This is a genomic window from Streptomyces sp. 4N509B (genome assembly GCF_052245655.1).
Classification (GTDB): domain Bacteria; phylum Actinomycetota; class Actinomycetes; order Streptomycetales; family Streptomycetaceae; genus Streptomyces.
The window spans coordinates 226,332-307,176 of record NZ_JBQQBZ010000004.1; the positions used below are offsets into that span (position 1 = coordinate 226,332).

Annotated in this window: 76 protein-coding genes and 1 pseudogene (1 of these 77 running past the window's edge); 27 read left to right on the forward strand and 50 right to left on the reverse strand. The window is 73.8% G+C overall.

From position 1 onward, the window contains the following. From ACTWP5_RS07015 to ACTWP5_RS07025, 3 genes are all read right to left on the reverse strand, one after another. On the reverse strand, positions 1-519 hold the 5' portion of the coding sequence (locus tag ACTWP5_RS07015; RefSeq protein WP_443219869.1) for an exopolysaccharide biosynthesis polyprenyl glycosylphosphotransferase. Its footprint begins 996 nt before the window's first position; 519 of the gene's 1,515 nt are visible here — the first part of the coding sequence; it begins with the start codon at positions 517-519; the stop codon falls past the left edge of the window. Positions 520-793: 274 nt separating this feature from the next. Beyond that, on the reverse strand, positions 794-916 hold the full coding sequence (locus ACTWP5_RS07020) for a hypothetical protein (protein WP_443219870.1): 123 nt from the start codon (positions 914-916) through the stop codon (positions 794-796). Further along, positions 906-1,961 (reverse strand): FecCD family ABC transporter permease, encoded by a 1,056-nt coding sequence (locus tag ACTWP5_RS07025; protein WP_443219871.1) that lies wholly within the window; start codon positions 1,959-1,961, stop codon positions 906-908. The genes ACTWP5_RS07020 and ACTWP5_RS07025 overlap by 11 nt, the downstream gene beginning before the upstream one ends. Between ACTWP5_RS07025 and ACTWP5_RS07030 the strand changes: the two genes are divergently transcribed. After that, positions 1,941-2,243: a hypothetical protein gene (locus ACTWP5_RS07030; protein WP_443219872.1), complete on the forward strand. Its 303-nt coding sequence runs from the start codon at positions 1,941-1,943 to the stop codon at positions 2,241-2,243. The two genes, ACTWP5_RS07025 and ACTWP5_RS07030, sit on opposite strands and share 21 nt — an antisense overlap. A 5-nt stretch (positions 2,244-2,248) precedes the next feature. Here ACTWP5_RS07030 and ACTWP5_RS07035 read toward each other — a convergent pair whose 3' ends face one another. Further along, positions 2,249-3,226, reverse strand: a complete 978-nt coding sequence (locus tag ACTWP5_RS07035; RefSeq protein ID WP_443219873.1) for a LysR family transcriptional regulator — start codon at positions 3,224-3,226, stop codon at positions 2,249-2,251. A gap of 85 nt (positions 3,227-3,311) precedes the next feature. On the opposite strand from ACTWP5_RS07035, the gene ACTWP5_RS07040 reads away from it, so the two are divergent. After that, entirely contained in the window at positions 3,312-4,367 is a 1,056-nt protein-coding gene (locus tag ACTWP5_RS07040; RefSeq protein ID WP_443219874.1) for a threonine ammonia-lyase, read from the forward strand. On the opposite strand, the gene ACTWP5_RS07045 is transcribed toward ACTWP5_RS07040, so the two are convergent. Then, positions 4,354-5,385 (reverse strand): hypothetical protein, encoded by a 1,032-nt coding sequence (locus ACTWP5_RS07045; RefSeq protein WP_443219875.1) that lies wholly within the window; start codon positions 5,383-5,385, stop codon positions 4,354-4,356. The genes ACTWP5_RS07040 and ACTWP5_RS07045 overlap by 14 nt on opposite strands. Positions 5,386-5,756: 371 nt before the next feature. Between ACTWP5_RS07045 and ACTWP5_RS07050 the strand changes: the two genes are divergently transcribed. Beyond that, the gene (locus ACTWP5_RS07050; RefSeq protein ID WP_443219876.1) at positions 5,757-6,137 is read left to right on the forward strand and encodes a DUF2255 family protein; all 381 of its coding nucleotides are present in this window, start codon (positions 5,757-5,759) and stop codon (positions 6,135-6,137) included. A 102-nt stretch (positions 6,138-6,239) separates the two neighbouring features. Then, on the forward strand, positions 6,240-6,632 hold the full coding sequence (locus ACTWP5_RS07055; protein ID WP_443219877.1) for a VOC family protein: 393 nt from the start codon (positions 6,240-6,242) through the stop codon (positions 6,630-6,632). 15 nt (positions 6,633-6,647) lie between these two features. On the opposite strand, the gene ACTWP5_RS07060 is transcribed toward ACTWP5_RS07055, so the two are convergent. The 16 genes from ACTWP5_RS07060 to map form a co-directional block, all read right to left on the reverse strand. Continuing rightward, entirely contained in the window at positions 6,648-7,637 is a 990-nt protein-coding gene (locus tag ACTWP5_RS07060) for a hypothetical protein (RefSeq protein ID WP_443219878.1), read from the reverse strand. Between the two features lie 50 nt (positions 7,638-7,687). Further along, a complete protein-coding gene (locus tag ACTWP5_RS07065) occupies positions 7,688-8,653 on the reverse strand; it encodes a hypothetical protein (RefSeq protein WP_443219879.1) in 966 nt (321 codons plus the stop codon). A gap of 28 nt (positions 8,654-8,681) precedes the next feature. Continuing rightward, positions 8,682-9,242, reverse strand: a complete 561-nt coding sequence (locus ACTWP5_RS07070; protein WP_443219880.1) for a hypothetical protein — start codon at positions 9,240-9,242, stop codon at positions 8,682-8,684. A gap of 53 nt (positions 9,243-9,295) precedes the next feature. Beyond that, a complete protein-coding gene (locus ACTWP5_RS07075; protein WP_443219881.1) occupies positions 9,296-10,717 on the reverse strand; it encodes a putative T7SS-secreted protein in 1,422 nt (473 codons plus the stop codon). Beyond that, positions 10,717-11,004 carry a hypothetical protein gene (locus ACTWP5_RS07080; protein WP_443219882.1) on the reverse strand — a complete coding sequence of 96 codons (288 nt, stop codon included), beginning with the start codon at positions 11,002-11,004 and terminating at the stop codon, positions 10,717-10,719. The genes ACTWP5_RS07075 and ACTWP5_RS07080 overlap by 1 nt, the downstream gene beginning before the upstream one ends. A gap of 52 nt (positions 11,005-11,056) precedes the next feature. Further along, positions 11,057-11,716 carry a hypothetical protein gene (locus ACTWP5_RS07085; protein WP_443219883.1) on the reverse strand — a complete coding sequence of 220 codons (660 nt, stop codon included), beginning with the start codon at positions 11,714-11,716 and terminating at the stop codon, positions 11,057-11,059. A 190-nt stretch (positions 11,717-11,906) separates the two neighbouring features. Further along, positions 11,907-12,923 carry an aldo/keto reductase gene (locus ACTWP5_RS07090; RefSeq protein ID WP_443219884.1) on the reverse strand — a complete coding sequence of 339 codons (1,017 nt, stop codon included), beginning with the start codon at positions 12,921-12,923 and terminating at the stop codon, positions 11,907-11,909. A gap of 78 nt (positions 12,924-13,001) precedes the next feature. Further along, positions 13,002-14,618, reverse strand: coding sequence for an alpha-amylase family glycosyl hydrolase (locus tag ACTWP5_RS07095; protein WP_443219885.1), 1,617 nt, complete (start codon positions 14,616-14,618; stop codon positions 13,002-13,004). An 81-nt stretch (positions 14,619-14,699) separates the two neighbouring features. Next, positions 14,700-15,365 (reverse strand): biliverdin-producing heme oxygenase, encoded by a 666-nt coding sequence (locus ACTWP5_RS07100; RefSeq protein WP_443219886.1) that lies wholly within the window; start codon positions 15,363-15,365, stop codon positions 14,700-14,702. 154 nt (positions 15,366-15,519) lie between these two features. Continuing rightward, complete coding sequence (locus tag ACTWP5_RS07105; RefSeq protein WP_443219887.1) at positions 15,520-16,182, reverse strand: alpha/beta fold hydrolase; 663 nt, start codon at positions 16,180-16,182, stop codon at positions 15,520-15,522. A 1-nt stretch (position 16,183) separates the two neighbouring features. After that, positions 16,184-17,290: a ring-opening amidohydrolase gene (locus tag ACTWP5_RS07110; protein ID WP_443219888.1), complete on the reverse strand. Its 1,107-nt coding sequence runs from the start codon at positions 17,288-17,290 to the stop codon at positions 16,184-16,186. Then, on the reverse strand, positions 17,287-18,783 hold the full coding sequence (locus ACTWP5_RS07115) for a nucleobase:cation symporter-2 family protein (protein ID WP_443219889.1): 1,497 nt from the start codon (positions 18,781-18,783) through the stop codon (positions 17,287-17,289). Before ACTWP5_RS07115 ends, ACTWP5_RS07110 begins: the two co-directional genes overlap by 4 nt. Before the next feature lie 44 nt (positions 18,784-18,827). After that, on the reverse strand, positions 18,828-20,654 hold the full coding sequence (atzF, locus tag ACTWP5_RS07120) for an allophanate hydrolase (protein WP_443219890.1): 1,827 nt from the start codon (positions 20,652-20,654) through the stop codon (positions 18,828-18,830). After that, positions 20,651-21,379 carry a biuret amidohydrolase gene (gene biuH, locus ACTWP5_RS07125; protein ID WP_443219891.1) on the reverse strand — a complete coding sequence of 243 codons (729 nt, stop codon included), beginning with the start codon at positions 21,377-21,379 and terminating at the stop codon, positions 20,651-20,653. The genes atzF and biuH overlap by 4 nt, the downstream gene beginning before the upstream one ends. Positions 21,380-21,476: 97 nt before the next feature. Further along, positions 21,477-22,220, reverse strand: a complete 744-nt coding sequence (locus ACTWP5_RS07130; RefSeq protein WP_443219892.1) for a GntR family transcriptional regulator — start codon at positions 22,218-22,220, stop codon at positions 21,477-21,479. Positions 22,221-22,486: 266 nt separating this feature from the next. Next, a complete protein-coding gene (map, locus tag ACTWP5_RS07135; protein WP_443219893.1) occupies positions 22,487-23,362 on the reverse strand; it encodes a type I methionyl aminopeptidase in 876 nt (291 codons plus the stop codon). A 33-nt stretch (positions 23,363-23,395) separates the two neighbouring features. Between map and ACTWP5_RS07140 the strand changes: the two genes are divergently transcribed. From ACTWP5_RS07140 to ACTWP5_RS07150, 3 genes are all read left to right on the forward strand, one after another. After that, positions 23,396-23,686 carry a hypothetical protein gene (locus ACTWP5_RS07140; RefSeq protein WP_443219894.1) on the forward strand — a complete coding sequence of 97 codons (291 nt, stop codon included), beginning with the start codon at positions 23,396-23,398 and terminating at the stop codon, positions 23,684-23,686. 73 nt (positions 23,687-23,759) lie between these two features. Beyond that, positions 23,760-24,497 carry an NADPH-dependent F420 reductase gene (npdG, locus tag ACTWP5_RS07145; RefSeq protein ID WP_443219895.1) on the forward strand — a complete coding sequence of 246 codons (738 nt, stop codon included), beginning with the start codon at positions 23,760-23,762 and terminating at the stop codon, positions 24,495-24,497. 106 nt (positions 24,498-24,603) lie between these two features. After that, complete coding sequence (locus ACTWP5_RS07150) at positions 24,604-24,870, forward strand: hypothetical protein (protein WP_443219954.1); 267 nt, start codon at positions 24,604-24,606, stop codon at positions 24,868-24,870. Positions 24,871-25,012: 142 nt separating this feature from the next. Here the strand turns inward: ACTWP5_RS07150 and panB are convergent, their stop codons facing one another. Then, positions 25,013-25,876: a 3-methyl-2-oxobutanoate hydroxymethyltransferase gene (gene panB / locus ACTWP5_RS07155; protein ID WP_443219896.1), complete on the reverse strand. Its 864-nt coding sequence runs from the start codon at positions 25,874-25,876 to the stop codon at positions 25,013-25,015. Positions 25,877-26,137: 261 nt separating this feature from the next. On the opposite strand from panB, the gene ACTWP5_RS07160 reads away from it, so the two are divergent. The 3 genes from ACTWP5_RS07160 (at position 26,138) to pspAB (ending at position 28,923) form a co-directional block, all read left to right on the forward strand. Continuing rightward, positions 26,138-27,226, forward strand: a complete 1,089-nt coding sequence (locus tag ACTWP5_RS07160; RefSeq protein WP_443219897.1) for an endonuclease/exonuclease/phosphatase family protein — start codon at positions 26,138-26,140, stop codon at positions 27,224-27,226. 142 nt (positions 27,227-27,368) lie between these two features. Then, complete coding sequence (htpX, locus tag ACTWP5_RS07165; RefSeq protein ID WP_443219898.1) at positions 27,369-28,268, forward strand: zinc metalloprotease HtpX; 900 nt, start codon at positions 27,369-27,371, stop codon at positions 28,266-28,268. Positions 28,269-28,290: 22 nt separating this feature from the next. After that, the gene (gene pspAB / locus ACTWP5_RS07170; RefSeq protein ID WP_443219899.1) at positions 28,291-28,923 is read left to right on the forward strand and encodes a PspA-associated protein PspAB; all 633 of its coding nucleotides are present in this window, start codon (positions 28,291-28,293) and stop codon (positions 28,921-28,923) included. Positions 28,924-28,944: 21 nt separating this feature from the next. Here the strand turns inward: pspAB and ACTWP5_RS07175 are convergent, their stop codons facing one another. Further along, positions 28,945-30,720, reverse strand: coding sequence for an NAD+ synthase (locus ACTWP5_RS07175; RefSeq protein WP_443219900.1), 1,776 nt, complete (start codon positions 30,718-30,720; stop codon positions 28,945-28,947). A gap of 323 nt (positions 30,721-31,043) precedes the next feature. Between ACTWP5_RS07175 and ACTWP5_RS07180 the strand changes: the two genes are divergently transcribed. Next, positions 31,044-32,063, forward strand: coding sequence for a terpene synthase family protein (locus ACTWP5_RS07180; protein ID WP_443219901.1), 1,020 nt, complete (start codon positions 31,044-31,046; stop codon positions 32,061-32,063). Here the strand turns inward: ACTWP5_RS07180 and ACTWP5_RS07185 are convergent. From ACTWP5_RS07185 to ACTWP5_RS07205, 5 genes are read right to left on the reverse strand one after another with little or no spacing between them, the layout of a single operon-like run. After that, a complete protein-coding gene (locus ACTWP5_RS07185; protein ID WP_443219902.1) occupies positions 32,038-33,624 on the reverse strand; it encodes a cytochrome P450 in 1,587 nt (528 codons plus the stop codon). The two genes, ACTWP5_RS07180 and ACTWP5_RS07185, sit on opposite strands and share 26 nt — an antisense overlap. After that, a complete protein-coding gene (locus ACTWP5_RS07190) occupies positions 33,621-34,262 on the reverse strand; it encodes a GTP-binding protein (RefSeq protein WP_443219903.1) in 642 nt (213 codons plus the stop codon). The genes ACTWP5_RS07185 and ACTWP5_RS07190 overlap by 4 nt, the downstream gene beginning before the upstream one ends. Continuing rightward, positions 34,243-34,626 (reverse strand): DUF742 domain-containing protein, encoded by a 384-nt coding sequence (locus ACTWP5_RS07195; RefSeq protein WP_443219904.1) that lies wholly within the window; start codon positions 34,624-34,626, stop codon positions 34,243-34,245. Before ACTWP5_RS07195 ends, ACTWP5_RS07190 begins: the two co-directional genes overlap by 20 nt. Beyond that, entirely contained in the window at positions 34,623-35,081 is a 459-nt protein-coding gene (locus ACTWP5_RS07200; RefSeq protein ID WP_443219905.1) for a roadblock/LC7 domain-containing protein, read from the reverse strand. The genes ACTWP5_RS07195 and ACTWP5_RS07200 overlap by 4 nt, the downstream gene beginning before the upstream one ends. A gap of 7 nt (positions 35,082-35,088) precedes the next feature. After that, positions 35,089-36,813, reverse strand: coding sequence for an ATP-binding protein (locus ACTWP5_RS07205; RefSeq protein ID WP_443219906.1), 1,725 nt, complete (start codon positions 36,811-36,813; stop codon positions 35,089-35,091). A 446-nt stretch (positions 36,814-37,259) separates the two neighbouring features. Between ACTWP5_RS07205 and ACTWP5_RS07210 the strand changes: the two genes are divergently transcribed. Further along, a complete protein-coding gene (locus ACTWP5_RS07210) occupies positions 37,260-38,621 on the forward strand; it encodes a glutamine synthetase family protein (RefSeq protein ID WP_443219907.1) in 1,362 nt (453 codons plus the stop codon). A 115-nt stretch (positions 38,622-38,736) separates the two neighbouring features. After that, complete coding sequence (locus ACTWP5_RS07215; RefSeq protein WP_443219908.1) at positions 38,737-41,883, forward strand: bifunctional [glutamine synthetase] adenylyltransferase/[glutamine synthetase]-adenylyl-L-tyrosine phosphorylase; 3,147 nt, start codon at positions 38,737-38,739, stop codon at positions 41,881-41,883. A gap of 357 nt (positions 41,884-42,240) precedes the next feature. Here ACTWP5_RS07215 and ACTWP5_RS07220 read toward each other — a convergent pair whose 3' ends face one another. The 3 genes from ACTWP5_RS07220 to ACTWP5_RS07230 form a co-directional block, all read right to left on the reverse strand. Beyond that, the gene (locus ACTWP5_RS07220; RefSeq protein ID WP_443219909.1) at positions 42,241-42,903 is read right to left on the reverse strand and encodes a lytic polysaccharide monooxygenase auxiliary activity family 9 protein; all 663 of its coding nucleotides are present in this window, start codon (positions 42,901-42,903) and stop codon (positions 42,241-42,243) included. 150 nt (positions 42,904-43,053) lie between these two features. Continuing rightward, positions 43,054-44,070 (reverse strand): phosphatase PAP2 family protein, encoded by a 1,017-nt coding sequence (locus ACTWP5_RS07225; protein ID WP_443219910.1) that lies wholly within the window; start codon positions 44,068-44,070, stop codon positions 43,054-43,056. A gap of 128 nt (positions 44,071-44,198) precedes the next feature. Continuing rightward, the gene (locus ACTWP5_RS07230; protein WP_443219911.1) at positions 44,199-45,245 is read right to left on the reverse strand and encodes a LacI family DNA-binding transcriptional regulator; all 1,047 of its coding nucleotides are present in this window, start codon (positions 45,243-45,245) and stop codon (positions 44,199-44,201) included. Positions 45,246-45,455: 210 nt separating this feature from the next. Here ACTWP5_RS07230 and ACTWP5_RS07235 point away from each other — a divergent pair, with 210 nt between their 5' ends. The 8 genes and pseudogenes from ACTWP5_RS07235 to ACTWP5_RS07270 all read left to right on the forward strand — a co-directional run bounded on the left by ACTWP5_RS07235 (position 45,456) and on the right by ACTWP5_RS07270 (position 54,804). Continuing rightward, positions 45,456-46,718, forward strand: coding sequence for an extracellular solute-binding protein (locus tag ACTWP5_RS07235; protein WP_443219912.1), 1,263 nt, complete (start codon positions 45,456-45,458; stop codon positions 46,716-46,718). A 374-nt stretch (positions 46,719-47,092) separates the two neighbouring features. Then, positions 47,093-47,971: a carbohydrate ABC transporter permease gene (locus ACTWP5_RS07240; protein ID WP_443219955.1), complete on the forward strand. Its 879-nt coding sequence runs from the start codon at positions 47,093-47,095 to the stop codon at positions 47,969-47,971. A gap of 2 nt (positions 47,972-47,973) precedes the next feature. Beyond that, a complete protein-coding gene (locus ACTWP5_RS07245) occupies positions 47,974-48,930 on the forward strand; it encodes a sugar ABC transporter permease (protein ID WP_443219913.1) in 957 nt (318 codons plus the stop codon). 45 nt (positions 48,931-48,975) lie between these two features. After that, positions 48,976-50,742: a glycoside hydrolase family 13 protein gene (locus ACTWP5_RS07250; RefSeq protein WP_443219914.1), complete on the forward strand. Its 1,767-nt coding sequence runs from the start codon at positions 48,976-48,978 to the stop codon at positions 50,740-50,742. Further along, a pseudogene (locus ACTWP5_RS07255) lies at positions 50,727-51,787 on the forward strand (LacI family DNA-binding transcriptional regulator). The gene ACTWP5_RS07250 and the pseudogene ACTWP5_RS07255 overlap by 16 nt, the downstream one beginning before the upstream one ends. Positions 51,788-51,898: 111 nt before the next feature. After that, a complete protein-coding gene (locus ACTWP5_RS07260) occupies positions 51,899-52,546 on the forward strand; it encodes a class I SAM-dependent methyltransferase (RefSeq protein WP_443219915.1) in 648 nt (215 codons plus the stop codon). A gap of 67 nt (positions 52,547-52,613) precedes the next feature. Next, on the forward strand, positions 52,614-53,012 hold the full coding sequence (locus tag ACTWP5_RS07265; RefSeq protein WP_443219916.1) for a hypothetical protein: 399 nt from the start codon (positions 52,614-52,616) through the stop codon (positions 53,010-53,012). A gap of 379 nt (positions 53,013-53,391) precedes the next feature. Continuing rightward, positions 53,392-54,804, forward strand: a complete 1,413-nt coding sequence (locus ACTWP5_RS07270) for an alpha-amylase (RefSeq protein ID WP_443219917.1) — start codon at positions 53,392-53,394, stop codon at positions 54,802-54,804. A 33-nt stretch (positions 54,805-54,837) separates the two neighbouring features. Here the strand turns inward: ACTWP5_RS07270 and ACTWP5_RS07275 are convergent, their stop codons facing one another. The 4 genes from ACTWP5_RS07275 to glnII form a co-directional block, all read right to left on the reverse strand. Next, positions 54,838-55,590: an N-acetylmuramoyl-L-alanine amidase gene (locus tag ACTWP5_RS07275; protein ID WP_443219918.1), complete on the reverse strand. Its 753-nt coding sequence runs from the start codon at positions 55,588-55,590 to the stop codon at positions 54,838-54,840. Positions 55,591-55,725: 135 nt separating this feature from the next. Further along, positions 55,726-56,379: a LuxR C-terminal-related transcriptional regulator gene (locus ACTWP5_RS07280; RefSeq protein ID WP_443219919.1), complete on the reverse strand. Its 654-nt coding sequence runs from the start codon at positions 56,377-56,379 to the stop codon at positions 55,726-55,728. A gap of 17 nt (positions 56,380-56,396) precedes the next feature. Further along, positions 56,397-57,713, reverse strand: a complete 1,317-nt coding sequence (locus ACTWP5_RS07285) for a sensor histidine kinase (protein ID WP_443219920.1) — start codon at positions 57,711-57,713, stop codon at positions 56,397-56,399. Positions 57,714-57,921: 208 nt separating this feature from the next. Further along, on the reverse strand, positions 57,922-58,944 hold the full coding sequence (glnII, locus tag ACTWP5_RS07290) for a glutamine synthetase (protein ID WP_443219921.1): 1,023 nt from the start codon (positions 58,942-58,944) through the stop codon (positions 57,922-57,924). 238 nt (positions 58,945-59,182) lie between these two features. Here glnII and ACTWP5_RS07295 point away from each other — a divergent pair, with 238 nt between their 5' ends. Then, complete coding sequence (locus ACTWP5_RS07295) at positions 59,183-60,136, forward strand: Gfo/Idh/MocA family protein (RefSeq protein WP_443219922.1); 954 nt, start codon at positions 59,183-59,185, stop codon at positions 60,134-60,136. Between the two features lie 46 nt (positions 60,137-60,182). Here the strand turns inward: ACTWP5_RS07295 and ACTWP5_RS07300 are convergent, their stop codons facing one another. The 3 genes from ACTWP5_RS07300 to ACTWP5_RS07310 form a co-directional block, all read right to left on the reverse strand. Next, positions 60,183-61,190: a GNAT family N-acetyltransferase gene (locus ACTWP5_RS07300; RefSeq protein ID WP_443219923.1), complete on the reverse strand. Its 1,008-nt coding sequence runs from the start codon at positions 61,188-61,190 to the stop codon at positions 60,183-60,185. Between the two features lie 55 nt (positions 61,191-61,245). Next, a complete protein-coding gene (locus ACTWP5_RS07305) occupies positions 61,246-62,313 on the reverse strand; it encodes a S66 family peptidase (protein ID WP_443219924.1) in 1,068 nt (355 codons plus the stop codon). Positions 62,314-62,400: 87 nt separating this feature from the next. Beyond that, complete coding sequence (locus ACTWP5_RS07310; protein ID WP_443219925.1) at positions 62,401-62,799, reverse strand: DUF2795 domain-containing protein; 399 nt, start codon at positions 62,797-62,799, stop codon at positions 62,401-62,403. 418 nt (positions 62,800-63,217) lie between these two features. Here ACTWP5_RS07310 and ACTWP5_RS07315 point away from each other — a divergent pair, with 418 nt between their 5' ends. Further along, positions 63,218-63,682: an SPW repeat protein gene (locus ACTWP5_RS07315; protein ID WP_443219926.1), complete on the forward strand. Its 465-nt coding sequence runs from the start codon at positions 63,218-63,220 to the stop codon at positions 63,680-63,682. Between the two features lie 111 nt (positions 63,683-63,793). On the opposite strand, the gene rsgA is transcribed toward ACTWP5_RS07315, so the two are convergent. Beyond that, positions 63,794-64,930, reverse strand: a complete 1,137-nt coding sequence (gene rsgA, locus ACTWP5_RS07320) for a ribosome small subunit-dependent GTPase A (RefSeq protein ID WP_443219927.1) — start codon at positions 64,928-64,930, stop codon at positions 63,794-63,796. 307 nt (positions 64,931-65,237) lie between these two features. Next, positions 65,238-66,212, reverse strand: coding sequence for a helix-turn-helix transcriptional regulator (locus tag ACTWP5_RS07325; RefSeq protein WP_443219928.1), 975 nt, complete (start codon positions 66,210-66,212; stop codon positions 65,238-65,240). Between the two features lie 113 nt (positions 66,213-66,325). Between ACTWP5_RS07325 and ACTWP5_RS07330 the strand changes: the two genes are divergently transcribed. Then, the gene (locus ACTWP5_RS07330) at positions 66,326-66,856 is read left to right on the forward strand and encodes a DinB family protein (RefSeq protein WP_443219929.1); all 531 of its coding nucleotides are present in this window, start codon (positions 66,326-66,328) and stop codon (positions 66,854-66,856) included. 166 nt (positions 66,857-67,022) lie between these two features. Here ACTWP5_RS07330 and glnA read toward each other — a convergent pair whose 3' ends face one another. Next, positions 67,023-68,438 carry a type I glutamate--ammonia ligase gene (glnA, locus tag ACTWP5_RS07335; RefSeq protein ID WP_443219930.1) on the reverse strand — a complete coding sequence of 472 codons (1,416 nt, stop codon included), beginning with the start codon at positions 68,436-68,438 and terminating at the stop codon, positions 67,023-67,025. A gap of 208 nt (positions 68,439-68,646) precedes the next feature. Here glnA and ACTWP5_RS07340 point away from each other — a divergent pair, with 208 nt between their 5' ends. Then, positions 68,647-69,114, forward strand: a complete 468-nt coding sequence (locus ACTWP5_RS07340) for an RDD family protein (protein ID WP_443219931.1) — start codon at positions 68,647-68,649, stop codon at positions 69,112-69,114. A gap of 350 nt (positions 69,115-69,464) precedes the next feature. Here ACTWP5_RS07340 and ACTWP5_RS07345 read toward each other — a convergent pair whose 3' ends face one another. From ACTWP5_RS07345 to lipB, 4 genes are all read right to left on the reverse strand, one after another. Then, a complete protein-coding gene (locus ACTWP5_RS07345; protein WP_443219932.1) occupies positions 69,465-70,169 on the reverse strand; it encodes a DUF4191 domain-containing protein in 705 nt (234 codons plus the stop codon). 96 nt (positions 70,170-70,265) lie between these two features. Beyond that, positions 70,266-70,421, reverse strand: a complete 156-nt coding sequence (locus ACTWP5_RS07350) for a hypothetical protein (protein WP_443219933.1) — start codon at positions 70,419-70,421, stop codon at positions 70,266-70,268. 150 nt (positions 70,422-70,571) lie between these two features. Next, positions 70,572-71,519, reverse strand: a complete 948-nt coding sequence (gene lipA, locus ACTWP5_RS07355; protein ID WP_443219934.1) for a lipoyl synthase — start codon at positions 71,517-71,519, stop codon at positions 70,572-70,574. A gap of 142 nt (positions 71,520-71,661) precedes the next feature. Then, a complete protein-coding gene (lipB, locus tag ACTWP5_RS07360; protein ID WP_443219935.1) occupies positions 71,662-72,456 on the reverse strand; it encodes a lipoyl(octanoyl) transferase LipB in 795 nt (264 codons plus the stop codon). Between the two features lie 198 nt (positions 72,457-72,654). Between lipB and ACTWP5_RS07365 the strand changes: the two genes are divergently transcribed. Continuing rightward, positions 72,655-74,337: a regulator gene (locus tag ACTWP5_RS07365; RefSeq protein ID WP_443219936.1), complete on the forward strand. Its 1,683-nt coding sequence runs from the start codon at positions 72,655-72,657 to the stop codon at positions 74,335-74,337. A gap of 67 nt (positions 74,338-74,404) precedes the next feature. Here ACTWP5_RS07365 and ACTWP5_RS07370 read toward each other — a convergent pair whose 3' ends face one another. The 3 genes from ACTWP5_RS07370 to ACTWP5_RS07380 all read right to left on the reverse strand — a co-directional run bounded on the left by ACTWP5_RS07370 (position 74,405) and on the right by ACTWP5_RS07380 (position 77,625). After that, positions 74,405-75,757 (reverse strand): FAD-dependent oxidoreductase, encoded by a 1,353-nt coding sequence (locus tag ACTWP5_RS07370; protein ID WP_443219937.1) that lies wholly within the window; start codon positions 75,755-75,757, stop codon positions 74,405-74,407. Positions 75,758-76,039: 282 nt separating this feature from the next. Further along, positions 76,040-77,056 carry a TIGR01777 family oxidoreductase gene (locus ACTWP5_RS07375; protein WP_443219938.1) on the reverse strand — a complete coding sequence of 339 codons (1,017 nt, stop codon included), beginning with the start codon at positions 77,054-77,056 and terminating at the stop codon, positions 76,040-76,042. Positions 77,057-77,106: 50 nt separating this feature from the next. Further along, a complete protein-coding gene (locus ACTWP5_RS07380; protein WP_443219939.1) occupies positions 77,107-77,625 on the reverse strand; it encodes a DUF4240 domain-containing protein in 519 nt (172 codons plus the stop codon). Positions 77,626-77,818: 193 nt separating this feature from the next. On the opposite strand from ACTWP5_RS07380, the gene ACTWP5_RS07385 reads away from it, so the two are divergent. Then, positions 77,819-78,778, forward strand: coding sequence for an SDR family oxidoreductase (locus ACTWP5_RS07385; RefSeq protein WP_443219956.1), 960 nt, complete (start codon positions 77,819-77,821; stop codon positions 78,776-78,778). 52 nt (positions 78,779-78,830) lie between these two features. On the opposite strand, the gene ACTWP5_RS07390 is transcribed toward ACTWP5_RS07385, so the two are convergent. Further along, positions 78,831-79,805, reverse strand: coding sequence for a helix-turn-helix transcriptional regulator (locus ACTWP5_RS07390; protein ID WP_443219940.1), 975 nt, complete (start codon positions 79,803-79,805; stop codon positions 78,831-78,833). A 264-nt stretch (positions 79,806-80,069) separates the two neighbouring features. Then, on the reverse strand, positions 80,070-80,693 hold the full coding sequence (locus ACTWP5_RS07395) for a GntR family transcriptional regulator (protein ID WP_443219941.1): 624 nt from the start codon (positions 80,691-80,693) through the stop codon (positions 80,070-80,072). Positions 80,694-80,845: the final 152 nt, after the last annotated feature.

An 80,845-nucleotide genomic window follows, 5' to 3' on the forward strand; every position in this document is an offset into this window, starting at 1 on the left:
GGCCTCGACCGGCGCCGCCTCCCCGACCACCATCACCCGGCGCAGCGCCAGCGCCCGGCGCCGTTGCCTGGTCAGGTGGCGGTGGATCGCCCAGCCCGTCAGCCCGGTCACGAGCAGCGCGGGCAGCAGCGCGAACGCCGCGCTCGGCAGCCGGGAGCTCTCCCCGGTCGCCACGCGCAGCACGGCGAGCAGCCCCACGAGGACGAGCCAGTCGTGGACGGTCGCCAGCAGGCCGCGGAACTCGCCGACGCCTCGCGACCGGCCGCCGTAGCGCCGGTGGCCGGCGCGCACCGCGGTCCAACAGGCCGTGGCGACCAGGGCGGTGGTCAGCGGGCGGGGCTCGCCGGCCAGGGAGTAGACCGCGACCACCGGGAGGGCGACGCCGAGCACGTCGGCGGCGAGGGCGAGCGGTGTGTACCAGGCGGATCCGTCGCCGTGGTGTGGTCCGTCGACCGCGCCGAAGGCGACGCGCTGTCGCCGAATGCTGGCGGAGGGTGACAGATGGTGCTGCTGGCGCATGGAATCCCCCGGTGGCGGGTGTGCGGGGACGGTGGCGGCGCTGCTGCTGCGGTGCGTGAAACCTGATACGAACACTGAACGGAACCCTGGACGGAGCCAAGGAAAGGCGCGGGCTCATCTCCCCGTGAGCACGCGCCGGAACATCGCTCTCTGTGAACGAACGGAGAACAGGTTAGGGCATCCGACGGTGGTTTGGCCGTCGTTTGGTGAAACTTTATGAAACGGTGGCGAGCACGGCTGAATTCCGCTCAGAGAGGCGTGAAACCCGGCGGATTCAGGGGCGCGCGGGCACGCCCGGCGCACGCCGGGGCGCCACCAACGGCACCCCCGTCTCCGGGTGCGGCAACACCTCCACCGGCAGGTCGTAGACCCGGCTCAGCAGCTCCTCACGGAACACCTCCGCCGGCGGCCCGACCGCGACCAGCCGCCCCGCGTCCAGCACGGCGACCCGGTCGGCGTGGGCGGCGGCGAGCCCCAGGTCGTGCAGGACCACGACGACCCCGCGCCCCTCGGCCGCCAGGTGACGGCCCCTGCCGAGAACCGGCTCCTGGTGGCGCAGGTCGAGCGCGGCCGTCGGCTCGTCGAGCAGCAACAGCGGCGCGCGCCACGAGGTCGCCCGCGACCAGCACCAACGCCCCGCCCAGCGCGCTGCCCGGCACCAGGATGCGGTGCCCAGGGCCGGCCACCATCCGCAGCAGGTGCGGCACGACGAGCCCCACGAAGGTGATGATCCCCGCGACCGCGACCGCGACCGCGACCGCGACCGCGACCGCGACGGCGGCGGCGGCCGTCAGCAGCGCCACCTGCACGGCCAGGACCTCGCGCAGCCGTTCCACGTCCACGCCCAGGTGGCGGGCGGGCCGTTCGCCGAGCGCCAGCAGGTCCAGGCGCCGGGCGTACAGCGGCGCCACCAGGAGCCCGAGGGCGGTGCACGGCAGGACCGCCATCACCGTCGGCCAGGTCGCCTGGGAGAGGGAGCCGAGCTGCCAGACGGTGATCTGCGTGATCTGCGCGTTGTCGGCGAGGAAGACGAACAGCCCGATCAGCGCGCCCGCGAAGGCCTTGACCGCGATGCCGGTGAGGATCAGCGTCACCACCTCCGTCCGCCCCCCGGAGCGGGAGAGGACGTAGACCACCAGGCCCGTGGCCAGGCCCGCCACGAACGCGAAGGCGGTCACCGCCCAGGTGCCGAGGAAGCTCACGCCGAAGGCGATGGCGCCGACGGCGCCCACCGCGGCGCCCGAGGAGATGCCGATGACTCCGGGCTCGGCCAGCGGGTTGCCGAAGACGCCCTGCGCCAACGCGCCCGCGCAGCCCAGCGAGGCGCCGACCAGCACCGCCAGCGTCACGCGCGGCAGCCGCACGTCCCACAGCACGCTCTCGCCGACCCGGTCCAGCGGCTGGCCGCCGAGGCCCAGGCGGTGGCGGACGGAGGCCAGCACGTCGCCGAGCGGGATCTCGTAGGCCCCGACGGACGCGGCGACGAACGCGAGGACGAGCAGCTCCCCGACCCGTCCGGTACCCCCGACACCGACGACCCGGACGGCGACGACCCCGGCGTCACCCCGCAGGGCGGCGCCGAGGGCGGAGCCCTGGCCGAGACCGGCAGCGACGCCCCGACCGGCGCCCTCGCCCTCGGCGCGGGTGCCCTGGCGGCGGCCGGCGCGGCGGCGCTGTTCGCCACCCGTCGCCTCCGCCAGCGGACGGTCGGCGACGACGCCTAGTCAGGTCAGTCCCCTAACTGGCCCCTGGCCCCGGCCGTGCCCTCCCCCCGCTCGCCGTCCGCATCCCCTCCGTCCGCATCCCCGCCCGCCTCGCCCGTCTCGCCCGCCTCGACGGCCGCCCGCAGCGCGTCCGCGAAGGCCCGCACCGGATCGGGCGCGGGCGGACGCCCGTAGAACGCGAACGACACCCGACGGCGCTCGCCCGGCAGCCGCAGCGCCACCACCGCCGGATTGCGGTGGGCGGCCAAGGCCAGGTGCGGCAGCACGCTCACCCCGAGCCCGTCGGCCACCAGCGCCTGCACCGCCACGTAGTCGTCCGTCTCGAACGTGATCCGCGGCGCGAACCCGGCCCGCACACACACCTCCACCAGCCGCGCCCGGCACCGCTCGCAGCCGGCGATCCAGCTCCGTTCCGCGTACGCCGCCAGGTCCGTCCCCCGGGCCTCGGCCCGCGCCGTCACGACGTACAGCGGCTCCTGAAGGACGGGCGTCAGCGTCGTGTTCCGACGGTCGCCGGGCCGCTCGTCCGGGTCGTGTTCGAAGACCAGCGCCGCGTCCACCTCGCCGTTGCGCAGCGCCGTCAACGCCTCCGGCGGCTCCGCCTCCGTCAGCGCCAGCGCGACGCCGGGATGCCGCGCCGCCAGCCGCGCCGCCGCCGGCGGCACGAGCGTGGCCAGCGCCGACGGGAACGCCGCGAGCCGCACCCGCCCGGTGCGCAGCCCGGCGTGGGCGGCCAACTCCGCCTGCGCCGCCTCCACCCTGCCGAGGATCTCCTCGGCCCGCTCCACCAGCAGCCGCCCGGCCTCCGTCAGCACCACGCCGCGCCCCGCCCGCCGCACCAGCACCACGCCGGCCTCGGCCTCCAGCCGCGCCAGGTGGTGGCTGACGGACGGCTGGGCGTAGTGCAACGCCTCGGCGGCGGCCGTGATCGAACCCTCCCGGGCGACCGCCACCAGCACCCTCAGTCGCGTGAGATCCAGCACGTCATCCACGTTATATAGATCAGATCGATCCTTCCATCGATAACCACCATTGGATCTATTTGTCCGGTTGTGGAATCGTGAGGTCATGTCCGTGCGACCGCCCACGATGACCGACGTGCTGCGCGCCCGTCGCCTGCTGGCCGACCTGCTGCCCCCGACCCCGATGTGGTCCTATCCGGCCCTCGACGAGGCCTGCGGCGCGACCGTCCACCTCAAGCACGAGAACGCCCAGCCCACGGGTGCCTTCAAGGTCCGTGGCGGGCTGACGCTGCTGGCCGCCATGACCCCGGCCGAGCACGCCCGCGGCATCGTCGGGTACTCCACCGGCAACCACGCCCAGTCCCTCGCGTACGCCGCCGCGCACTTCGGCGCGCCGTGCGTCATCGTCATGCCGAGGAACCCGAACCCCGCCAAGGCGGCGGCCGTCCGTGCCCGTGGCGCGGAGCTGATCGAGCACGGCGCCGACCTCGGCGCGGCGGCGGCCCACGCCGCCGAGCTCGCCAGAAGGCGCTCGATGCGGCTGGTCAGCGCCGCCGACGAGCCGGAGCTCATCGCGGGGGTCGCCACCGCGTACCTGGAGGTCTTCGAGCAGGCGCCCGACCTCGACGCCGTCCTCGTGCCGGTCGGCGGAGGCAGCGGCGCGGCGGCGGCCTGCCTGGTCGCCTCCGCCGTCTCGCCGGGGTGCCGCGTCGTCGCCGCCCAGTCCGCCGCCTCCCCGGCCGCGCACGACTCCTGGCGCGCCGGCGAGCTCGTCACCCGGCCCAACCGCACCCGCGTCGAGGGCCTGGCGGTCGGCTGCGGCTTCGCCCTCACCCAGCGGCTGATGCGCGAGCACGGCCTGGCCGACTTCGTCCTCCTCGACGACGCGGCGATCGCCGCCGCCCAGTGGCGGCTGATGCGCGACGCCCACACCCTCGTCGAGGGTGCCGGCGCCGTCGCCCTGGCCGCGCTCCTCGCCGACCGCGAGCGCTTCGCGGGACAACGCGTCGCCGTGATGTGCTCCGGCGCCAACGCCAGCGAACACGAGGTCAGGAGCTGCTGGCCCGGCGACGGTGCCGCCGCCGAGGCCACCGCGGCCGCGGTGGCCTCCGGCGTGGGCAGCGCGAGCCCCGCCGGCCCGCGCGGCGTCACCGCGCGCTGAGCACCCCCGGCTCCGCCCGGTCCGCCGCGCCCACCGGCTCGACGGCACGCAGCCGGTGGAGCGTGCGCAGCAACGTCAGGGTGGACGCGGTGCGCGCGTCGCCCCCGCCCCCCGTCCGGCACAGCTCACGCACGCCGGTCTCGCGCCCCAGGGTCAACGCGGACAGCACCCGCCGGTCGGCGCCGCGCGGCAGCGCGTGGCCGTTGACCGCCCACGCGCCCCGCACCTCGACGAGGTGGCTGGTGACGCGGATCCGGTCCGTTAAGCGGAGCGTGGAGACGGCGCCGGGCGGCGGCGCCGGAAGCAGCCCGGCCGCGGAGCGCCCCACGGCCCGCTCCGTCGCGTTCGCCGGCAGGGCGCCGCCCTCGGGCAACGCCAGCCGCAGCGCCACGGCGGCGCCGGTCGGATACGTCTCGGCGACGTGGTACCCGGCGGGCCAGTAGAGCAGGTCGCCGACGGAGCCGGACAGCCGGAGCGCCGGGGGCCGCTCCCCGCGCAGCAGTACGGTCACGCCGCCGCGCAGCACCCACAACAGTCCGGCGGGTGTCCTCGGATGAGCCGGGTCGTGGTCCCGGCTGTGGCCCCGGCCGATGGCCAACTCGGAACCCACCGGCTCGTGCGGCCAGCCCACGCGCCACCACAGGTTCGTGAGCGCGTCACGGACCTGCGCCCACAGCGCGAAGCTGGCCGGCAGCGGGTCCATGACGCTCAGCAGCCAGTCCCCCTCGTCGCCCATCCGCGCCAGGTACCCGTCGAGGTCGCCGTCGGCCTCGCGCGGCGCCCACCCCGAGCCGTCGGGAACGGCACGGCCGCCGGAGCGGAACGTCACGTCGTCGCGGGAGGCGTCGACCGTGGCGACGGCCGCCTGGTAGGCACGCCCGGTGTCGAGGCCCGCGTGGCTCACCCCACCCGTCAGGCGGACCGGCTCCCGCCCCCAGTGCTCGGCGGCGAAACGCTCCCAGTCGAGCTGCCGCACGACCATCCACGTCACGACGGGCACGTGCCGTCCAGCGCTCACGCCGGCCCTCCCTCCCCTTCCCGGCTCCCCCCGGGGGGCTGCTCACAGGATGTTCATTATCCTCCAGAAATTCGAGGGAGATCCGTCCCTTCTGATGCTGAACGTCACGGCATATTCCTACGGCCCGTGACATGCCTCCGGCGTCAACGCCGCTGCCGGAACGCGTCCGGCAACTCCCGCGCGCCACCGAGTGACGGCGAGGCCGACCACCTGCTCTGGCCGGACCCGTGTGCCGGGTCATCCCGATGGAGCACCCGCACGCCTCCCTCCCGTGTGGCACGCCGCGTTCCCACCCGCGCGGTGAGAGCTTGGTCCCGGGCCCGGAGCGCTGGGCAGCACCGCCGGGCAGGACCGACGAGAGGACGAGGCCGATGACCGCCTGGAACAGCGACGAACTCACGGCGATCGCCGGCTCCGACGAACTGGAGATCGCCCCCGAGCGCACCGACGGCACCCGGCGTCGCCCGAACCCGGTCTGGGTCGTGCGCGACGGCGACGAACTGTACGTCCGCTCCGCCCGGGGCGTCGACGGGATCTGGTGGCGCACCGCCAGAGCCAGCCACAGCGGCCACATCAGCGCCGGCGGCGTCGACCGGGACGTCACCTTCGTCGAGGTGGCCGGGGACCGGGAGCTCAACGACCGGATCGACGCCGCCTACCGCAGCAAGTACGGCGGCTACAGCGCCACCTACGTCGACCCGATGGTGGCCGACAGCGCCCGTGTCACCACGTTGCGGCTCCAACCGGCCTGAACATCACCCGGCGGGCGCGTCGTGGTCCGCGAGTTGTGAAGACTGGGGCGGGGCACGCGAACCGGCGTGACAGCGCGAGTACCGGCCGTGCATGATGATCAGATGGCACGACTCCACGACATCGTCGTCGACTCGGCGCACCCGGCCTCCATCGCGCGCTTCTGGGCCGACGCGCTGGAGGGCTACGCCGTGGCGCCCTACGACGCCGCCGAGCTCGCGCGGCTGCGTGCCTTCGGCATCGAGGACCCCGAGGACGACCCGACGGTCCTCGTCGAGCCGCAGGGGCCGCGCAACGGCGGGCCCCGGCTGTGGTTCCAGCGGGTCCCCGAGCCCAAGACCGGAAAGAACCGGCTCCACCTCGACCTGCTCACGCACAACGTGGAGGTGGAGATAGCCCGCCTCACGGAGCTGGGGGCGAAGGTCCTCTCCCGCCACGAGCAGATCACGATCCTCGCCGACCCCGAGGGCAACGAGTTCTGTCTCTCGCAGGGCTGACCCGCCGTCGCCGGTTCAGGAGACGGTGCCGCCTCCGTTCTCGACGCAGCGGACGAGGGTGTTGGCCGCGTCCTTGACGGGGTTGCCGAGGCCGGGGAGGGAGAGCGAGCCCCGGTGGGCGCCCCAGCCGGGGGAGACGTTGTACTTCTCGCCGTTGGCGAGGGTCAGGGCGACGACGGCGCCTCCGGTGATACCGCGCTTCGATGCCTGCACCTGGGGGAGGGGTGCGCTGTCGATGGGTTGGCGGTCGCTGTCGAGGAGGGTGAGGACGCCCTGTTCGATGACGACGAAGCCGTGTTGGGCGAGGGGGCGCATGCCGCGCCCGATCTGGGTCTCGGCGAACACGACGCGCCCGTCCGGCGCCGCCAGCACGGGACGCGGCCCGTTGCCCGACCCGGGCGAGACGACCCGCAGCGAGGCGGCGATCTGGTCGACCAGTTCCACCACGCCCGAGCCGACGTTGTCGCAACTCCAGTTGGCGGACAGCAGGACGGTCTCGTCCGGACACGCCTCTGACCGGAAGTAGTGGTCCACGTGCTCAGTCTCTGCCCGGATGCGGGGGTAACCGGTGTCTGCGGATTCTGCCCAGTGCGTTCGATACGCGGTGCCCCCCGGCAGATCCACGGTCGTGGCCTCCATCGGCCTCGTTGTGGCGAGGTTGTCCTGCGGTTGGGGTGCGCGGTGCACCATCTCCTCGATGGTCTCCTCATATCCGGCCGGATAGCGCACGGAGAAGACGCGGACAGGTGCGGGATGGCAGGTGACAGGCCACGTGTGCGGCACGTAGATCACACCGACCTGGATCGGGATCTCGTGCGCCTCCGCCTGCCAGACGAGCTTCAGATGTTCGCTCAGAGTGCGTGCGTGCCGCTTGTTCTGCCGTCCGCCTCTGGCGATGACCTGTCGTGTGATCTGTTGGATTCCGTCATCAGAGAGGGGAAGCGGGCTTAGCGGGAACCACTCTTCTGAGGCCGGGTAGTCGAATACCGGTACGGCGTCCGTCATCAGATGTCCTTCGGTGGCTGGTGGCGGTCTTCTCGTCGATTCGACGCCGCTTATGTGGTTGTGCCGCCTCCGTCCTCGACACAGCGGCGGAGGGAGTCGGCGGCGTCCTTGACGGGGTTGCCGAGGCCGGGGAGGGAGAGCGAGCCCCGGTGGGCGCCCCAGCCGGGGGAGACGTTGTACTTCTCGCCGTTGGCGAGGGTCAGGGCGACGACGGCGCCTCCGGTGATGCCGCGCTTCGATGCCTGCACCTGGGGGAGGGGTGCGCTGTCGATGGGTTGGCGGTCGCTGTCGAGGAGGGTGAGGACGCCCTGTTCGATGACGACGAAGCCGTGTTGGGCGAGGGGGCGCATGCCGCGCCCGATCTGGCTCTCGGCGAACACGACGCGCGCGTCCGGCGCCGCCAGCACGGGACGGGGCCCGTCACCCGACCCAGGCGAGACGACCCGCAGGGACGCGGCCATCTGGTCGACCAGTTCCACCACGCCCGAGCCCATCACGTCCCTGTTCCAGTGGGCGTTGAGCAGCAGGATCTCCTCTGGGTAGAGCTCTGCCAGTACATGGTGTTGCACGTTCTCGACCATCACCTCGCCGGACCGCCCCGCGTTGAGGGAGAACGCCTCACGTACACGGCAGGCGGGCCCGACCGACAGGTCCTTCACGGTGACCTCTCGTTCCGTCGAGGCGCCCGTCTCCCCCATTTTGGCAACGAGCGCGTCCATAGAGCGCTCGTGATCGGGTGCCACACGCCGCACGGAGATGGTGGCGGGAACAACCGGCTGCGTGGTGCGCGGCACCAGCGGCACATACACCACCTGAGGCCCCGTCGCATCCGTTCGTGTTCCCTGCCAAACGAACTCCAGGTGCTGGCGAATCGCCTTGGCGTATTTCCTGTTCTGCCGTCCACCGCGAGCGGACACCCGATCCTCGGCGTAGTCGGCCGCGACCTTCAGGTTTGCGTCGAGTGCCAGCCACTCTTCGGACATCGGGTAGTCGAACATCGGGATCAGGTCGGTCATCGGTTCTCTCCATTACCGTTGTTGGCGGTCATCCGTTTCCCTCCGTTGCTTCATCAACCCGCACGGAAAGGGAGGCAGCCATCTCGTCGGCCGTCACCATCGCCCGCGCTGTGATCGCAGGACTTGACCATGTCACGGAGAACTTGAATATCCCCTCGGGACAGTGGGGTGGTAGTACGTAGTAGTCAATGTGCTCCGACAGGGAGCGCCGACCGCGGTCTTCCTCGTCGTGCACGACGACCTCCTGGAGTCGGCAGGCGGGGCCCGCTGGCAGCTCCACCAGCGCGATGTCGGGCGGCCGGAACGAATCGGGCCGGCTCTCACTGGCCATGGCGACGACCGCCTCCATGGTTCGCTCGTGTGGGGCCGTCCGGCGCCCCTGGACGTAGGCGATGATCGGCACCCGCAGGCGGGAGTCGAGCGGAACGGGGGGGACGTAGACGGCGACTGGAGCGGCTCGTCGGTCCTGCATCTCCTCCCAGATCGCGCGTAGCTCCGGATACACCTCGTCCGCGTACTCCTCCATGCGTTCGCCGTCCCAGTCCGCGATGGCTCGTGCCGCGCGTTCGACGCCGTCCGGGTCGTTCATGACCAGGGGAAGCCAGCCCGTTTCCGGGGTGTCGAACTGGGAGATCCACCGCCTCACCGGACCCGGGCCCCGCTCTCCCCGTGGGGGAAATCCCCCACCTCGAGGGGTTCATCAGTGAGGGACATCCCGGGCGTGTCGGAGAAGGGGAGGTTCCAGTTGGCGGACCAGCCGTCCGAGGGATGGAGTTGCACAGGCGTGTTCATCTGTATGCCGCTGTCGGCGTCGTGTGTCCACAACGTCGTGGCCGTGCCGGCGCCCCAGCTGGCGACTTCGCCGGCGCCCGCCCAGCTGGCGGCCGAGCCCATGCCTGCCATGTCAGTTCTCGCGAGAGAGGAGTCGGTCAGCCCCATGGCTTCCTGCCAGCTGTCGGCTCGCTGCCATTGACTGGGGCGGAATCCGTCCCGCAGGCTACTGCGCAGGTCCGGAAGAGTATTTCGGAGGCTGGCCATCGGACTGTCCACCAGATCGGTGCTTTCCTGTAGTTGGCGCCTCGCCGCGTTCGCGGTGCTCGGGTTCCCACCGGCTTCAGCCCGATACATCGCGAGCCTTTCCCTGACGGGCAGGTTTCTGGGAATTGACGAAAGGGCCGAGTCGCTCACTTCGTCGATGGTCCGCGCCGCCCGCGTGCGCACCGTCCGGGCCGCCGCTCCCGCCAGGCGGCCCGCGCCGAAGGTGAGGAGGCCGATGGAGTCGAGGAGTACGCCGTGCCAGTCGCCGTTGATCAGGTTTCCGGCCAGGGAGATGACGGTGGCGATCGTCGCGACGGCGGCGAGGGCCTGGCCGAGGACGGGGACCCAGCACAGGGCCAGGGAGGCTATGCCGGCGTACATCGCGATCTGCCCGGCGATCTCGCCGAGGACGGCCATCGCGTCCTGGAACGCCGAGAACATGCTGTCGAAGAAGCCGTCCTTCAGGCCGTCGCTGCCGATGAACTCCCCGATGGCGTCGGCCGCCCGCTGGGCGGCGTTGTCCTTGTCCTCGACGACCTGTTCCAGGCGGTCGCGGAAGCGTTGCAGCTCGGCCCGTGCCAGGCCCAGGTCGCCCTCCAGCCGGCCGAGGTCCTCGTGGGTGTCGGAGTCCTCGTCCGCCGCCGCCGTCACCTGCCGGGTCAGGGCGTCGATCTCGTCCTGGGCCGCGTCGGCCGACCGCCACAGGTCGAGGCTCTCCTCCTGCGCGTCGCGCAGCTCGGGCCAGTACTCGGCCAGCGCGGTGGCCACGGCGTCGTACCGCCCGTACGCCTGGAAGACGTCGTCCGACAGCTCGGTGGCCTTCTCGCGGAACGCGTCTCCCGCCTCCGACCGCCAGCCGTCCCTGCTGTCGGTGACGTCCCGTAACAGCGTCCGGGCGGTCTCGATCGCCTCGGCCGTTCTGCGGTATCGGGCGGCGGCCTCCTCGACCAGCTCCCAGTCGCCCGGGACCGGGTCCGAGGCGTCCTCGACCAGGGGATACCAGTCGCTGGGCCGGATGTCCGCCATCAGCCGTCGCCCTCCAGCGCGTCGACCAGCGCCCGCTCCAGCCCCTCGAACCCCTCGGCCGCGCCGACGGCGGCGTTGGCCAGCTCCTGAAGGCCCTCCATCAGCTCGCCGCGCTTGTTCTCCCAGTTCTCGGCGAACTGCTCCAGCTCGTGCGCCAGGTCGCCGTGGGAGACGGCCTCGCCGTACTCCTCGGCGATGTCGTTGGCGCCCTCGAACTCGGTGGCGATGAACCGCAGCTTCTCGCCCAGCTCCCGCACGTCGTCGGTCGACAGTCTCAGATCGGACATGGTCCGGCCCCTCCCCTTCTCCTCTTTTCCTCTCTTCGGTCCTGCGACGGCCCTACGACCACCGCAGCGACGCGGCGATGACGTCGAACAGTTCGACCTGCGCCTCGGCCAGTTCCGGCACCGGGGCGTTGAACGTCAGCAGCAGCCAGGCCGAGGAGCCCGGCACGGGCAGGTAGGTGTCCAGCACGGTGGTCGGACGGTCCGGTGGCACGCCGAGCGTCGTCGCCTCGTCGTCGAGCTCGCGCCGCAGGCAGCGGACCGCCGGGCCGCTGGGCAGCTCCACCGGGTCCACCTGGGCCCGGTCGCGGTACTTCTCCCGCAGCGCGAGGGCCAGCGTTTCCGTGGCCCCGGTGGGTAACGAGCGGGGGAGCGCCGGGTTCTCCGGCTCGACGCTGACGAGCAGGCTGGCGGGGATCGGCACCCCCAGGACGGAGTGGGTGGCCAGGTACAGCTCGACCCCGTCGTTGAGCGCCGCCCGCTCCACGACGGCGATCAGCAGCTCGCGCAACTCCCGCCGCCGCGCGGCGTGCTGGTCCCGGGCGGGACAGGTCCGGTCGACCAGGGCGGCGACGGACCGCTCCCGCCGGGGATCCGAACGCAGCGGGATGCGGAACCAGTCGTCCGGGGTGATCAGGTGGTACCGAGACGGCGGAGAGGGCCGAGGCAGCCGGGGCGGCCGGGATGACCCGGGTAACCCGGATAAGCCGGGCACAGGCACGGTCACAGCGAGCGTCGCTCCCCTCCCCACCGGACTCCCCAGGCCGGTGCCAGACCGCGGCGAGGCCCCCGCCCCGCTGCGCTAGGTGATGAATAGAACGCTGAACGTGGTCTCAGGCGACGCTAGATCGCGTGCGAAGACACGGGCAAGCGCCGTGACCTCATCGTTACCAGGCGTTCACGTGTCACATGCCATCGGCCGGGTCGCGGGCGAGGAGGGTGCGGATCTCGCTGACCTGGTCCCCGGTGAGCGGTCCGAACGCGAGGGCGCCCGCGTTCTCCTCGGCCTGGGCGACCGTGCGGATGCCCGGTATGGGGACCGCGTGCGGGCTGCGCGCCCACAGCCAGGCCAGGGCGCCCTGGGCGGGTGTGCGGCCGCCGGAGGTGAGGATGTCGCGGACCGCGTCGAAGCGCGCCGCCCACTCCGGCGCGAGACGGCCGTCGCGGAAGAACCGCAGCCAGGCCGGGGGCGTCGCGCGGATGTCGCCGCTGGAGAGGGAGCCGGCGGTGGTCGAGAACCTGCCGGTCAGCGCGCCCATCGCCAGCGGGCCCCGGATCACGGCGCCGAGCGTGACCTCCTCGGCGAGGGTGAACATCGCGGGGGCGTCCTCGAAGACGTTGGCGTTGACCTGCACCGTGGCGCAGTGCGGGCCCTCGGCGAAGAGGCGGGCGCGTGACGGGTCGTCCGTCGACCAGCCGTAGGCGCGGATCAGGCCCTCGCGGACCAGGTCCTCGCAGGCGGCGCGGAGCGCCGTGGCCTCGTGGGTCGGCGCGTCGCCGAGGTGGAGCTGGTAGAGGTCGAGGTGGTCGGTGCCGAGGCGGCGGAGCGTGGCGGTGAGCGCGCGGCGGACGTATCCGGGGGTGAGGTCGGGGACCAGGTCGCAGACGCGGCTGCCCTCCTCGAAGGTGTTGCCCCACTTCGAGGCGATGACCACCTGGTCCCGGCGTCCCTTCACGGCCCGGCCCAGGACGGTCTCGCTGTGGCCGGTGCCGTAGCAGTCGGCCGTGTCGAAGAAGGTGACGCCGAGGTCCATGCCGCGGCGCAGGGCGCGTACGGACTCCTCGTCGTCGACCGCGCCCCAGCCCCACGGCTGGCCCTCGGTGCTGAACCACTCGCCGCCGATCGCCCAGCAGCCGAAGCCGAGGGCGCTGACGGTGATGTCGCTTCGTCCCAGTGTGCGGTGCATCGTGGTGGTGTCCATGGCCAGGAGTCTGCCGGGTGGAGCGGACTCCAACGCAAGCGCCGTCGGTCGGAGCGGGAAGATCGGCCAGGCGGTCGGTCAGAGCGTGAAGATGCCGAACGAGAAGCCCGCGGCCGTGATCTCCCGTTCGCCGATCGTGACGCCCTCGGCCTCCACCGGGCGGGCCCCCGCCATCTCGGTGCGCGGGAGCGCGAGGGTGGCGGGGGCGCGGCGCGGGTTGACGACGACGAGGTAGCGTCCGCCACGCACGTAGGCCAGGGGATAGCCGGTGTGCAGGACCTCCAGCGAGCCGCCGCTGCCGAGCTCGGGGGTGGAGGTGCGCAGCGCGACGAGCCGGCGCACCAGGTGCAGCAGCGAGCCGGGGGTGGCGCGCCCGGCGGCGACGGTGGGGCGGTCGGGGTCGGGGTCGAGGGGGAGGTAGAGCCGGTCGGGCGGGGCGGTGGAGAAGCCGGCGTTCGGGGTGCGGTCCCACTGCATCGGCGTCCGGGAGCCGGCGCGGTTGTACCGCGGGCCCAGCACGCTGCCCTCCTTGTCCGGCAGCCCCGGGACGTACCGCATGCCGATCTCGTCGCCGTAGTAGATCGCCGGCAGCGACGGCCAGGTGAGCTGGAAGGCGAAGGCTGGCGGCAGCTGCTCGGCGGTGCGCGGGCCGCAGGCCAGGCGGGAGAAGTCGTGGTTGGCGGTGGGCAGGACGATGAAGCCCGCGTCGGCGATGACCCGGGCCGTGGCCTCGAAGGCGGTGACGAACTCCCGCGCCGAGCCGCGCCCCTCGGCGTCGAAGTAGCAGACCTCCCGCTGCTGCTCCCAGTGTTCGTGGACGGTGCCGTGTCCGTTGTTCCACAGGGAGCGCATCGGCAGGCCGTCGTCGGGGCCGCCGAACTGGAGGAGGAAGTCGGCGTGGAAGCCGGCCGGGACCGACGTCGAGGGGTCGCCCCACTCGGCCAGCAGGGCGGCCTGCCGGTGGGTGGCGTCCAGCCAGGCGCGCAGCTCGCCCCAGAGCTTGGAGGTCTCCGTCATGCCCGGGTCGTCCTTGACGAGCGAGTGGGCCATGTCGACGCGGAAGCCGGCCAGGCCCAGGCGCAGCCAGTGGTCCATGATCTCGCGCAGCGCGGCGCGGTTGGCGCGCGGGCCGTCGGCGTCGATGGGCTGGCGCCAGGGCTCGGCCGGGTCGGGGCGGGCGTAGCCGAAGTTCAGGGCGGGCTGGCTGTCGAAGAAGTTCGGCAGGTAGCCGCCGGGGCGGCTGCCGGGGGAGGGGACGAAGCCGGGCGGCAGCTCGGTCTCCGTCCCGTCCGTCCAGATGTAGCGCTCGTCGGTGGGGTCGTTGGCGGCGGTGGTGAACCAGGGGTGCTGGTGGGAGGTGTGGCCTGCCACCAGGTCCAGCATCACCCTGATGCCGCGCCGGGCGGCGGCGTCGACGAGCTCGGCCAGGTCGTCCTCGGTGCCGTAGCGGGGGGCGACCGCCAGGTAGTTGGAGACGTCGTAGCCGGCGTCGCGGAAGGGGGAGGCGAAGCAGGGGTTGAGCCAGACGGTGTTGACGCCGAGCCACTCCAGGTACTCCAGGCGCTCGGTGACGCCGTCGAAGTCGCCGATGCCGTCGCCGTTGGAGTCGGAGAAGCTCTGCGGATAGATCTGGTAGAGGACGGCGTTGGCCAGCCAGGACGGCACGTGGTGAGGGAAGACGGACGGAGGTGGCATACCGGTACGAACCTTTTGCGTGGACAAGCGGAGAACGAAACGAAAACGGACGATCGTTAGCTTCCCACGGTTACGTCGTGGTTACCGTGTGGCGTCGCCGAGCTCCCGGAAGACGGCCGTGTTCAGGGCGAAGGCGCGCCGGCACTCGTCGACGACGCGCAGCTTCTCGTCGTCGGTGACGGGGATCGCGTCCAGCCGGGCGCGGTACCTCCGCTTGAACGCGGCCGGGTTCCCGACCTGGTCGAAGACGTAGAACCGCACGCCGTCGCCCCTGGGGGTGAAGCCCCAGGTCTTCTCGGCGGTGCCGCGGATGACCTGGCCGCCCGAGAGGTCGCCGAGGTACCGGGTGTAGTGGTGGGCGACGTACCCGCCCGGCCACCCCTCGGCCACCTCCCGCACGCGGGCGGCGTACCTCTCGGTGGCGGGCAGGGGCGCGAGCGTCGTGCGCCACGCGGTGCCGGCGTGCAGGTGGTCGAGGTCCTGCGCGAGGGCCGCGGTGCGGAACAGTGCGGGGCTGACGAACGGACCCGCGACCGGGTCGTCGGCCAGCCGTTCGGCGGCCTCCTCCAGGGCGCGGTAGACGAACCACAGCTGCTCCGTGTACCGGGTGAACGCGGCCACGCCCAGCCGGCCACCGAGCATCTCGCTCATGAAGGGGGAGCTCTCGGCCTCGACGTGCTGCTGGTGGGAGGCCTCGCGGATGAGGGTGGAGAACGGGGTGGCGGCGGTGTTCAGTGCGGTGGTCACCAGGCCATGGTGAGTACTTAGGTTCACCTAAGTCAAGGGTTTACCGACACGCTGTCGGGAAACGCGGGCGCGAGAAACGGGCAGGAACGCGGCTCCGGAGTGTGGCTGGGAGTGTGGCTGGGAGTGGGGCCGGGAGTGGCTGGAAGCGCCCGCCTCACGCGGTGGACCCGGCCGGCCCGGCCACCCGGCGCAGGTGGGCGCGGACGACGGCCGCGAACGCCTCGGGGACGTCCAGGTGCACCGCATGCCCGCCGCCCGGCACCACCTCCCGGCCCAGGCCGCCGCAGTGGCGGGCCAGCGCCGCCACCGAGGCGTGCCGCGCAGCCGGCGAGCGTTCACCGACGGTGAGCAGCACGGGCCCACAGCCGGGCGCGGGAGCCGCGGGCTCGAAGCCCCGGAACATCGCGAACTCCCGCTCCACGACAGCACGCCCCGGCGCCGCTCCGGCGTCGAACGACGGCCCGTACAGCGCCCGCCCGAAGCCCGCCACGCCACCCGTGCGCAGCCCCTCGGCGACGTGCGCCAGCAGCCCGGGGGCCAGCGACCCCGCGGCCGGCTCGTGGAGCACGGCCGCCGTCAACGGCACCCCGCGCGCGGCCAGTTCCAGGCCCAGCGTGGCGCCGCCGCTGACCCCGGCCACGGCGGCGTCCGCGCACAGCGGGGCGAGCGCGGCGACCTCGGTCTCCAGCGAGCCGGTGCAGGGCCGCTCGGGGCAGACGACGTCGAGGCCGTCGAGGCCGTCGAGGTGGGGCAGCATCCGCCGCCACACCTCCGCCGTCGTGGCGGCGCCGTGCAGCAGCACCAGGCGGGGCCGCACGTCACGGCACCCGGTAGACGACCGTCACGGTGCCGCCGCCCGGCGGGCCCTGGTGCTCCGCCCCGCCCGAGACGTACAGCGCCGTGTGCCCGGCCAGCGCCGAGAGCAGTCCGCCGACGGCGGCCCGCGCGTGTCGCGTGGCGTGCAGGTCGGAGTCGGTCAGCATGGTGTGGCGGACCCCGCGTACCGTGCCCGCAGGGTCCGCCTCCGCCTTCGCGAACACCTGCACCACCTCCCCGCCGGCCCGGCGCACGTGGTCGAACAGGCCCGTCAGCGTCGTCAGGTCGATGGCGTCGGCCATGGTGCCGTGCACGGCCCGCAGCCGGCTGCGGGCGGCGGTGCTCGTGCCCAGCACCAGCACGTGACAGTCGGTCAGCTCGGCGCCCGCGCTGGCCGAGGCACGGGAGGACCACACCCGCGCGCCGGCCCCGGAGGCGGGCCCGGAGGCGAGCGCCGCGTCGGCCTGCTCCGGCGTGCACTCGCCGAGCGCCAGGGCGATGCCGAGCGAGGCCGCCGCGCGGGACCGCGCCATGGACTCGTAGGTGTCCTCCGTCACCGGCTCGCCGCCCTCGGCGCGGCAGGCCGCGACCCGCTCGGAGGTCAGCAGCGGGCACTTGACGAGCACCAGGTGCGTCTCGTCCGGCGCCAGACCGAGCCGGGCCAGCAGGCCCTCGACGGTGTGGCGCACCGCCGTCACCTGCGCGGCCCTGCCCACCTCCTCGGGCGCGAGGATCCGGGTGCGCGCCGCGGCGGCGACCAGGCCCCGGTCGTACCGGTCGTGCTGTTCGTGCTGCTCGCCGCCGGGGTCGCCGCCGGGGTCGGCGGTGTCCGGGTCGGCGGTGTCCGTGCCCACCAGCAGGTTCACGTGCGGGCTGAGGACGCCCTCCGTGCCGCCGGAGAACACCGTGACGGTCTCCGGCGGCAGCAGCGTCTCCCAGCGGGCGGCGGCCAGCGTGCGGGAGAAGTCGTTGACGCAGCCGTTGCCCTCCGTCTTGCCGACGACGGCGAGCACGTCCGCGAGGCGGTACCCGGCGGCGGCCAGCGCGTCCACGGCGCGGACGTCGCCGGGGTCGGAGGTCTCCACACGCACGAGGTCGACGGTGGTCACGGGCGCTCCTTCTCGGTGGTGCCGGGGGCGGCGTTCTCGGTGGCGTCGGGGGTCGCGCCGGCGGCGGGGGTGGCACCGGCGGCCGGGCGGCCGACGGCGAGGTGGTGGAAGAAGAGGTTCAGGCAGAAGGCGACGATGACCGCGCTGGAGATGGAGCCGCCGGCCACGATCCGGAACCAGGAGGGGAAGTCCGCGTAGATCTGCGGCGCCACGACCGGCACCATGCCCACCGCGAGCGCCAGGCCCACGATCGTGCCGTTGTGCGTGCCGTCGTAGGACACCTGACTCAGGGTGCGGATGCCGGTCAGGGCGACCATCGCGAACATCACCAGGCTGACCGAGCCGATGACGGGACCGGGCAGCGAGGCCACCGTCTCGCCCATCTTGGGCACCAGGCCGAGCAGCACCAGCAGCACGCCGGCCGCCGTGACCGCGTACCTGCTGCGCACCCCGGTCATCCGGACCAGGCTGACGTTCTGCGCGAACACCGTGTCGGGGAAGGAGGTCATGGCGCCGGCCACGGTGCCCGACAGGCCGTCAGCGGCCAGGCCCCTGGCCAGTTCCGCCCGGCCCACCGGACGGCCCGTCATCTCACCGACCGACATCAGGTACGCGGTGGACTCGGCGAAGATCACCAGCATCACCACGCACATCGAGGCCACGGCCGCGAGGGGGAACTCCGGCGCGCCGAAGTGGAACGGCTCGGGGAAGCCGAACCAGTCGGCGTCGGAGACCGTGGAGAAGTCCGTCATGCCCATCACGGCCGCCGCCCCCGTGCCCACCAGCAGGCCCACGAGCACGACGGTCTGCGCCAGGAAGCCGCGCGCGAAGCGCGTCAGCGCGACGATCAGGACGATCACGCCGGCCGCCAGCGCCAGCCGGTCCATCGCCGCGTAGTCGGGGGAGTCCGGGTCGTCGCCCGCGATGAGCGCGACCGCCTTCCCGACCAGCGACAGGCCGATCACGGTCACCGCGGTGCCGCGCACCACGGGCGGGAAGAACCGCACCAGACGCGCGAACGGATAGGCGATCAGCATGCCGAAGACGCCGGCGGCGAGCATCGCGCCGTAGACCGCGGGCAGACCGTACTCGCCCTGGATGCTGATCATCGGGGTGACGGCGGTGAACGAGGCGCCCGCCACCACCGGCATCCGCGCGCCGAACAGCCGGGTCAGGCCGAGGCTCTGCACGATGGTGATCAGGCCGGCGACCAGCAGGTCGGCGGCGACGAGCATGCCGATCGTGGCCGTGTCCAGGCCGGCGGCGGCGCCGAAGACCAGCGGCACGGCCACACAGCCGGTGTACATGACGGCGACGTGCTGGGCGCCGAACGCCACCAGCCGGCCGAAGGGCAGCCGTTCGTCGACGGGATCGGGGGAGGAAGCGGCGGCGGTGGAGGGAGCGGCGGCGGAGGGAACGGGGTCGGGTGCGGGTGCGGGTGCGGGAGCGCGGCCGGCGGCGGGCTCGGCCCGCTCGGCGGGGGTGTGGGTCATCGGTCGACTTCCCTTCCTGGGGGACGAGGGGCCCGGCGTGCCAGTTAGGCACGCCAGTCCCGGTGAGCGGAGATGTCCTCGGCTCCCCGCGCGGCGTGCGCCTCGCACAGGAAGCCGGTGACCGAGGTGCCGTCGTCCAGCAGCACCCGGCCGAGCGCCATGGGCTCGGGGAGCGTGGCGAGGAGGTGACCCAGCTGCGCGGGCGGCAGCGCCCACACCTCGCCGACGAGGGCGTGCCCGGCGCCGCCGCCCTCACCGTCGGGCACCCGCAGCAGCCCGGGGCGCGGCGGCTCGCCGGGCAGCGCCACCATGCGGTAGCGCGGAGCGGTGGTGACCGGGCCGAGGAGGCGGGCGCCGCGCCCGGTCAGCTGGTGGTTCAGCGGCTGGCCGGCCAGGTGCGCCCCGAAGACGGCGAGCCGCAGGCCGGGCGGGCCCCAGGCCGGCAGCCCGCCCTCGCCGGATCGGGCCGGCGGTGCCGCCCGCTGTGGGGAGAGCGTCGCGGCGAGGTCGGCGGCCACCCGGTCGGCGAAGGCGCGGGCGACGACGGTGACCCCGAACGGGCCGCCGTCCACGCTGCCCGCGGGGACCGCCACGGCCGCGAGGTCCAGCAGGTTGACGAAGTTGGTGTACGTCCCGAGGCGGCTGTTGACCCCGACCGGATCGGCCGCGACCGCCTCCAGCGTCGGGTGCTCGGGGACGGTGGGCAGCAGCAGCGCCGCGCAGTCCGCGATCCGTGCCGTCGCGGCCCGCCGCAGCTCGGCGAGCCGCGCCAGGTCGGCCGCGTAGCGGTGGGCGGGCAGCCGCCCGGCGGCGGTGATGATCGCGCGGACGGTGGGATCGACGTCGTCACCGCCGGCCTCCACGAAGGCGCCGACCGCCGCGTGACGTTCCGCCGCGAAGCCGCCCTCGTAGAGCAGGCGTGCCGCGCTCAGGAACGGCTCGATGTCGACGGGCACCACCGTGGCGCCGGCCGCGCGCAGCCGGTCCGCGGCCCGGTCGAACGCGGCCCGCCAGGTGGGGCTCAACGGCGCGAGCTGCGCGGCCAGCGGGACCGCGACGCGCGGCGCGGGCGGTGCCGCCAGCGGCGCGTCGGCCGGCCAGGCCCGCGCCTCCACGCCGCCTTCGGCGTCCGCGTTGCCGGCCGCGTTGCCTCCGTCCGTGCCGTGTCCGCCGCCCGCGCCGCGTGTCGCGGTGCCGGCCAGGACCGCGGCGGCGGCCTCGGCCAGCGGCAGCGTCGCCGCGAACACGGTGACGCAGTCGAAGGAGCGGGCGGCGGGCACCACGCCCTCGGTCGGCACCAGACCGCGCGTCGGCTTGATCCCGACCACCCCCTGGAACGCCGCCGGCACCCGCCCCGAGCCCGCGGTGTCGGTGCCCAGCGCGAGGTCGACCTGCCCCAGGGCCACCGCCGCCGCCGAGCCCGAGGAGGAGCCGCCGCCGACGCGCCGCGGGTCGTGCACGGCGCGCACCGCCCCGTACGGGCTGCGGGTGCCCACCAGGCCCGTGGCGAACTGGTCGAGGTTCGTCTTGCCCACGACCACCGCGCCGGCCGCCGTCAGCCGTGCCACGGCGGGCGCCGAGACCTCCGGGTCGTAGGCGAACGAGGGGCAGCCCGCCGTGGTGGGCAGCCCCGCCGCGTCGATGTTGTCCTTCACCGCGCACACGAGCCCGGCCAGCGGCAGCTCCTCGCCCGCGGCTACCCGGGCGTCCACCGCCGCCGCCTCGGCGAGCAGCTCCCCGGCCGGCCGCACGGAGATCCACACCTCCGGGTACGGACTCTCCGCCAGCAGCGCGAGCGTGCGCCGCACCCGCGCGAGGGCGGTGCCGGCCACCGCGCCCGTGTCGGCCGTCGCCTCCCGCGTGGCCCTCACGCCGCCTCCCCGCGCGTGGCCGGCGCGGCGCCCGGCGACGCGGCCGGCTCGCCGAGCGCCGTCAGCAACGCCTCGCTGGTGGCGACGGCGCCGAAGACCCCGCCCTGCATCTGGACCATCCGCAGCGCCGCGTCGTGGTTGTCCCGGTCGGTGGCGCCCGTGCAGTCCGACAGCAGCAGACACTCGTAGCCGCGGTCGTTGGCCTCCCGCATGGTGGTGTGGACACACACGTCCGTGGTGATGCCGGTCAGCACCAGGTGGGTGACGCCGCGCGAGCGCAGGAGCAGGTCGAGGTCGGTGGCGTAGAACGCGCCCTTGCCCGGCTTGTCCACCACCGGCTCGCCGGGGGCCGGGGCCACCTCCGGCACGATCTCCCAACCGGGCTCGCCACGCACCAGGATGCGCCCGCAGGGGCCGGCCGACCCGATCTCGGCGCCGATCCTGCGCGAGCGCCAGCGCTTGTTGGCCGGCAGGTCCGCGAGGTCGGGGCGGTGGCCCTCGCGCGTGTGCACCACGGGCATCCCGGCGCGACGCGCCGCGGCCAGCACCCGCGCGGTGGGTTCGAGGCCGGCCCGGGTGAGGGAGATGTCGTAGCCCATGGCGTCCACGTAGCCGCCGGGGCCGCAGAAGTCCGTCTGCCAGTCGATGCACAGCAGCGCCGTCCGGGCGGGGACGAACGTTCCGTCGTAGGGCCAGGTGTAGGGGGTGGCGTCGATCGTCGCCATGCGGCTCACGTCCTTGCGGGTCGTTCGGGGTGAGGGTGGGAGCGGCGGGGAGGAGGCGGCACGGTGCGGCGGGGTGAGGGGGCCTCGGCCGGGGGCCTCAGCCGCCGCCGCGCAGCGCCATCTGCGCGATGGCGTGGGCGGCGCGCTGCTCGACGACGTCGAGGGACTCGCCCACGTGCAGCCGCAGCGCGGTGAGCGCCTCGGGCAGCCGGCCGGCGAGCACGTGCTCGACGATCTCCAGGTGCTCCGTGACGGTGCGCTCGACGCGGTCCTCGGTGAGGTAGTCGTACATGCGCACCGGGCGGATGCGGACGTTGACCGACTCCAGGGTCTCCGTCAGACGCGGGTTGCCCGAGGAACGCAGCAGCGTGAGGTGGAAGTCCTCGTCCTGGAGCACGAAGCCGGGGTCGGGCTCCGGCGGCTCGGCGCGCAGCGCGCGCCAGTGGTCCCGCAGCGGCTCCAGCAGCGCCGCGTCGTGGCGGACGGCGTCGGACTCCAACGCCCTCGCGAGGCCCCGGAGTTCGACGGTGACGCGCAGTTCGTAGAGGTCGCGCAGCCCGGCGAGGTCGGGGCGGGCCGGGCGGTAGCCGTCGGGGCCGCGCTCGACCAGGCCGTCGGCGACCAGGCGCACGAGGGCCTCGCGCACCGGGGTGCGGGAGACGCCCAGACGCTCCGCCAGCTGCACCTCCACCAGGCGGGCGCGGGCGCCGAACGCCCCGGCCAGCAGCAGGCGACGCAGCTCGGTGTAGGTCTCCTCGCGGCGGTTGCGTCCGCCCCGCCGAGGTGTGGGACCGGCGGACGACGACGCTGTCGACAGCGGTGTATACATCGGTGCATCCATGGCCGGGAACGCTAGGGAGCGGGCGTTTCCGCGGCGGGGTGCACGTGTGGCACGCGTGTTACGCCTGGGGCGGGTGTGTTACGGGATGACTCCCCGCGGCCGCGTTCGAACGCGCTGGAACGGCCACCGCGTCCGGAACGGCCAAAACGGCCAGAACGGCCAGAACGGCCGGTGTGGCCGGGCGGAGGGCGAGCGGCGCGGCAGGCGGCAGGTGCGGCCGGGGCGGACGGCGGCGCGGCCGGTCCACCCTCCGGCGAGGAGGACGCTCAGGGAAGGGTGAGGATCTCCGCGCCCGTCTCCGTCACCAACAGCGTGTGCTCGAACTGGGCCGAACGCGCCCGGTCCCTCGTGACCACCGTCCACTCGTCGTCCCACATCTCCCACTCGTGGGTGCCGAGGTTCAGCATCGGCTCGATGGTGAACGTCATCCCCGGCCGCATCACGGTGGTCGCGTTCGGGTCGTCGTAGTGCGGCACGATCAGGCCGGAGTGGAACGCCGTGTGGATGCCGTGGCCCGTGAAGTCCCGCACCACGCCGTACCCGAAGCGGCGGGCGAAGGACTCGATGACGCGGCCGATCACGTTGATCTGCCGGCCGGGCTTCACCGCGCGGATCGCGCGGTCCAACGCCTCCCTGGTCCGCTCCACCAGCAGCCGCGACTCCTCGTCCACGGCGCTCTCCCCGCCCACCAGGAAGGTGGCGTTGGTGTCGCCGTGCACGCCGTCGACGAACGCCGTGATGTCGAGGTTCACGATGTCGCCCTCGCGCAGCACCGTGGAGTCGGGGATGCCGTGGCAGATGACCTCGTTCACCGAGGTGCACAGGGACTTCGGGAAGCCGCGGTACCCGAGGGTGGAGGGGTACGCGCCGTGGTCGCAGAGGAAGGCGTGCGCCACCTCGTCGAGTTGGTCGGTGGTCACGCCCGGCGCGATGTGCGCGGCCGTCTCCGCCAGCGCCCGCGCCGCGACCGACCCGGCCACCCGCATCCGCGCCACGACGTCCTCGCTCTGCACGGCCGGGCCCCGGTACGGCAGCGGTCCCTTCCTGCCACGGCCCACGTACTCCGGGCGGGGGATGGCGGTGGGGACGGATCGCGTGGGGGAGACCCTGCCGGGAACGACGAGCAGCGACTGGCCAGACATGCGATCGAGTGTACGGCTGGGCAGGATGACGGTATGGCCCCTCCATCCTCGCGTCCTCCGCGCTTTCCCCGCTTCCCGCGCCCGTGGCGCTCGCCGTCCGGCCAGCCGGGAGAGTGGTACTACTGCCTCAAACACCGCAGGGTGGAGGAGGGACCCGACTGCCCGGCGAGAAACCGGCTCGGCCCGTACGCCAGCCGGGAGGAGGCCGCGGAGGCCATCGACATCGCCCACGAACGCGAGGCGACCTGGCGCACCGACCCGCGCTGGAACGACCGCGAGGACGGCGGGTCGGGCGGCGACGGCGGCCGCGACGACAGGGCCTAGCGGTGCCGCGGCGTGACGTCCGCCACCGCGTCATGCCTACCGTTGCTCTAGGAGCACTTGGCAGGATGCCGCTATGACGACGAACGACGCCGCGAACGCATCGGGTGCGAGCAAGCCGGCGCCCAAGGATCCCTGGGACCTGCCGGACGTGTCAGAGCTGGTGGTCGGGGTCCTCGGCGGCACCGGGGACCAGGGCCGTGGGCTCGCCTACCGGCTGGCCAGGGCGGGACAACGGGTGATCATCGGGTCGAGGGCCGCCGAGCGGGCCGAGGCCGCCGCCCGCGAGCTCGCCGAGCTCGACCTGCCCGACGGCGGCGTCCGGGGGATGGACAACGCGGCCTGCGCCCGCGCCAGCGACATCGTGATCGTCGCCGTCCCGTGGGACGGCCACGCCCGCACCCTGTCGGCGCTCACCGAGGAGCTGACGGGCAAGCTCGTGGTCGACTGCGTGAACCCGCTCGCCTTCGACAAGCGCGGCGCCCACGCCGTGCGGCCCGAGGAGGGCAGCGCCGCCGAGCAGGCCGCCGCGCTGCTGCCCGGGTCACGGGTGACCGCCGCCTTCCACCACCTGTCGGCCGTGCTGCTCCAGGACCCGGCCGTGGAGAAGATCGACACGGACGTGATGGTGCTGGGCGACACGCGGGCCGACTGCGAGATCGTGCAGGCCCTGGCCGGGCGCATCCCCGGCATCCGGGGTGTCTACGCGGGGCGGCTGCGCACCGCGCACCAGGTGGAGGCCCTGGTGGCCAACCTCATCGCCGTCAACCGGCGGTACAAGGCGCACGCCGGCATCCGCCTCACCGACCTCTGAGGCGACCTGTGACAATGGCGGGGTGCCCCGGGGCGGCCACACGGGCCGGCGGGGCACCCCGCCCGACGAGCGTCGCCCACGACAGCCCCACCCCGGAGCCGTGACCATGCCCCCCGTGCCTCCCGCCCCGACCGCCGCCAAGGCGCGGCGCTTCGCCCTCTACGCCCTGCTGCTGTGCGCGCTGACGGTGGCCGCGGCCGTGGTCTCCTTCGCCCGGGGGAACTGGCTGGGCGTGGTGTGGGTGCTGATGGCGGGCCTGTCGTCCAACATGGCCTGGTACTACCTGCGGCGCTCCCGCCCGGCGCGGGCGGCGGCCGCGTCGCCGGCCATCGCGGAGCCGGCGCAGTGCACCGGGGAACCGCAGCCGAACTGACCCGACGCGGCCCGGTCACCGACGAGGCCCGGTCACCGACCATGGGCCCCGCCACCGACCAGGGTCGTCGGCCGGACACCACGGCCGGGCGGACCCCACCACCGGGCGGACCCCACCACCGGACGGGGCCCGCCCAACCGGCTCAGTGGAAGCTGTGCCCCTCCGCCGGGTACGCGCCCGACACCACGTCCTCCGCGAAGGCCCTGGCCGCGTCGCCGAGGGTCTCGCGCAGCCGCGCGTACTCCTTCACGAAGCGCGGCGTCCGCCCGCCCGGCCACTCCGTCATCCCGGCCATGTCCGTCCACACCAGCACCTGGGCGTCGCACTCCGCGCCCGCCCCGATGCCGACCGTCGGGATGTGCAGGCTCCGCGTGACCTCGGCGGAGAGCTCCGCCGTCACCAGCTCCAACACCACGGCGAAGGCGCCCGCGTTCTGCACGGCCTTGGCGTCCCGCAGCAGCTGCTGCGCCGCCTCCTCGCCGCGCCCCTGCACGGGGTGGCCGCCGAAGGCGTGGACGGACTGGGGCGTGAGGCCGACGTGGGCCATGACCGGTATGCCGGACTCCACCAGGAGCCGGATCTGGTCCGCGGACCGCTCGCCGCCCTCCAGCTTGACCGCCCCGACGCCCGCCTCCTTGACCAGGCGGGTGGCGCTGCGCAGCGCCTGGGCGGGGCTCTCCTGGTACGTCCCGAACGGCAGGTCGCCGATGATCAACGCGCGTCGCGTGCCGCGCACCACGGCCGCCGACAGCATGACCATCTCGTCGAGCGTCACCGGCACCGTCGTGTCGTACCCCAGGTGGCAGTTGCCCATGGAGTCGCCGACCAGCATCACGGGGATGCCGGCCTGGTCGAAGACGGAGGCGGTCATGGCGTCGTAGGCGGTGAGCATCGGCCACTTCTCGCCGCGCCGCTTGGCGGCGGAGATGTCGCGGACGGTGACGCGGCGGCTGCTCTTGCCGCCGTAGAGGGCAGGGGTCTGCTGGGTGCTCACGGACGCGTTCATCACGTGCTCCTGTTCGTCGTTCTCGAGGCGCCGTGACGGCGTCCCCGGATCGTCACTCCATCGTCGCACCGGGGCCGCGAATGAGGAATCGCCGGGAGCAGGAACTACGGACGGGTCCGGTCTCGTCCCGCTTGGTGGGGCCGGGTGGCGTGTCCGCGATTTGCCGCCCCCGGCGGCGGCTCCCTAGGGTGCCGGGGCAGGCCAGGTGAGAGGTCGAGTGACCGGGGCGAGTGACCACGTGAGAGGTCGGCGAGGAGACGGATGGCACGGCTGTTTACTCCGGGCGCCAGGCGGGGGCCGCGCGTCGAGGCCGACAGCGGCGCCGCCGGCCCGGAGCCGGAGGAGGACGGCGGGCGGCGCGACGGCGTGGCCGGACGTGTCCGTCGGTGGTGTGCCGAACTGCCGGGCCACTGGCGGCGCGGCTGGGTCGTCGTGGTCGCGGCGGTGCTGCTGGCACTGGTGATGCTGCTCCACTCCCGCGTCCCCAACGCGGTGGGCAACCTCGGCAGCCTCCTCCAGACCTTCCTGCCCTGGCTCGGCCTCGGCATCCCGGTGCTGGGCGTGTGCGCGGCGGTGCGCCGTTCGGCCACGGCCGGGATCGCGCTCCTCCTGCCGGCGCTGGTCTGGTTCGACCTCTTCGGCGGCCTGCTGAGGGACAAGACCGACGAGGGCGGCGCCCTCATGGTCATCAGCCACAACGTGGACGCCGACAACCCCGACCCCGCCGTGACGGCGCACGCCCTGGCGGGCAGCGGAGCGGACGTCATAGCGCTCCAGGAGCTGCCGGAGGAGCAGCTGGAGACGTACGAGGAGGCTCTGGCCGCCCGCTTCCCGCACAGCGCCGTCGAGGGCACGGTCGGCCTGTGGAGCCGGTACCCCATCAGCGACACGGCCGCCGTCGACATCGGCCTGGGCTGGACCCGGGCGATGCGCGCCACCGTCACCCCCGCCGAGGAGACAGGGCTGGAGCAGGTGGCGGTCTACGTCGCGCACCTGCCGTCGGTGCGGGTGCAGTTCGACGCGGGCTTCACGGCCGGGAGGCGGGACGAGGCCGCCGACCTGCTGGGGCAGGCGATCGCCGCCGAGCCGCTGGCCGAGGTCGTGCTCCTCGGGGACCTCAACGGCACCATGAACGACGGCGCCCTCGCGCCGCTCACCTCCCAGCTGCGGTCCGCCCAGGGCGCGGCGGGAGAGGGCTTCGGCTTCAGCTGGCCGGCGGGCTTCCCGATGACCAGGATCGACCAGATCCTCGTCCGGGGCCTGGAGCCGGTGTCGGCCTGGACCCTGCCCTCGACCGGCAGCGACCACCTGCCCGTGGCCTCCCGCGTCGACCCCGTCGTCGACGGCTGAGCGCGCCCGAAGCCCTCCTGGGCGCGCCCTGAGCCCTCCTGAGCGTGTCGTCGAGCGCGCCCGCGAGCGGGCTCTCCGAGCGCCGTTTCTTCCGATAGGTCTATTTTGGGAAGAGGTCGGCTCTCGACGGGCAGGAGGAGTGATGGCACACACCCGGTACGCGTCGGACCGCGGGCTCACCAGCCGGATGGTGACCACCATGTTCCTCATCGGGCTGCTCTACGTCGTCTTCGTCGGCGTCCTGATCGCCGCGCTCGGCTCCTCGTGGCCGCTGATCATCCTCCTGGTGGGCGGGCTCTTCGTCGCGCAGTTCTGGTTCAGCGACCGCATCGCCGCGTACAGCATGGGCGCGAAGGAGGTCACGCCCGAGCAGGCGCCCGAGCTCCACGGGGCGGTGGACCGGCTCTGCGCCCTGGCGGACATGCCCAAGCCCAGGGTCGCGATCGCCCACAGCGACGTGCCCAACGCCTTCGCCACCGGCCGGGGCCAGCGCAACTCCCTGGTCTGCGCCACCACCGGGCTGCTGCGGCGGCTGGACCCCAGGGAGCTGGAGGGCGTCCTGGCCCACGAGCTGTCCCACGTGGCCCACCGCGACGTCGCGGTCATGACGATCGCCTCCTTCCTCGGCGTGCTCGCCGGGCTGATCACCCGCATCGCGCTGTGGACCGGCTTCGCCCGGGGCGGACGCGACAACAACAACGTGTTCCTGCTGCTCATCCCCCTGGTCAGCGCCGTCGTCTACGTGATCAGCTTCCTGCTGACCCGGCTGCTGTCGCGCTACCGCGAGCTGTCCGCCGACCGAGCCGGCGCGCTGCTGACCGGCCGCCCCTCCGCCCTGGCCTCCGCCCTCACGAAGGTCTCCGGCGAGATGTCCCGCATCCCCACCCGGGACCTGCGGCAGGCCGAGCCGTTCAACGCGTTCTTCTTCGCGCCCGCGTTCAGCGGGAAGAGCATGAGCGCCCTGTTGTCCTCCCACCCCCCGCTGCGGCAGCGGCTGGACCAGCTCGGCCGGCTCTCCGCCCAGCTCGGCGGGTCGGCCTGAGCGCGGCGCGGCGGCGCGGGCGATGGGACGCCTCCTCGACATCCTGCTGGGCAGGACCAAGCCGGTCCGGCCCGACCTCGACCAGCTCTTCGCGGTCCCCTCGGCGGCCGTCACCCTCCAGGCGGGAGCCGGCTTCCGCCCCACGGGGCGCGGCTCGGTCTGCTTCGCCAGCGTGGAGGGCGGCGCCTTCGCCCGGCTTCGGGACGAGGTGCGCGGCCTGCTCGACGCCGACGCCGACGCCGTCGCCCACGCGGACCCCGGCGCCGGGGAGGTCGGCGCGGACCCGGCGACGATCCCCGTGGAGTTCAGCGCCGACTCCTACGGCTACACCTGGCTGCTGACCCGGCACGCCCCGGACGACCTCGCCGGCCTCGTCAGCGACCTGCACGCGGTCAACACGGTGCTCCAGGACGGCGGCTTCGGTCCGCAGCTGCTGTGCTCCCTCGTCGGCTTCCGCGACGAGCACGAGCGCCCCCTGGCGCTGGTCTACCTCTACAAGCGCGGCACGTTCTACCCCTTCGCGCCCCTCCCCGAGGGCGGGGAGCGGCGCGACAACGCGCTGGAGCTCCAGCTGCGGGCGATGCTGGCGGACGACCTGCGCGTCGAGGACGACCTCGCCCGGTGGTTCCCCGTCTGGGGCGCCCCCGGCCTGTGAGCCGCCGCCCGCCGCCCGGGGCTACGCCGACTCGCGCCAGCGGTTGGTGATCGGCAGCCGCCGGTCCTTGCCGAAGCCCTTCGGCGAGATCTTCGTGCCCGGCGGGTACTGCCGTCGCTTGTACTCGGCGAGGTCCACCATGCGCAGCACCCGCGTCACCAGCTCCTCCTCGAAGCCGGCGGCGATCAGCTGCTCCCGCCCCTGGTCGCGGTCGACGTACCGCTCCAGCAGCCGGTCGAGCACGTCGTAGTCGGGCAGGGAGTCCGTGTCCAGCTGGCCGGGGCGCAGCTCCGCGCTCGGCGGCTTGGTCAGGGAGTTCTCCGGGATCGGCGGGGTCTCGCCGCGCCGCGCCGCGGCCTCGTTGCGCCAGCGCGCCAGGCGGTAGACCGAGGTCTTGTACAGGTCCTTGATCGGCCCGTAGGCGCCCACGGAGTCGCCGTAGAGGGTGGAGTACCCGACGGCGAGCTCGCTCTTGTTGCCCGGTGCGAGCACGATGTGGCCCTCCTGGTTGGAGATCGCCATCAGCAGCGTGCCGCGGAGCCGGGACTGGAGGTTCTCCTCCGCCAGGCCCGTCAGGCCGAGCTCGGCCATGTACGCGTCGAACATCGGGGCGATCGGCACGGTCCGCAGGCGCAGGCCGGTGCGGCGGGCCAGCTCGGCGGCGTCGTCGAGCGAGTGCTGGGAGGAGTACCGGGAGGGCATGGCCACGCCGTGGACGCGGTCCGGGCCGAGGGCGTCGCAGGCCAGGGTCGCGGTCAGCGCGGAGTCGATGCCGCCGGAGAGGCCGATGAGGGCCGTGCCCAGGCCGTTCTTCTCGACGTACGCCCGCACGCCCGTGACCAGCGCGCGGTAGATCTCCTCGGCGTCGTCCACCGGGGGCGCGAACCGCTCCGGCGCGCCGGCGGCGTACCGCGGCTCGTAGGCGGGCAGCGGCCCCTCGCCGAGGGTGACGCGCTCGATCCGCAGCCCGTCGTCGGTGACGCCCTCGCGCGCCCCCGGGTCGGCGGCCGGCAGCTCGAGGTCGATGACCAGGCACGCCTCCTCGAACTTCGGCCCGCGGGCGAGGACCGTGCCGTCCCGGTCGACCACGATGGAGTCGCCGTCGAAGACCAGCTCGTCCTGGCCGCCGACCATCGCGAGGTACGCGAGCACGCAGCCCGCCTCGGCGGCGCGCTTGCGCACGAGCTCCAGCCGCGTGTCGTCCTTGCGCACCTCGTACGGCGAGGCGTTGATCGACAGCAGCAGCCCGGCGCCGGCCGCGCGGGCGCCGGGGACGCGGCCGCCGTCCTGCCAGAGGTCCTCACAGATCGCCAGGGCCACGTCCACGCCGTGGACCCGCACCACCGGGAGGGTCTGGCCGGGCACGAAGTACCGGAACTCGTCGAAGACGCCGTAGTTCGGCAGGTGGTGCTTGGCCAGGGTGAGGAGGACCCGGCCGCGGTGGAGCAGGGCGGCGGCGTTCCGGGGGGCGCCGGCCGGCTGGCCGACGTTGCCCGGGGGACGCTCTGCCTCCTCGGCCCGGTCGAGGTACCCGACCACGACCGGCGTCTCGCCGAGGCCCTCGTCCGCCAGCCGCCCGGCCAGCGCGTGGAGCGCGTCGCGGCTGGCGGAGACGAAGGAGGAACGCAGCGCGAGGTCCTCGACCGGGTAGCCGGTCAGCGTCATCTCGGGGAAGGCGACGAGGTGGGCGCCCTGCTCGGCGGCCCGCCGCGTCCAGCGCACCACCGCCTCGCAGTTGCCGGTGAGGTCGCCGACGGTGGAGTCGACCTGGTTCAGGGCGATGCGTAGCTGAGGCACGTCGTCGAGTCTAGGGCAGAAACGCCGGCTAATCGTCGGACTGACATTATGGGGGCGTGCGCCGTGGCTATATGCGCCGGGCACTTTCCGGCCATCGGTGTGATCGTCTGATTGCGTTCGGTGACCCACGGGCAGGCTCTCCCACGCTGAAACCCTGCCGGCCCCCGCACCCATCCGCTCGGACGATCCCGCTCGGACGACACGGAGGCCCCGACCTCCCACGCAACGCTGACCTCCTCAGCAGCTCGGCCTCCTCACAGGGGCCGCCCTCCTCAGAAGCTCGGACGTCTCGGAAGCCAGGAAGCTCGGAAGGGAAGTGGGCGATGCCGCAGGACGTCGGGTTCTTCCTGCCGTTCCCGACCCGGACCAACCCCGAGGCCGACCGGGCCAGGGGTCACCACCTCGCCTGGGTCCGCGCCCACGGCCTCGTCCGCGGCGAGGACGCCCTCCGCCGGTACGGGCGCTGGCGCCTGACGGACCTGGCCGCGTACACCTACCCGGCGGCCACGGGCGCCGCGCTCGACCTGGTGACCGACGCCGTCTGCCTCGGCTTCCCCCTCGACGACCAGTTCGACGGCGAACTCGGGCGGCAGCCGGAGCGCGCCGCCGCCCTCTGCGCCGCGCTCGCCTCGATCCCCTACCAGCCGCCCGACGCGCCGCCGCCGCTGGACGTGCCGCTCGCCCACGCCTACCACGACGTGTGGCGGCGCAGCGCGCACGGCATGTCCCCCGCCTGGCGGGAGCGCGCCGCCGCGAACCTCACCCGCTTCTTCCGCTCCTACGTGCGGGAGGCGGCCAACCGCCGGCACGGCGTCCGCCTCACCGAGGAGGCGTACCTGGCGCTGCGCCGCCAGGCCGTGGGCACCGCGCCCTGCTTCGACCTGATCGAACGCGCCGGCCGCTTCGAGGTGCCGCCCCCCGCGTACGCCAGCCGCGAGGTGCAGACCCTCACCCGCTGCGCCGGGGACGTCGTCTTCCTCTGCAACGACGTGCACTCGGTGGAGCGGGAGGAGGCCCAGGGCGACCCGCACAACCTCGTGCTGATCCGCCAGCGCGACACCGGCTGCGGCAGGAGCGAGGCCACCCGGCAGGTGGAGCGCCTGGTCAGGCAGCGGGTGGAGCTCTTCCTCGACGTCAGCCGCCGGCTGCCGCGCCTGGCGGCCGGGCGGTGGCGGCTGGCCGCCGCGGGCCGCGAGGCGCTGGAGCGGTACGTCGACGGGCTGCGCGCCTGGATGGTCGGCAACCAGCGCTGGGGCGTGACGACGGCCCGGTACGGGCCGGGCGCGGGCGGCGCCGAGGGGCCGGTCGTCGGGGACCTCACCGTTCCCGCGCGCGCCGGGTGACCCGGGCCAGGCGGCGTCGCCAGCGGGGGCCCGCGCCGTGCCGTCTGCGCCGCCCGGCCCCGCCGGGACCCGCGACCGGCCCTGCCACGTCGCCCGCCCTCTTCGCCCCGGTCGCGCGGCCCGCGCCGTGCGCCTCGTCCGGCCCTTCCGCCGCGTCCGCCGTCTCGGCCGCGTCGGCCGCGTCCGCCGCGCGCGCCGAACGGGAAAGGGCCGCGCCCGGCGTCGGTGGGCGCTCCGGGTTGACCTGCTCGGTGGGCGTGAACTCCACGGGCAGCGCCTCCAGGTGGCGCGACCAGGTGGAGGTCGCCCACCGCAGCTCGTCCGGCTCCACCGTCAGCCGGAGGTCCGGCAGCCGCCCCAACAGCACCTCGATCCCGGTTCCCGTGATGGCCCTGCCGATGTCCTGCCCCGGGCACTCGTGCGGCCCGTAGGTGAACGACAGGTGCGAGCGGTTGCCGTGCATCAACGCCCCCGGCTGGGGCCGGATCGTCGGATCCGCGTTGGCGGCCGCGAGGCCGAGGAGTAACGCGTCCCCCCTGCGGATCGTGTGCCCGGCCAGCTCCATGTCGTAGGCGGCGAACCCGCCGGGGCACACGGCGAACGGCGGCTCGTCCCACAGCACCTGCTCCACCGCCGAGGGGAGCGTCATCTGGCCGCCGCGCACCGAGCCGTGGAAGCGGGGGTGGGTGAGGACCATCCGCAGGGTGTTGGCGATCAGGCTGGTGGTCGACTCGTTGGCCGCGATCATCACCAGCCGCAGGTGGTGGGCGACCTCCTCGTCCGTCAGGCCGCTGTCGTGGGCCAGGAGCCACGAGGCGAGGTCGTGACCCGGCTCGGCCCGCTTCCGCGCCACCAGGCCGCCGAGGGTCCGCTGGATCCGCTGGTCGGCGACGACCGCCTTCTCCGTGCCCATCAGCAGCTGACGGCTGGCCGTCACCATGCGCGGGCCCTCCTCCTCCGGCAGTCCGAGGAGCCTGGCGAGCACCAGCATCGGCAGCTGCTGCGCGTACCGGGAGAGCAGCTCGGCCTGTCCCGTGCCGCAGAAGGCGTCGATCAGCCGGTGCCCGTGGTAGGTGACGTCGCGGCGCAGGCCGCGGCGGTCGCAACGCTCCAGGCTCTCGTTGACGGCGCTGCGCAGCCGCTGGTGCTGCGCGCCGTCCTGGTGGGTGCAGTCCGGTCCCCACAGCAGCACGGGCGCGATCGGGTCGTGCGGCTGGACCCGCCCCTCCTGCCACTCGCGCCAGTTGCGTCCGTCGCGGCTGAAGCGGCGCGGGTTGCGGGTGATGTGCAGGATCTCCTGGTACCCGAGGACCAGCCAGGCGGGGATGTCGCCCTCCAGCAACACGGGCGCGACGGCGCCGTGGTCGGCGCGCAGCCGGTCGTACACGGCCGTCGAGTCCTCCGCGACGCCCGGCCCGTAGAGCCGGACCACGCCGCCGGGGCCGAGCGCGTGGGCGGGACACCCGGGCGGGGGCTTCGGGGCGGGGGACGGCGGCGGGACCGCGGCCGGGGGGTCCACGGGGAGGGCGGCGGGTGAGTCGGCGCGGGACGTGTCGCTCATCGTGAGGGAGCCTCCGAGGTAGCGGTGGTGTACAGGTAGCGCATCAGCGTCAGCAGCACCTCGCGGCTGGAGTCGAGCTTGCGGGCGTCGCAGTTGACCACCGGCAGGTGCTCCGGCAGGTCGAGCGCGGCGCGCAGCTCGGGCACGGGGTGGACCGGCGTGTCGGGGAAGTTGTTGACCGCGACGACGAACGGCACGCCGCCGCGCTCCAGGCGGTCCATGACGGCGAAGCTGTCCTCCAGGCGGCGCGTGTCCACCAGCACCACCGCGCCGAGCGCCCCCTCGATCACGCCGTTCCACAGGAACCAGAAGCGCTGCTGCCCCGGCGTGCCGAAGAGGTACAGGACGAGCCGGTCGTTGAGGGTGATCCGGCCGAAGTCCATCGCGACGGTCGTCTCCGTCTTGCCCTCCACCCCGGAGATGTCGTCGACCCCGACGCCGGCGGTGGTCATCGTCTCCTCGGTGGTCAGCGGGCGGATCTCGCTCACCGAGCCGACCAGTGTCGTCTTGCCCACGCCGAAGCCGCCGACGATCACCACCTTGACCGAGGTCTCGGCCGAACTGGGCAGCAGGTCCTCAGCCCGGGGGCCGGGCACGGTGCCGACCCCTGAGCCGTAGTCACAGTCGTTGGAGTCCATCGATCAACGCCTTCAGCATCTCGAGATCGGGGTCGGAGGAGGCCAGCTCCTGCTCCGCGCGGGTCTGGCGGACCTCCACGTGGCGGTGGGCGAGGAGGTCGGCGACCAGCAGGTTCACCGCGCTGAACGGCAGGTCCAGGTGGGCGGAGATCTCGGCGACGGACAGCGGGCGCCGGCACATCCGCAGGATCGCCGCCTGCTCCGGTCCCGCGCCGGCGGACGGAGCGGATCGGGACACGACGAGCGTGACCAGATCCAGGACTAAGGAGTCGTCCTCCTCGCCACCTCCGGTCACGACGTACAGCGGAACGGCGGGCCCCTCCGTGCGCGTCGGCCCGTCGTCGTCGCCGGGGACCTCGCTCACGGGGCCGCCTGCTCGGGGGTTCGGGGCTGGGAGGAGAGGTGCTCGCCGATCCGCAGCACGAGGTCCCGCATGCGGTTGCTCACCAGGCCGGGATCGACCTCGGGGCCCGCCGTCACCGCGAGGTAGGACTTCTCGCCGGCCGACATCAGGTAGAAGAAGCCGCCGGCCAGGTGCAGGATCACCAGACGGACGCCGCCGTCGTCCGGGACGCCGGGGGTGACGGGGAGACCGGGCTCGTCCGGGTCCTCGGGCGGGAGCTCCGCGGCGATGGACTGGGCCAGGCTCCTGACGCCGGAGGCGGCGGCCGCGATGCGCTCGGCGCTGTCCCGCTCGGTGCTGTGCCGTGCGATGCACAGGCCGTCGGAGGTCAGCACGACGATGTGCCGGATCGTCGGAACGGTGGCGGCCAGGTCCCGCAGCAGCCAGTCCATGTTCTTGAGCCGATGGTGTGTCACGTCAGCCTCACTCTTCCTTGCTCTCTGCCGCGCCGGGTGCCGCGTCCGCGGCGGTGGTGGCCCCCGTGGCCCCCGTGGCTTCGGTGGCTCCCATGGCTTCCGCGACTCCGGCGGCTGCGGCGTCGTCGCCGACCTCGGCGGCGTCGGCGACCTGCCGTGCCCGGCCCTCCGGGTCTCCGGCCGCCTCACCGCCCGCCTGGCCCGGCTCGCTCCCGCCCGCCGCCTCCTCAGGGGCCGACGGGGCGCGCCGGGCGTCGGCTTCCGCGACACCCGCGAAGAACGCCTCCACCCACTCGCCCGTCTCGGGGGGCACCGCGCTCCGGTCGGCGGCCGGCTGGCGCCGCGGCAGGGGCCGCCGCCCCGGGGCCGGCCGCCGTGGCGGGATGTGGTGGCTCGGCGGCATCGCCCCCGGCACCGGGTTCTCCAACGCCCGGCGCAGCCGGCGCTGCGGCAGCCCGTTCGCGGCCCGCTCGTACTCGTACAGCTCGTCGGTGGCCGGCTCGGTGGGGTACGTGGGAGCGGGGCGCGCGGACCGCGAGGGTGGGGCGGACCGCGGCGGCTGGGCGGACCGCGAGGGCTGCGCGGAGCGCCGGGGGGACGTGCCGGGACGCGGCGCCGGCGGCGTCTCCGTCTCCACCATCGCCGGGTGCGGGTTGTAGATCGCCGGGCCCTTCATCGGCGGGGCCGGGGCCAGCAGGGACTGCGGGACGAAGACGACGGCCCGCACGCCGTCGCAGGTCGAGGGGCGCAGCGAGATGCGGGCGCCGATCTGGCTCGCGAGGATGCCCGCCACGCGCAGGCCGAGCCGCGCGGTCTCGCCGAGGTCCTCCATGTCGATGCCGTCCACGCCCTGGTGGAGCAGGAACTCCGCCCGGCGGCGCTTCTCCTCCGTCAGCCCCGTGCCCTTGTCCTCCACGGAGACCTCGACACCGGTCGCGACCTCCTCCGAGTTCATGATCACCATGGAGGTCGGCGGCGAGTACCGCGTGGCGTTGTCCAGCAGTTCGCCGAGGATGATGATGAGCGGCTCGACCACGTCGCCCCGTACCCCGACCTCGATGACCCGCTGCTGCTCCACCCGCAGGTACTCGTTGATCGGGCCCGAGCCGGCGCGCATCACGTCGTAGAGCGAGACGGCGTTCGTCCAGCGCCGCACCGGGCCGCCGCCGCCGAGGACGGCGAGCCCCGCGGCGAAACGTCCCGCCACGTTGATGCCGTGCTCCACCCGCATCAGGTCGTTGAGCATGCCCGGCGCGCCGTGCCGGAACTGCATCCTCGTGATCTCCTGCCGCATCCGGTTGATCTCGGACTGGATGCGGTTGGCGACGTTGACGATGGCGTGCTTGCCGGAGTCACGCTGCAACTCCATCTCGCACAGCGTGTCCGTCACCCGGAACACCACGGCGTTCAGGCGCGCCACCATCCGCGGGTCCAGCTCGCACGCGGGGTCGGGCTCGAACGTCCTGGTGAGCTCCACCTGCCGACGCGCCCGCGTCATGACGGCCGGCAACACCTCCCGCGCCAGCCGGTCGGTCTCCGAGAGGTGGCCCTCGATCCGACGCCGCAGCAGGGCGACCGTCCTGCCCCGCCGGACGGTCTCGCCCGCCATCGACGCCACGGCCAGCGTCGCCACCGCCCCACAGGCCGCCGCCGCGAGCCGCGCGTCCGCCGGGACCAGGACCGTGGCGACGAGCGTGACGACGGCGAGCAGGGCGGGTGGAACCCACCACACCGCGCCCGGGACCGGGCGTCGGTCTCGCGGTAAAGAAGCGGCTCGCACCATGGGCATCCTCACTGTGGCGGTTGCGGGCGGTCCTGCCGGACTCCATGCCTCCGGCAGGGGCGTATGCCTCTGACACGTGCGAGGCGTCGGTACACCACCGCTGGTGATCAACCAGCAGTAGTGGAGAAACCTCGCAACGTGACGGAAGGGTAGGGGGAGTGGCCCCCTTCGCGCAGGCGCTTGTCGAAACCTCCCCCAAACGGGGTCCGTCTGCGGTATACAGCCCGAGGCCAACGCCTTCGAGTTCCGCCGGGGGCCGACGGCCGGCCCCGGCCCGACACACGGCGGCACCCGGCGCCGTGTCTCACAATGTGGGGGAGGGCGTGCGCTCGCCGGCGCACGCCGCGAGAGGTGCGCAACGCCCAGGAAACCCCGGCCTGCGAGGATGGCTCACTATGGAGAAGCAGCAGGAGTTCGTGCTCCGCACGCTGGAGGAGCGCGACATCCGGTTCGTGCGCCTGTGGTTCACCGATGTGCTCGGCTTCCTCAAGTCCGTCGCCGTCGCCCCGGCCGAACTGGAGCAGGCCTTCGAGGAGGGCATCGGCTTCGACGGCTCCGCCATCGAGGGCTTCGCCCGGGTCCACGAGTCCGACATGATCGCGAAGCCGGCGCCCAGCACCTTCCAGATCCTGCCCTGGCGCGCCGAGTCACCCGGCACCGCGCGGATGTTCTGCGACATCCTGATGCCCGACGGCTCCCCCTCCTTCGCCGACCCGCGGTACGTCCTCAAGCGCGCCCTCGCCAAGAGCTCCGACCTCGGCTTCACCTTCTACACCCACCCCGAGATCGAGTTCTTCCTCCTCAACGACAAGCCCGTCGACGGCAGCCGGCCCACCCCCGCCGACTCCTCCGGGTACTTCGACCACACCCCGCAGAACGTCGGCATGGACTTCCGGCGCCAGGCCATCACCATGCTGGAGTCGATGGGCATCTCCGTGGAGTTCTCCCACCACGAGGGCGCTCCGGGCCAGCAGGAGATCGACCTGCGGTACGCCGACGCCCTGTCCACGGCCGACAACATCATGACGTTCCGGCTGGTGATGAAGCAGGTGGCGCTGGAGCAGGGCGTGCAGGCCACGTTCATGCCGAAGCCGTTCTCGGAGTATCCCGGCTCCGGCATGCACACCCACCTCTCGCTCTTCGAGGGCGACCGCAACGCCTTCCACGAGACGGGCGCCGAGTTCCAGCTCTCCAAGATCGGCCGCTCCTTCATCGCCGGCCTGCTCCGGCACGCCGGGGAGATCTCGGCCGTCACCAACCAGTGGGTCAACTCCTACAAGCGGATCTGGGGCGGCACCCAGCGCACGGCCGGCGCCGGCGGCGAGGCCCCGTCCTACATCTGCTGGGGCCACAACAACCGCTCCGCCCTCATCCGCGTGCCGATGTACAAGCCCGGCAAGATCGGCTCCACCCGCATCGAGGTCCGCTCCCTCGACTCCGGCGCCAACCCCTACCTCGCCTACGCCGTGCTGCTGGCCGCCGGCCTGAAGGGCGTCGAGGAGGGCTACGAGCTGCCGCCGGGCGCCGAGGACGACGTCTGGTCCCTCACCGACCGCGAGCGGCGGGCGCTCGGGATCGAGCCGCTGCCGCAGAACCTCGGCGAGGCGATCGCCCTGATGCAGCGCAGCGAGCTCGTCGCCGAGACGCTCGGCGAGCACGTCTTCGACTTCTTCCTGCGCAACAAGCGGCAGGAGTGGGAGGAGTACCGCTCCGAGGTCACGCCGTTCGAGCTGCGCAAGAACCTCCCCGCCCTGTAGCCCGGGGCGCTCGCGGAGCGCACGTGGTGCGAGCCGCGTCGCGGGGCGCTCGGCTAGTCTCGGCCAGGTGAGGCGGCGCGCGAGCGCCGCGACGGCCGCCACGGGCGCGAGGCCCGTGGCAGAGGAGACAGGGCGGGTGCCGGTGGAGGGCCGACGGGACAGCAGGTTCGGTCGGCTGCTGCGGCACGGGTTCGACGATCCCGCCGCCGCCGAGCGGCTGCTGGACGGGGACGCGCTGCGCGGCTCGGCCGACGCCGGGCTGATCGACGCCCTCGGCCGCGTCGCCGACCCCGACCTCGCCCTCCGCGGCCTCGCGCGGCTCGCCGAGGCCCAGCCGCCCCGCGAGCGGGCCGCGCTCGTGGCGGCGCTCCGGGCCGGGGGAGGGCTCCGCGACGGGCTGCTGGCCGTCCTCGGCGCCTCCGAGGGCCTCGCGGACCACCTCGCCCGCCACCCCGACCACTGGCGGGCTCCCGACCCGTCGGCCACCGCCCCGCCGGTCGCCGACCCGTCGGCCACCACCGACCCGTCGGCCGGCTCCCCGGCCGAGGATGCCGCCGGCCGGCGGCGCCCGACGCACCCGAACGCGCCCGACCACCCGGACGCCGGCGTCTTCGACGACGCGCTGGCCGAGGCCGCCGACCCCGACGCGCTGCGCGTCCTCTACCGGCGGGCCCTGCTCGGCATCGCCGCCCGCGACACCACGGGCTCCGTCGGCTTCGCCGAGACCGCCGCCGCCCTCGCCGACCTCGCCACCGCCACCCTCCGCGCCGCGCTGCGCATCGCCGAGGCCCAGGCCCCGGACGACGCGGCGGCCTGCCGGCTCGCCGTCATCGGCATGGGCAAGTGCGGCGGCCGGGAGCTCAACTACGTCTCCGACGTGGACGTGATCTTCGTCGCGGAGCCGCCGGCCGGCGCCGGCGAGGACGCCGAGGGCCCCGCCCTCCAGGCCGCGACGCGCCTGGCCGCCGCCCTCGTGCGGATCTGCTCCGACACCACCGCCGAGGGCACCATCTGGCCCGTCGACGTCGGCCTGCGGCCCGAGGGCAGGAACGGGCCCCTGGTCCGCACCCTCGTCAGCCACCTCGCGTACTACCAGCGCTGGGCCAAGACCTGGGAGTTCCAGGCCCTGTTGAAGGCACGCGCCGTCGCCGGCGACGCCGCCCTCGGCGCGGACTACTGCTCGGCCGTCGCCCCCCTGGTGTGGCGGGCCGCCGAGCGGGACAACTTCGTCCCCGACGTGCAGCGCATGCGCCGCCGCGTCGAGAGCTCCATCCCCGCCGCCCACGTCGAGCGCGAGCTGAAGCTCGGGCCCGGCGGGCTGCGTGACGTCGAGTTCGCCGTCCAGCTCCTCCAACTCGTCCACGGCCGGACCGATCCCGAACTGCGCCACGCCACCACCCTCGACGCCCTCGACGCGCTCGCCGCCGGGGGCTACGTGGGCCGCAGGGACGCCGCCTCGCTCGACGCCTCCTACCGCTTCCTGCGCACCGTCGAGCACCGCATACAGCTCCACCGGCTGCGCCGCACCCACCTGATGCCCACCGACGCCGCCGAGCTGCGGCGCCTCGGCCGCTCCCTCGGCCTCACCGGCGAGCCCGTCCAGGAGCTGACGGCCGCCTGGCGGCGTCACACCGCCGCCGTCCGCCGGCTCCACGAGAAGCTCTTCTACCGCCCGCTGCTCGACGCCGTCGCCCGCCTGGAGGCCGGCCAGGCCCGCCTCGGGCCCGAGGCGGCCCGCGAGCGGCTCGAAGCCCTCGGCTACGCCGACCCGGCCGCGGCCCTGCGCCACCTGAAGGCCCTGACCTCGGGCGTCAGCCGCAAGGCGGCGATCCAGCGGACGCTGCTGCCCGTGCTGCTGGACCGGTTCGCCGACTCGGCCGACCCCGACGCCGGGCTCCTCGGCTTCCGCAAGGTCTCCGACGCCCTCGGCACCACCCCCTGGTACCTGCGGCTGCTGCGCGACGAGGGCGCCGCCGCCGAGAACCTCGCCCGCGTGCTGTCCGCCGGCCGCCTCGCCCCCGACCTGCTGCTGCGCGCCCCGGAGGCCGTCGCGCTGCTCGGCGACCCGGCCGGGCTCACGCCCCGCGGCCGCGCCGCGCTCGACGCGGAGGTGCTGGCCGCCGTCGGCCGCGCCGACACCCCGGGACACGCGGTGACCGTCGCCCGCGGCGTGCGCCGGCGCGAGCTGTTCCGCACCGCGGCGGCCGACATCGTCGGCGCCTACGCCCCCGAGGGCACCCCGGCCTTCGAGGCCCCCGGCACGGTCCTCGACCGCGTCGGCGACGCCCTCACCGACCTCAACGCCGCCACCCTGGCGGGCGCGCTCCGCGCCGCCACCGAGGCCCGCCTCGCCGCCACCGGCCAGACGCGGCTGCCCACCCGCCTGGCCGTCATCGCCATGGGCCGCTTCGGCGGCCACGAGCTGAGCTACGGCTCCGACGTCGACGTCCTCTTCGTCCACCAGCCGGAGGACGGCGAGGACGAGGCGGCCGGCCCGGCCGCCTTCGCCGTGGCCAACGAGACGATCCGGCTCCTCCAGCTGCCCAGCGTCGACCCGCCGCTGCTGGTCGACACCGCGCTGCGGCCGGAGGGCAGGAACGGCCCCCTGGTCCGCACCCTCAGCGGCTACGCCGCGTACTACCGCCGCTGGTCACTGGTGTGGGAGAGCCAGGCGCTGCTGCGCGCGGAGCCCGTGGCCGGCGACGCGGAGCTCGGGCGGCGCTTCGTCGAACTGATCGCCCCGCTGCGGTACCCCGAGGACGGCCTGACGGAGTCGGCGGTCCGCGAGATCCGCCGCCTCAAGGCCCGCATGGAGGCCGAGCGGCTGCCCCGCGGAGCCGACCCCACCACCCACACCAAGCTCGGCCGGGGCGGCCTGTCCGACATCGAGTGGACCGTGCAGCTCCTCCAGCTCCGCCACGCCGGGCGGGTGCCGGCCCTGCGCACCACCCGCACCCGTCCCGCCCTGGCCGCCGCGGCGGCCGCCGGCCTCCTCGACGCGGACGACGCGGCCGTCCTCGACGAGGCGTGGGTGCTGGCCTCCCGGGTGCGCAACGCGGCGATGCTGGTGCGCGGCCGGGCGCTGGACACCTTCCCCACCGACCCGCGGGAGCTGGCCGCGACCGCCCGGTACCTCGGGTACGAGCCGGGCGCGGCGCGCCAGCAGGACACCGGCAGCAGCGGCCACATGCTCGACGACTACCGGCGCACGACGCGCCGGGCCCGCGCCGTCGTGGAGCGACTGTTCTACGACGGGGCCTGAGGGCTGCCGGGGCGGCTCCCCGTGGCCTCTCCCGCACGCCGCTCGGCGGCGGGGACTCCGTCCCGTCCCGGAGGTCCGGGGGAGGGGAGCGGTGGAGCGGCAGGCGTCGCGAGCCCGCCGGGGATCGTTTGCCAGCCCCCGAGGGCGCATGCGCCCTCGGGCGTGTCGGGACGGGTCGGACAGATCGAACAGGCCGGGGCGCGAGGGCCGGGGCGCGCGCGGGGGCGGGTCCGTGGTGGACGCCCGCCGACGCCCCGGCCGCCAGCACCACGCTAGGGGCCGCGCTGAGGGGTCGCGCTGAGGGCCGGGGCGGCCCCGGCCCCGGCCCTCGGCTCACGCTGCTCCCGCGGTGTCGGGTCAGCCGGTGAAGTTGACGTCGGTGCAGTGGTAGTACGACTGGTCGAGGTGGCTGGCCTGCCAGATGGTGTAGACGACGTGGTGACCGGTCCGGCCCGGCGCGGACACCTGGAACGGGGTGGTGGGGCTGGTCGGCATCGGACCGACCTCGGTGACCAGTTCGAGGTCGCCCCAGCCCAGTCGCTGGGTGGTCGGGTCGAAGCCCTGCTTGGTCACGTACACCCGGATGAAGTCGGCGCCGTGGTGGGAGTTGTCGAGCAGGTTCATGGTGAACGTGTTCGACACGTCCTTGGCCTGCCACGGGCCGGGCTCGTCGAGCGCGGCGTACCGTCCGCCGGCGGTGTTCCCGCCGCTGCAGAGCGTGCCGTCGGGGACGGCGGCCTGGTAGTTGCCGCCGACGCCGTCGCGGAGCAGGCCGTTCCAGTTCCACATGGCGTTGGGGTCGGCCTGCCACGCCTGGTAGCACATGGGGTCTTCCTGGGCCATGGCCGGGTTCTGCCAGTCGCCGGCCCAGCGCTCGTAGCAGCCGTAGACCCGCGACGGTGGGTCGCTGATCGCGCCGTGGGCCTGCGCGCTGTTCGTGCTGACCGTGGTCATCAGCGCGAGCACCGCGGCCACGCCCGCCAGGACTCGCCACGTCGTCCTTCTGAGGGAGAGCCTCACTTCCGCCACATCTCCTTCGGTGATCGTCGGACCGGGGCATGGGAGCGCTCCCAAACGCTGAGGGGACCGTAGCAACCACAGGCCGACCTGTTAAGCCTCCGCGCAGGACGACCGTGCGCCACGAGGTCCGTGCGCTACGAGTCCGTGCCGCTACGACGCCCGTGGTGCCACGGCACCGCCGCCCCCGCGGCCGTCTCCCGTGTCCTCACCCTCGCCCTCACCCGGGCCGGCAGCGCCCGCGTCCGTGCCCGTGCCCCGGCGGCCCCGACCCGCGCCCGCGCCCGCGCCCGCCGCGACCGAGCCTGGCTCCGCCGCCAGCTCCCGCGGCAGCCGGTAACAGAACCGCCCGAACCACAGCCAGGCCACGCCGTACCCGAAGCCGAGGCAGAGCATGCCGCCCACCGCGTCGAGCCAGAAGTGGTTCGCGGTCGCGACGATGACGACGAGCGTGACCGCCGGGTACAGCACCCCCAGGGCCTTCAGCCACAGCGGCCTCGCCAGGACGGCTATCGTGACGCCGCACCACAGCGACCAGCCGATGTGCATCGACGGCATCGCGGCGTACTGGTTCGACACCGACGCCATCGCCGTGCCCTCGGCCGAGAGCGAGCCCCACGTGTGGTGCACGGAGGCGGTGTCGATGAAGTCCATCCCCTCCATGAGGCGCGGCGGCGCCAGGGGATAGAAGTAGTACCCGACGAGGGCCACCCCCGTGGTGGCGAAGAGCACCAGCCGCACCGCCCCGTACCGGCCCGGGTGGCCGCGGAAGAGCCACACCAGGACGGCGATCGTCACGACGAAGTGGAGCGTGGCGTAGTAGTAGTTCATCGTCACGACGAGCCACGTGACGCCCTCGACGGCGTGGTTCACCGAGCGCTCGAAGGCCAGCCCCAGGGTGTCCTGGAGGTCCCAGATCCAGCGCGCGTTGTCCTGGGCCTGCTCGACGCGGTCGGGGGCGGCGTTCCTGATGACCGAGTACGTGCCGTAACTGACGGCGATCAGCATCAGCTCGAACCAGAGCCTGGGACGCCGGGGCGCCCAGCGTCGGCGCGTCGTGGCCTGACCGGTGGGTGCTGACGTCGTCGGTGTCTCCGTATCCTGACCGGTCACGACGCCCGCCGCGCTCCCTCGGTGATCTTCCTTCGGCCTGACGCTGACTGCCCCCATGTGGCCATAGTCTGCCAGAGCACTGACAACCGATTGATCATCCCATGGTCGGGTCTTCGCCCCGGTATATCCCCCACCTCCTCGCGCCGCCGACCCCGAGCCGCCCTCACGGCACACGCCGCCCTCGGCTACGGGGCGGTGGGGATCGGGGCCGGGGGTGTCGGTGGCGCGGCGGCCGTCGAGCCGCGGACCACCAGCTCCGGCATGAAGACGAACTCGCTGTGGGGGGTCGGGGTGCCCCCGATCTCCTCCAGCAGGGCGCGCACGGCGGCCTGGCCCATCGCGGTGACCGGCTGCCGGATCGTGGTCAGGGGTGGGTCGGTGAAGGCGATCAGCGGGGAGTCGTCGAAGCCGATGACCGAGCAGTCCGCCGGCACCGACCGCCCCAGCTGCCGCGCCGCGCGGATCGCTCCCAGGGCCATCATGTCGCTGGCGCAGACCACGGCCGTGCAGCCCCGCGCCAGCAGCGCGCTCGCCGCGGCCTGGCCGCCCTCCAGGGTGAACAGCGAGTGCTCGACGAGGCTCTCCGCCTCCTGTCCCGCGGTCCCGAGGTGCTCGCGCACCGCCCCCAGGAACCCCTCGATCTTGCGGCGCACCGGCACGAAGCGCGCCGGCCCGAGCGCCAGCCCGATCCTGCGGTGGCCCAGGGAGGCCAGGTGGGTGATGGCCAGCCGCATCGCGGCCCGGTCGTCGGGGGAGACGAAGGGGGCGCGGACCTTCGGCGAGAAGCCGTTGACCAGCACGAACGGCACGCCCTTGCCGCGCAGCCGCTCGTAGCGCGCCATGTCGGCGGTGGTGTCCGCGTGGAGGCCGGAGATGAAGATGATGCCGGCGACGCCGCGCTCGACGAGCATGCCGGTCAGCTCGTCCTCGGTGGAGCCGCCCGGGGTCTGGGTGGCGAGGACGGGGGTGTACCCCTGACGGGTGAGCGCCTGCCCGATGACCTGGGCGAACGCCGGGAAGATCGGGTTCTCCAGCTCGGGGGTGATCAGGCCCACGAGGCCGGCGCTGCGCTTCTGGAGCCGGGCGGGGCGCTCGTACCCCAGGAGGTCGAGCGCCGTCAGGACGGATTCGCGGGTGGGTGCGGCGACTCCCGGTTTGCCGTTCAGCACCCGGCTGACGGTCGCCTCGCTGACCCCCGCCTGAGCTGCGATGTCAGCAAGCCGTGCGGTCACAGCTTCGGACTGTACCCGGCGTGCCGCGCGCTGCCCACGGCGGAGGGGAAAGTGTACTGAGATGCTCGCCACTCTTGCAGAAATTTACCGCAAGGTCTTTCCAAGCTTTGGCCTCGCTGTTACGTTCCTCCTCAGTCCGGCGCCGCAGGGGTGTGGCGCATAGGGTGGATTAAGCCCCTCATATCGGGTGAATCGCTTGAAGGAGTTCACATGCGGCGCAGCATAGGGACGACGGCGGCCGTGGTAGCCGCTCTGGCTCTTACGGCAACGGCTTGCGGCGGGGATGACGGGGACGGCGGCGGTGGGGGCGGTGGCCAGGACGGCGAGCTCTCCGGCACGGTCACCTTCTGGGACACCTCCAACGAGACCGAGGCCGAGGTCTTCCAGGCCGTCGCCGAGGACTTCCAGGAGCTTCACCCGGGCGTCACCGTCGACTACGTCAACATCGGCTTCGACGACGCGGAGAACCGTTTCAAGAACGCCGCCGGCGCCAACGAGGCGCCCGACGTGATGCGCACCGAGGTCGCCTGGGTCGCCGACTTCGCCAGCCTGGGATACCTCTACCCACTCGACGACACCGCCGCCCTGGACAACCAGGACGACTTCCTGGACCAGGCCTGGGCCTCCACCCAGTACGAGGGCCAGACCTACGCCGTGCCGCAGGTGATCGACACCCTCGCCCTCTTCTACAACGAGCAGCTGCTCCGGGAGGCGAACGTCGAGGTCCCCGAGACCCTTCAGGACGTGCGGAACTCCCGCGAGGCGTTCGACGAGGTCGGCGCCACCCCGATGTACGTGCGCGGCGACGACCCGTACTGGTTCCTGCCGTTCCTCTACGGCGAGGGCGGCGACATGGTCGACGCCGAGGCCCAGACGGTCACGATCGACAACGAGGCCGGCGTGGCCGCGTTCACCCAGATGCAGGAACTCATCGAGTCCGGCGCCGGCATCACCGACACCAGCGACGGCTGGGAGAACATGATGTCCGCCTTCGCCGACGGCGAGGTGGCCATGATGGTCAACGGCCCCTGGGCCATCGCCGACGCCACCGCCGCCCTCGGCGACGACCTCGGCGTCGCGCCCGTCCCCGCCGGCGGCGCCCAGCAGGCGGCCCCCCAGGGCGGCTGGAACTACGGCGTCTACGCCGGCACCCCCGAGGCCGACGCCTCCTTCGAGTTCGTGAAGTACATGAGCTCCGCCAAGACCCAGCAGCGGATCACCGAGGAGCTCAGCCTGCTGCCGACCCGCGCCTCCGTCTACGAGGCCCCCTCGGTCCAGGACAACGAGATGGTGCAGTTCTTCAAGCCCGCCGTGGACGTGGCGCACGAGCGTCCCTGGATCCCGCAGGCCCAGTCCCTCTTCGAGCCGCTGGAGGTCGCCATCGAGGCCATGCTCACCGGCTCCGCGTCGCCCGAGGAGGCGGCGGGCAGCGCCGGCGACGAGTACCGCGAGCTGCTCGAAGACTGGAAGTGACGCGGCGCGCCCAGGAAGGACACGGAGGGTGACAGGAGGGCCGAGACATGGCAGCTGATGCGGACACGCCCGACGCGGTGAACCCCGGGGGCGGCCCCGGGAGCCCGGAGCCGCGCAGGACGGCGGCCCTGGAGCCCGGCGGCGAGGGCCGACCCACCACGAGCCCGGCCGCTGGACCTCCCGGCGCGGTCGCCGCCCCCGGCACGCCCGGCGCCCCCGACCCTGACGCCACCGGCCCCGCCCACGGCGGCGGGGCCGGGGCCTCCGGGCGGCGGCCGGGTGGCCCCGGCGCGCGGCGCCCGGCCCGGGCCCCCGGGAAGGGCCCCGCCGGCCGGCTGCGGCTCGCCCTGAGCCGTCACTGGTACGCCTGGGCGATGATCTCCCCGGTCATCCTCGTCGTGGCGGCCATCATCGGCTGGCCCCTGGTCCGCGGCGTGTACCTGTCGTTGACCAACGCCGACGAGGCCAACGTCGAGCGGCAGATCGGGGTCAACAAGATCCCGGCCACCTACGAGTGGGTGGGCCTGGAGAACTACCGCGACATCCTCACCGACGACGACTTCTGGGACCGGCTGGGCTGGACCGTGCTGTGGACGGTGGCGTGCGTCGCGATCACCTTCCTCATCGGCCTCACCCTCGCCGTCATGCTCAACCGCACCTTCCGCGGGCGCACCGTCTACCGCATGGCGCTGATCCTGCCGTGGGCGATCCCCGCGTTCGTCTCGGTCTTCGCCTGGCGGATGCTCTACAACGAGCGCAACGGCATCCTCAACAGCCTCCTCGACGGCCGCGGCATCGACGGCGTCGCCTGGCTGTCCGACCCCACCTGGGCCAAGGTCGCCGTGATCGCGGTCAACGTCTGGCTCGGCGTGCCGTTCATGCTCATGGCGATGCTGGGCGCCCTCCAGTCCATCCCGCCCGACCTGTACGAGGCGGCGGAGATGGACGGCGCCGGCCCCTGGCAGCGCTTCACCAACATCACGCTGCCCGGCGTCCGCTCGGTCAGCATGACCGTGGTGCTGCTCAGCACCATCTGGACCTTCAACATGTTCCCGGTGATCTTCCTGCTGACCCGTGGCGGTCCCGCGGGAGCCACCGACATCCTGGTGACCGAGGCGTACCGACTCGCCTTCGTCACCAGCCCCCGCGACTTCGCGAACTCCGCGGCCTGGGGCGTGCTGATCCTGCTGCTCCTGGTCCTCTTCGCGATCTCCTACCGCAGGGTGCTCCGCCGGCAGGGAGAGGTGTGGTGACGATGGCGACCACGACCGACCAGACCAGGACCAGGACGCGCCAGGGCCGCGCCGACGAGCTGACCGGCGGCCCCGGTCGGGGCCACGGCCCCGGCCGCGGGGGCGGGGGCGGCAGGGGCCGGAAGGTCCGCCGCCGCGGCGAACGCGGCCCGCTGGCCTCCATCGGCCTCCACGCCGCGCTGCTGACCGCCGCGTTCATCGCTGTCTTCCCGCCCTTCTGGCTGCTGGTGACCTCCTTCAAGCCGAAGGCCGACACCTTCACCCTCTCCCTGGTCTCCGACTTCAGCCTCGACAACTACGACCACGTCATCAACGACACCGAGTTCCTGAGCTGGTTCGGCAACTCGCTGTTCGTCGTGGTCTCCACCACCGTCATCGGCGTGCTGATCTCCTCGACCACCGGCTACGCCCTCAGCCGCTTCCGCTTCCCCGGCATGCGCGCGCTGATGTGGGTCCTGCTGATCACGCAGATGTTCCCCATGGCCGTGCTCATCGTGCCGCTGTACAACCTCATGTCGCGTTACGGCATCCTCAACCAGCCCGTCGCGCTCATCGTCACCTACCTGACGATCGCCGTGCCGCTGTGCGCGTGGCTGATGAAGGGCTTCTTCGACACCATCCCCATCTCGATCGACGAGTCGGGACGCGTCGACGGCCTCTCCCCGTTCGGCACCTTCTGGCGGCTGATCATGCCGCTGGCCCGGCCGGGCCTGGCGGTCACCGGCTTCTTCACCTTCGTCACGGCCTGGGCCGAGGTGGCCTTCGCCACGGCGTTCCTGACCGGCGAGGAGAACCTCACCCTCGCCGGGGGCCTCCAGACCTTCGTCAACCAGCACACCCAGGACTGGCACCTGATGACGGCCGCCGCGGTGCTCATCGCCGTGCCCGCGATCGTCGTCTTCGGGTACGCGCAGCGGCACCTCCAGTCCGGACTCACCACGGGCGCCACCAAGGCGTGACCGCCTGACGTCAGCGACCGCGACCATCACCTTCCCAGGGACGACATGACCCAGCATCTCGCCGACCCCACCCAGCCGCAGACGACGCAGACGACGCAGACGACGGACGCGACGCCGACGACGGCCCCCGCCGCGGACCCCTCGGCCAACGGCCGACCGCCGGCCGACTGGTGGCGCGACGCCGTCATCTACCAGGTCTATCCGCGCTCCTTCGCCGACGGCAACGGCGACGGCATGGGCGACCTGCCCGGCATCCGCCAGCGCCTGCCCCACCTCGCCCGCCTCGGCGTCGACGCCGTGTGGCTGAGCCCCTTCTACGCCTCACCCCAGGCCGACGCCGGCTACGACGTCGCCGACTACCGCGCCATCGACCCCATGTTCGGCGACCTCCACGACGCCGACGCCCTCATCCGGGACGCCCACGAGCTCGGCCTGCGCATCATCGTCGACCTCGTCCCGAACCACTCCTCCGACCAGCACGAGTGGTTCCAGCGCGCGCTGCGCGAGGGCCCGGGATCGCCGCTGCGCGAGCGCTACCACTTCCGCCCCGGACTCGGCGCCGACGGTGAGCGGCCCCCCAACGACTGGGAGTCCATCTTCGGCGGACCCGCCTGGACCCGCACCACCAACCCCGACGGCACCCCCGGCGAGTGGTACCTGCACCTGTTCGCCCCCCAGCAGCCCGACCTCAACTGGGACAACCCGGCGGTCCACGACGAGTTCCGGTCGCTGCTGCGCTTCTGGCTGGACATGGGCGTCGACGGCTTCCGCATCGACGTCGCCCACGGCCTGGTCAAGGCGGCGGGGCTGCCCGACATGGGCCACACCGGACAGCTGAAGCTCCTCGGCACCCAGACCCTGCCCTTCTTCGACCAGGACGGCGTCCACGAGATCTACCGGTCCTGGCGCACGATCCTCGACGAGTACCCGGGCCAGCGCGTCGGCGTCGCCGAGGCGTGGACCCCGAACGCCGCGCGCACCGCGCTCTACGTCCGGCCCGACGAGCTCCACCAGGCGTTCAACTTCCACTACCTCACCACGGAGTGGAACGCCGAGGCGCTGCGGGCCGCCGTCGACGAGTCGCTCGACTCGATGCGCCCCGTGGGCGCCCCGAGCACCTGGGTCCTGTCCAACCACGACGTCGTCCGCCACCGCACCCGCCTCGGCGGCGGCCTCGCGCGCGCCCGCGCCGCGACGCTGCTCATGCTGGCGCTGCCCGGCTCCGCCTACCTCTACCAGGGCGAGGAACTCGGCCTCCCGGAGGTCGTCGAACTCCCCGACGAGGTCCGGCAGGACCCCGCCTTCCTGCGCCGTGTGGCCGCTGCCGGGGCCGCCGCGGCCGCCGCGGCCGCCGGCGCTCCCGGCGCGGAGGCCGAGGGACAGGACGGCCTGCGCGACGGCTGCCGCGTCCCGATCCCCTGGACGCCCGTGGGCCGCTCCTACGGCTTCGGCGAGGGCGGCAGCTGGCTGCCGCAGCCCGCCGGCTGGGGCGAGCTGTCCGTGGCGAGCCAGACCGGCGATCCCGACTCCACGCTGGAGTTCTACCGCGCCGCCCTCGCACTGCGCCGGCAGCACCCGGCCCTCGGCGCCGGGGACCACGTCGAGTGGCTCGACGCCCCCGACGGCGTGCTCGCCTTCCGACGCCGGGCCGCCGACTCCACGACCCTCACCTGCGTCACCAACACCACCGACCGCGAGATCGCGTTGCCCCCCTCGCTGCTGGACGACACCGCCCGCCCCCTGATCGCCAGCGGCCCCCACGCCGGCGGCGCGGCCCTCCCCGCCGACACCACCGTATGGTGGGCGGCGTGACCTCGGGCGACACAGTCTCACACCCCAGCGCGACGGGCGGCCCCGCCCGCCTTGCCGACATCGCCCAGCGGCCCGCGTCAGCGAGGCCACGGTCAGCCGGGTGCTCAACGGCAAGGCGGGCGTGGCCGCCGCCACCCGCCAGAAGGTCCTCGCCGCGCTCGACCTCCTCGGCTACGAGCGCCCGGTGAGGCTGCGTCAGCGCAGCGCGGGGCTCATCGGGCTGGTCATACCGGAGCTGACCAACCCCATATTCCCCGCGTTCGCCCAGGTCATCGAGCAGGAGCTGGTCGCCCACGGGTACACCCCGCTGCTGGGCACCCAGCCGCCGGGCGGCACCACGGAGGACGAGCTCGTCGAGCAGCTGGTCGACCACGGCGTCACCGGCATCGTCTTCATGTCCGGCCTGCACGCCGACACCACCGCCGACCCCTCCCGCTACGCCCGTCTGAACGGCCGCGGCGTGCCGTTCGTCTGCATCAACGGCTACCACCCGGACATCAAGGCCCCGTTCGTCTCCCCGGACGACGCGGCGGCCACCCGCATCGCCGTCCGCCACCTGAGCGCGCTGGGACACCGGCGGATCGGCCTGGCCGTCGGACCCGACCGCTTCGTCCCCGTCCAGCGCAAGCTCGACGGCTTCCACGCCGAGACCACCGCCCTCGACCTCGACGCCACGGTCCACCACACCCTCTTCTCCGTCGAGGGCGGCCAGGCCGCCGCCTCCTCCCTCCTCGACGCCGGCTGCACCGGCCTGGTCTGCGGCAGCGACATGATGGCCCTCGGCGCCATCCGCGCCGTCCGCCACCGGGGCCTGCGGGTCCCCGAGGACGTCTCCGTCGTCGGCTACGACGACTCCGACCTCGTCGCCTTCACCGACCCGCCCCTCACCACCCTGCGCCAGCCCGTCCGCGCCATGGCGTCCGCCGCCGTCCGCTCCCTCCTGGAGGAGGTCGCGGGCAACCACGTCCACCACACGGAGTTCGTCTTCCAGCCCGAACTCGTCGTCCGCGGCTCCACCGCCCAGGCCCCGGCCCCCGCCGCCTGATCCGCTCGCCCGCTCCCCGGGCGAGAGCCGTGCCCGGCGGGCCGGGCGGGCCGGGCGGGGGACGTCCGGGTGAGCGGCTCGCCCCGGCGGGCAGGAGCTACTGTCGCGGGCATGGTCGAACACGATGCCCTCACCGCCACCCGCGAGGCCTACGACGCGGTGGCCCTCACGTATGCCGAGACGTTCCGCGACACGCTGCGCGAGAGGCCGCTGGAGCGGGCGTTCCTGGGTGCCTTCGCCGAGGTGGTGCGTGGAAGCGGGGAAGCTCGGGTCGCGGATCTGGGGTGCGGCCCTGGCCATGTCACCGCCTGGCTGGAGGAGGTGGGGCTGACGGCCTGGGGCGTCGACGCCTCTCCCGCGATGATCGAGCTGGCCCGACGCGCCTACCCGGGCCCGCGGTTCGACGTGGGTTCGATGGCCGCGTTGGACATCGCCGACGGCGTGCTGGGCGGCGTCCTCTCCCGTTGGTCCGTCATCCACACCCCGCCGCCGGAACTCCCCGCCATCGTCACGGAGTTCCATCGCGTGCTGGCGCCTGGCGGCCACCTTCTGCTCGCCTTCTCGGCCAGCGACGACCCGTCTCACCCGACGCAGGTCTTCGACCACACCGTCGCGCCGGCCTATCGGTGGTGGCCTGACCACCTCGCCGCGCTGCTGCGCGCCTCCGGGCTGGCCGAGGTGGCCCGGATGGTCCGCGAGCCCGAGCCCACGGACCGACGGCAGTTCCGTGAGGTCCACCTGCTCGCCCGCAAGGTCTAGGAAGGGCCCGGTCGCTATCGTGGCCGTGCGCGCGAGGGCGTCGACGCGGGCCAGGGAAGGGGGCGGCATGACGGGTGTGGTGCGGCTGGTGACGCACGTCGACCTCGACGGCGAGGCGGCCGGCCCCAGGGAGCTCTCGGTGTCGGCACGCCTGGAGACGGTCCTCGCGGACGGCCGCTCCGTGGTGCTGCTCGACGACCGGGGCTGGAGCTCCTGGTTGAGCGGCGACGACGGGGACATCGGGGCGTTCGTCTCGGTCGAGGAGATCGAGGAGACGGCCCGCGTGGTGGTCGGGCCGGACGAGCCGGTCGAGGGCGAGACGCACGAGCGGATGGCGGCCGGACACTGGGGGTTCCTGGCCGGCGTCCTGAGGGGGCGGGGCGTGGACGTGGACGCGGGGGAGCTGGAGCGGCTGCGGCACGACGTCGTGCTGAGCGACCGCCTGCGGGCGAGGATCGCGGGCTGAGAACGGAGGTCCCCGCGCCGTGGGTTCCGGCGGCGGTGGCGCGGGGCGGGAGTCCTCCGGACAGCGTCCCCGGCCGGCCGGGCGCGTGGGGCCGGACCGGCCCGCGGCCGACCGGGGGCGGGTCGCAAGCTAGCAGTGCGGGCCGCGGCGTGTAAGAGGTTGCGCAAGTTGTTGCGGCATCCGTGTGCCCGATCAGGCCATACCAACGGGGCGGATGGCGGGGAACTTCCGGGTGTGCCGGGAGCCTTGACCGTGTTACCGAGTCGTCCTACGGTCTGTGGTGCACCAGGCATGCAAGAAATTGCAGCAAGAGTCATGGCGCGTGGCCTCTTCGCTGGTCCGAACACCCCCCACCCCCACATCACCATCAGGAGGCGCCATGTCGCGTTCACGACGACTCGGCGGGACCCTCGCGGGTCTCGCGGTCGCCGCGTCCGCCGCGGTGACGTTGACCGCCCTACAGCCGTCCTCGTCGGCCGAGGCGGCACCCCCGGGGAACCGGGACGTCACCGCCGTGCTCTTCAGCTGGACCTTCGACTCCGTCGCCCGCGAGTGCACCGACCGCCTCGGCCCCGCCGGATACGGCTACGTGCAGGTCTCACCGCCACAGGAACACATCCAGGGCGGCCAGTGGTGGACCCAGTACCAGCCCGTCAGCTACGAGATCAACGGCAGGCTGGGCAACCGCCAGCAGTTCCAGAACATGGTCGACACCTGCGCCGACGCGGGCGTCGGCGTCGTCGTCGACGCCGTGATCAACCACATGACCGCCGGCTCCGGCACCGGGACCGGCGGCTCCTCGTACACGAAGTACGGATACCCGGCCGTGCCCTACGGCGACGGCGACTTCCACGGCTGCCGCAGCGAGATCAACGACTACGGCAACCGCGACAACGTCCAGAACTGCGAGCTCGTCGGCCTGTCCGACCTCGACACGGGCAGCCCGTACGTGCAGCAGACCATCGCCGACTACATGAACGACCTCCTCGCCATGGGCGTGGCCGGCTTCCGGATCGACGCCGCCAAGCACATGTCCGCGAACGACCTCGCCGGCATCAGGGCCCGCGTCAACGGCGGGAACGTCTACTGGAAGCAGGAGGTCATCCACGGCGCGGGCGAGGCCGTCCAGTCCGGCGAGTACACCGGCGTCGGGGACGTGCAGGAGTTCCGCTACGCCTTCGACCTCAAGCGGGTCTTCCAGAACGAGAACCTCGCCTACCTCAGGAACTACGGCGAGGGCTGGGGCTACCTCCCCGGCGGCGGCGCGGCCGTCTTCGTCGCGAACCACGACACCGAACGCAACGGCTCCACCCTCAACTACACCAACGGCGCGGACTACACCCTCGCCCACGTCTTCATGCTCGCCTGGCCGTACGGCTCACCGGACGTCCACTCGGGCTACGACTTCTCCAGCCACGACGCCGGCCCGCCGAACAACGGCGACGTGGGCGCCTGCTACCAGGACGGCTGGCGCTGTCAGCACGCCTGGCCCGAGATCGCGTCCATGGTGGCCTTCCGCAACGCCACCGACGGCCAGCCCGTCACCGACTGGTGGGACAACGGCGGCGACGCCATCGCCTTCGGGCGGGGAGGCCAGGGCTTCGTGGCCATCAACCACGAACAGTCCGAGCTGACCCGGACGTACCAGACGTCGCTGGCACCGGGCGACTACTGCGACGTGCAGAGCGGCAGGACCATGACGGTCGACGGCTCGGGACGGCTCACCGCGACCCTCGGCGTCAACACCGCGCTCGCCCTCCACACGGGCGCGGCGGGCGCCTGCGGGGCGTAGCGCGGCGCGCGGGCCGGCCCGCCCCGGGGAGCGTCAGCGGCGGGGATCGAAGGAGCCGTCGCGCACGTACGGGGCGAGCTGGCCCGGGCAGTCGGTCGGACTCAGATCGCCGTGCCGGTTGATGCCCAGGCCGGCGCCGCCCGCCTCGCGCAGGGCGGCGACGGTCCGCCGGATGGCGCGGACCATCGCCGGTGTCACCGGGTCGTACGTCCCCGGCACGCCCCCGACCAGGCCGCAGATGGCGTACCAGTTCTGGTTGCCCTCGCCCGCCCCGTTGGCCGCGGTGCGGCGCCACGGGCCGCGTCCCTCGAAGACGTGGCCGTGCACGCACACCAGGTAGGTGTAGGCGATGTCCGACCAGCCGTTGTCGTCCATGTGCTGGTCCTGGATGATGCGCACCTGCTCGGCGCAGTCGCCGTGGTCGTCCCGCGCGACGGGGTCGCCTCCCACGTAGTGGATGGCGACCCCGCCGTTCCACGGCGTGATCACCGGGTTCGACGGCCGGCGCCGCGGCCGGGCGTTCCACTCGGAGCGCGGCACGAGCTTCGCGATCTCGATCTCGGGCGGGGCCGCGACGGCCGGTGCGGCGGGCCGCTCCGGCGCGGCGGCGTGGTCGGGCTCGTCCGCCGCGATGGAGGGCCCGGCGGAGCCACCGGCCCACAACACCGGTAAGCCGGCCGCGGCCGCCAGCAGGCCCCGCCGGGCCACGCGCCGGGGCACGCGCTGTGTCAGCTGCCGCGTCAGCTGCTGGGGGAGTGGCTCGGGTGGCGGAGGCGTGGGCGTCACCCGTGCATCCTCCGCCCGAACGTGTCAGCGACGAAAGGGGCCCGGAGTCGCGAACGTCACACCGTCGGGCCCCTCGCCTCGCCGGGCGTGCCGCCCGCGCCGTCGGCCGTATACGACCGACGGGCCCGGCGGCTCTCAGGAGGCCGCGTGTTCGAGGTACGCCAGCACCGCCAGCACGCGGCGGTTGTCGTCGTCCGACGGGGGCAGGCCCAGCTTGGCGAAGATGTTGGAGGTGTGCTTGGCCACGGCCCGCTCGGTGACGACCAGCCGTTCGGCGATCGCCGCGTTGGACCGGCCCTGCGCCATCAGCTCCATCACCTCCAGCTCGCGCGGGGTGAGCTTCTCCAGCGGCGAGTCCCTCGTGCGCTGCGCCAGCAGCTGCTGGATGACCTGCGGATCCATGGCGGTGCCGCCCCGCGCCACCCGCGTGACGGCGTCCACGAACTGCTCGGCGTCGAAGACCCGGTCCTTCAGCATGTACCCGATGCCGCCGTTGCCGTCGGCCAGCAACTCGCGGGCGTAGAGCCGTTCCACGTGCTGGGAGAGGACCAGCACCGGCAGCCCCGGGCGGGCGCGGCGGGCCGTGAGGGCGCACTGGAGGCCCTCGTCGGTGAAGGACGGGGGGAGCCGGACGTCGACGATCGCCACGTCGAGTTCGAGCTCGGCCAGGGCCCGGCTGAGGGCGGGGCCGTTGTCGACCGAGGCGACCACGGTGAAGTCGTGGGCCTGAAGCAGCCGGACCAGGCCGTCACGGAGCAGGAACAGGTCTTCGGCGACGACGACTCTCACCGCCCCAGCGTATCCACCTAGCGCGTGACGAGCTCGCAGGGGATCTCGATCGTGACGAGCGTCGGGCCGCCCTCGGGGCTGGTGACGGCGAGGACGCCGTCGAAGGGCCCGAGGCGGCGCTCGATGCCGGCCAGCCCCGTGCCGCCCTCCAGGTTCGCGCCGCCGCGCCCGTTGTCGGTGACGGCGATCCGCAGCGTGCCGGACTCGCGGCTGTAGAAGATGTCCAGCCACGCCCGCGCGGCGCCCGAGTGCTTGGCCGCGTTGGTCAGCACCTCGCTGATGGCGAAGTACGCCGCCGACTCCACGGGTTCCGCGAGCCGCCCTGGCAGGTCCGCGTCGACCTCCACGGGCAGCTGCATCCGCAGCGCCAGGGCCCGAGCGGCGTCGGCGAGGCCCCGCTCGGCCAGCACGGGCGGGTGGATGCCACGCACCAGGTCGCGCAGTTCGGTGAGGGCCTCCGCGGAGTTCTGCCGGGCCTGGGCGATCAGCCGCTTCGCCTGCTCGGGGTCCTTCTCGACCAGCGCCTCGATGGTGCCGAGGCTCATGCCCATGGCCACGAGCCGGGCCTGGGCGCCGTCGTGCAGGTCGCGCTCGATGCGGCGCAGCTCCGCCGCCGAGTCGTCCACCGCGTCGTACCGGGTTTCGGTCAGGTGCGCCACGCGCTGCGCCAGCTCCTGCTTCTCCGACCATCCCATCAGGTGGCCGGCCAGGAGGAAGTGGCCGCGGATCAGCAGCGGGTTGACGTAGAGCGCCAGCACGGCGAGGCCGGTGCCGGTGACGGCGGCCAGCACCGCCGTGCCCCAGGAGCTGACGGGCACGAACGCGTACCAGAACGTGCCGCCCGCCCCGACGATGGGCTGCCACACGCCGGCCACGAGCACCAGGCCGTAGAGGAAGTAGCCCAGCAGCGCCCCCGGCAGCAGCGCCAGGACGAAGCCGGCCACGGCGTCGCAGAACAGCCAGCCCACGTCCCGCCAGGTGGCGGGGTCCCGCAGCACGAAGAAGCAGCGTTCCACGAGGCCCGCGGCGGTGGGGCGGCGGGCCGTGGCCGGGATCGTCCGGTACGCGGGTGGGATGGTCAGGCCGCACCAGGCGCGGGCGAACGCGCGGCGGTGGTTGGCGTGCAGGCGGATGGCGTCGACCAGGAACGGCGTGCTGAACAGGCCCAGACCGATCACGGAGAGGCTGAGCGACACCACGAAGAGGACGAACAACAGCAACGAGACGCCGAGGGACAGCAGCGAGAGCAGCATCCCGCGGACCGCGGCGAGCAGTGCTTCTCCTACCCGGCGGGCGGACAGGCCCGGTCCCGGGCCCAACGTGGTGGTGGTCATGAGAGAACTGTCACGCATCGGGGCGCCGCCCGTCAGGTGGGTGGCGCCCCGAAGGCATGGTGTATCTGGATACACCCGGACGAGGGTGGGCCGTCCGCGTGGTGGTGGGTGTCTCCCCGGGTCCACGCCCGAGCTGCTGGCCGTGGCCGGGGAGACGTCGTGGGGTTTGGCGCGACCGGACGGGTCCGGAGGGCCGGACGGGGAGGGCTCAGACGAGGCCGGCCTTCTCCAGCTCCGTGCAGACGGTGTCCACCAGCAGGCGGGTCACCACGTACGGGTCGCAGTTGGCGTTCGGGCGGCGGTCCTCGATGTAGCCCTTCTTGTCCCGCTCCACCTGCCACGGGATGCGGACCGAGGCGCCGCGGTCGGAGACGCCGTAGCTGTACTGGTCCCACGGCGCGGTCTCGTGGGCGCCGGTGAGCCGGTCCTCGACGCCGACGCCGTAGTTCTTGACGTGCAGCAGCGGCTTGTCGTCCTTGCCGAGGGCGTCGCACGCCGCGATGATCGCGTCGTAGCCCTCGCGCATGGCCTTGGTGGAGAAGTTGGTGTGCGCACCGGCGCCGTTCCAGTCGCCCTTGACCGGCTTGGGGGTCAGGGTGGCGGAGATGCCGAAGTCCTCACCGGTGCGGTAGAGCAGCCAGCGGGCGATCCACAGCTGGTCGGCGACCTCCAGCGGGGAGAGCGGGCCGACCTGGAACTCCCACTGGCCCGGCATGACCTCGGCGTTGATGCCGGAGAGGGTCAGGCCCGCGGCCAGGCAGTTGTCGAGGTGGGCCTCGACGACCTCGCGGCCGGCGATCTCGTCGGCGCCGACACCGCAGTAGTACGGGCCCTGCGGGCCGGGGAAGCCGCCGTCGGGGAAGCCGAGGGGCCGGGCGCCCCGGAAGAAGGTGTACTCCTGCTCGATGCCGAAGATCGGCTCCTGGCCGGCGAACTTCTCCGCGACCGGGCGCAGCTGGGCGCGGGTGTTCGACACGTGCGGGGTGTCGTCGCCCGGGTTGTACACCTCGCACAGGACCAGCTTGTCCTCGCCGCCGCGGATCGGGTCCGGGTAGACGGAGACGGGCTTGAGCACGCAGTCGGAGGCGTGGCCCTCGGCCTGGTTGGTGCTCGACCCGTCGAAGCCCCAGATCGGCGGCTCGGCGCCGTCGGCGAGGATCTTCGTCTTCGAGCGCAGCTTCGCGGTCGGCTCGGTGCCGTCGATCCAGATGTATTCGGCCTTGTAGCTCACTTTCGGCTTCCTCCGGGAGGTGTTTTCGCGGGTGCGGTCACGTACGCGCCATACGTGTGCCGCCACCATCGCGACCAGCAGTTTCCCGGCAGTTGCTCGTCCGTTAAGGCGCTGTGAACTACATCCGCCACGGGTGGCTCACGGTGGGAGAGGCCGGGGCCGTAGGGTGGGCGCCGGCGTGAGACCGCCGACAGATCGCTGACAGACCGCCGACCGACCGCTGACAGGAGGCGCCGTCATGAGATTCGGCCTGCTGGGAACGGGTCCCTGGGCCCGCAGGGCGCACGGGCCCGCGCTCGCCGCGCATCCCGACGTCGAGCTGGTCGGCGTGTGGGGCCGGCGCCCCGAGGCGGCGGCGGACCTGGCCGACGAGCTGGGGACCCGTGCACACGACAGCGTCGACGCGCTGCTGGCCGACTGCGAGGCCGTGGCCGTCGCGCTTCCCCCCGACGTGCAGGCGCCGCTCGCGATCAGGGCGGCCGAGGCCGGGCGTCACCTGCTGCTGGACAAGCCGGTGGCCACGACGGTGGCCGGCGCGCGGGAGCTCGCCGACGCCGTGGGGCGGGCGGGCGTCGCCTCCGTGGTCTTCTTCACCCTGCGGTTCTCCCAGGAGACGGCCGCGTGGGTCGCCGCCCAGAGCGCCACGGACGGCTGGCTGACCGGACGGGCCGACTGGTTCTCGCCGGTCTTCGGCGGGGCGGACAGCGCGTACGCCGCCTCGCCCTGGCGGCGCGAGCGGGGTGCCCTGTGGGACGTGGGGCCGCACGCGCTGTCGGTGCTGCTGCCGCCGCTGGGCGAGCTGCTGCCGGGCGCCGGGGCCGTCACGGCCGCCCGTGGCCCCGGCGACATGGTGCACATCGTGCTGCGCCACGCCTCCGGAGCCTCCAGCACCGTCACCGTCAGCCACACCGTGCCGCCGCAGGCGGCGGCGGTCACCGCCGAGCTGCGGGGCGCCGCCGGGGTCTCCACGCTGCCCGAGCGCGCCGAGGGCGGCGTGGTCCCGGCGGCGGGTCGGGCGGTCGACGCGCTGCTCCAGGCGGTCCGCACCGGCGAGCCGCACCCGTGCGACGTGCGCTTCGGGCTGCGGGTGACGGAGATCCTGGCCGCGGCCGAGGAGGCGCTCGGGCCCGTGCCGGCGGACCGGCCCGCCGAGCCCCACCCCGTCCCGGCGCCGGCCGCTCCCACGTCCTGAGACCGGCCGGCCGCGCGGCCCGCCCGCGCGGCGGCCCCCGCGGGCCCTACACCGGCGCGGTGGCCAGGTCCAGCTCCCAGTCCTGGGCCGTCTCCTCGCGGCCGAAGCGGTTCTCCACCACGCTGCCGCTCAGCCGGAAGCCGACGCTCTCGTAGATCCGGCGGGCGTTGCCCAGCCTCTCGTTGGTCCACAGCACCATGCGCGCGTACCCTGCCCGCCGGGCGAAGCGCAGGCACTCCTCCACGAGCGCGCGCCCCAGGCCGAGGCCCCGGGCGTGCGGCTCGATCAGCAGCAGCCGCAGCCGGGCCGTGGGCAGCGCCACCTCGTGTTCCCTGGCCTCGTCCACGCACAGGACCGAGCCGACGGGGGCGCCGTCCAGCTCGGCGATCCACAGGGCCTCGCGGGCCGGGTCGTGGGCGTGGGCGTACCGGGAGACGACGTCGGCGACGAGCGTCTCGAAGGCCGCGTTCCAGCCGTACTCCGCCGCGTAGAGCGCGCCGTGCCGCTGGACCACCCAGCCCAGCTCGCCGGGGAGCGGCGGCCGCAGCCGGTAGGGCGGCGTCGCGTCGCCGGGGCGGGCGGCACGGCGCGCGGCGGGCCGCAGGCGGAGCAGGCCGCTGACGGTGCCGAGGGCGGAGAGCAGCAGCTCCCGCTCGGCGGTGGTCAGGTCCCTGACCAGGGTGCCGGTCACCTCGGTGGAACGCCTCTCCAGCGTCGCGGCCGCCGCGCGTCCGGCGGTGGTGAGCTCGACGAGCTGGCGCCGCGAGTCGTCGGGGTCCCGGCGCCGCGTCAGCAGGCCGTCCTCCTCGGCCCGGGTGAGGAGCCGGCTGAGCTGTCCCGCGTCCATCTCCAGCTCCCGGCGGAGCTCGGTGACGGGGAGCCGGTCGCGCTGGGCGAGCTCGTAGAGCACGCGGGCCTGCGGCAGCGAGTACGGGGTGCCGAGCCGGTGCTCGTAGTCGAGGGCGCCGATGAGCCGGGTGTAGTCGCGGTTGAACTCCCGGATGCGCCGCACGGCCTCGTCCTCGGGCACCCGACCGTTTGTTGAGCCAGTCATTGACTCAGTCAAACATTGGGGGAGGGAGTGCCGCAAGGGACGGGGCGGCGCACACTCAGTACGTCACGGTGATCCGCCCGGCCGGCCCGTCCACGCGGACGAGCCCGCCGTAGGGGATGACCTGCTGCGGGTCGGTGTGGCCGATGTCCACGTCGAAGACGGCCATCGCCTCCGGCGCGTACTCCGCCAGCGCCCGCTCCACGGCCGCGCGCTGCTCGCGGCGGTACGCGGCGCGTTCGGCCTCGGGGCGGGGGTCGCGGAACGACCGGGCCTTGGCCCGGCCCACCAGGACGGCGGGATAGCGGCGCAGCAGGCCGCGCTCGCCCATGCTCCGCAGCACGTGGTAGACCTCGCGGGCCGGCGGCAGGTCCTCGGAGGTCTCCAGGAACAGCACCCGTCCCTCGTGCTCGGCGGGCTCACCGATCTCGCGGTCGGCCATCAGCAGCCAGGCCAGCACCTCCACGCAGCCGCCCCAGGCGCGTCCCTCGACGACCCGGTCGCTCCGGTGCCAGCTCCAGCCGGGGCACGGCTCCGCCCCGGGCTCGCGGGCCAGCGCGTCCGGGTCGTGCCAGGGGCGCTCGATGTCGTTGGAGGAGGTCACCTCCCGCAGCTCGTGGGGGCCGGAGGTGAAGAGCGCGGCGCGCAGCGAGTCCGCGGTGACGGGGTGCATCGCGCCGGGCCGCCCGAACTCCACCATCACGCTGCCGCCGTGGTACCCGACGACGCCGGTGGCGGCGAGCCAGGCCAGCAGGGCGGTGTTGTCGCTGTAGCCGAGGAACGGCTTGGGGTGGGCCCGGACCAGCTCGCGGTCGAGGTGGGGCAGCACGGTGATCTGGTCCTCGCCGCCGATGCTGGCCACGATCGCCGCGACCGAGGGGTCGGCGAACGCCTCGTGCAGCTCCGCCGCCCGCTGCCGGGGTGAGGTCCGCAGGGTCCGCGTGCCCGGGTACTCGACGACCTGGAGGCCGAACTCCTCCGTCAGCCGCCGCAGCCCCAGCTCGTGAGGGCCGGGGAAGACCTCCGCCAGCCCGCCGGACGGCGAGACGACGGCGATCCTGTCGCCCGGCCGCGGCTTCGGCGGATAGACGGGGAGTGTCGGCCCGGTGCCGGTGCGCGGCGTCATGCCGGCAGGCTACGGCGGCGCGGAACGCTCGGCCCACCGCTTTTCCCCGTCGGCGGGCGCGGTGGGGGCGTGGCCACCAACGAGCGCCTAGCGGCTGGGGCCGCGCCCGAGGGCGTCCGCGACCTCCTGGACGTTGACGTAGGTGACGCCCTTCGGCAGCTCGCGCGCGGCCTCGACGAGGGCGTCCGGCGCGTGCTCGGCCTGGAGGGTGCTGAGCACCTCCTGGCGCTTGGCCGGGAAGATCGTGGGCCGCAGGTGCCGGGCGAGTTCGAAGCGGAACTCCACGTCCTCCGCCTCGTCGACGTCGGGGTCGCCGCGCGGCGGCACCGTGCGCCGGGCCACCTCGGGATCGTCCTCGGCGGTCGGCTCGGGGTCCCGCCACTCCTCGGCACGGAGGGGGCGTTCGGCGCGCAGCCGGTCGTCGAGCTCGCGCTTCATCGCGTCGTCGCGCTGGGGGCTGACCCGGTCACTACCTCGCTGTTGCATGGCTGTCCACCTCTCGTGCTCGGGCTCTCGCGAGTACCCCGTCGGGGCGGCGCCGACACGACGGGCCCGGCCCCGGCCGCGTTTGACCGCCGGTGGAACGGGAAGTCGCACTATCCGGCCGCGAGCGGCCTGTGGGCGGTGGAAGGCTCCGGGTACGGGCAATCAGGGGGCCCGACCCGGAGCCGACCCCCGTTGTGGGGCCCCCGGCTCGGGGCCCCCGGCTCGAGGGTCTCGAGGGAGCCCGTCGGGCAGCCGCCGCACGCTCGTCGCCGCCCCCGTCACCCTCACGGAGCCTCCCGGCTGTCTCCGTCGCGCCGACTGTGGTAAATGTCGCGAATGTCTTATGTGCGAGCATAATGGGAAGTGTCTTGTTGTCCTCCCCATGGCCTACACGGCTGGAACGAAGGAGGCACCTCACATGACCGACGTCTCTCACGCCAGGACGGTGGAGCGCACGGAGATGACCGGACATCCCGACGCCATGGAGATGCGGGCGCGCTACGACCGCGTCCTCGGTGGCAAGGACGTGATGTTCGTCGACGCGCCCGTGTTCCTCGCCGGACTCTACGTCGCCGTCTCGCCCTGGGTGGTGGGCTTCACGGCAGGTCAGCCCGACCTCATGATCAACAACCTGATCGTGGGCCTCGCGCTGGCCGTGCTGGCACTGGGGTTCACCACGGCACCGGAGCGGATGTACGGCCTGAGCTGGGCGATCTGCGCCATCGGCGCCTGGCTGGTGATCTCCCCGTGGATCGTGGGCGACAGCCCGGACGGCGGGGTGATCCTCAGCAACGTCATTGTCGGCGGCGTGGTCTTCCTCCTCGGGCTGGCGAGCGTCGCCGCGGCAGCCAAGGCGAGGGGGGCGATGAAGACGACCGACTGACGGAAGGCACACACGCCACGGTGGGGCGCCGCGCACGCGTGCGGCGCCCCACCGTGTGTGTCCCGACCGTGTGTGTCCCGACCGGCCGAGTCCGGCCAGGCCGGCCGCCGGCTACCTGTCCCGGCCGCGCGAACGGTACATCGCCCGCTGCGCCCTGTGGATCACCTTCCACTGCCGGGTCTGCTCCGCCCGCAGCCGGGCGTCGCTGCGCGCCGCCGCCCAGGCGTTCTCGCGCTGGAGCTTGCGGTAGCTCGCCAGCCGGCGCGGCGCGAGCTCGCCCGCCTCGATCGCGGCCTGGACCGCGCAGCCCGGCTCCGAGTCGTGGCCGCAGTCGCCGAACCGGCACTCCGCGGCCAACTCCTCGATCTCCGCGAAGACCTGCTCCAGACCGGCCGACGCCTCGTGCAGACCCACGCCGCGCAGCCCCGGCGTGTCGATCAGCGTGCCGCCCTCGCCGGGCAGGCCCGGCAGCGGCACCAGCTCCCGGCGGACCGTGGTGTGGCGGCCCTTGCCGTCCTGCGCGCGGATCGCGCCGGTGGCCAGGCGTTCGTCACCGAGCAGCGCGTTGCCGAGGCTGGACTTCCCCGCGCCGGACCGGCCCAGCAGCGCCACGGTGCCGCGCAGCAGCGACCGCAGCACGTCGAGGCCCTCGCCCGTCAGGGTGCTGGTGGCGACGGCGTCCACGCCCGGCGCCACCTCGGCCACCTCGACCAGCGTCTCGGCGGCGTACCGCGCGTGCTCGCCGTCGGCCTTGGTGAGGGCGACCACCGGCTGGGCGCCGCTCTCCCAGGCCAGGGCGAGCAGCCGCTCCAGCCGCCCGGCGTCCAGCGCCTCGGTCAGCGCGACGGTGAGCACGACGGTGTCCACGTTGGCGGCCAGCACCTGGCCGTGGGAGGTGGCCGCCGCGGCGGCCCGCACGATCGCGGTGCGGCGCGGCAGCAGGACGGCGATCTCCGGCAGGCCCCGCACCCCGGGGCCGGGCTGTCCCGGGTGGAGCCCGGCCCAGTCGCCCGTGCACGGCGCGGACACGGGATCGGAGGAGAAGACGGCGGCGGTGCTGGCCCGCACCGTGCCGTCGTCGGTGACGACGTCGCACTGCCCGCGGTCGACGGCGACGACGCGGCCGGGCACCAGTCCGGCGTCGCGGTGGGCGGCGAAGTCACGCTCCAGCCCCTCGTCCCAGCCGTAGGCGGCGAGCGGGGGCGGAGGAGGAGTGGGGGAGGACGGTGAGGAGGTGAAGGAACGCAAGGCGAGTGACCCTTTTCGAAGCGGGGATCCGCCCCCGGCGCGCGCACGGGTGGGCCGTCGACCCGGAAGCCGGGCGGGCTACCGAGCGGGACAGGCTGTGGCGACCGAACGAACGGTCAGGCCGGGGTCCGGAAGGGGTGGATGGACGAACGGGCGCCGCACAGGGCAGCGGACATCACCGCGACAGTCATCAACCTCACCTCCCGGTCACTCGCACCAGCCGGCGTCGCGTGCCACGGGCACGCGCCCCGCCAGGCGTGGCGGGCGCGCACAGGCTAGCACCCCCCATCCGACGCCGTCGCGCGATTTATCCGCGCCGCGTGGCGTCCACCGCCCGCGTGAAGCGTTCGCCCCACTCCCGCACCTGCTCGCGCAGCTCGGCGGGCTGAAGCACCCGGAACTCCGCGCCGATCGTGCCCAGCGCCATCGTCGGCCAGTCCAGCGACGCGGCCGACATCCGCACCCGGCACGTGGCGGCGTCCACCTCCTCGACCGCGCACCAGCGCCCGATCCGCTGGCTGACGGCCGCCGCCGGCGCGTCGACCAGCGCCTCCACCTCGTACGGGCGGGTCGCGTCCCTCAACCCCGCGCGGATGTACGCGGCGGCGTCCTCCGCGGGCAGCGGGCGCGGGCGGAAGCGCACGCCGTCGCCGCGCGGCCCGACGAGCCGGTCGACGCGGAAGCTCCGCCAGTCCCGACGGGTCAGGTCGTAGGCCACGAGGTACCAGCGGCGGTCCAGGCTCACGAGCCGGTGCGGCTCGACGTGCCGCTCGGTGCGGCGGCCGTCGGCGGCGGTGTAGGCGAACCGCAGCCGCTCGTCGTCCCGGCAGGCCAGCGCCGTCACCGTCAGCACGTCGGGGTCGACGCGGGCGCCGAGGGGAGCGTCCCAGTGGGCGGGCACCGTCATGGCGCGCAGCGCCTCCACCCGCCGCCGCAGGCGGGTGGGCATCACCCGCACCACCTTCGCCAGCACGCGCACGGATGCCTCGGCGATGCCCGCCACCGAGCCCTCCGCGGCGGTCTGGAGTCCCACGGCCAGTGCCACGGCCTCCTCGTCGTCCATCACCAACGGCGGCAGCGCCGCGCCCGCCGCGAGCTGGTAGCCGCCGTCGACGCCGCGCTGCGCCTGCACGGGATAGCCCAGCTCGCGCAGCCGGTCGACGTCCCGGCGCAGGGTGCGCGCGGAGACGCCGAGCCGCTCGGCGAGCTCCTCGCCCGGCCAGTACCGGTGGGTCTGGAGCAGGGACAGCAGCTGGAGCATGCGGCCGGAGGTGTTCGCCATGGTTCTGATTCTCTCGCGCTCCTGGCCCATTCAGGTCAGAAACTGACCGCTATGGCTCCTAGCGTGGTCGACGACGGGGTGAGGCCCCGGCACCAACGAACGGAGAGCGGAACATGACGGTCGACGAGCTGACTCTCACCGGCGAGCGCGCGGACCTGCTGGCGGCCCTGGGCAAGGCGCGGCACTTCCTGCGGTTCACCACCCGCGACCTCACCGACGAGCAGGCCGCGACGCGGCCCACCGCCAGCCAGCTCTGCCTGGGCGGGCTGATCAAGCACGTCACCGAGGTCGAGCGGGGCTGGGCGGCGTTCATCCTGGAGGGCCCCTCGGCGATGGGAGACGTCACGGAGGTGACGCCGGAGCTCGTCGAGCAGCGGACCCGGGAGTTCCGGCTGCTGCCCGGCGAGACGCTGGCCGGGGTGCTCGCGGCCTACGAGGAGGTCGCCCGCCGCACCGACGACCTCGTGGCCCGCCTGCCCGACCTCGACGCGACCCAGCCGCTGCCGAGCGCCCCCTGGTTCGAGCCGGGGGCGCGCTGGAGCGCCCGCGCGGTCCTCATGCACATCGTCGCCGAGACCGCCCAGCACGCCGGCCACGCCGACATCCTGCGCGAGACCATCGACGGCGCGAAGAGCATGGGCTGACCCGGCGGGAACCCGACGGGGAACCGCCGCGGAGCCCGCCGCGGAACCGCCGGGATCCGATGCCGACCCGGTGAGACCAAAGGGGTGGGGCCCTCCCGTCGCGAACGGAAGGGCCCCACCCGTGGGACCACGGTCGGCCGACGGTCAAAGGACCGTCAGCCGCCTGTCACACGTCGAAGTACAGCTCGAACTCGTGCGGGTGCGGACGCTGCGCCATCGGCGCGATCTCCTTCTCGCGCTTGAAGTCGATCCAGGTCTCGATCAGGTCGGGCGTGAAGACGCCGCCGGCCTGGAGGTAGTCGTTGTCCTCCTCCAGCGCCTCCAGCACGGCCGGCAGGGAGGCCGGGACCTGCGGGACCTCGGAGTGCTCCTCGGGCGCGAGCTCGTAGAGGTCCTTGTCGATCGGCTCGGCCGGCTCGATCTTGTTCTTGATGCCGTCCAGGCCCGCCAGCAGCATCGCCGCGAACGCGAGGTAGGGGTTGGCCGACGGGTCGGGGGCGCGGAACTCCACGCGCTTGGCCTTCGGGTTGGAGCCCGTGATCGGGATGCGCAGCGCGGCGGAGCGGTTCCGCTGCGAGTACACCAGGTTGACCGGGGCCTCGAAGCCGGGGACCAGGCGGTGGTAGGAGTTGACCGTCGGGTTGGTGAACGCCAGCAGCGACGGCGCGTGCCGCAGCAGGCCGCCGATGTAGTAGCGGGCGGTGTCCGACAGGCCGGCGTAGCCCTGCTCGTCGTAGAAGAGCGGGGTGCCGTTCGACCACAGCGACTGGTGGCAGTGCATGCCGTTGCCGTTGTCGCCGAAGATCGGCTTGGGCATGAAGGTGGCGGTCTTGCCGTTGCGCCAGGCGACGTTCTTGACGATGTACTTGTACAGCATGAGGTCGTCGGCGGCCGCGAGCAGCGTGTTGAACTCGTAGTTGATCTCGGCCTGGCCGGCGGTGCCGACCTCGTGGTGCTGCCGCTCCACCTTCAGGCCGGCCTTGATCAGCTCCAGCGTGATCTCGGCCCGCAGGTCCGCGAAGTGGTCCACGGGCGGCGCCGGGAAGTACCCGCCCTTGTAACGGACCTTGTAACCGCGGTTTCCGCCCTCCTCGATGGCGCCGGTGTTCCACGCGCCCGCCTCGGAGTCGATGTAGTAGTACCCGGCGTTCTCCCGGGTCTCGAAGCGGACGTCGTCGAAGACGTAGAACTCCGCCTCCGGGCCGAAGTACGCCGTGTCGGCGATCCCCGAGGAGGCGAGGTACGCCTCCGCCTTCTTCGCCACGTTCCGCGGGTCGCGGCTGTAGGCCTCGCCCGTCACCGGGTCGTGGATGAAGAAGTTGACGTTGATCGTCTTGTCCTTGCGGAACGGGTCCACCCGCGCGGTGGACAGGTCCGGGACGAGCGCCATGTCGGACTCGTGGATGGCCTGGAAACCGCGGATCGACGACCCGTCGAACATCACGCTTCCGGTCGGATCGAAGCTGTCGACCGGCACGGTGAGGTGCTGCATGATGCCCGGCAGGTCACAGAAGCGGACGTCGACGAACTTGACGTCGTTGTCCGCGATGTACTTGGTGATCTCGTCGGGGTTCTGGAACATCCGGATGTCCTCCTAGCCCCACCGCGTGGGCGGGGAATTTCGCAGCTCGGGGAATGGCCCGGCGCGCGGGCCTGCCGAGGGCGACCCTAAAGACATCCGGTTTCTCAGGCATGACCCATTTGTTTCTCCGGTGTTAACCAGGTGACGGCCGGGACGTGGCCCCACGCCCGGTGACCTGCGCGCCACCCCGCCGCGCTACCGTGGACGAATGGACAAGCGGCAGGCGATTGGCTCATGGCTGTCCGGACCGCGCGCTGCGGCCGAGGACATGGGGGTCGATTTCGGGTACCGAGGTGAACGGCTGGGGCTGCCGAAGGAGGGGCAGGGCTCCGTCGCCCCCGTGGGCAGGCGCCTGCTGGCGATCCTCATCGACTGGGCGCTGTGCACCCTGATCGCATACGGTCTGCTCGCCGACGGTCAGCCGGCGGCGGCCAGCAACTGGGCGCTGATCGTCTTCTTCCTGCTGGGCCTCGCCACCGTCGGCACGATCGGCGTCACTCCCGGCAAGCGGCTGATGAACCTGCGCGTCGTCTCCGTCAGCGGCGCGCGGCTGAGCTTCCCGCGCGCGGCGCTGCGGACACTGCTGCTGTGCCTGGCGGTCCCCGCGCTGATCTGGGACCGCGACACCCGCGGCCTCCACGACCGGTTCGCGGGCGCGGTGCAGGTCAGGAGCTGACCCGCGCGGCCTGCTGCCGCCCCACGCGGCCGTTGACCCCCGGCGTCGGCACACGGCGGGGCACGGACCCCTTCGGGACGACGTCACGGCGCCCCTCACGAGGTCACCCTCGTCCCCGACCGGCACCAGGACCGCATGACCCGCGAGAGCCTGACGTGCGACGCGGAAGGCCCCCCGCGCCCGGTGGCCGCCGATCACCGTCCGCCGGTCCTGCGACCCCGCTCGCCGAACGGGCGCGCCCGCGGGCCGTGCCGAAGCCTTCCTGGGAAGGACGGCGGGACCCGCGGGCGGCGCGTCGGACGTTTCGGGAGTCGGACGTTCGGAAGTGCGGGGGAGACGGGGCGGGGCGGCTAGCGCCGGCGCTGGACGTTCCCCTTCGGCAGGCGCATGCCCTTCGGCATCGGGCCCTTCGGCAGCGGCATGTTGCTCATCAGGTCGCCCATCGCGCGCAGGCGGTCGTTGACCTCCGTGACGCGGGGGCCCGAGAGCACCTTCGGGTACTTCATGACGGTGGAGCGCACCTTCTTCAGCTCCACCTGGCCCTCGCCCTTCCCGACGATCAGGTCGTGCACCGGGACGTCGGAGACGACGCGGTTCATCCGCCGCTTCTCGGCCGCGATGAGGGTGCGCAGCCGGTTCGGGTTCCCCTCGCCGACCAGTACCACCCCGCACTTGCCGACGGCGCGGTGGACCACGTTCTGGTTCCGGTCGATCGCCACGGCCGGGGTGAACACGATGCCGCGGCGCATGTTCTCCAGCACCGCGGCGGCGGCGCCCGGCTGGCCCTCCATCTGACTGAACGCGGCCCGCTCGGCCCGCCGCCCGAAGACGATCGCGGTCGTCAGCAGCGCGACGAGGAAGCCGAGGATGCCGAGATAGATCGGGTGACCGATCAGGAAGCCGAACGCCAGGAAGACACCGAAGGTGCCGAGGCCGACGGCCGAGATGATCCAACCGATCCACCGGTCGGCCCGCCGGGCCATCTTGTAGGTCAGCCCGATCTGCTTCAGCCGCCCCGGGGAGTCGGATCCTTGTTCCTTTTCCTTCCGCGCCATGCCGGTCAGTGTACGGGGCCCGCACGGCGCGCAGGACCCGGTGGGGTGGCGGATCGCACCGCCCCCGCCGGGAGCGCCCCGGCGGCCCGCCCCGGGTCAGTCCGCGGCGGCCGTGGCCCGCAGCGCCCGCTCCGTGGCGCGGCGCGCCGCCGCACGCTCCCGGTCCCGAAGGACCGCGGCGTGGGCGTTGCGCCGCGCGTCACGCAGCAGCCGGCTCTCCAGGGCGCGCAGGGTGTCGATCATGGTGCTCATGGACTCAAGTCTCGCCAGGTGTGATTGCCGGCCGGTGACCGGACGGTCAAAGTCGTTCGACAGCTTCGGTGCCACCGGACACGGACACGGACTCGGGACACGGGGTCGGCGGGTGCCGGCCGACGGGTGACGGGACGGGACGGACCCGGCTCAGGCCGCCTCGTCGGAGGACGCCTCACGGTGCGCGACGGCCTGCTGGTACAGCCGCCCGGCGCGGTAGGAGGAGCGGACCATCGGCCCCGACATCACGCCGGAGAAGCCGATCTCCTCCGCCTCCTCGCGCAGCTCCACGAACTCCGCCGGCTTCACCCACCGCTCCACCGGGTGGTGCCGCGGCGAGGGCCGCAGGTACTGCGTGATCGTGATGAGCTCGCAGCCCGCCTCGTGCAGGTCGCGCAGCGCCTGGCTGACCTCCTCCCGCGTCTCGCCCATCCCGAGGATCAGGTTCGACTTGGTGACCAGGCCGTCCGCGCGCGCCCTCGTCAGCACCTCCAGCGAGCGCTCGTAGCGGAACGCCGGCCGGATGCGGCGGAAGATCCGCGGCACGGTCTCGACGTTGTGCGCGAGCACCTCCGGGCGGGAGGAGAAGACCTCGGCGAGCTGCTCGGGGACGGCGTTGAAGTCCGGGATCAGCACCTCCACGCCCGTGCCCGGCACCATCGCGTGGATCTGCCGGACCGTCTCGGCGTACAGCCAGGCTCCGCCGTCCGGCAGGTCGTCCCTGGCCACGCCGGTGACCGTGGCGTACCGCAGGCCCATCCGCCGCACCGAGTCGGCGACGCGGCGCGGCTCGTCCCGGTCCAGCTCCTCGGGCCTGCCGGTGTCGATCAGGCAGAAGTCACACCGACGCGTGCACTGTTCGCCGCCGATGAGGAACGTGGCCTCCCGGTCCTCCCAGCACTCGAAGATGTTGGGACAGCCCGCCTCCTGGCAGACCGTGTGCAGGCCCTCGCGCTTGACGAGGCCCTGCAACTCCCGGTACTCCGGACCCATCCTCGCCCGCGTCTTGATCCACTCGGGCTTACGCTCGATCGGGGTCTGGCTGTTGCGAACCTCAAGGCGCAGCAGCTTACGACCGTCGGGTGCGACAGCGGACACGTCCGCCTCCCTACTCCCTACCGCTTTTGATTCCTCGGCGAACCCCAGCGTACGCCTTCGCTTGTGCTGGTCACGAGCCGGTTCCCGGGCCGTTTCCCGCACCGGTTCCCCGGCCGGGTCCGGGGACGCCTCCGCCACCGGGTCACACGGCCCGGGGGAGGGGCAGCGACTCCTCCAGCACCGCCCTCAGGTGCTTCTCCACGACGGGCAGCACCTCGGTGACGGTGACCTCCCGCCCGAGCTCCTGGGAGAGCGAGGTGACCCCCGCGTCCCGGATGCCGCACGGCACGATCCGGTCGAACGCCGTCATGTCCGGCGAGCAGTTCAGGGCGAAGCCGTGCATGGTCACGCCCTTGGCGACGCGGATGCCGAGGTTGCACAGCTTGCGGTCCTCGCCGCGCTGCCCCGCGTTGGACGGCGCGTACTCGGGGCCGCTCAGCCGCGGGTCGAACTCCTCGTCCCGCTCGACCAGCCGCGGATCGAAGTCCAGCGACAGGCCGCCGCCGGCCGCGGCCGGCCGCCGGTCGATCCCCTCGCCCAGCACCCACACCCCGCTGCGGCCCTCCACACGGGTGGTCTCCAGGCCGAACTCGGCGCAGGCGCGGATCACCGCCTCCTCGATCCGCCGCACGTGGGCGATGACGTCCACCGGGCGTGGCAGCTTCAGGATCGGGTACCCGACCAGCTGCCCGGGTCCGTGCCAGGTGATCTTCCCGCCCCGGTCCACGTCGATCACCGGGGTGCCGTCGAGCGGCCGTTCGTTGTCCTCGGTGCGCCGCCCGGCCGTGTAGACCGGGGGGTGCTCCAACAGCAGGCAGGTGTCGGGCACCTCGTCGGCGAACCGGGCGGCGTGCACCCGTCGCTGCTCCTGCCAGGCCGCGTGGTACTCGACGGCATCGGCTCCGAAGCCCAGACGGACGAATCGCAGCTCGCTCACGGCGGCTCACCTCTCCTGAAAGGCCCATGGCGTCGAGCGCCTCACACAACTCTACGGCGGTCGCGTTCGAGCACTCCAGGCGGCCTCGGGCTCACACATACGGATGAATCCTCGCTGGAGCCGGTGATCGCGCGGTTCAGGACCGTTACATTCACGCCGTTCCAGCCGCACGCCGTAAGGCAGGAGACCGCATCGCTGATGTCCACGGAACGACCTCGAGGCTCGACCTCCTCCCAGACCTCCGCCTCGCCCCAGCGCACGCCCAACCGCCAGCTCGCGGCCCTCATCGCCGAGGCCGGCTTCTCCCACGCCGGGCTGGCCAGACGGGTCGATCAGCTCGGCCTCGAACACGGCCTGGACCTCCGCTACGACAAGACCTCGGTGACGCGCTGGCTGCGTGGCCAGCGCCCGCGCGGCACCACGCCGGCGCTGATCGCCGAGGTGTTCACCCGGCGGCTCGGCCGCCGGCTCTCCGCTCAGGACCTGGGGCTGGAGGCGTGCGCCCCGGTCTACGCGGGGCTGGAGTTCGCGGCGAGCCCCGCCGAGGCGGTCGACATCGTCTCCGGGTTGTGGCGCAAGGACACCGGAAGCTACGCCGAGCTGCGCAAGATCGCTTTCACGCCCGCCGGGCTCGTCGTGCCCAGCAGGGACTGGCTCATCGGCAGACCGGACGACCGGGTGGCGCGCGGCGAGCCCGGCGGCGCCGGCGGCCCGGGGAGCGCCGGCACGCCGGGCGCGGCAGGCGGCCAGGGCGCCGCGGGACCGCTCACCCGGGTCCCCGAACAGGGACGGGGGCCCGGCCGCCCGCCGTCGATGGCCACGCCCGGGGCGCCGGGGCCGCCGGCGGTCGCCGCCCTGACGGCGGCGCCGGGAGCGCCGGGCCTGCCCGTCGGGCGGCCCCTGCGGCCCGGCCAGCTCACCGCCGTGCCCGGCCTGGCGCGCCTGAGCCCGCTCGACCGGATCGACCGTGGGCCGGGCCAGCGCGTCACCGCGGGCGACATCGCGGCGCTGCGCTCGGTGGCCGAGCTGTTCAAGGCCCTGGACCAGGCGTACGGCGGCGGCCACGCCCGGCAGGCCCTCGTGCGGTACCTGGAGCACGAGGTGGAGCCGATGCTGCGCGGCACCTACGGCGAGCAGATCGGACGCCGGCTGTTCTCGGCGGCCGCCGAGCTGACCCGGCTCGTGGGGTGGACGGCGTACGACATCGCCGCCCACGGCCTGGCCCAGCGGTACTTCGTGCAGGCGCTGCGTCTGGCGCAGGCCGCGGGCGACCGCTCCTACGGCGCCTACGTGCTGGTGTCGATGAGCCGGCAGGCGGTCTACCTCGGGCACGGCAGGGAGGCGGTGCAGCTGGCACGCGTCGCCCAGCAGGGCATCGCGAGCTCCGCGCCGCCCACCGTCCAGGCGCTGCTGCACGCCGTGGAGGCGCGCGGGCACGGGCTCCTCGGCGAGGTGCGGTCCTGCACGGCGGCGCTGGCGCGGGCCGAGCGCGCCCTGGAGGCGGCGCGGCGCGGGGAGGAGGTGCCGCACTGGGCCCGGTTCTTCGACGAGGCGCAGCTCGCGGACGAGCTCGGTCACTGCCACCGCGACCTGCGGCAGTACCGCGCCGCCGCGCGTCACGCGGAGCGTTCCCTCCAGCTGCGGGGACCCGCGTACGCCCGCAGCAGGGTGTTCTGCCGGGTGGTGTTGGCCTGCGCGCGGCTGGGGCTCGGCGACGTCGAGCAGGCCTGCGTGCTGGCGAGTGAGGCCGCGCAGCAGGCGTCGGAGATGCGGTCGGCCCGTGCCCTGGAGTATCTCCAGGACTTCGAACGCCGCCTTGAGCCGTACCGGGACGCGGCGCCGGTCCGTGCGTACCGGGAGAAGACGGCGGCGCTGGTCTGAGGCGCCCGCCCGTCCCGTCCCGCCCCGGACACCACACGGGTCGGGGCGGGACGCGGCGCGTCGTGCGTCAGACGCGCTGGTGTAGGCCCGCGTCGGCGAGGAGGGCGTCGGCGGCGCGTTCGGCCGAGGCGAGGTCCCCGGTGAGGCCGGGGGCGTCCCGGTGGTCGCCGCAGACGTAGATCCCGTCCAGCAGCCGCACCCGCCGCGGCCCACGGTACGGCGGCGAGGCCACCGGCACCGCGCGCGGGTCGTGGTGCGTGGCGAGCAGCTCCCACTCCTCGGCGGGCGTGTCGTAGAGCTCCGCCAGCTGGGGGCGGACCGCCTTGTCCAGCAGCTCGGCCGGTTCGGCGGCCCGCGGGCCGAGCACCACGGAGGTGACCAGCCGCCAGCCCTGCGGGGCCCGCCCCGGGTCCGCCGCCGAGGCGACCATCGTGTGGGCGATAGGTCCCCGCCTGGCGGCGTCCACGATCAGCGCGGGCTCTCCGGCCAACGCCGCGGGCGCCGCGTGGTGGAGCACCGTCGCGGGGCGGTGGGGCGGCAGCCGCAGACCCGGCAGGAGCCTGGCCGCCTCGGCGACGCCGGTGGCCACGACGACGGCGCGGCAGCGCACCACGCGGCGACGGCGTGAGGGCCCGTGCGTCGACTCGGTCTCGACGGCGGTCGTCGCGACGCTGACGGCCCGCGTACCGGTGCGGATCGTCACCTCCTGGGGCAGGGCGCCGGCGAGGAGGTCCGGCACCGTGCCGGCGGCGGCAGCGCCGCCCGCCGCCGCGGCGGCGCCGTTCACCCCGCCGTGGGCGGGCGCGGCGGCGGGCAGGGCGAGGCCGCGGCGGGCGAACGCGCGCAGCCGCAGCTCGCCGAGCCGGCTGGAGGAGGCCAGCTCCGGATCCCCCAACAGCGTGGCGAGCAGCGGGCGGAGGGTCCCCTCGGTGACCCGGGCGGGGAGGCCGCGCCGGCGCAGGGCGGCGGCCGCGGTCAGCTCCGGCCCCACCCCGATGCGGGGGAAGTCCGTGTCGCCCGTGCCCACGCGGACCGTGCGGGCGGCGCCGCGCACCAGGACCCCGGCGGTGAGGGGGCGCAGCGGCAGCGGACGGGGAAGCCGCTGCAGCTCCGGGCGGTTGGGGAGCAGCAGTTGGCTGGCGCGGTCGAGGCGGAACCCGTCGCGGCGGTCGCTCGCCATGCGCCCGCCGACGCGGTCGGCCGCCTCCACGACGACGACGCTCAGGCCCGCGGTGCCCAGCCGGTGCGCGGCGAGCAGGCCCGCCGCCCCGGCGCCGACGACGACGACGTCGGCGACGTCCCCGCCCTCGACGGCCTGCCGCGGCACCGGGTGGAAACGGTCGGCGCGGGAGGCGGGGACGGAGGCCTCGGAGCGGTGGTGGGGACGGGGATCGGAACGGGGACCGGGGTGTGGATTCACGCCGTGTGTCCGGCTGCCAGGCACGGGCCCTCCTGGTGAGAAGCGGTCGGTGCGGTGCGAGCGGCGGTACGGGACAGGCCGTGGGTGAGCCTGTTCGAACTGATGCCCGCTCGTGGCACGGGAAATCCCGGCCCGGCAGACCATCTCAGGGCCGGACGGACGGCGTCAGACGCGCACGGACCGGGTATTGACGCACACCCAGCGCACACCGGGCGTGTTCGGGCGCCCTACCGGGCGCCCCCTCCGGTCTGCTGGTCCGGCGGCGGCCGGAGGCCGGCCCGCTCAGGCCAGGGCCGCGCGCAGGGCGGCGTCGATGCCGGGGTGGGAGAAGGTGAAGCCCGCCGCCAGCAGCCGGGAGGGGAGGACGCGCTGGCTGCCGACGACGTCCTGGGCGAACTCCCCGACGACGACCCGCAGCAGCGGCGTGGGCACGAAGAAGACCGTGGGCCGGTGGAGGGCGCGCCCCATGGCCCTGGTGATCTCGCGGTTGGGAAGCGGCTCGGGACCGGTGAGGTTCACCGGCCCCGACAGGCCCGTCTCCTCGCGCAGCAGGAAGCGTTGCGCGGCGACGTGGTCGTCCAGCGAGATGAAGCTCCAGTACTGCCGGCCGCTTCCGAGCCGGCCGCCGAGGCCGGCCCGGAAGATCGGGAAGAGGCGGCCCCAGGCGCCGCCGGAACGGGCCACCACCAGGCCCGTGCGCAGCAGCACGGTCCGCACGCCGGCCCCTTCGGCGGGCGCCGCGGCGGCCTCCCACTCCTGGGCCAGCTCGGGCAGGAAGCCCGTGCCCGGCCCCGCGTCCTCGTCGACGGGCCGGTCGCTGTAGCCGTAGTAGCCGATCGCGCTGCCGCACAGGAACGTGCGGGGCGGGACGTCCAGGGAGGCGATGGCCTCGGCCACGGCGGCCGTGCCCACCACCCGGCTGTCGCGGATCTCCCGCTTGTAGGAGGCGGTCCAGCGCCGGTCACCGACGCCGGCCGCCGCCAGGTGCACCACGGCGTCGCAGCCGGTCAGCGCGGCGACCGTCACCTCCCGCCGCCGTCCGCTCGGGTCCCACTCCGCCTCGTCGCCGGCCCGCGGCGGACGCCGCACCAGCCGCACCACCTCGTGCCCGTCGGCGCGCAGCGACCGCACCAGGGCGGAGCCGATCAGGCCGGAGGAGCCCGTCACGGCGATCCGGGCGGGACGGGCGCCGGCGGAGGCGTCGCCGGCTGGCTGCCCGGGCTCGTCGCGCTTCGCGGGCTCGTCGGGCTTCCCGGGCTCGTCGCGCTCCTCGGGTCCGGTGGGGTGCGTGGGCTGCATGGGCACATCCTGACGCGTCGTCGCGCCGGCCGCGACGCGGGGTGGGGTCGTCAGACGCGGAAGCGGGCCCAGAGGCGCGGGTAGGTCTCGGCCATGGCCTCCTCGTCTTCGAACTCCGGCGGGGTGCCCTCCGGCTCCTGCGGCGGCTCGGGCAGCCCGAGGTCCGGGAGTTCGACGCCGGTCAGCTGCTCGTAGGCGTCGTAGGCCGCGTAGCCGAGGTCCTCCGCCTCGCCGTCCCTGGCCTCGTCGAACCGCTCCAGCAGCACACCCAGCGAGTCGGGGTCGTGCAGCGCGCCCTCGAAGACGTCACGGCCCTGGCCGATGAGCCAGCAGCGGAAGTTCTCGAAGGTGTCGTCGCCGGCGCCGTCGAGCATCACCCACGCGGCACCCCACAGGTCCCAGCGGAACGCCCGGTTGAAGCGGGCCTCGAAGTGGCGGGCGAAGTCGCTGACCGTCTCCGGGTCGAGCCGGGTCAGCCGGTCGACGAGCAGTTCGGCGTGGGCGTCCGGATCACCGCCCGCGGCGTCGCGGGTGCTGTCCACGATCTCCCAGAACTCCGTCTCGTCCATCACTGCTCCAGCATCCGCGCTTAGACGCCGCCGCGCACTCCGTGTCGCCCGGACAGCGCACCGAACGGAACGACGGACGGAAAGTCGGACAGCAGGTGTCGTGTTTCGGTGGAAGCCTCGGTGTCCGTCACGGCACTACGAGGAACGTGAGGGGGCCACACACGTGGCGGACGAGAGCACAACGGCGGCGAGGGTGACGGCGACGGGCACGGGGGACGGGCGGGGGCCGCTCGCCGGCCGCGTCGCCCTCGTGGCCGGCGCGACGCGCGGCGCGGGCCGCGCGATGGCCGTGGAGCTGGGCCGGGTCGGGGCGATGGTCTACGTCACCGGCCGGACGACCCGGGACCACGTCAGTGAGGTCGGACGGGCGACCGAGACGATCGAGGAGACCGCGGAGCTCGTCACCGAGGCGGGCCGGGAGGCCGGCGGCACCGGCATCGCCGTGCCCACCGACCACCTGGTGCCCGAGCAGGTCAGCGCCCTGGTGCGGCGGATCGACACCGAACAGGGCCGCCTCGACGTGCTGGTCAACGACGTCTGGGGCGGCGACCACCTCCTCTCCTTCCCCTTCAGCGGCCCGATGTGGGAGCAGGACCTGGCCGGCGGCCTGCGCATGCTGCGCCTCGGCGTCGAGACGCACCTGGTCACCAGCCACCACGCCCTGCCGCTGCTCACCCGCCGACCGGGCGGGCTGCTGGTGGAGGTGACCGACGGCACCGCCGAGTCCAACCGGCGCTACCGCGAGCACCTCTACTACGACCTGGCCAAGAACGCGCCGATCCGCATCGCCTTCGGACTCGCGCAGGAGCTGGGCGAACGGGGATGCACGGCCGTGGCGCTCTCACCCGGCTGGCTGCGGTCGGAGGCGATGCTCGACACGCACTTCGAGGTGACCGAGGAGACCTGGCGCGAGGGGATCGCGAAGGACCCGCACTTCGCGATCTCGGAGTCGCCGGTCTACGTCGCGCGGGCCCTGGCGGCGCTCGCGACCGACCCCGAGGTGGCCCGCTGGAACGGGCAGTCGCTCGACAGCGGACGGCTGGCGCGGGAGTACGGCTTCACGGACGCGGACGGGTCCCGGCCGGACGCCTGGGGGTACATCGCCGACGTGGTGTACGGCGGCAGGGAGGCGTCCGCCGAGGACTACAGGTGAGCCCGGGGAGGCCGGCCGGGCGGGCGGTCCGCGCGCGGCGGCGGGGCCGCCGTCACGCGTAGAGGGCGGCGGCGCGGGCCGTCGCCTCCGCGAAGCGGCGACGCAACGACGCGGGGGCGAGGACCTCGCCCTCGGGCCCGAGCCCGAGGAGCTGGCTGAAGGCCACGTCGTGGGACTCGACGGGCAGCGTGACGGTGACGCGCCCCTGCTCGTCGGGCTCCCCGGCCTCTGCCAGCGCCTCCTCGGCCGCGACGCGGTCGGTCAGGTGCCGCACCACCCTGGTGCCGGCCGGTGTCAGCCGCAGCACCACCTCCGCCCGCAGGATCGAGCGGGAGAACGCGGCCGCCCGCTCCTCCCAGAAGGCCGGCAGGTCGAACGTCTCGTCCCGCTCGAAGTGCTGGCCGGCGGGCTCGGCGCGGCTGAGGCGGTCCACCCGGTAGACCCGGAAGCCGTCGGAGGGGGGCACGCCGGCCGCCAGGTACCAGACCCCCGCCTTCAACACCAGCCCGTACGGCTCCAGCAGCCGCTCCACCTCCGCGCCGTCGCGCCGCCGGTAGCCCACGGTCAGGCGGCGGTCGTCCCACACGGCCTCGGCGACGGCGGGCAGCAGCTCGGGGGTCTCGGAGGGCTGCCACCAGCCGGGCGCGTCGAGGTGGAAGCGCTGCGCCGCGGCCTGGGGGGCGTCGCGCAGCTCGGGAACGAGGGCGGCCGAGACCTTCAGCCGGGCGGCGGAGGCGGCGTCGGCCAGGCCCATGGCGTGGAGCGCGGTCGGGACACCGGAGAGGAAGAGGGCCTCGGCCTCGCTGCGACCCAGGCCCGTCAGACGGGTGCGGTAGCCGCCGACCAGGCGGTACCCGCCGGTGCGGCCACGGTCGGCGTAGACCGGGACACCGGCCTCGGAGAGGGCCGCCACGTCCCGGACGACCGTCCGTTCCGAGACCTCCAACTCCGTCGCGAGCTCGGCGGCGGTCATGGCCCGCCGGGTCTGGAGCAGGAGGACCAACCTGATCAACCGGGCCGCGCGCATGCGCTCCATGATGCCGGTGGGGCGAGGAGGGGCCGGCGGCGCGGGGGTGGGAACACCCGTGAGGCCCTGGCCCCGTGCTTCGGCGCGACGTACGGGACCCGGGCCTCGGGTGGGAACCGCGCTGCGGGCAGGACAGGGAGTGCGGCGCGGTCCGTCTTTCGAGAACGACTCTAAGCCTTTGATCGATGATCGATCAAAGCTTTGGACCAAAAAAATCGGCGAATCGGAGAAATTGGCACGCTGTGCCACGCCTCCGGGCCCGCCTCAGGCACGCGGTGCACAGTTCAGGACGTGCCCCTTCACCAGCTCACCGATCCGCGGGTCCCGGCGCACGAACGCGTCGATGAGCTCCTGGTGCTCCTCCGCGTAGGACTGCTGACGGGTGCCGAGCCAGCGGATCGACAACGCGGTGACCACCTCGATGCCGAGCGACTCCCAGGTGTGGAGCAGCACGCTGTTGCCCGACGCCTTCACCAGCTCGCGGTGGAACGCCACCGTGTGGCCCACCTGCGCCTCCGCGTCGCCCGAGAGGTCGGCGCGGGCGAGCGCGGCGACCTCGGGCTCCAGCGCGGAGACGTCCTTGGCCAGGCGCTCGGCCGCGAGCTCGGCCGCGATCTGCTCAAGGCCCGCCCTGACGGGGAAGATCTCCTCCAGGTCGCCCGCGGTCAGGGCCCGCACGCGCACGCCCTTGTTCGGCGAGGACTCGATCAGCCGCAGGGACTCCAGCTCGCGGAGCGCCTCGCGCACCGGCGTCTGGCTGACCTGGAGTTCCAGGGCGATGCGCCGCTCCACGATCCGCTCGCCCGGCTGCCAGCGGCCGCTGACGATTCCCTCGACGATGTGCTCGCGGATCTGCTTGCGCAGCGAGTGGATGACGGGCTGGCTCATGTAGGGCTCCTCTCGGGGAGGCTCACGTCTCGGGGCTCACAGGGGTCTACAACGCTGACGTCACCGGCGTCGCTGACGTCGTCCGCGGCGCCGGCTCCGCCGACTCCCGCCGCGCCGGGCGGGACCACGGCACACGGCCGCGGCCCACCCCA

Bases quoted from the DNA above. Each gene is read 5' to 3' on its own strand.
- ACTWP5_RS07225 (WP_443219910.1), bottom strand. From the start codon at position 44,070: ATGGGGGCAGTCAGCGTCAGGCCGAAGGAAGATCACCGAGGGAGCGCG.
- ACTWP5_RS07245 (WP_443219913.1), top strand. From the start codon at position 47,974: ATGGCGACCACGACCGACCAGACCAGGACCAGGACGCGCCAGGGCCGC.
- ACTWP5_RS07060 (WP_443219878.1), bottom strand. From the start codon at position 7,637: ATGACGGACGCCGTACCGGTATTCGACTACCCGGCCTCAGAAGAGTGG.
- ACTWP5_RS07160 (WP_443219897.1), top strand. From the start codon at position 26,138: ATGGCACGGCTGTTTACTCCGGGCGCCAGGCGGGGGCCGCGCGTCGAG.
- ACTWP5_RS07380 (WP_443219939.1), bottom strand. From the start codon at position 77,625: ATGGACGAGACGGAGTTCTGGGAGATCGTGGACAGCACCCGCGACGCC.
- ACTWP5_RS07340 (WP_443219931.1), top strand. From the start codon at position 68,647: ATGGACAAGCGGCAGGCGATTGGCTCATGGCTGTCCGGACCGCGCGCT.
- pspAB (WP_443219899.1), top strand. From the start codon at position 28,291: ATGGGACGCCTCCTCGACATCCTGCTGGGCAGGACCAAGCCGGTCCGG.
- panB (WP_443219896.1), bottom strand. From the start codon at position 25,876: ATGAACGCGTCCGTGAGCACCCAGCAGACCCCTGCCCTCTACGGCGGC.
- ACTWP5_RS07375 (WP_443219938.1), bottom strand. From the start codon at position 77,056: ATGCAGCCCACGCACCCCACCGGACCCGAGGAGCGCGACGAGCCCGGG.
- ACTWP5_RS07235 (WP_443219912.1), top strand. From the start codon at position 45,456: ATGCGGCGCAGCATAGGGACGACGGCGGCCGTGGTAGCCGCTCTGGCT.
- ACTWP5_RS07180 (WP_443219901.1), top strand. From the start codon at position 31,044: ATGCCGCAGGACGTCGGGTTCTTCCTGCCGTTCCCGACCCGGACCAAC.
- ACTWP5_RS07315 (WP_443219926.1), top strand. From the start codon at position 63,218: ATGACCGACGTCTCTCACGCCAGGACGGTGGAGCGCACGGAGATGACC.
- ACTWP5_RS07270 (WP_443219917.1), top strand. From the start codon at position 53,392: ATGTCGCGTTCACGACGACTCGGCGGGACCCTCGCGGGTCTCGCGGTC.
- biuH (WP_443219891.1), bottom strand. From the start codon at position 21,379: ATGGCGACGATCGACGCCACCCCCTACACCTGGCCCTACGACGGAACG.
- htpX (WP_443219898.1), top strand. From the start codon at position 27,369: ATGGCACACACCCGGTACGCGTCGGACCGCGGGCTCACCAGCCGGATG.
- ACTWP5_RS07240 (WP_443219955.1), top strand. From the start codon at position 47,093: ATGATCTCCCCGGTCATCCTCGTCGTGGCGGCCATCATCGGCTGGCCC.
- ACTWP5_RS07365 (WP_443219936.1), top strand. From the start codon at position 72,655: ATGTCCACGGAACGACCTCGAGGCTCGACCTCCTCCCAGACCTCCGCC.
- ACTWP5_RS07190 (WP_443219903.1), bottom strand. From the start codon at position 34,262: ATGGACTCCAACGACTGTGACTACGGCTCAGGGGTCGGCACCGTGCCC.
- ACTWP5_RS07115 (WP_443219889.1), bottom strand. From the start codon at position 18,783: ATGACCCACACCCCCGCCGAGCGGGCCGAGCCCGCCGCCGGCCGCGCT.
- ACTWP5_RS07130 (WP_443219892.1), bottom strand. From the start codon at position 22,220: ATGGATGCACCGATGTATACACCGCTGTCGACAGCGTCGTCGTCCGCC.
- ACTWP5_RS07345 (WP_443219932.1), bottom strand. From the start codon at position 70,169: ATGGCGCGGAAGGAAAAGGAACAAGGATCCGACTCCCCGGGGCGGCTG.
- ACTWP5_RS07390 (WP_443219940.1), bottom strand. From the start codon at position 79,805: ATGCGCGCGGCCCGGTTGATCAGGTTGGTCCTCCTGCTCCAGACCCGG.
- ACTWP5_RS07395 (WP_443219941.1), bottom strand. From the start codon at position 80,693: ATGAGCCAGCCCGTCATCCACTCGCTGCGCAAGCAGATCCGCGAGCAC.
- ACTWP5_RS07260 (WP_443219915.1), top strand. From the start codon at position 51,899: ATGGTCGAACACGATGCCCTCACCGCCACCCGCGAGGCCTACGACGCG.
- ACTWP5_RS07285 (WP_443219920.1), bottom strand. From the start codon at position 57,713: ATGACCACCACCACGTTGGGCCCGGGACCGGGCCTGTCCGCCCGCCGG.
- npdG (WP_443219895.1), top strand. From the start codon at position 23,760: ATGACGACGAACGACGCCGCGAACGCATCGGGTGCGAGCAAGCCGGCG.
- ACTWP5_RS07040 (WP_443219874.1), top strand. From the start codon at position 3,312: ATGTCCGTGCGACCGCCCACGATGACCGACGTGCTGCGCGCCCGTCGC.
- ACTWP5_RS07070 (WP_443219880.1), bottom strand. From the start codon at position 9,242: ATGAACGACCCGGACGGCGTCGAACGCGCGGCACGAGCCATCGCGGAC.
- ACTWP5_RS07325 (WP_443219928.1), bottom strand. From the start codon at position 66,212: ATGGCGAACACCTCCGGCCGCATGCTCCAGCTGCTGTCCCTGCTCCAG.
- ACTWP5_RS07055 (WP_443219877.1), top strand. From the start codon at position 6,240: ATGGCACGACTCCACGACATCGTCGTCGACTCGGCGCACCCGGCCTCC.
- ACTWP5_RS07210 (WP_443219907.1), top strand. From the start codon at position 37,260: ATGGAGAAGCAGCAGGAGTTCGTGCTCCGCACGCTGGAGGAGCGCGAC.
- ACTWP5_RS07140 (WP_443219894.1), top strand. From the start codon at position 23,396: ATGGCCCCTCCATCCTCGCGTCCTCCGCGCTTTCCCCGCTTCCCGCGC.
- ACTWP5_RS07185 (WP_443219902.1), bottom strand. From the start codon at position 33,624: ATGAGCGACACGTCCCGCGCCGACTCACCCGCCGCCCTCCCCGTGGAC.
- ACTWP5_RS07150 (WP_443219954.1), top strand. From the start codon at position 24,604: ATGCCCCCCGTGCCTCCCGCCCCGACCGCCGCCAAGGCGCGGCGCTTC.
- ACTWP5_RS07310 (WP_443219925.1), bottom strand. From the start codon at position 62,799: ATGCAACAGCGAGGTAGTGACCGGGTCAGCCCCCAGCGCGACGACGCG.
- map (WP_443219893.1), bottom strand. From the start codon at position 23,362: ATGTCTGGCCAGTCGCTGCTCGTCGTTCCCGGCAGGGTCTCCCCCACG.
- ACTWP5_RS07330 (WP_443219929.1), top strand. From the start codon at position 66,326: ATGACGGTCGACGAGCTGACTCTCACCGGCGAGCGCGCGGACCTGCTG.
- glnA (WP_443219930.1), bottom strand. From the start codon at position 68,438: ATGTTCCAGAACCCCGACGAGATCACCAAGTACATCGCGGACAACGAC.
- ACTWP5_RS07050 (WP_443219876.1), top strand. From the start codon at position 5,757: ATGACCGCCTGGAACAGCGACGAACTCACGGCGATCGCCGGCTCCGAC.
- ACTWP5_RS07090 (WP_443219884.1), bottom strand. From the start codon at position 12,923: ATGGACACCACCACGATGCACCGCACACTGGGACGAAGCGACATCACC.
- ACTWP5_RS07065 (WP_443219879.1), bottom strand. From the start codon at position 8,653: ATGACCGACCTGATCCCGATGTTCGACTACCCGATGTCCGAAGAGTGG.
- ACTWP5_RS07295 (WP_443219922.1), top strand. From the start codon at position 59,183: ATGAGATTCGGCCTGCTGGGAACGGGTCCCTGGGCCCGCAGGGCGCAC.
- ACTWP5_RS07075 (WP_443219881.1), bottom strand. From the start codon at position 10,717: ATGGCGGACATCCGGCCCAGCGACTGGTATCCCCTGGTCGAGGACGCC.
- ACTWP5_RS07095 (WP_443219885.1), bottom strand. From the start codon at position 14,618: ATGCCACCTCCGTCCGTCTTCCCTCACCACGTGCCGTCCTGGCTGGCC.
- ACTWP5_RS07250 (WP_443219914.1), top strand. From the start codon at position 48,976: ATGACCCAGCATCTCGCCGACCCCACCCAGCCGCAGACGACGCAGACG.
- ACTWP5_RS07300 (WP_443219923.1), bottom strand. From the start codon at position 61,190: ATGACTGGCTCAACAAACGGTCGGGTGCCCGAGGACGAGGCCGTGCGG.
- ACTWP5_RS07305 (WP_443219924.1), bottom strand. From the start codon at position 62,313: ATGACGCCGCGCACCGGCACCGGGCCGACACTCCCCGTCTATCCGCCG.
- ACTWP5_RS07350 (WP_443219933.1), bottom strand. From the start codon at position 70,421: ATGAGCACCATGATCGACACCCTGCGCGCCCTGGAGAGCCGGCTGCTG.
- ACTWP5_RS07265 (WP_443219916.1), top strand. From the start codon at position 52,614: ATGACGGGTGTGGTGCGGCTGGTGACGCACGTCGACCTCGACGGCGAG.
- ACTWP5_RS07080 (WP_443219882.1), bottom strand. From the start codon at position 11,004: ATGTCCGATCTGAGACTGTCGACCGACGACGTGCGGGAGCTGGGCGAG.